Annotated in this window: 98 protein-coding genes, 1 tRNA gene, 1 rRNA gene, 1 pseudogene and 1 riboswitch (1 of these 102 running past the window's edge); of the genes and pseudogenes, 45 read left to right on the top strand and 56 right to left on the bottom strand. The window is 44.2% G+C overall.

What is annotated here, in order from left to right:
• The 3 genes from epsC to FTD44_RS09140 all read left to right on the top strand — a co-directional run.
• Window positions 1-231, top strand: the 3' end of a protein-coding gene (epsC, locus tag FTD44_RS09150; RefSeq protein WP_317196833.1) for a serine O-acetyltransferase EpsC. Its footprint begins 600 nt before the window's first position; the window shows 231 of its 831 coding nt (coding positions 601-831); its start codon lies beyond the left edge, outside the window; its stop codon occupies window positions 229-231.
• A 20-nt stretch (window positions 232-251) separates the two neighbouring features.
• Entirely contained in the window at window positions 252-1163 is a 912-nt protein-coding gene (gene cysK, locus FTD44_RS09145) for a cysteine synthase A (protein WP_246625391.1), read from the top strand.
• A gap of 139 nt (window positions 1164-1302) precedes the next feature.
• A tRNA-Leu gene (locus FTD44_RS09140) sits at window positions 1303-1384 on the top strand.
• 284 nt (window positions 1385-1668) lie between these two features.
• Here the strand turns inward: FTD44_RS09140 and FTD44_RS09135 are convergent.
• The 4 genes from FTD44_RS09135 to FTD44_RS09120 form a co-directional block, all read right to left on the bottom strand.
• Window positions 1669-6261, bottom strand: a complete 4593-nt coding sequence (locus tag FTD44_RS09135) for an NACHT domain-containing protein (protein ID WP_222166169.1) — start codon at window positions 6259-6261, stop codon at window positions 1669-1671.
• A 416-nt stretch (window positions 6262-6677) separates the two neighbouring features.
• Window positions 6678-7205, bottom strand: coding sequence for a hypothetical protein (locus FTD44_RS09130; RefSeq protein WP_222166168.1), 528 nt, complete (start codon window positions 7203-7205; stop codon window positions 6678-6680).
• Window positions 7206-7219: 14 nt separating this feature from the next.
• Window positions 7220-7369 carry a hypothetical protein gene (locus FTD44_RS09125; protein ID WP_222166167.1) on the bottom strand — a complete coding sequence of 50 codons (150 nt, stop codon included), beginning with the start codon at window positions 7367-7369 and terminating at the stop codon, window positions 7220-7222.
• A gap of 725 nt (window positions 7370-8094) precedes the next feature.
• Window positions 8095-8787 carry an outer membrane beta-barrel protein gene (locus FTD44_RS09120; RefSeq protein ID WP_222166166.1) on the bottom strand — a complete coding sequence of 231 codons (693 nt, stop codon included), beginning with the start codon at window positions 8785-8787 and terminating at the stop codon, window positions 8095-8097.
• Window positions 8788-9305: 518 nt separating this feature from the next.
• Between FTD44_RS09120 and FTD44_RS09115 the strand changes: the two genes are divergently transcribed.
• Window positions 9306-13232 carry a Pls/PosA family non-ribosomal peptide synthetase gene (locus tag FTD44_RS09115; protein WP_222166165.1) on the top strand — a complete coding sequence of 1309 codons (3927 nt, stop codon included), beginning with the start codon at window positions 9306-9308 and terminating at the stop codon, window positions 13230-13232.
• A gap of 1 nt (window position 13233) precedes the next feature.
• Here FTD44_RS09115 and FTD44_RS09110 read toward each other — a convergent pair whose 3' ends face one another.
• Together FTD44_RS09110 and FTD44_RS09105 are read right to left on the bottom strand one after the other, a co-directional pair.
• On the bottom strand, window positions 13234-13875 hold the full coding sequence (locus FTD44_RS09110; protein ID WP_222166164.1) for a 4'-phosphopantetheinyl transferase family protein: 642 nt from the start codon (window positions 13873-13875) through the stop codon (window positions 13234-13236).
• A 285-nt stretch (window positions 13876-14160) separates the two neighbouring features.
• Window positions 14161-15990: a T9SS type A sorting domain-containing protein gene (locus FTD44_RS09105; RefSeq protein ID WP_222166163.1), complete on the bottom strand. Its 1830-nt coding sequence runs from the start codon at window positions 15988-15990 to the stop codon at window positions 14161-14163.
• Between the two features lie 188 nt (window positions 15991-16178).
• On the opposite strand from FTD44_RS09105, the gene FTD44_RS09100 reads away from it, so the two are divergent.
• Window positions 16179-16622, top strand: a complete 444-nt coding sequence (locus FTD44_RS09100) for an SRPBCC family protein (RefSeq protein ID WP_222166162.1) — start codon at window positions 16179-16181, stop codon at window positions 16620-16622.
• Window positions 16623-16804: 182 nt separating this feature from the next.
• Here FTD44_RS09100 and FTD44_RS09095 read toward each other — a convergent pair whose 3' ends face one another.
• From FTD44_RS09095 to FTD44_RS09005, 19 genes are all read right to left on the bottom strand, one after another.
• Entirely contained in the window at window positions 16805-19216 is a 2412-nt protein-coding gene (locus FTD44_RS09095) for a TonB-dependent receptor domain-containing protein (protein WP_222166161.1), read from the bottom strand.
• A gap of 4 nt (window positions 19217-19220) precedes the next feature.
• The gene (locus FTD44_RS09090; protein ID WP_222166160.1) at window positions 19221-19649 is read right to left on the bottom strand and encodes a PepSY-like domain-containing protein; all 429 of its coding nucleotides are present in this window, start codon (window positions 19647-19649) and stop codon (window positions 19221-19223) included.
• Window positions 19650-19717: 68 nt separating this feature from the next.
• The gene (locus FTD44_RS09085) at window positions 19718-20464 is read right to left on the bottom strand and encodes a COG4705 family protein (protein WP_222166159.1); all 747 of its coding nucleotides are present in this window, start codon (window positions 20462-20464) and stop codon (window positions 19718-19720) included.
• An 88-nt stretch (window positions 20465-20552) separates the two neighbouring features.
• Window positions 20553-21851 carry a sensor histidine kinase gene (locus FTD44_RS09080; protein ID WP_222166158.1) on the bottom strand — a complete coding sequence of 433 codons (1299 nt, stop codon included), beginning with the start codon at window positions 21849-21851 and terminating at the stop codon, window positions 20553-20555.
• Window positions 21848-22522 carry a response regulator transcription factor gene (locus FTD44_RS09075; RefSeq protein ID WP_222166157.1) on the bottom strand — a complete coding sequence of 225 codons (675 nt, stop codon included), beginning with the start codon at window positions 22520-22522 and terminating at the stop codon, window positions 21848-21850. Before FTD44_RS09075 ends, FTD44_RS09080 begins: the two co-directional genes overlap by 4 nt.
• A 227-nt stretch (window positions 22523-22749) precedes the next feature.
• Window positions 22750-23004 (bottom strand): hypothetical protein, encoded by a 255-nt coding sequence (locus FTD44_RS09070; protein ID WP_222166156.1) that lies wholly within the window; start codon window positions 23002-23004, stop codon window positions 22750-22752.
• A gap of 9 nt (window positions 23005-23013) precedes the next feature.
• Entirely contained in the window at window positions 23014-23691 is a 678-nt protein-coding gene (locus FTD44_RS09065) for a class I SAM-dependent methyltransferase (protein WP_222166155.1), read from the bottom strand.
• A gap of 109 nt (window positions 23692-23800) precedes the next feature.
• Window positions 23801-24010, bottom strand: a complete 210-nt coding sequence (locus tag FTD44_RS09060; RefSeq protein ID WP_222166154.1) for a heavy-metal-associated domain-containing protein — start codon at window positions 24008-24010, stop codon at window positions 23801-23803.
• A gap of 50 nt (window positions 24011-24060) precedes the next feature.
• Window positions 24061-26484 (bottom strand): heavy metal translocating P-type ATPase, encoded by a 2424-nt coding sequence (locus FTD44_RS09055; protein ID WP_222166153.1) that lies wholly within the window; start codon window positions 26482-26484, stop codon window positions 24061-24063.
• A gap of 100 nt (window positions 26485-26584) precedes the next feature.
• Window positions 26585-27841 carry a PKD domain-containing protein gene (locus tag FTD44_RS09050; protein WP_222166152.1) on the bottom strand — a complete coding sequence of 419 codons (1257 nt, stop codon included), beginning with the start codon at window positions 27839-27841 and terminating at the stop codon, window positions 26585-26587.
• An 82-nt stretch (window positions 27842-27923) separates the two neighbouring features.
• Window positions 27924-28442 carry a helix-turn-helix domain-containing protein gene (locus FTD44_RS09045; RefSeq protein ID WP_246625390.1) on the bottom strand — a complete coding sequence of 173 codons (519 nt, stop codon included), beginning with the start codon at window positions 28440-28442 and terminating at the stop codon, window positions 27924-27926.
• Between the two features lie 130 nt (window positions 28443-28572).
• Entirely contained in the window at window positions 28573-29793 is a 1221-nt protein-coding gene (lepB, locus tag FTD44_RS09040; RefSeq protein WP_222166150.1) for a signal peptidase I, read from the bottom strand.
• Between the two features lie 53 nt (window positions 29794-29846).
• On the bottom strand, window positions 29847-31601 hold the full coding sequence (locus FTD44_RS09035; protein WP_246625420.1) for a murein hydrolase activator EnvC family protein: 1755 nt from the start codon (window positions 31599-31601) through the stop codon (window positions 29847-29849).
• A gap of 183 nt (window positions 31602-31784) precedes the next feature.
• Window positions 31785-32411, bottom strand: coding sequence for a 16S rRNA (guanine(527)-N(7))-methyltransferase RsmG (gene rsmG, locus FTD44_RS09030; protein WP_222166148.1), 627 nt, complete (start codon window positions 32409-32411; stop codon window positions 31785-31787).
• Window positions 32402-33538 carry a glycosyltransferase gene (locus tag FTD44_RS09025; protein WP_222166147.1) on the bottom strand — a complete coding sequence of 379 codons (1137 nt, stop codon included), beginning with the start codon at window positions 33536-33538 and terminating at the stop codon, window positions 32402-32404. Before FTD44_RS09025 ends, rsmG begins: the two co-directional genes overlap by 10 nt.
• A gap of 4 nt (window positions 33539-33542) precedes the next feature.
• The gene (gene miaA / locus FTD44_RS09020) at window positions 33543-34460 is read right to left on the bottom strand and encodes a tRNA (adenosine(37)-N6)-dimethylallyltransferase MiaA (protein ID WP_222166146.1); all 918 of its coding nucleotides are present in this window, start codon (window positions 34458-34460) and stop codon (window positions 33543-33545) included.
• 11 nt (window positions 34461-34471) lie between these two features.
• A complete protein-coding gene (locus FTD44_RS09015; RefSeq protein ID WP_129021752.1) occupies window positions 34472-35053 on the bottom strand; it encodes an IS1096 element passenger TnpR family protein in 582 nt (193 codons plus the stop codon).
• Between the two features lie 65 nt (window positions 35054-35118).
• Complete coding sequence (locus tag FTD44_RS09010; protein ID WP_222166145.1) at window positions 35119-35883, bottom strand: tRNA pseudouridine synthase A; 765 nt, start codon at window positions 35881-35883, stop codon at window positions 35119-35121.
• A 2-nt stretch (window positions 35884-35885) separates the two neighbouring features.
• Window positions 35886-36215, bottom strand: coding sequence for a DUF3817 domain-containing protein (locus FTD44_RS09005; protein WP_222166144.1), 330 nt, complete (start codon window positions 36213-36215; stop codon window positions 35886-35888).
• Window positions 36216-36327: 112 nt separating this feature from the next.
• On the opposite strand from FTD44_RS09005, the gene FTD44_RS09000 reads away from it, so the two are divergent.
• Window positions 36328-37329 (top strand): NAD(P)H-dependent glycerol-3-phosphate dehydrogenase, encoded by a 1002-nt coding sequence (locus FTD44_RS09000; protein ID WP_222166143.1) that lies wholly within the window; start codon window positions 36328-36330, stop codon window positions 37327-37329.
• Between the two features lie 224 nt (window positions 37330-37553).
• Here FTD44_RS09000 and FTD44_RS08995 read toward each other — a convergent pair whose 3' ends face one another.
• Window positions 37554-39050 carry an amino acid permease gene (locus FTD44_RS08995; protein WP_222166142.1) on the bottom strand — a complete coding sequence of 499 codons (1497 nt, stop codon included), beginning with the start codon at window positions 39048-39050 and terminating at the stop codon, window positions 37554-37556.
• A 97-nt stretch (window positions 39051-39147) separates the two neighbouring features.
• Here FTD44_RS08995 and dapF point away from each other — a divergent pair, with 97 nt between their 5' ends.
• The 10 genes from dapF (at window position 39148) to purE (ending at window position 46912) form a co-directional block, all read left to right on the top strand.
• A complete protein-coding gene (gene dapF, locus FTD44_RS08990) occupies window positions 39148-39924 on the top strand; it encodes a diaminopimelate epimerase (protein WP_222166141.1) in 777 nt (258 codons plus the stop codon).
• A gap of 32 nt (window positions 39925-39956) precedes the next feature.
• Window positions 39957-40361, top strand: coding sequence for an EVE domain-containing protein (locus FTD44_RS08985; RefSeq protein WP_222166140.1), 405 nt, complete (start codon window positions 39957-39959; stop codon window positions 40359-40361).
• Between the two features lie 22 nt (window positions 40362-40383).
• On the top strand, window positions 40384-40785 hold the full coding sequence (gene arr / locus FTD44_RS08980; RefSeq protein WP_222166139.1) for an NAD(+)--rifampin ADP-ribosyltransferase: 402 nt from the start codon (window positions 40384-40386) through the stop codon (window positions 40783-40785).
• 20 nt (window positions 40786-40805) lie between these two features.
• A complete protein-coding gene (locus FTD44_RS08975) occupies window positions 40806-41378 on the top strand; it encodes a Crp/Fnr family transcriptional regulator (RefSeq protein ID WP_222166138.1) in 573 nt (190 codons plus the stop codon).
• Window positions 41379-41449: 71 nt separating this feature from the next.
• Window positions 41450-41890 carry an SRPBCC domain-containing protein gene (locus FTD44_RS08970; protein ID WP_222166137.1) on the top strand — a complete coding sequence of 147 codons (441 nt, stop codon included), beginning with the start codon at window positions 41450-41452 and terminating at the stop codon, window positions 41888-41890.
• An 88-nt stretch (window positions 41891-41978) separates the two neighbouring features.
• Window positions 41979-42863: a pirin family protein gene (locus tag FTD44_RS08965; protein WP_246625389.1), complete on the top strand. Its 885-nt coding sequence runs from the start codon at window positions 41979-41981 to the stop codon at window positions 42861-42863.
• A 186-nt stretch (window positions 42864-43049) separates the two neighbouring features.
• Window positions 43050-43661: a DUF4377 domain-containing protein gene (locus FTD44_RS08960; protein ID WP_222166136.1), complete on the top strand. Its 612-nt coding sequence runs from the start codon at window positions 43050-43052 to the stop codon at window positions 43659-43661.
• A 116-nt stretch (window positions 43662-43777) separates the two neighbouring features.
• Window positions 43778-45163 carry a signal recognition particle protein gene (ffh, locus tag FTD44_RS08955; protein WP_222166135.1) on the top strand — a complete coding sequence of 462 codons (1386 nt, stop codon included), beginning with the start codon at window positions 43778-43780 and terminating at the stop codon, window positions 45161-45163.
• 85 nt (window positions 45164-45248) lie between these two features.
• Window positions 45249-46388, top strand: a complete 1140-nt coding sequence (locus FTD44_RS08950; protein ID WP_222166134.1) for a 5-(carboxyamino)imidazole ribonucleotide synthase — start codon at window positions 45249-45251, stop codon at window positions 46386-46388.
• Window positions 46389-46399: 11 nt separating this feature from the next.
• Window positions 46400-46912: a 5-(carboxyamino)imidazole ribonucleotide mutase gene (purE, locus tag FTD44_RS08945; RefSeq protein WP_222166133.1), complete on the top strand. Its 513-nt coding sequence runs from the start codon at window positions 46400-46402 to the stop codon at window positions 46910-46912.
• A 56-nt stretch (window positions 46913-46968) separates the two neighbouring features.
• Here the strand turns inward: purE and FTD44_RS08940 are convergent, their stop codons facing one another.
• Genes FTD44_RS08940 through FTD44_RS08930 form a run of 3 tightly spaced genes read right to left on the bottom strand, consistent with a single transcriptional unit; the run spans window position 46969 to window position 51650 of the window.
• Window positions 46969-47352, bottom strand: a complete 384-nt coding sequence (locus FTD44_RS08940) for a hypothetical protein (protein WP_222166132.1) — start codon at window positions 47350-47352, stop codon at window positions 46969-46971.
• Between the two features lie 45 nt (window positions 47353-47397).
• A complete protein-coding gene (locus tag FTD44_RS08935) occupies window positions 47398-50433 on the bottom strand; it encodes an AAA family ATPase (RefSeq protein ID WP_222166131.1) in 3036 nt (1011 codons plus the stop codon).
• Between the two features lie 5 nt (window positions 50434-50438).
• Window positions 50439-51650 (bottom strand): metallophosphoesterase family protein, encoded by a 1212-nt coding sequence (locus FTD44_RS08930; RefSeq protein ID WP_222166130.1) that lies wholly within the window; start codon window positions 51648-51650, stop codon window positions 50439-50441.
• A 70-nt stretch (window positions 51651-51720) separates the two neighbouring features.
• On the opposite strand from FTD44_RS08930, the gene FTD44_RS08925 reads away from it, so the two are divergent.
• Complete coding sequence (locus tag FTD44_RS08925) at window positions 51721-52371, top strand: DUF922 domain-containing protein (RefSeq protein WP_222166129.1); 651 nt, start codon at window positions 51721-51723, stop codon at window positions 52369-52371.
• Window positions 52372-52520: 149 nt separating this feature from the next.
• On the opposite strand, the gene FTD44_RS08920 is transcribed toward FTD44_RS08925, so the two are convergent.
• From FTD44_RS08920 to ahcY, 5 genes are all read right to left on the bottom strand, one after another.
• Window positions 52521-53132: an SGNH/GDSL hydrolase family protein gene (locus FTD44_RS08920; RefSeq protein ID WP_222166128.1), complete on the bottom strand. Its 612-nt coding sequence runs from the start codon at window positions 53130-53132 to the stop codon at window positions 52521-52523.
• A gap of 12 nt (window positions 53133-53144) precedes the next feature.
• Window positions 53145-53336, bottom strand: a complete 192-nt coding sequence (locus FTD44_RS08915) for a DUF5522 domain-containing protein (protein ID WP_222166127.1) — start codon at window positions 53334-53336, stop codon at window positions 53145-53147.
• 12 nt (window positions 53337-53348) lie between these two features.
• Complete coding sequence (trmB, locus tag FTD44_RS08910; RefSeq protein WP_129021771.1) at window positions 53349-54056, bottom strand: tRNA (guanosine(46)-N7)-methyltransferase TrmB; 708 nt, start codon at window positions 54054-54056, stop codon at window positions 53349-53351.
• A 21-nt stretch (window positions 54057-54077) separates the two neighbouring features.
• Window positions 54078-54587 (bottom strand): DUF4251 domain-containing protein, encoded by a 510-nt coding sequence (locus FTD44_RS08905; protein ID WP_222166126.1) that lies wholly within the window; start codon window positions 54585-54587, stop codon window positions 54078-54080.
• A gap of 134 nt (window positions 54588-54721) precedes the next feature.
• A complete protein-coding gene (gene ahcY / locus FTD44_RS08900) occupies window positions 54722-56050 on the bottom strand; it encodes an adenosylhomocysteinase (protein WP_222166125.1) in 1329 nt (442 codons plus the stop codon).
• A gap of 122 nt (window positions 56051-56172) precedes the next feature.
• Here ahcY and rimO point away from each other — a divergent pair, with 122 nt between their 5' ends.
• The 4 genes from rimO to FTD44_RS08880 are packed head-to-tail and all read left to right on the top strand — an operon-like array spanning window position 56173 to window position 60669.
• Window positions 56173-57480, top strand: a complete 1308-nt coding sequence (gene rimO / locus FTD44_RS08895; protein ID WP_222166124.1) for a 30S ribosomal protein S12 methylthiotransferase RimO — start codon at window positions 56173-56175, stop codon at window positions 57478-57480.
• A 15-nt stretch (window positions 57481-57495) separates the two neighbouring features.
• On the top strand, window positions 57496-57819 hold the full coding sequence (gene ytxJ, locus FTD44_RS08890; RefSeq protein ID WP_129021775.1) for a bacillithiol system redox-active protein YtxJ: 324 nt from the start codon (window positions 57496-57498) through the stop codon (window positions 57817-57819).
• 3 nt (window positions 57820-57822) lie between these two features.
• Window positions 57823-58461, top strand: a complete 639-nt coding sequence (locus tag FTD44_RS08885) for a DUF502 domain-containing protein (RefSeq protein WP_222166123.1) — start codon at window positions 57823-57825, stop codon at window positions 58459-58461.
• Between the two features lie 33 nt (window positions 58462-58494).
• Window positions 58495-60669, top strand: a complete 2175-nt coding sequence (locus FTD44_RS08880) for a S9 family peptidase (RefSeq protein ID WP_222166122.1) — start codon at window positions 58495-58497, stop codon at window positions 60667-60669.
• Window positions 60670-61032: 363 nt separating this feature from the next.
• Here the strand turns inward: FTD44_RS08880 and FTD44_RS08875 are convergent, their stop codons facing one another.
• Complete coding sequence (locus FTD44_RS08875; protein ID WP_222166121.1) at window positions 61033-61431, bottom strand: OsmC family protein; 399 nt, start codon at window positions 61429-61431, stop codon at window positions 61033-61035.
• A gap of 205 nt (window positions 61432-61636) precedes the next feature.
• On the opposite strand from FTD44_RS08875, the gene FTD44_RS08870 reads away from it, so the two are divergent.
• From FTD44_RS08870 to metF, 7 genes and pseudogenes are all read left to right on the top strand, one after another.
• A complete protein-coding gene (locus FTD44_RS08870; protein ID WP_222166120.1) occupies window positions 61637-61825 on the top strand; it encodes a DUF6496 domain-containing protein in 189 nt (62 codons plus the stop codon).
• Between the two features lie 37 nt (window positions 61826-61862).
• The gene (locus FTD44_RS08865) at window positions 61863-62048 is read left to right on the top strand and encodes a hypothetical protein (protein WP_222166119.1); all 186 of its coding nucleotides are present in this window, start codon (window positions 61863-61865) and stop codon (window positions 62046-62048) included.
• Between the two features lie 189 nt (window positions 62049-62237).
• Entirely contained in the window at window positions 62238-62354 is a 117-nt protein-coding gene (locus FTD44_RS16230) for a 5'-nucleotidase (protein ID WP_394369732.1), read from the top strand.
• Window positions 62355-62787: 433 nt separating this feature from the next.
• On the top strand, window positions 62788-63540 hold the full coding sequence (locus FTD44_RS08860) for a DUF6000 family protein (RefSeq protein ID WP_222166118.1): 753 nt from the start codon (window positions 62788-62790) through the stop codon (window positions 63538-63540).
• A gap of 558 nt (window positions 63541-64098) precedes the next feature.
• Window positions 64099-64202, top strand: a riboswitch (SAM riboswitch).
• Window positions 64203-64331: 129 nt separating this feature from the next.
• A complete protein-coding gene (locus FTD44_RS08855; RefSeq protein ID WP_222166117.1) occupies window positions 64332-65342 on the top strand; it encodes a homocysteine S-methyltransferase family protein in 1011 nt (336 codons plus the stop codon).
• Window positions 65343-65356: 14 nt separating this feature from the next.
• Window positions 65357-68026: pseudogene (gene metH / locus FTD44_RS08850) on the top strand (methionine synthase); the annotation flags it as partial.
• Between the two features lie 22 nt (window positions 68027-68048).
• Window positions 68049-69005 carry a methylenetetrahydrofolate reductase [NAD(P)H] gene (gene metF / locus FTD44_RS08845; protein WP_222166115.1) on the top strand — a complete coding sequence of 319 codons (957 nt, stop codon included), beginning with the start codon at window positions 68049-68051 and terminating at the stop codon, window positions 69003-69005.
• A gap of 162 nt (window positions 69006-69167) precedes the next feature.
• On the opposite strand, the gene FTD44_RS08840 is transcribed toward metF, so the two are convergent.
• The 4 genes from FTD44_RS08840 to FTD44_RS08825 are packed head-to-tail and all read right to left on the bottom strand — an operon-like array spanning window position 69168 to window position 72321.
• Complete coding sequence (locus FTD44_RS08840; RefSeq protein ID WP_222166114.1) at window positions 69168-69794, bottom strand: GyrI-like domain-containing protein; 627 nt, start codon at window positions 69792-69794, stop codon at window positions 69168-69170.
• A 9-nt stretch (window positions 69795-69803) separates the two neighbouring features.
• Complete coding sequence (gene nth / locus FTD44_RS08835; protein WP_222166113.1) at window positions 69804-70448, bottom strand: endonuclease III; 645 nt, start codon at window positions 70446-70448, stop codon at window positions 69804-69806.
• 15 nt (window positions 70449-70463) lie between these two features.
• Complete coding sequence (gene pyrH / locus FTD44_RS08830) at window positions 70464-71180, bottom strand: UMP kinase (protein ID WP_129021785.1); 717 nt, start codon at window positions 71178-71180, stop codon at window positions 70464-70466.
• Between the two features lie 55 nt (window positions 71181-71235).
• Window positions 71236-72321 carry a mannose-1-phosphate guanylyltransferase gene (locus FTD44_RS08825; RefSeq protein ID WP_222166112.1) on the bottom strand — a complete coding sequence of 362 codons (1086 nt, stop codon included), beginning with the start codon at window positions 72319-72321 and terminating at the stop codon, window positions 71236-71238.
• A gap of 118 nt (window positions 72322-72439) precedes the next feature.
• On the opposite strand from FTD44_RS08825, the gene FTD44_RS08820 reads away from it, so the two are divergent.
• A complete protein-coding gene (locus FTD44_RS08820; RefSeq protein ID WP_129021787.1) occupies window positions 72440-72685 on the top strand; it encodes a FeoA family protein in 246 nt (81 codons plus the stop codon).
• A gap of 13 nt (window positions 72686-72698) precedes the next feature.
• Window positions 72699-73268 (top strand): nicotinate (nicotinamide) nucleotide adenylyltransferase, encoded by a 570-nt coding sequence (gene nadD, locus FTD44_RS08815; protein WP_222166111.1) that lies wholly within the window; start codon window positions 72699-72701, stop codon window positions 73266-73268.
• 153 nt (window positions 73269-73421) lie between these two features.
• On the opposite strand, the gene rpoN is transcribed toward nadD, so the two are convergent.
• Window positions 73422-74900: an RNA polymerase factor sigma-54 gene (rpoN, locus tag FTD44_RS08810; RefSeq protein ID WP_222166110.1), complete on the bottom strand. Its 1479-nt coding sequence runs from the start codon at window positions 74898-74900 to the stop codon at window positions 73422-73424.
• Between the two features lie 139 nt (window positions 74901-75039).
• Here rpoN and FTD44_RS08805 point away from each other — a divergent pair, with 139 nt between their 5' ends.
• The 5 genes from FTD44_RS08805 (at window position 75040) to FTD44_RS08785 (ending at window position 80810) form a co-directional block, all read left to right on the top strand.
• The gene (locus FTD44_RS08805) at window positions 75040-76251 is read left to right on the top strand and encodes an alanine dehydrogenase (protein ID WP_129021790.1); all 1212 of its coding nucleotides are present in this window, start codon (window positions 75040-75042) and stop codon (window positions 76249-76251) included.
• A gap of 39 nt (window positions 76252-76290) precedes the next feature.
• Window positions 76291-76656: a TerB family tellurite resistance protein gene (locus FTD44_RS08800; RefSeq protein ID WP_129021791.1), complete on the top strand. Its 366-nt coding sequence runs from the start codon at window positions 76291-76293 to the stop codon at window positions 76654-76656.
• A 76-nt stretch (window positions 76657-76732) separates the two neighbouring features.
• Entirely contained in the window at window positions 76733-77977 is a 1245-nt protein-coding gene (locus FTD44_RS08795; protein WP_222166109.1) for a DUF445 domain-containing protein, read from the top strand.
• 65 nt (window positions 77978-78042) lie between these two features.
• The gene (locus FTD44_RS08790; protein WP_222166108.1) at window positions 78043-79764 is read left to right on the top strand and encodes a hypothetical protein; all 1722 of its coding nucleotides are present in this window, start codon (window positions 78043-78045) and stop codon (window positions 79762-79764) included.
• A 29-nt stretch (window positions 79765-79793) separates the two neighbouring features.
• The gene (locus FTD44_RS08785) at window positions 79794-80810 is read left to right on the top strand and encodes a TerC family protein (RefSeq protein ID WP_222166107.1); all 1017 of its coding nucleotides are present in this window, start codon (window positions 79794-79796) and stop codon (window positions 80808-80810) included.
• Between the two features lie 429 nt (window positions 80811-81239).
• Here FTD44_RS08785 and FTD44_RS08780 read toward each other — a convergent pair whose 3' ends face one another.
• From FTD44_RS08780 to FTD44_RS08735, 10 genes are all read right to left on the bottom strand, one after another.
• Window positions 81240-90695, bottom strand: a complete 9456-nt coding sequence (locus FTD44_RS08780; protein ID WP_222166106.1) for a gliding motility-associated C-terminal domain-containing protein — start codon at window positions 90693-90695, stop codon at window positions 81240-81242.
• 113 nt (window positions 90696-90808) lie between these two features.
• Window positions 90809-91567 carry a TatD family hydrolase gene (locus FTD44_RS08775; RefSeq protein WP_222166105.1) on the bottom strand — a complete coding sequence of 253 codons (759 nt, stop codon included), beginning with the start codon at window positions 91565-91567 and terminating at the stop codon, window positions 90809-90811.
• A 111-nt stretch (window positions 91568-91678) separates the two neighbouring features.
• A complete protein-coding gene (locus FTD44_RS08770) occupies window positions 91679-92668 on the bottom strand; it encodes an NAD-dependent epimerase/dehydratase family protein (protein WP_222166104.1) in 990 nt (329 codons plus the stop codon).
• A gap of 10 nt (window positions 92669-92678) precedes the next feature.
• Window positions 92679-93476, bottom strand: a complete 798-nt coding sequence (locus FTD44_RS08765; protein WP_222166103.1) for an SDR family NAD(P)-dependent oxidoreductase — start codon at window positions 93474-93476, stop codon at window positions 92679-92681.
• Window positions 93477-93596: 120 nt separating this feature from the next.
• On the bottom strand, window positions 93597-94322 hold the full coding sequence (locus tag FTD44_RS08760; protein WP_222166102.1) for a head GIN domain-containing protein: 726 nt from the start codon (window positions 94320-94322) through the stop codon (window positions 93597-93599).
• Between the two features lie 62 nt (window positions 94323-94384).
• On the bottom strand, window positions 94385-95512 hold the full coding sequence (locus tag FTD44_RS08755; RefSeq protein ID WP_222166101.1) for a hypothetical protein: 1128 nt from the start codon (window positions 95510-95512) through the stop codon (window positions 94385-94387).
• A 66-nt stretch (window positions 95513-95578) separates the two neighbouring features.
• The gene (locus tag FTD44_RS08750; protein WP_222166100.1) at window positions 95579-97477 is read right to left on the bottom strand and encodes a carboxypeptidase-like regulatory domain-containing protein; all 1899 of its coding nucleotides are present in this window, start codon (window positions 97475-97477) and stop codon (window positions 95579-95581) included.
• A 67-nt stretch (window positions 97478-97544) separates the two neighbouring features.
• A complete protein-coding gene (locus tag FTD44_RS08745) occupies window positions 97545-98495 on the bottom strand; it encodes a FecR domain-containing protein (RefSeq protein ID WP_222166099.1) in 951 nt (316 codons plus the stop codon).
• Window positions 98492-99076, bottom strand: a complete 585-nt coding sequence (locus FTD44_RS08740; protein ID WP_222166098.1) for an RNA polymerase sigma-70 factor — start codon at window positions 99074-99076, stop codon at window positions 98492-98494. The genes FTD44_RS08745 and FTD44_RS08740 overlap by 4 nt, the downstream gene beginning before the upstream one ends.
• Window positions 99077-99200: 124 nt before the next feature.
• The gene (locus tag FTD44_RS08735) at window positions 99201-99818 is read right to left on the bottom strand and encodes a polysaccharide deacetylase family protein (protein WP_222166097.1); all 618 of its coding nucleotides are present in this window, start codon (window positions 99816-99818) and stop codon (window positions 99201-99203) included.
• 169 nt (window positions 99819-99987) lie between these two features.
• Between FTD44_RS08735 and FTD44_RS08730 the strand changes: the two genes are divergently transcribed.
• Window positions 99988-100560: a thymidine kinase gene (locus FTD44_RS08730; protein ID WP_222166096.1), complete on the top strand. Its 573-nt coding sequence runs from the start codon at window positions 99988-99990 to the stop codon at window positions 100558-100560.
• On the opposite strand, the gene FTD44_RS08725 is transcribed toward FTD44_RS08730, so the two are convergent.
• From FTD44_RS08725 to FTD44_RS08715, 3 genes are read right to left on the bottom strand one after another with little or no spacing between them, the layout of a single operon-like run.
• Window positions 100557-101747, bottom strand: coding sequence for an endonuclease/exonuclease/phosphatase family protein (locus tag FTD44_RS08725; protein ID WP_222166095.1), 1191 nt, complete (start codon window positions 101745-101747; stop codon window positions 100557-100559). The genes FTD44_RS08730 and FTD44_RS08725 overlap by 4 nt on opposite strands.
• 6 nt (window positions 101748-101753) lie before the next feature.
• The gene (locus tag FTD44_RS08720; RefSeq protein ID WP_222166094.1) at window positions 101754-102620 is read right to left on the bottom strand and encodes a rhomboid family intramembrane serine protease; all 867 of its coding nucleotides are present in this window, start codon (window positions 102618-102620) and stop codon (window positions 101754-101756) included.
• A 30-nt stretch (window positions 102621-102650) separates the two neighbouring features.
• The gene (locus tag FTD44_RS08715) at window positions 102651-103352 is read right to left on the bottom strand and encodes a rhomboid family intramembrane serine protease (RefSeq protein ID WP_222166093.1); all 702 of its coding nucleotides are present in this window, start codon (window positions 103350-103352) and stop codon (window positions 102651-102653) included.
• Window positions 103353-103529: 177 nt separating this feature from the next.
• On the opposite strand from FTD44_RS08715, the gene FTD44_RS08710 reads away from it, so the two are divergent.
• The 9 genes from FTD44_RS08710 (at window position 103530) to FTD44_RS08670 (ending at window position 112111) form a co-directional block, all read left to right on the top strand.
• Window positions 103530-104264, top strand: a complete 735-nt coding sequence (locus FTD44_RS08710) for a nucleotidyltransferase family protein (protein WP_222166092.1) — start codon at window positions 103530-103532, stop codon at window positions 104262-104264.
• An 8-nt stretch (window positions 104265-104272) separates the two neighbouring features.
• Entirely contained in the window at window positions 104273-105454 is a 1182-nt protein-coding gene (locus FTD44_RS08705; RefSeq protein WP_222166091.1) for an aspartate aminotransferase family protein, read from the top strand.
• A gap of 138 nt (window positions 105455-105592) precedes the next feature.
• Entirely contained in the window at window positions 105593-106432 is an 840-nt protein-coding gene (gene tsf, locus FTD44_RS08700; protein WP_222166090.1) for a translation elongation factor Ts, read from the top strand.
• Between the two features lie 92 nt (window positions 106433-106524).
• Window positions 106525-106755, top strand: a complete 231-nt coding sequence (locus FTD44_RS08695) for a hypothetical protein (RefSeq protein ID WP_129022429.1) — start codon at window positions 106525-106527, stop codon at window positions 106753-106755.
• 9 nt (window positions 106756-106764) lie between these two features.
• The gene (gene ybeY / locus FTD44_RS08690; protein WP_222166089.1) at window positions 106765-107196 is read left to right on the top strand and encodes an rRNA maturation RNase YbeY; all 432 of its coding nucleotides are present in this window, start codon (window positions 106765-106767) and stop codon (window positions 107194-107196) included.
• 17 nt (window positions 107197-107213) lie between these two features.
• Window positions 107214-107927 (top strand): RluA family pseudouridine synthase, encoded by a 714-nt coding sequence (locus tag FTD44_RS08685; RefSeq protein WP_222166088.1) that lies wholly within the window; start codon window positions 107214-107216, stop codon window positions 107925-107927.
• A 164-nt stretch (window positions 107928-108091) separates the two neighbouring features.
• Window positions 108092-109405: a T9SS type A sorting domain-containing protein gene (locus tag FTD44_RS08680; protein WP_222166087.1), complete on the top strand. Its 1314-nt coding sequence runs from the start codon at window positions 108092-108094 to the stop codon at window positions 109403-109405.
• A 105-nt stretch (window positions 109406-109510) separates the two neighbouring features.
• A complete protein-coding gene (locus tag FTD44_RS08675) occupies window positions 109511-111127 on the top strand; it encodes a hypothetical protein (RefSeq protein ID WP_222166086.1) in 1617 nt (538 codons plus the stop codon).
• A gap of 129 nt (window positions 111128-111256) precedes the next feature.
• Window positions 111257-112111 (top strand): T9SS type A sorting domain-containing protein, encoded by an 855-nt coding sequence (locus FTD44_RS08670; protein WP_222166085.1) that lies wholly within the window; start codon window positions 111257-111259, stop codon window positions 112109-112111.
• A 63-nt stretch (window positions 112112-112174) separates the two neighbouring features.
• On the opposite strand, the gene FTD44_RS08665 is transcribed toward FTD44_RS08670, so the two are convergent.
• The 3 genes from FTD44_RS08665 to rrf form a co-directional block, all read right to left on the bottom strand.
• On the bottom strand, window positions 112175-113038 hold the full coding sequence (locus tag FTD44_RS08665; RefSeq protein WP_222166084.1) for a cupin-like domain-containing protein: 864 nt from the start codon (window positions 113036-113038) through the stop codon (window positions 112175-112177).
• A gap of 187 nt (window positions 113039-113225) precedes the next feature.
• On the bottom strand, window positions 113226-114866 hold the full coding sequence (locus FTD44_RS08660) for a T9SS type A sorting domain-containing protein (RefSeq protein WP_222166083.1): 1641 nt from the start codon (window positions 114864-114866) through the stop codon (window positions 113226-113228).
• A 386-nt stretch (window positions 114867-115252) separates the two neighbouring features.
• A 5S ribosomal RNA gene (rrf, locus tag FTD44_RS08655) occupies window positions 115253-115343 on the bottom strand; the annotation flags it as partial.

Genomic DNA, 115343 nt, shown 5'->3' with positions numbered 1-115343 from the left:
AGCCGGGACCTTGCACACCAAAAAAGGCATCCGACGATAGAGGATCATGTGATCATCTATGCCAATGCTACCATACTGGGAGGGCATACGGTCATTGGCAAAAACAGTATTGTCGGGGGTAATGTATGGCTGACTTCTTCCCTGCCCCCGGACGCACAAATCTTCCATAAAAGCGAAACCATTATTAAAAGAAAGCCGGGCAATAAAACGGCTGTCGATTTTTCTATATAATCATCAAAAATAAAGACATTATGAAAGTACAATCCATCCTGGAGACTATTGGAAACACACCGGTATTAAAACTCAACAAACTGTTCGGCACAGCACGTAATGTCTGGATCAAACTGGAGCGCAGTAATCCGGGCAACAGTATTAAAGATCGTATCGCATTAGCCATGATTGAAGCGGCAGAAAAGGACGGCAGCCTGCAGCCGGATAGTGTAATCATTGAACCTACCTCTGGCAATACGGGTATAGGACTCGCGCTGGTCGCAGCGGTAAAGGGTTATAAAGTAATCCTGGTCATGCCGGAATCAATGAGTATCGAGCGCCGCAAACTGATGGAAATTTATGGCGCAGAATTTGAATTAACGCCCAGAGAGAAAGGTATGAAAGGAGCTATAGAACGGGCTCAGGAACTGGTAAGCAATACCCCTAAAGCCTGGATGCCGCAACAGTTCAACAATCCTGCAAATGTAGCGATACATAAAAACACTACGGCGCAGGAGATACTGGCTGACTTCCCTGAAGGGTTGGATTACCTGATCACTGGTGTGGGTACCGGTGGCCATATTACCGGTGTCGCATCAGTATTAAAAGAACACTTCCCACAACTTAAGGTTATTGCTGTAGAACCTGTCCTGTCGCCGGTGCTGAGCGGAGGCAATCCCGGTCCGCATCCGATACAGGGAATCGGGGCTGGTTTTATACCACAGATCTATGATCCCAAACTGATTGATGAAGTCATACAGGTAGATAAAGAGGAGGCATTTGAATATGCCCGCAAAATAGCCCGTACGGAAGGAGTACTGGTCGGTATTTCGACCGGCGCCTCTCTGGCTGCCGTGTCGCGCAAACTGGAAACCTTACCAGAAGGGGCAAGAGTGCTGACATTCAACTATGATACCGGGGAACGATATTTATCGACAGAAGGTCTCTTCTAACGATAATATGGGTAGTATAAGAGGGTAAACGCCGCGGGCCATAAGGCTGCGGCGTTCTTTTTTAATTTTCTCAAAAATATGTTCCAATATTTTTTGGGAAACAATATTCTAGTATGTACATTTGCAACCCAATTAAGGAGCCCAGGTGGCGAAATTGGTAGACGCACCGTCTTCAGGTGGCGGCGCCGTAAGGTGTGATGGTTCGAATCCATTCCTGGGCACAAAAAGAGGTAATAAATCTTACGATTTATTACCTCTTTTTTTTTCTGACTTACATTTTACCGGTTTTCTGCCGCCGGACATAACGAACTTTATTATTATTCGGAGATTATCAACGACTATGAATCGCTTAAACAGGAACAGGATGCCTAACGTACCATAGGCCAGAAGAACTACCTGCAGATCGAACAGGATATAATTGACATTATTCAATCAGAAATGGAACGTTTACTGAATGATCCTGGGCTGAAACATTTGGTGGTGCAGAAATAACGACTACAAATAATCATAGCTGATCTTCCAATAATCTATCAATACTACGTCTGTATCTGAAATCCTTTAGAATTGTGTCAAACGATTTTATTAAGGCATTTCGATATTTCCTGTTCTCAGGATCATTTCCTTTCAAACTATTGTATGCGCCAATAATAAATTTTGAAATATTATCAACACGGTGTATTCTGAAATAGCTATCACTCTCAGTTTCGTCTTCGTCTGAGTCCTCCAGCATTGCCATATTGAAAAGATTTATACTTTCAAATGGATATTTTCCGCATTGCTGCGTAAGGTATTCAAGAAAATTGTCAGAGAGCACAAAGTATTTCGATTTTACATATTCCTTCAAAAATTCAAGAATATGCAGCAAATCTATATGATCAATATTATAAAAACCGAAATTCAATTTTTCTCTTTTATTTTCATCAGCAAGCCGTAAAATAGACATTAGTATGGGACTTGACCTTTCATGAGCATTCTCATTGATATAGTAGTTTTCAATAATTGTCCTTATTAGATGACTATAGCCCCCTGAATTATTCTCCAAAAAGCTGTTCAATAGTATGTCCGCTCCAGGTTTGTCAAACAAGTAAGAAAAATACAAAATATCCACGAGGGTTCTTATATCATCTTTTCCCAAGTTAGGGGCTGATATTAATTTTCTATATGTTTCACTCAGTCTTGCAAAATCGTGGTTCAACATATATCGAAGCGACCAAATCGATGAGGCGAGTACATGGACATCAGTTTCTCGGTCAAGTGTTGCAATAAATAGATTAAATGCTCTGTCTTTATTTAAATGAATTAAATGTGCAAATCTGCAAAGTAATATGGCTTTTGACTCTGGAGGTCCATTCTGTAAAATAAGGTCGAGGGTACTGAAAATAATTTCTTCATATTGTCTGTCAGTTATATAAACGAGTTTCTCTGCAGCATAGCCATGGGTCGTATTCATTGCATAGGTAACTAATCCATTGATACTTGTTTGGGCTTCATATTTTTCTGTTATTCTGGGCCTATCTTCTAATTTAAGAGCGTTTTCAATCAGAAAGTCAACTATTTGCGGCTCATCTTTTTCTTCTCCAACAAGATATCCTGCTATAGTAATACATAAACGTAATTCAACTTGATATTTGTTGGTGTTCAATAATCTTTTAAAGAGTGGAAGTATTTTGTCAGGATTAACCTTAGCTTCTACCATACCTAAAAGGCCCAATATCGCGTAAGAAATATGAATGTCTGGGTTATCCATAACCATTTCAATAATTTCGATTTTTACCTGACTGGGGTCTTTAACTGCCCAATCCTTAAAAGCCCAACTGTGCTCATGGAGACCTCCCTTTAAAAAGTCCTTCGCGAATCTATCATGTTCCCCCGAATACTTTCTGAATGACGCGATCCACTGATCTTTGGACATTTTTTGATAACCGACTTCAGGTAGAGGCCTTCTTACAACACCCGCCAACCCGGAATAATTCCTTTTCACTTCTTTAAAATCAGGAAACCTCCGATCCCCTTCTTGCACGATTTTTATCAGTTCCTTATCGTTCTGAATCAATGGTTTGGGTAGTCGTAATAGGTAGGAATACCTTCCAATACCCCATTCTCCCATGCGAAAGGGTTTATCGCTGGCTTTGTATATCCAAATCTCACCTTTTACTATAAGATTTTTTATGGATGATACAATATGAGCTCTATTCTCCTGGCACATATATGAAAATCCTTCCTGTAGTAGTTCTCTAAATTCGAGGCTAAAAGTTTCTCCCCGTTTGATATAGTCATGACTATGCAGATGAATAAATAAATTAAATATTTGCCCCGGGTAATATTCTTCATTTGTTGTCAAAGCAAAAACTATTAATCGTAACACACCCTTATGCACAGAATTCGCGTGAAGATCAAGAAAGGTCCTGAATTCTTTTGCGCGCTTAGCTGCAGCCCTTCTCAAACAAACTGCTAATAACCTATACAAATATTCCTTCCCGTAAAGGTTGTCCTTGTCCTCAATGTTTATATATGATAATCCCCTGTCCGTAATTATCTTTTCATTCAAAATATTTTCCTTGTCCAAATTTTGATCAATGATTGAATGAAGTCCTACAATCAGCTTTTCTGGTATTACTTTAGCAAGCGCTCTTAAAAGTGAAAATTCATGATAATCGCTATGAGCATTTTTATTGCTTTTACTGTCCGATATTAACTGATCCCTTATCTTATCCCATGAAAAATCTGGTCTTGTTTTAGCAATTTCTTCTAAGACATGATGGTATCGAAATTCATTTTCTTTTAGTTGTGCTTCACATCTGGCGAGTAGAGACAGAGCCCTTTCGTCATCCCAATTTTGTATATGTGAAACTGTGCCATAAACAATTTCCAGATTGCTGGTCTCAAGTACATATTTCCAAGCAGCTGCAATATCCACATTAATACTGCGGTATAATACTCCAAGTATCATGAGGCAACTATACTGTTCATCATCACGGGGACCTGTAGTATCCTTTAACACTAGCCCTATAATTAATCCTGATTTCTCAATGAATGGAATGACAAGACGGCTCAAAATTGAAGGCAGCCACTGCTTAGAGCTTACATATTCAAGAAATACGGTTTGTAACTCAGGATTTCTCTCTGCAATTTTTAGGAAGAGTTCAACTTCTTCTTCTAAAGGTTGCTCCTGAAATGCCAGAACTGACACTAACATTTGCTTGATATGAAAATAAATATCATTGTCTATTAATAGTTGTTCTAATATCTGCAGGTATCTCTGCGGATCGTAGTCCCTTAGATAATTAATGACCATCTTAATAGCAGACCTGATTTGAATAGCTTGCTCATTATCCTTGATATAAGTAACGAGATCTCCATTACTCTCCACAAATTGTTTAGCAAAAACAAAGTCATAAAAGGACTGATGAAAGAACTGGATATTATTATCTTCTTCTTTTATGAGCAATTCACTTTTTAAATAGTTTAGTACATGAATATCTTCGTCAAACTGGTGAATACTTACACTGATTCTATTGGCAGCATACATCCTGGCCGAAACTTTGTATAAAAAGGCTTTTATTTCTTTTGCCGTAACCGTATTTGAATAAGGATTCAATACCTTTTGTTTCCATAGCTCAAGATATAAGCCCTGTATGTTGGTGATTCCACGCCAAGCATCATAATTTTTAGCAATCCGGGTAAATACATTCAAATGATTAGGTGTACGCAAAAGTAAAAATAGCTTGGCTGATATATTGTCCTTTGATATGCCGATAGCTTGCAAAACATTTAGCACGTCGTTATCGCCTAAAGGAGACACTGACACCGACTTGATATGCTTATATACGCTTAAAGATGGATCGTAGTGTAAGTCATGGACTCTTACGGACATAATAATTCTCACTTCCGGATCATAAACATATTTATCAAAAAATGATTTCACGACTAAAAGTGCACTTCTGTCCGCAGACATAGCTTGTGATAACGCGTCAATTTGATCAATGACTATAATAGTTTTTTCAAATTGCTGCTTACATTGTTTAATGAAGTCATGCACAGGTATGCTTAACCCAATCTGATGCTGAAGATCATTAATGTTTGAGATTGCCAGCTTGTCAGCCTTTAACCCAAGAACAGGGATCCCTTTTTCAGTTAATCGGTCAAATAAGTCTTTTAATATTACGGTCTTTCCCATTCCGGGATTTCCAGCTAAAAGAATCAAATTTAGCGGACGATCAGTTTTGTCTCTTTCCGGTTCAGTGGATATCCATTCAAATAAATGATCTGTTTCTATTCTTGCTATATGGGAGTCGGGTAACTCATCAAATGTGTTCCGTTCCAATTTAAGGCTCGAGGACCCAAATTGAAGCTCCTCTCTTATTTGGATTTGATCTAGCTTCTGAATACCCAAAATGTCTAGCCTTAGCTTTTCAATTGCTTGACTATCTATAACTGTTTTGAGTTCAAAAAAATGAGGGGCAATGTTTCGGTGGTTCTGTTCGGATAAATAGAGGTCTAAACCTTGTGGTGGTAACTTAATAACCTCCATTCCGTACAAAATATCACACACCCTTACCTTCAGCTCTGAAAATAGTTCTAGTTTTAAAGGTGCTAAAGTCGGATTATTAAGATTCTTGTTGATCCATTTATCAAGATCAGGTTCAACCAATATTTTGTTTGAAAAATCATCTATGAAATCGCTGCAGGCTAATACAAAACCCGTCGATACTGCAATAAAATATTTAAAATCCTTCGAATCGTGGATTAATGATGGATCGATAATGCTGTATAGTGCGAATTTTGTTATTTCCTCACCAAAAGTTTGCTTACCCAGATTGTCACGATATTTCTTGCACTGGATTAACCCATAATTTTTGCCTCCTCTTAGAAGAACACAATCTCTACCTTTATCCCTAACCCCGGACATCAAACCCACCTGGTCGAATTCATAAAACGAGTCCTTGTCTATCTTAGACTTAACTATCGTATATAATAGTTCTTCAAACCTTCTATCGCTGGCAATGTCATTATATGGGTAAGATTGATTGGCAAGCGCAGGGGGCTTATTTTCTGATGGCGCTATTTCAGAGGGAAATGAACATTCAACTATCGACATTACAATTAGCTATTGGAATAAAGTGATAAATGGAGTAGTTCCAAATTTACTTCGTTTTCTCTGATTTAAGAGTAATTCTGCCAGATAAAGTGATTTTTACAGGCTTTTCTAACTTTAAAAAAGGCGTTGTTATATTCATACAAACAAGCAGCCCATATAAATTAGATAAACAGCATTGCTCATGTATCCCTCCAACTCTTTATATTCTCTGCTGTCCTTGACTGTACCTTCTTCAACTATCACATCTACAAAATCTCTGGTTTCTCATTTCTCTTTTCCGGACTTCTTAGGGCATCGAGTGACACAACAACAGGATTACTTGAACTAAAACCTTTCGGGACTGATTCCTCAAAATATAAATCGAACTATCCCGCGTGACAATCATCACATTTATTTACAAGTTTTTTATATACTTTTTAATAAACCTTATTTCCTGAAATGGTAAGTGCATGTTTGGATCTTATAGAAGGGCAACACCTTCCGTCGGTTTCGGCGTATTCCATTTTTTCCACTATAATTTTTCCATCGCTGATGGTATCAACTTTAAACAGGTACTCCGGCTCGTAGCCTACAATAACATTCACTTTGTTTCCTTCGTTTTTATACAGGGCCAAACCTCGCCCTACAATGGCATTGCCGCCACCTGCAGGCCCCAGCGAAAAATATATCGCTACATCTTCAATACCATCGCCGGTAAAATCGCCGGTGTAAGATTGTTGAATATCTAACACACCATCATGGGATTTGAGAATTTTGGGCAGATATTGGGCAAATGATGCCTCTGCCTGCTTTACAGCATCTTTTATGGAAAGTTGGTTGCCAGAAGAAGTTTTAAAATCCGTCTGCCCATTTGCATTAGTATCCCCACTACCTGAATGGGCTACAATTGAGTCCTCCGTTTCCTGTAGCTTATCCTGATTTTTGCAGCTAACCAGTTCAAGCAATAGAAATATTATGGTTATAAAGCTAATTGGTCTTCGCATTTTTCTTTTTTTATAGCAGTAATTGGTACGTTTTTAGCATGGAAACCACCAATACATAAAATACACTTTATCGTTTTTTTAAAATATTTTATTATGCCTGTCTGAATTCCCTTCTTTGCATTCATCCTACATCGTGTTTACAACGCCCGGAAACAGTTACCTTATATCTTTCATCATAATACTGGCATATATGCGAGGCCATTATACGTAATAAAGTTACTGACATAATAAATAAAGGAACATAATTATGTTTCTTTATTTATTATGTATTGTCAATGGGCAAGACGCCTTCCATTTCGAAGACTTTGCATTATCGCTGAGAGAATCCTGCTTTAAATTAAAAAAACTGACTATCCGCATGTAGGCAACTATTTATTCATCCTTTTGTCCGGCAACAAAAGGACCAAAAATGCCTTTGTTTTCATCAAGGCGATTGCGGGGCACCGCCATTTTGTATCGTTGCGTGCATTGATCGTCTGAGCTTAACGTGTGATCCGTTCGGAGCTCAACGATCGCATCTCCACTCCAAAATGACTATCGCTGTGATGAAAACAATAAGCGATCTGTACAGAACAGATCGCTCAAAATGGCCTTATAAATCCGGCGTTAAGAAAATCATTGGCTCGGTCGATAAAGTCACAAACCACTGTCTGAGCGCAGTGAGTGTGGTTTGCGACCGGCCGACACATTGATTTTTAGCCAGGGATTTATACAGCCTTGATTTTTTGGCGCTACCTTTTGCATCAAGGCAAAAGGTAGCAATAGATATATAAGCTACTTAAATTATAATGCTAAGCCTTGTTCCCTTTAAGCGGATACCCAATTTAAAAAATCTACACAACATTCAATATTATTTTACCTGGGTTGATCGGATTGATCTGCCAAAAGTATATCTTACATTAAGGCCGTAATAATATAATCTGCCAGGCTCAGTATAGTATTTCCAATGTTTACTATTAAATCTATTGATGTCCCTACCGACAAAAGCTTCCAGGCGAATACCTGAATTATTTTTCAAAGCATAGTTATACCCTATCGCAACCTGGGGAGAAATAATGGGCATCGAATTGTAGTACCTATAATACAATAGGTCATTCCACATGAAATTACCGTACTCTGTCTCTTTTGCAGTGATTAAGATTCTGGTATTGATGCCTGCAGAGAAATTAAGTGCAGATTTTGATGATAAGCCCCGACTATAAGTAGCAAACAAGGGTATCTTTAAATAATTAAGGCTGCTGTTCACATGCCAGAAAACGATCTCGGTACCCGGTTCGCCTACAGGTCTATAGAAAGTGAACTGAGTATTAAATTGGGTAAATCCAATTCCCGTTTCTATGGCCCATTTTTGACAAACAGGAAATCGCTTTAAAATTGCCGCACCAAAACCGGGTCTGGCTTTCGCATCCATAACTTCATCATTTCTCTTTGCCGAAGCCTGGAAACCACTGATTTCAATACTAAGACCTTTGCTCCAATTATTTTGTTGTGCATGGTTAACGAATGGAATAGCACATAAAGCTACGAATACAATTATTTTCATGAATAAAGCATATTAAAGTTTGTGACTTATTAAATCTTCACTTTTAGATATTGATCTGATTGCTTAATATTTAAGACATCAATACTGATTAAGTAGTTGGCCAGGTTAAAACTTTGTATGCTGAAGATTGAATGTATGCTTTACAAAATAGCATGTCAGCATCTCTTACCATTTGGGCGCCGGGCTGCATGTTGCCGGACATTCGGTTTATGAAGCTCAAAGTAAAATATCTCAATATAAAACCTGGTTATAAAAAATGCTGCCTCAGCATTTCCTGTATAAATTCATCCCTTAAAACAAACGATAGGAAAAATGTGGTAGTAACCGGATAAAACCGTCACTGCACAAAAAGGATACTGATCCCCGTAAAATACTAGGCGCTGACAGACTCGAAATACTTGGCTGAATATAAAACTGTTTTTTGAGCCAATAAGAAGTTTTATGCCGACAAATATGTCGAACGGTTTGTTTAACTTTCCTGAGAATTACAATTACTGCTAACCTTAGTCCCCTGCATCATGTCTGATAGTATTATTCTGGGTAAAGTAATGCCCGAACTGATCAGAGATGAGATGCTGAGTACCTTACTCCAGCCCTCATTTCTGGCTCATCGCGATAAAGCAGCTTTTATATTTCAAGACCGTATACTAACCTATGCGGAACTGGATAACTGGAGCAATGCAGTTGCACAGCAACTGACAGACTCAGGCGTGCAACCGGGAGATACTGTAGGGGTCTGGTATCCTCGTAGTCTGGAGCTGCCGGTTGCTATACTGGGTATCATCAAGGCCGGGGCCGCATACGTTCCCCTTGATCGCGAAATGCCTCAGGATCGTATCCGAAAGGTGTTTGGAGATATTGGTGTACGCACTTATTTTTCCGATACCGATGCCGGTATCCATTGCGCACCATTGGATATCGCAACCGAACCGATTACGATAGTACCGGCACCGGAAATCAGTGCCAGGCCTGCCGATTGGGCTTACGTATTGTTTACGTCCGGCAGTACAGGTAATCCGAAAGGCATTCCCATCAATCATAGAAACATCTGTCATCTTATCCGTTCAGAGCAGCAGGTATTGCACATCACCGATGCAGATAAAGTGTACCAGGGATTTTCGGTCTCATTTGATATGTGGTGTGAAGAGGTCTGGATCAGCCTGTTTGCAGGTGCGACCATCTGGATTGCAGATGCTATAGCCGTAAAGGCAATCGATGAATTGAGCGAGGTGCTCAGGTCGCAGAACATTACCATACTGCATGCCGTACCCAGTATTCTGGCCATTATAGATGAAGTACCTGCTATAAGACTCGTCAATTCAGGAGGAGAGGCCTGCACCCCACAGGTGCAACAGAAGTGGGCAAAACCTTACCGCAAATTCATCAACAGCTATGGGCCGACGGAAACAACCGTCACTTCCAATATGGCTTTTGTACAGGCAGGAGATGAATTGACGATAGGCACACCACTCCCAAATTATAATTTAGCGGTTGTAGATGAGTACATGCGTATTGTTCCCCGCGGAGCGCGTGGTGAAATGATCATCTCGGGTCCGGGCGTAAGTATGGGCTATTTTAATCTCCCAGAACTTACTGCACAGAAATTTCTTCCGAACCCTTTTAGTGAACTGCCGGGTAACCACATTTATAAAACCGGCGATGCGGTAATGATCAGGGAAGATGGCTTCCTTGAATTCCAGGGCAGAATTGATGACCAGGTAAAACTGCGTGGTTATCGTATTGAACTGGGTGAGATTGAGAGCCGGATGAATGATATCAGCGGTATTGCCTCTGCAGCTGTTGCCATTAGACCGGACAGCAACCGGCAGGATCAGCTGGTGGGCTATATCGTCATGGAAGAGGGCCATATTGCAGATGAAGACACTATCCGGAAAATACTGTCGGGTTTCCTGGCGCCATATATGGTACCGGTTGTATTTGTTATATTGCCCGAAATGCCCCGGATGCCCAGTGGCAAGATTGACCGGAAGAAATTGCCGCTTCCCGAAGTATTCATTCCAACTGAAAGCGATCAGCAGACGGCAGAAATCGATCCGGATAGCCCGGTAAAAGACCGGTTACTACAGGTACTGAACATTATATTCCCGGGAAAGCATATTAACCTTTCCCAGGACTTCTTTACAGACCTGGGAGGGCATTCACTGCTTGCCGCAACCCTGGTATCCCATTTAAGACAAAAAGCATACCTGCAACAGGTATCGCTAAAAGATCTGTATACACATCGACCTCTGTCTGCCTTTGCAGAAAACATAGAAGAACAATCTGGATCGGCAGCTGCTGCCAGTCCGTTTCAAAGGGTCAGCCGCCTGCAATATATACTCTGCGGGATTGCCCAGACTTTTGCGCTGCTCCTGATTTACGGTCTGTTGGCTGTACAGATATTCTTTCCATACCTGAGTTACTATTATTTTAATGTAAGCGGTTACGGGCATATTACTGCCCTATTAAGCGCGGTATTACTGTACCTGCTTATTCCGCCGGTGTTTGCATTGCTGATCGTCGGCTCCAAATGGCTATTTATAGGTAAGATCAGGGAAGGAGACTACCCTCTTTGGGGATGGTATTATTTCCGCTGGTGGTTATGGAAAGCGATGAAGCGCCTGTTACCTTCAGAATTTATTGTAGACACTCCCCTGTACCCAAGATACCTGCGTTTACTGGGCGTCAAAGTTGATCCCTCAGCACAGCTTAGTTTACTGCCCATCGGTGCAGAAGATCTTGTAACCATAGAAGGCAATGTGAGTACCTCCTCCGGCTGCAGTATAGACAATGCAAGCGTGGAAAACGGGATATTAAAACTCCGGAAAGTACATATCAAAGCAAATGCGTACCTTGGATCTTCGGCTATTGTATGCGGAGGTACTGTTATAGAAGCACATGGTGTACTCCAGGACCTGAGCTGCCTGCCGGAAGGCCAGCACATAGGATATGGAGAGATATGGGATGGAAGCCCTGCGGTAAAAACACATACGGTCCCACCGGAAGAACTACCCGAACCGAATATTGTGTCGCGCAGCCTGCGTAACCGCTATAGCCTGTTTTACCTGGCCTCATTATTTATTTTCCCCCTGGTAGTCATCATACCCCTGACGCCGGTTTTGTATACATTGTATTACCTGGATGATCAGGCAGGAGATTATCAGTTTTACTATTTATGGCAGGTCCCGATCCTTGCTGCATTGTACCTCGTACTATTTATGCTCATCATTTCGGGTATATCGCGGTTATTGCAGTATAAAATGCAACCGGGAGTATATTCCATTTATAGTTTTACTTACTACCGCAAATGGATGAAAGATCAGCTGATGAACCTTTCGCTGATTGTACTGCATCCACTTTATGCCACTGTTTACGTATCTAAATACTACCGTATGCTGGGCGCTAAGGTAGGCCGGAATGCAGAAATCTCTACAGCCAGCGATGTAAGTCATCATCTGCTGGAAATAGGAGAAGGTTCCTTTATTGCAGATGCTGTAATCCTTGGAGAGCATGATGTCCGCAACCAGCAACTGATTTTACAGAAAACCGTTATAGGGCATAATAGTTTTGTAGGCAACAGCGGCCTTATACCACAGGGCTACTCGCTGGGCAGCAGTATGCTGATTGGTGTCTTGTCCAAAGCCCCGTCGGAAGAGCAATTACGCCAAAGTGTAGAGAAAGACTGGTTTGGTTCGCCTCCCATTGGTCTGCCTTCACGCCAGCAGAGTGTTGCATTTGACAGTAGCCTTACCTTTCATCCACCACTGAAGTTGAAGCTGGCCAGAGGACTGGTAGAAGGCATCCGGATCATTCTACCTCAAACGGTCATTACCACATGCAGTGTACTGTTTGTTGCTTATGCGCATGACCTGCTTTCCATGTCGCCGGGCCGGCTTATTATATCCATTCCGATATACTATTTGCTATTTATGGGTGTGCCTGCCTTCCTGGTTACTGTGCTACTGAAATGGTTACTTGTTGGCAAGTATGAACAAATGGCTATGCCTATGTATAGTCTGAAAGTATGGCTGAGTGAAGCGGTAACCAGCTTTTATGAAGCACTGGCCGTGGTATTTTTCCTCGACCAGTTGAGAGGCACTCCCTGGCTTCCTGTTATGCTTCGTTTATTAGGAGTTAAAACCGGTAAACGCGTATGGATGAATACGACAGACATTACAGAGCATGATATGGTCACAATAGATGATGAAGCGATGCTGAATGAAGATTGTGGCCCGCAGACCCATCTTTTCGAAGATCGCATTATGAAGATCGGTTCCGTGCATATCGGCCGTCAGTCCACAATCGGTACCCGCACTATTATCCTGTATAACAGTATGATCGGCAACCATGTTACCATTTCCTCCTTATCTCTTGTGATGAAAGGAGAAACATTGCCTGATCAGACCGCATGGACAGGAAGTCCTGTACGCCCGGATCATGGTTAATTCAGCGGAGGAATAATTGCCTGATGTCCATTTTATATTCTGGTTCCGTACCGGCCACCTGGACGACATAATCGGGATCTATATCAATCTGCTGCAGATAAAAAGCTTGCCCGTTCCACAAAATCGGAGCCTGCCTGGTATTTATATCTGCCAGGCAGGCCTCCTGAATACCTGATCCTGCGGCCTTCAGTACAGCTTCTTTGCCAGTCCAGCAATGATAGAACAAACCATCCTGGTCCCGGCTTTGCAGAAGAGCCTTCTGTTCTTCAGGATGCAAAAAGTCTTTGTATACTGCAATATCAATGCCTGCTTGCCTGTATTCCACATCAATCCCATTCTCCAGCCGGAGATCTGCACTCAGTACACAAATGCCTTTACTGTACGCTGTACTGAAATATAAAGGGGGTCTATGCAGCCGCGGCTGGTGCTGTGCTGTTTTATACAATCCGGATAACACTGATTTATGCTTCGGATAAAAATGCTGTACCGCTGCCTCCAGCAATAGCTTACCCGCAATCCGTACATAACGATCCTCTTCCTGCCGGTATGCATTAATGCGCTGCTGCAACAGTTCTGGAAATGCATGCAGCCGCTGATCCAGTAATGTCCGATCACAATCTTTAAGAAACGTATACCAAATCATAGTCTTCAAGTAGCTGTATCGAATATATACTTTTTTGCTTTAAACAGCCTTTGGTTTATGCATAGATATTTTGCAGCGTATTACTACTGCAATTGTAAAGGTCTAGAAAACATCAGTTTTTTGAACACACCTACCTTATGATGAAAATGGACTTGTGAATATTTATAGCATATGAATATCCATACAACGTCAGAAGTAGGTCTGAATTAACAGATCACCAATATTAGAAAACCACATAGCGCTTTAGCCCTATGCGGTTTTCTAAAACATCTAAAGAACCGAAATTTATTTCTGAAGGATGATCTGCTTTGCAATTATCTGCTGATCCTGTGTACGGAGTTTCAAGAGATAGACTCCGGAAGGCAGGTCCTGAATGTTTATCGGCTGATGTGCTTCGAACCCGAGGTCCTTTATTTTACGCCCGTTTAGCTGGAATAGTTCCATACTGGCCAGGCGGTATTTTTGCTGGTCATATTCCAGTTGGAATATACCATTTCCCGGATTGGGGTAAAGCCTGAAGGCATTAGCCAGCCCCGGGGTATACAAGGAGGTTGACGTGTCAACAGTCTTCTGGTATTCTACTGCACCAATGTCGATCGTATTATTAAATACACGGGTATGCCCATTATAGTCTGCACTGCCATAATCCGGCACTGCATTACTACCCTTGTTGATGCAGTTGGCAGAATTACTCGCCAGACCAAAATCTACATTAAGGGCATTATAAGCAGGACCGGCACCTAATTGAGGAGAGGCCAGTTGTAAGTTATGATCATAGATATTCGTGCTAAGACCCTGTACACCAGCCGGCATATTGGTATTAGGATAAAAGTCAATCAGGTTATTGGACAGGTTGAGGTTCAGGGCTGCAAACTTGAAATTATTATAGGCAGTATCAAAAGGATTGTAGTTCTGCTTATTATTGAAAATAATGTTATTCGAGATCCTGAGCTTACAATAAGTTCCCCATCCATGTATAGCCGCACTTCCGGTATAGTCTTTTACCGTATTGTTTACAATCGTATTATTAACGATGGTGGCCTGGCAGTGCTGTGCCCATATACCACCTCCGCTGATGGAGGAATAGTTGTTGGCAATGATATTGTTACGGACGATATGGTCGTTACGACCGGGCACATCACTATCCAGGTCCTGACCCAGCAGCTGGAGGCCGCCACCCCCGTCATTAATCCCGCAAAAAACACCTTCAGCCATTGTCTGGTTGTTATTGCAAATCAGATTTTGTTCAATCAGGGATGATTTGGACTGGAGGGCAACTGCCCCATTCAGATTGGTATTGTTATGATGCACGCGGTTGCGTTGAAAAATAACATTACCCCCATATCCACTATTGAAGATACCACCGCCATTGCTCTGCGTATTATTGTATAATTCATTATCCCTGAACAGGAGCACATTTGTGCTCATCATACCGGTGGAGGTATGGGAAAACAGGCCGATTCCTCCGCTGGACGTATTGTTATAAAATTTATTATTGAGTACATAAGCACTGTCCTCGTATAATACATGCATAAGCGTTCCGGTGCGGTTATCATGTACGCTGCAATTGGTAAACCTTAGTTTACTGGCACTTTGCGTTTGTCCGAAATTATAGAGGGAGATCAAGCGCTCCATCGCAATATTATGATAGAACTCACATTGGTTGATATACAGCAGCGGAATAGTCGAGGTAATAGCACTATTATTAATGCCCCGTTTAATATCCTTGAAAATGCAATATTCAAAGGTTGGATTCCCGAAGTTCATACTGCCGGTATTTTCGAGGCCCAGCCCGCTCCATCCACCTGCTGTGGTGGCCACATTAGACCATCCGGTGGTGTCATTGGCCCGGAACACGATCTTCTGCTCCGGTGTTCCTTTTGCCGATATGGTACCATACACATATAACTGGTAATTGCCCATGAACACCACCTGGACACCCGGCTGAATGGTCAGGGTATTGCTTAAAGGGACAGAGATGTCATTATGTATATAATAGGGAGAACCTTCCAGGGTCCATGTACCATTCACGGTAGGTGTATTGACCTGGGTTGCAGCAAAGCTGCCCTGACAAATGGCCAGGAAGGAGGTAAGGTAGCATAGAATTTTTTTCATTTCAAAAAGGCTTTTATTACAAGACAGGTAAAAAGGTGCACTTAGTTGGTTAAAGCTATCAGGTTTGCGCACAATCATTGCGGCTTACCTAATCAGAGTTCGTCATTTTTTTGACTGGCTATCTGTAAAATGTCTACTACATTTACATTTGTGTACGATATGCAGACCCTCACATTACAAAAAATAATATGAAAAATTACAGCCAGACAATTACACTGAACACCACAGCAGACAAAGTGTTCAGCGCCCTGACAAATGATATTCCGCTTTGGTGGACAGAAATATTTGAAGGGGGCGCAAGCAATCAGGGCGATAATTTCACTATACGCTTTGGCGATCATATTTTCAAAACAATGAAAGTACAGGAACTATCTGCCGATGAAAAGGTTGTTTGGTTGGTGGAAGATTCCTTAATTGACATTCCGGGTCTGAGCAAACAGAAAGAATGGATCCGCACTACGATCATTTGGGAGATACTTACAAAGGAGCATAGCACTGAACTTAAGCTTACTCATATTGGTTTGAGCCCGGAGGTGGAATGCTATGAAATCTGCAGCGGCGGCTGGCAGCAGTTTACCGGCAGCCTCAAACTATTTCTGGAGACAGGAAAGGGTGCTCCATATCATAGATAAATAGAGCAAATAAAAACAGCTGTTCTTTCTATTATGCTAACTTTATATAGAAAGCCCACCCTGAACAGGGTGAGCCTTGTACTTAAACCTACCATATAACAAAAAACTCGTGCGCTATCAGGACTTATAAATAACCTGCTCTGGACAGAGCAGGTCTACCGATATAAACGGTATGAAGATGTCTAAAATTTGTAACTGTATCCTAATCTGATCACCTGTGTTTCATAGTAATCGTTGCTCGTATAATTAAAACCCATTCCGACAATCTTTCTTTTTATCACCATTGTATTCAGTAAGTCGGTGGCATTGACATACAGCTCTCCCCTTCCTTTCTGAACCGATTTCTTCAATCCCATGTCTATTGAAAATCTGGACATAATTTTTCCCTGTGGTATAATATCAGGCGCCAGGTAAACGGCTGTTACCTGAGCATCCATTCCTTTTGCAAAGTGAAAAATATTGTTCAGTTTCAGGTTACCGGATATAGCTGTTTGCTGTTCTGCAGAAAAGGTATTGGGTTCAGGATATAGATTTTGTACCGTAAATGCATTGATCTGGTTTCTGTAAAGATTTCCGTTGAGGTTAAAGGAATAAACATTGGAGATTTTTTGATTTAAAATGGCCTCTATTCCTGTATTGTAGCTTTTGCCGGCATTTTGAAATATGGCATAGATTAGTGTATTTCCGGGAATGGTGCTCGATATCCTTGTGATAGTACCCTCTGCAAAACGATGGTATAAGGCGGAATAAAAATAGCCGTTGTTCCAGACATTCTTATATCCCAGTTCAATGGAATTGGTAAACTGTGGGCGCAATGCAGGATTCCCCACCTTGATGATCTCTGCATCATCGTATTTCGGAAAAATACGGATGTCCACTTCATTCGGCCTGTCTACCCTGCGGTTATAGAATACGGAAAGTTTATTGTTATCGTTCAGCTTATAGGCTAGCCTCATATTCGGGAATGGCTGCGTATAGTTGTAGCCATCGCTTTTGTAAGTGCTGTGGTTGGGATTCACATCGTATTGGATGTTCACATATTCCACACGCACACCTAATTCAGCTTCCCACTTTTGATTTTCAAAAACATAATTACCATACAATGCAGGTATCAGTTCCTTATAGTTGGCCCAGCCCCCGGCATTCATGTCCAGCACAGAATTGGCACCGGGTCTGAAATCCATATTAACAGGTATACTTCTGTTGCGCAGCTTGATCCCTGTTTCAATACGACCGTACTTCAACGGTTTTATATAATCTATATTCAAATCATATACCTGCTCATCAGATAATAACTTAAATGCATCTGTTCCAGTGGATGCCGGCAGGTAATTGTCGTAAAAATACTGCTCGTTTTCCCGGTGAAAAGTGTAATTGAAACCAATGTTCAGCAAATGACCCGCATCTTTAAATTTATGCTGGTATGCTGCAGTAGCCATCGCGGTAGTCTTCAGTTCATCTTCCAAAAACTGCCACAGGCGCAAACGTTGTGACAGATCACCATTAAAAAACGGCTGGTCACCCCGGTCAATGATCTTCTCGCTACCGTACATTCCGGAGACTGTCAGTGTGTTTTGCGCGTTGATATTCCAGTCTATTCCGGCTTTTGTAGTAAGAAAATTGGTATTCCGGTTTCTTTTCAGTTGTGAATTGATAACCGTTCCATCATCATAATTCCGGGTTACAAACTCATTTTTGTTCAGGGTTTGCGTGTATAAATTATCTGCCTGCAAAAAGATGTTTATTTTATCTTTCCTGTAATTCAGGGATACGGATGGGTTGATCTTAGGGGTAAACGTGTATTGAGGTCTGATCGTCGGAAGGTTTTCTTTTCGCACCCAAAGGGAACCTGTTCCATAAGTAAAACCCAGTTTTCCGCTAAACCCGTTCTGTTTATTCTTCTTCATGATAATATTAATGATACCCGCGTTCCCATTAGCATCATATTTTGAAGAAGGGTTATTGATGATCTCTATTTTATCAATGGCAGAAGAAGGAATATTGTCTAAACCAGTCTGGCTTCCAAAACCAGTTAATGCGGTCTGCTTGCCATCAATCAATACCGTGACTTTATCATTTCCCCGCAGCTGCACTTTTCCATCCTGTACGGTAACACCGGGCAGGTTTTGCATACTCTGTAATACAGAACCTCCGCTTTGGCTGATATTGTCGGCTACTGAATAGGTTTTCTTATCCAGTTTACTGCTCACATCACTTGCATTTGCGCTAATAGTTACAGCTTCCAAAACCGTTGCAGCCTCCTCCAGTTCAATGACGGGAATATCCAAAAACGCAGAAAGTGTGCCCACAAATAATGGTTGCTCCCTATGCTCAAAGCCCATAAATGAAATATCTAAACGATAATTCCCGGGTTTAATACCGGCAATGGAAAACCTGCCTTCTTCATCGGTTACGGTACCGGCTACGAACGCACTGTCTTTTTCATTTTTCACGACAATATTGACATAAGGCATCGCGGCTTTATCAACTTTACCTTTTACCAAGCCCGAAACGGTAACAGATGATACCTGGGCATGGGCTATCGAAGCAGCTATTGTGGCAATGAGTACCAAAAACAATCTTAGCTTATTCATTATTTTAATCTTTAGCTTCTTTTAAAAACTTACCCGTGTTGTCAAATATTAAATCCATACCGTTCACTTCCGCTTCGTAGGTAACTGCATCTTTTGCATCGGTGATTTTAGCGGCTTCCTTAATCTTTTTGCCCGGATAGTGTTTAGCGATATAGGCCTTTACTCCCACTGGCAGTGCATCAATTCCAATGGCAACCTCTGTTTCCAGTATTTGCCCCGAAGCATTGATCAATAAAGAATAGCCGGTTGCAGTGACCTTGAAACCGGCTTCATAATGGTCTTCTTCTTTTTCCCATTTCAGTTCCGCTGCATTGGGATAGTGCTGATGCACAACTGATTTTACCACCTCCGGAACTTTGGTATCCGATACTTTCTGCGCAAGAGCAAATGATACGCTTGCTACTGCAGCCAATAAAAAGATTAGCTTTTTCATTGTTCAACTTTTTAATTGTGAATCACAAAATTCAGAAGTGATTTAGAAGAAATTTAGAACGGCTTCATTTATGTCAATTGTTCTCCTGGCTTTCTTTTATGCGCTAGGGCAATCATTATCATCATCAAAAAAACGGAGCACAATGACGCATAGAGCGTATTGAGTTCCAGCCCTCCTTTTGCAAATGGCTTTGTGAGAAAATCGCCAAATGTCGCCCCGAAAGGTCTTGTAAAAATAAAGGCGATCCAGAAGAGCAGGATATGATTGAGTTTGGTAAAATAATGTAACAGCACCACCAGTATGATTATACTGCCTGTTACCATTGCCCCATGCAGATAGCTTAGGCCTAAGTTGTCACTTAAGAAATCGCCGAATGCGGTCCCTAGACTATTGGAGAACAGAACAGCTGTCCAGAATAGCATTTCTTTCTTCTTTTCAAAAATCGGATATACTTCCAGATTCTTGTACGTTCTGTACCAAATCAGCAAACTGACCATCAGACAGGCTGCTAATAATATGCTTCCATACAGGTAGCCCATGTGCAGGGTGCGATCAATAAAATCGGAGATCTCCGTACCTAAAGTAGTGGTACCAATGATCACAAACCAATATTTTGCTGGTTTGTATTCTTTAGCATAATACTGTACCAACAGGGCGATCATTAAAAGGGCTGAGGTAATCGCCAGGCCAACAATATAGCCGTAATGGAGTGTCATAGAAATGAAATCGCCCAGGGTTTCTCCCAGGGTTGTAGCCACTACTTTCATTAGCCAGAACAAAAGTGTGATAGGGGCTACTTTATTGAATTGCTTCATCTTCTTTTTAAAACAAAGCTATTATCCAATTTAGAAGAAAATTAGCATTGGTGTGGGACATGCCATGAATACATTATTGGTGTATCCGTTATATTGTGGCCGAAAAGGCAACTAAAAAAACATGCTCCTTATTTTCAAAGCTGTACGTCACCTGCCAGCCATGAAGCCTGCATATTTCCTGCACGAGGGATAAGCCCAATCCGCTACCGCTATTGTCAGCAGACATTTTTGAGAATCTTGTAAACAATAAACCGGGATCAAGTGCCTGTATTCCTGAGTTGCTAATTTCAAAACGGGATTTTGATAATCCTACCCTTATTGCACCTCCCGGTAAGGTATGGCGTATGGCATTAATGATAAGGTTATTGATCAGTACTTCGGCCAATCCACTATTGCCCTGCAGTGCAACATCCGGCTGAATATCGGAGTCCAGATTGATGTTTTTCTCTTTAAAATGCGGCTGCAGTCCATCCATAATCTGAACCAGCAAAGTATCGAACCCGATCAATGCGGAATGATCAAACTGGCTGTTTTCGATTTTGGCGAGCAATAGTAAGTTTTTATTGATGCGCGCACTTCTGATCAGTGCTCTGTTCATCTCTTCTGCAATGTGGTATTGCCTTTCCGTCAGATCATCGCCCTGTAACAGAATATCAAGCTTGTTTTTCAAAATGGCTAATGGCGTCTGCAATTCATGCGAGGCATTCTCTGTAAATTCCTTTTGACTTGTATAGGTAGCAATACTATGCTGCAACAGTTTTTCAAGTGTGGCATTCAGTTCTGCAAACTCAATGGTATCCGTTTGCTGAAAATCAATCTGTGCCTGGCTGTTTAATTGAAATGATTTTAGTTGCAGTAATGTATCCCGGAATGGTTGCCATAATTTTCGGGAAAGCCTCCTGTTCAAAATCCAAAAGCCAATTACTAAAATCAGAAAGAATATAAGCGTAGCCATAGCAATGTATGCAACCGTTTCTTCTGTTTCTTCAACATTGGTTTCCACAACCAGTACATAGTTCCGGTTGTTTATTTTAATATTAGACTTTAGACCACGAAAGCGGTCTATGACATCTTCTCTGGAAGCATATGGATTTTTTCGTCTGGTGGTGTATAGACTGTCCTTCAATAAAGGCTGCCCGGCATATACAATTTTACTGGATGGCTGTATTTCATTCCAGAATTTGATGCTTTCGGCTAATTTTTCGTCATTGATACGCTGCTCATTAAATTCATTTTCTATTCGCTCCGCAATTAGATGATTGTTTTCGTCCAGCTCTTTAAGCCAGATCCAGTCAACCAAAAGAAAATACGATGGAATGCTCAGTGCAAATACAATAAATGCATAGATGGTAATCTGCTTAAGCGATTTTTGCAATAAATTTTTCATCCTTCCCATTTGTAGCCCGTACCGTAAACGGTTTTTATATATTGTTCACAACCTGCATCCGTTAATTTCCGCTTCAGATTCTTAACGTGTGCATATACGAAATCGTGGTTATCGAGCATATCGGCAAAGTCTCCAGAAAGGTGTTCTGCCAAAGTACTTTTAGAGAGTACCCGGTTTTTATTTCCGATAAAATAAATAAGCAGATCGAATTCTTTTTTGGTCAGTGCAATGGGTTTGCTATTGACGGAGGTTGTTTTGGCCCATAGATCGATCTCTAATTCGTCCTGCTTTATAGTATTTGAGTTGTTAAACTGTTTTCTTCGGATAAGGGAATAGATACGTGCAGTGAGCTCCGGCAAATGAAAGGGCTTGGTAAGGTAATCGTCAGCCCCGATCTGCAAGCCTTTAATCCTATCGTCTAAAGCGTTTTTTGCTGAAATGATAATTACTCCGTCCTGTTTATTTTCCCTCTTTAGTTCTTCCAGAATTTTCAGGCCATTTCCATCCGGCAGGGTTATATCCAATAAGATGCAGTCATAATTGAACACATCAATCTTGTTCATCGCTTCTGTAAAGGTGGATGCAATTTCACAAAGATATTTTTCTGCAGAAAGATATTCTGCAATGCTTTTAGCAAGCTCTTTCTCGTCTTCTATTATGAGAATTTTCATTTTTCCCGGCAGGTTTATGCTACAAATTTAAAAATACAATTTTGAAGAAAATTAGAATATATCCAATGGCCCATAGCAGCATCGACATTTTAATGCCCTTATTGTCCGGAAAATATAGCCGGGTGCGATATGTAGCACTGAGCTGAATACAAAGCTTTCTATTGATATGAGCATTCATCCCTAAGTACAAAAGGCTGATCAATCGATCAGCCTTTTTATTGTTCATCTTAGTTTTCACTTATTGCCTGCCAGAACTCGGCAGCATCGGCCGGTAAGGGAATGGTATCCGGGTCTTCGGGTACCGGGTTACACCGTGCACTGATGTATTGCAACATATCGGCATCGGTGAAGTACAACTTATACTCCATACGCAAACCGGCATCTGCAGCATAACATACACTCCCCTCTGCGGTATCCGCATCAAGGTACAGCAACCCGGTGCGGATCGCAATTCTCTGTGCAAAATGTGCCCAGTCGGCCATCTGATGTGTTTATTTCTTTTGCAGTAATGCGATATAATAGTTGCGGTGAAAAGGGTCTCCCATTTTATTGATCACCTCTTCTTCTCTAGTATGTATAGCATCAATGGTAAAGTCGGTCTGAGCCACCAGGTGTGTAAAGCGGGCTATGTCGTACTTGGTAAATCCGTATTGTGTAAAAGGCAACTGGTCCATTGCAAGGGCATCTACAAATGTAATACAGCTATAGCCATCCGGTCTCATGACACGGTATATCTCCTGCAATAAAGCAATGGGTTCGTTCCAGAAATAAAGGGTGTTTACCGTCAGCATACGGTCAAAAGAATCGTCTTCAAACGGAATCTTATATCCATCGTAAAACAAGAACCGGCAACGCTCGCTGAGCCCTTCTTCTTCGCTGTAGGCAATGGCTTCGGCCTGCATCAGTTCGGAGCATTCCAGCCCGGTATACTGCGCATTAGGGTCCATCTGCAACCATTCTTTCAGATGATGAGCATTGCCATGCCCCAGCTCCAGCAGGGCGTCTCCCGGTTTGGAAGACAGTACAGCGATGCTTTCCCGGATCATACCCAGGTTGGACTGATACATATTATCGGCCACTTCCTTACCGGCTGCTCCGGAAGGTTGCCGCAACTGTGCCGCCAGGGCTTCCATCGAGAATTCCTGTTCGGGCATATAGGGTGTTTCCATAGATCAATAATGTTTGCTCAGCGGCAGCAGCTCTTCGTAAATAATTTTCGGAACAGCCACCGTAATGGATTAACTACATATTTCATCACCGGATTCATTGCACACAAAGTTAAACAGTTTCTATTTTAAAACCAGCCATTTGTATGAGGTTGATGATATCTTCTTTACTCAGCTCTGTTTCAACGGTCAGGATCTTATCCGGATTATCCGTATCCACCGTCCAGGAATGAATGTCTTTTTCCGCGTCCAGCTTGGGTTGTACTTTAGCGATACAACCGCCGCAATTAATATTTGTCTTGAATTTTAAGGTCTGTTCCATATGTTTTTTTGTTTAATAATAAATATACTGGTTTAAATATTGAGGATATATTATGCCTTTTTCCATTTCAGGCGCAGGCTGTTGCTCACTACACTTACACTGCTGAGCGCCATCGCCGCTCCGGCAATCATGGGATTGAGCAGGAAGCCGTTTATGGGATATAATATGCCGGCCGCAAGCGGAATACCGATTACATTATAAATAAAGGCCCAGAAAAGATTCTGGCGAATGGTACGTACCGTATCTCGTGACAGGCGGATGGCATAAGGTATTTTATTCAGGTCCGCACCAATAATAGTCATCTTCGCTACATCCATGGCAATATCAGAACCCTTGCCCATAGCGATGCTTACATCTGCCTGTGCCAGTGCGGCACTGTCATTGATTCCATCGCCCACCATGGCCACCACATGGCCTTGTTCCTGCAGTGCGCGCACATAGGCGGCTTTTTCTTCCGGTAACACACCGGCCTTAATGGTTTCAATACCAACCTTATCGGCAATAGCCCTGGCTGCTGCGGGTTGGTCTCCGGTAAGCATATGTACGCTGATACCCATGTCTGTGAAAGCCTTTACGGCTGCGGCAGAAGAAGGTTTTACCTGGTCTGCTATAGCCAGGATAGCCAGTGCCTGCTGCTCATCGGCAAACCAGATCAGGGTATACGATTGGGCCGACCAGTGGTCTGCCAGCGATTGTAATTCGGAATTTATAGCAATATGATGTTCTTGCAGCAAAGCCTGGTTACCAGTATAATAGGTTTTACCTGCCCATTCGGCCTGTATACCTTTCCCGGTAATACTATTCACATGCATATCCAGTATGCGGTGTTCTTTTGTTTCCAGGAAGCGTACTACAGCTGCTGCCAGCGGGTGTTCAGATTGTCGTTCTATGCTATACAGCACGGAATGGTATAATTCATTACTTTCTAATCCCTGAGACTGCACTACTTCTGGTTTCCCTTCTGTAATGGTACCGGTCTTATCCAGAATAATGGTATCTACTTTATGGGTCAATTCCAGGCTCTCGGCATCCTTGATCAGGATACCCTGTTCGGCGCCTTTACCTACGCCCACCATAATGGCTGTTGGTGTAGCCAGGCCCAGCGCACAGGGACAGGCGATGACCAGCACGGTTACGAAGGCAAGCATACCATGAGTAAACCCTTCGGCCCCACCCCAGATCCACCATATCGCCAGGGCCAGTGTGGCAATAAGCATCACTACCGGTACAAATATGGCGGCAATGCGATCGACCAGTTTCTGTACCGGGGCTTTGCTGCCCTGGGCTATTTGTACCATTTTAATGATCTGGGACAACATGGTGTCTGCACCTACCTGGTCGGCCCGGAAACGGAAGCTTCCTTTCTGGTTCAGGGTACCGGCAAAAACGGCATCATTTACGGCTTTAGCCACAGCTATCGGTTCTCCGCTCAACATGCTCTCATCTACATAAGATGCACCTTGGATCAGTGTTCCGTCTACGGCTATCTGCTCACCGGGACGCACTACGATAATATCTCCTTTCTGTATAGATTCTATGCTGACTTCTGTTGTACTGTCATCCTCATTCAGACGCATAACGGTTTTAGGTTGCAGCCCCATCAGCTTTTTGAGGGCTTGTGAGGTATTGCTTTTGGCGCGGGATTCCAGCAGCTTGCCCAGCAGGATGAAGGCAATGACTACAGCAACCGATTCAAAATAGACGTGCGCATGAAGCCCCCTGCTATGCCAGTAGCCGGGAAATAAGGTATTAAACATGCTGAAAATATAGGCCACTCCGGTGCTTAAAGCCACCAGGGTATCCATATTGGCAGTACGATTGCGGGCTTGCTTCCAGGCATTTACAAAAAAGTCTTTACCGAACCAGAGGATAACCGGTGTCGTTAATGCCCACATGATATAATTGGCATAAGGCATGTTCATCCAAACCATACCGATCAGCATGACTGGTGCGGAGAGGATAAGGGAACCGATGGCTCTTTGGCGCAAAGCGCGGTATTTCTCCATATGCATCTGTGCCAGGAGATCCTGTTCTTCTTTGCGCTCTTCGACCAGCAGATCGAAGCCGGTTTGTTGTAATGCTTGTTTGAGTTGCTGCCCGTCGGTAATATTGGGCAGGAAGCTAACCGATAAGGTTTCTGTTGCAAAATTTACAGAAGCGGATACGACCCCGGGAGCATGCTCCAGTACACTGGTCACACTGGCCGCGCAGGAAGCGCAACTCATATTCAGCACGGGATATTGTTTGTGTACGAGGGGTACACCATAGCCCAGTTCTTCTATTTTCTTAATGGCTTTAGGAAGATCTTCCTGTAATTGGGAGGAGGAGATCAGCACCCGCTGATTATTAAGCTCTACGGTATGCTGCTGCAGGCTGCCTATTGATTGCAATCCTTTGTCGACAATCATGGCGCAGTGCTCACTTTCGACCCCTTCAAGGGGTATATATATGCTATCAGTAGTATCTTTAGACATGATCGAACTTGTATTGGTTTTTATTCCACAAAGTTCGACCATATCCAAAGCATGGTTGTTACATTATTTTGTAACTGTTTTATAAGATTAAGGCATCAGCCTATTTTACAGTAATTTTTTTACGCACTACACCTTTGTCGGTATCCAGTATCAGGATATACATTCCCGGGGCAATGCCTTCCAGGTTCAGGGATTGCTGTGCATTCCACTGTCTGTAGGTCATTTTACCACTGATATCGCTTAAGGCAATACGGGAGATTTTTACGGATGGGTCATACTTCAGGAACAGCTGAGTGGTAGCGGGAACAGGATATACTTTTAATCCGATCTGATCTGCTAGCTCGTTTATGCTGTTAGGTGGTACCGTTACAGTAATCGTTTGTGTAGCAGTATCGGCCTGATCACAGAAAGAAGCGATAAGGGTAACGGTATAGGTACCCGAAGCAGTGTAGGTATGAGATGGTGTCGGGCTGATCGAGCTTTGCCCGTCACCGAAACTCCAGTTGTACTGATCGGCATGCTGAGATGCATTGGTAAAGTCTACCACGTTATTGGTAATGCTGCTTGTAAAATCTGCAGTAACTACGGGCAGGAAACGTTTCCAGTAATCCAGGCTATCATAAGCAGTAGCTTCAGCGATTGTTTTAATCAGGTTAGAAGTACCGGCATTCAGACCGGCATTGTAGGTACTTTGCATAGGACTCTTCTCGAATAAAACCGAGTAAAAAGCACATGCTGCAACGAAAGTACCTGCCATAGACGGATGGCTTTCATCGGCATCGTACAACTCTATACCGGGAGCGGAAGTGCGTACACGGTGCCACACCATAGCCACTGGTGCAATAGCACTGCTGTTGAACTCAGCCATTTTGGAATAGCGCAGTTGCAGTAAACTATCCATACCATCATAGGTACATACCGGCGGAAAAAATGCGCAGTTAGACGCATCACCGTTTTTGCGGCCCCAGGTTACATAGAATATTGTTTTGGCACATGGATTATTTTCATGAATAATGCTGTCCAGTGCATGTGCATAAGGGTATACATCAGATGCAACCTGCGCATCCGGGAAACTTGGCAGCTGACTTTGCTCCTGCAATACAACATAATCCCAGTTGCCCTGCTGTATTTTGCTCAGGGTTGTGGTATTGGTTGTATGCTGCTGGAAGGTATGTCCTCCGGGTGCAGACATGTCATAAATAAGGGTATCGTGTGTACCATCTGCCAGTTGGGCTATCTGCAAGGGAAGATTATTCACTGCGGTATAACTGTTACCGATGAACAGCACGCGTAAAGTTTTGGCCTGTGCGGCCAGACCGGAACATAAAAATGCGGCAATTAAGGAGATTTGTTTCATGGACAAATTGATTGGGTTAATATAGCTGAAATAGATAACAAATATACCCTATTTAATGCAGATTTCCCAGCTGCGGGCTGTGCTACCCTACTTTGTCCAGTGGTTTACGCCTGTTGCCCTGCAAGGATTTGAAGTGACTGGGAGTCATGCCGGTTACCTTCTTAAACTGGCTGCTCAGGTGTGCAACGCTGGAATAATTTAACTGCCAGGCGATTTCACTCAGGCTCAGCTCATCATAGATCAGTAACTCTTTTACTTTCTCTATTTTCTGGGCAATCAGGTATTTTTCTATGGTAATGCCCTCCACTTCGGAAAAAAGGTTGCTGATGCCGGCATAATCCTGATGCAGTTCTGCAGACAGGTAATCAGAGAGATTGGTCTGTAAGGCTGCTCCGTTATGATGCACCAGGTCGATGATCAGGTTCTTCACCTTTTCAATAACCCTGCTTTTCTTATCATCAATCAGCTCAAAACCCAGCTGCTCCAGTTCCTCTTTCAGTTTGTCTTTTTTATCTTCCAGCGGTTCTTCTATGGTAACTTCTCCCAGTTCCATCTGGCTTACACTGAGTCCCAGCGAAGCCATAACATTGCCTACAACCATTTTGCACCGGTTACAGACCATGTTCTTAATATATAATTTCGTCATAAATCTAAAAAGCAGAAAATCAGCCCTAAAATTAGAACTGATTTCCTGCATTGTGGTCATAAGACCGTTAAAATACCTTAAAGGCTTATTTTTCCAGTATGCTTACCGGGCGGAACATACGGCCCCAGCGCATTCCTTTCTTATTATATACATTTCCATCACCATTACCATAGCTGAGCCATACAAATGATGCTTTACCTACGATATGATCTTCCGGAACAAAACCCCAGAAACGGGAGTCGGCAGATCCGTGGCGGTTATCACCCATCATCCAGTAGTAATCCATCTTAAAGGTATAAGAAGTGATCGGCTTACCGGCTATAAAGAACTGGTTATCCTTCTCTTCGAAAGTCGGGTTCTCTTCGTATACACGGATAATTCTTCTATACAGGGCAATATTAGCAGGCGTCAGCTGTACTGTTGTCCCTTTTGCCGGGATGATAAAGCTTCCGTAATTGTCCTGGTTCCATTTGAAATGAGCGGTATCGAAAGGGAAAGTCCACATATCTACAGCGCCGGGATTACCTGCAGCCAGCATAGCATATGGTTTTACACTGGTCACACCATTTACCTGTTTTACTTTTTCTGATGCGGCATATTCCATATCATAAACAGCTTCGTGGTTAGGTGTATATCCTTTGAACACGATATAGTTATCTTCCATGAAATCGGCAGATAACTGCGCGGTACCGGTAACCATGTAATCCATTTTCTGATGCGGATGGAATTCGCCTGGTTTATCATTTACGTATAAAACGCCTTCTTTAATCTCGATCTTGTCTCCCGGAACACCTACACATCTTTTGATGTAGTTTTCCTTTTTATCAACCGGGCGGGTAATGATGGTACGGCTGTTCCATACCTGGTCTCTGCCCAGAACCCGTACATACTGGTAATAATCCTGTGCCGGATCTTCCAGCACTACAGTATCGTTATTAGGGAAGTTAAATACTACGATATCGTTACGTTTTACCTTTCCAAAGCCAGGTAAGCGATGATACTTCCAGTGTACTGATTCAGAGTAAGATTTGCCTCCGAAGATCGGCATAGTATTGTGTACCAGAGGTATAGAAAGCGGTGTGTTAGGCAAACGGGCACCATAGGCCATTTTGCTCACAAACAGGTAATCATTCACCTTAAGGGTACCTTCCATAGAGCCGGTAGGAATCGTATAGGCTTCAAAGAAGAACATACGGATAATGGTAGCGGCTATGATGGCAAACAGACCGGCATCAAGCCATTCGCGCCATACAGGCTTTTTAGGCTTATTCGGATCTCTATTTTTTTTCCAGAAAGCTAGTTTCATATTGAGTTTAACGATGGGGTTAGGATTTTATTTTATTATAGAAGTTAATTTATTTATTTCGGTGCGATCCATCCTGTAGGGTTTACATTGGATATAGATCCGTTGTCACCAACTTTCCATACTTCAAAGTGCACCACATTATCGCCTTCATCATTTTTACCGGCGAAGCCTACGGTCTGGCGTGTGGTCAGTTTAGTACCTACACTAACAGTGGCACTTGACAGTTTACTATATACGGTATAATACTGTCCATGGCTGACGAGGACGGTGATACCCATACCTGGTACAGAGAAGATCTTCGTCACCACACCAGAGAATACCACTTTCACCGGGGCATTGGCATTGGTACCGATATCGATACCAGAGTTACTGAGGGTAACGCTCTTCTCGATCGGATGCTGGTAGTTACCATATGGCGCTACGATCAGTCCGCGATCTACCGGCCATGGCAGTCCGCCTTTGTTTGCTGCAAAGTTATTGGAAAGGGCCTGTATATCCGGGGTCAGCAGGTTCTTATAAGAAGTGCTTTCCGGATTGGTGCGCACGGTAGTTGGTGCCGATCCTGAAGACGATGACGGAGTGGTCGTCGCTTTGTTGATCGTTACTACTGTTCCGCCTGATTTGTACTGGGTAGCCTGATCTGTTGCCTGCTGGCGTTGCTTATCCAGGTCTTCTGCAATCTTCTTCTGGCGCACCAGTTCTTTCTGACGCTCTTCTTCCTTCCTGCGGTCAATTTCTTTATTGCGCTCTTCGTTGCGTTTGCGCTGCTCCTCACGGGCTTTTGCATCGGCAATGCGTTTTTCTTCAGCAGCAGCCTCTTCCCTGCGCTTACGGGCGTCTTCAATATCTTTCAGGCGCTGACGCTCTGCATCTTCAGCAGCCTTCTTACGGGCAAGCTCTGCCTGTCTGGCCAGCTCTGATGCTTTACGTTGTTCTTCTTCAGCAGCTTTCAGTCGGTTTGCCTCATTCATACGCTGAATATCTTCTGCTCTGCGGCGGTTTTCTTCAGCAGCTTTGGCCCTGGCTTCTGCAAGCGCTCTCTGACGAGCCTCTTCCATAGCCTGGCGACGGGCTTCCTCGATTTCTTTCTGGATCTGTATCTTAATAGCAGTCTCCAGCTGGGCGGCGGCTTTTTTATTTTTCGCGATCTGAGATGACAGGTCGCTTACCTGCCCTTTCAGTACCTGTGCTACTTTCTGCGTTTCATTGGCATCTGCCTCAATGGCGGCTTTATGCACCTGCTCTGCAGAGAGCAGCTCACTGCGTTCTGATTTTTTATTATTCAGGTATCCGACTTTCTGCTTTAAGGTGCCTTGTATCTCTCTGATCTTATTGGCCTGTATGGTACGGTACTGGCGGTATTTTTTCATATACTCCATACGGCGCATCATATCATTGAACGTGTTTGCCGAAAAGACAAACAGCATCATGTTCTGAGACTCCTGATGTTTGTATGCATACCTTACCGAACGGGCATAATCGGCCTGAAATTTGGCCAGTTGTGCATTCAGTACTTTAATATCCGTATTGGTTGTGCTAATGTCAGTAGAAATATTATTCAACTCCAGGCTGATATTATTGATCAGTTGCTGGCGCAGCTCCAGTTTATGGTTCAGGGCACGGAGTTCTGTGAGGGTCACATTCTGGCTTTCCTTGGCTTCGTTCAGCAATGCCTGTGCATTCCTGATCTCCTGAAGAATCGCTTCACGTCTTGACTGCAGGTCGGTTTTGGACACATTCTTCTGCGCCCATACCGGGGCACTTAATAATGTGATGAATACTAGGGTTCCTGCTATCTTATTCCGCATCAAAAATCTGGGTATATTTTTATATGTAAGTGGCAAAAATAGGTTTTTCAAGTGATTAAAGCTACGGATAAAGTGTAAAATTGAAAAGTAAAAAGTTAAATAATAGACTGACTAACAGACAGAAAAAGGCGAATGAAAAATCATTCGCCTTGCAATAATATCTGTATCAGTAATTTATCTGCTTTATTTTTTGCCTACCCAAACGACAAACTTCTCTTCAAAGCCCTCACCAGGGAAAATATCTTCCATATCCCATAATGATGGGCGCACATCACTCTCCACGATCTCCTGGTTCAGGTCTCCGCCTTTCAGACAGATCAGTCCATTGGCCAGGTCGGTAGACTTGTTCTTTTTAATGATCGGCTTAGCCCAGGACCAAAGATCTTTCAGGGGGGCCACAGCACGGGATACCGCAAAGTCGAAATCTTTCTGCGGAATATTTTCAATACGGGATTGCACGGCTGTCACATTTTTTAGCCCGATTTCCTCCGCAATACCTTGTACTACTTTTATCTTTTTACCAATAGAGTCTACCAGCAGAAATTCTACCTCAGGATAAAATATAGCCAGGGGAATACCCGGAAAACCACCACCTGTACCTATATCTACAATACGCATACCCGGATTGAAATGGCATACAGTAGGGATCGCCAGTGAGTGTAATACGTGTTTGGTATATAGCTGATCGATATCCTTACGGGAAATTACATTGATCTTCTCGTTCCATTCTTTGTACAGTCCTTCCAGTGCGGCAAACTGTGCCATCTGCGCTGCTGAAAAATCATCGAAATATTTCTGAACTACTTCCATTGTTGTTTGTTTTTAAAAAATATATAAGGCGCCAGTATAATATTATACCCTACCCACATCAGGTCACCGAACGGGCTGAATGCCTTTTGGCCTCTTTCATCCAGTGCCCGGCACCATTTCCGGTTCTGCATAATGTATATGCCCATCCGGAGCAGCAGCAAAATTAATACAATGATTTGAATTTTCTGATTTCCGGTCAGTAATAAAGCTGTGGCAGACACCCAGAACAGCAGCCCGGAGAAGGCATAAGCAGCCAATCCGCGCTTTACCCTTTCGGAATAATACTTACCGGAAGATACATGGCGCGTCTTCTGCTTCCACCAGTCAGACCAGGTCTCCTTTACTGCGGAGATCGTCTTTGCTTCAGGATGATCCGCAATCACTGCTTGCTGACTGAGGGCGAGGTATGATACAATCAGGTCATCATCTCCCGAAGCGGTACGGCGGAACAGCGCAGCAAAATCCTCGTCCTGGTCCAGTGCCTGCAATACAGGTGCCCGTTCATACATCAGGTTTCGGCCTACGCCCATATAAGGGTATCCCGCACGGGCCCAGGAGGTATATTGCATAAACGTGTGCACCGTCTCCCAGCGAATAAAGGTATTCAGCAAACCCGGTTTTCGCTCATAAGCACCATAGCCTAATACAAAATATGGCTGCTGTGGTGTTTGCAGCTTCGCACCCTGATAGGCCGCTGCCATATGATGCAGCCAGTCCTTACCAGCAGGCATACAATCCGCATCGGTCAGCAACACCAGGTCATAAGTACATTCTTTCAATCCCTGCCATAGCGCGTATTTCTTACCGGGAAAGGTCTTTTCTGTTGCCGGATCTATGGTTAGTACACGCAGAAGCGGAAAGTCCTTCTGTAAGGCTCTGAGTACAGCAGCACTATCATCTGTTGAGCCATCGTTGACCACCAGCACTTCCCATTGTCCGGCATAGGACTGGCGAAGAATATAGGGCAAAAAACGACGAAGGTGTGCTTCTTCATTTTTTCCGCAGATAAGGATACTGACACCTGGTAATGCATTGGCAGAAAGCGGTGCATGTACTGCGGGGCGGTAACGATACCACCAGGCAAAAAAGATTTGTATCAGCAAACTAAACAGGAAAAGGTACAGCATAGGATTATAAGCTTTGTCTGATATAATCCAGCACCTGCTGCATTTCATCCGGTGCAAACCAGCTATAGCCCTTATCCTTACGGAACCAGGTCAGCTGCCTTTTGGCATAATTGCGGGAATGTTGTTTCACTTTGTCTACAGCAGCAGCGAGCGCTGATGATGATAAAGGCCAGGTATCCTGTTCGTAAAACTCCTGGTAGCCTACTGTTTGCAGGTTTTTCAGCTGACGGTAGGGATACAGTATTTCGATTTCGTTCATCAGGCCCTGCTCCATCATCATATCTACCCTGCGATTGATGCGATGATATAATACCTCCCTGGGCAGGTCCAGGCCAATCTTGATGATATTAAATGGTCTTTCTTTTACGGTATTGCTGCGATAGTGCAGAATAGAAGTGCCTGTGCTTTCAATAAAGGCCAGTGCACGGATCAGCCGGCTGTGGTTCTGCTGTTCGGCCTGTGCATAAAATGCGGGATCTTGCTCCTGCATTCTTTGCTGCAGCCATTCGAGTCCTTTTGTTTCAAATTCGGCCTGTATCCCTTTTTCTATACTACGTTCTACAGACGGCATTTCATCTATTCCCTCGCAAAGGGCTTTAATATATAAGCCGGTTCCGCCGCAGACTACAGCCACATCCTGCTGTGCAAAAATTTCGGCACAATAGCCCAGCGCCAGTTGTTCGTACATACCGGCATTCACCTCTTCTTGGATAGAATGGCTATTGATAAAATAATGCGGTACCGCAGACAGCTCTTCCTGAGCCGGCTTTGCGGTACCGATTGACATTTCTTTATAACATTGCCGGGAATCGGCAGAGATTACAGCAGTATGATATTGCTGCGCTACAGCAATGCTGAGTGCAGTCTTGCCCACAGCGGTAGGCCCAGCGATAACGATCAGTGTTTTCCGAGCCTGCGTCATGTTGCTACAAATTAAAATTGATCTCCTTCCTCGCCATATTCCTCACCATAGCTTTCTTCTTCTGAGTCTTTTTCTTCATCCTCTCCTTCATCACCGTAGCCTTCATCCATTTCTTCCTTGCCCAGGTCGTATTTTTCTTCCATTTCTACCATGCGGTTTTCGGACAGGGATTTAGCGCCGGTCAGCATAGGTGCAATACCTTCTTTATAGAAACAGTGCGGGTAATCGATTTTCGGGTTTTCATCCTTATCAATACCGATCAACTCTACAAAGAATGACCAGTTTTTGGCAGGGTCATATTCGTAGATAAATTTCTTATCCGGGTTATCGATCAGTGCCGATACCGGTGTTTTTAGCATGGATAATGCAGGGGCATCCTTTTTATTCACCAGCACCTCAGAAGAAATAGCTCTTCCTTTTACGTGCTTCTCATTACTCTCATAAAATACGCCACTGGCCGTTTTCTTCTCGAACTCAAAGGCTTTCAGTATGGCTTCATGGAATTGCAGGAAGGACTGTCCATTGGTCAGTGCAATGCTGCGGTTGATGTTATCATCATCATCCCAGGATACTTTAAATTTAAAAACAGGCATATATGCAGTTAAACTAGATTAATATAATTGTAAACGACAAAGATAATAAAAATCGCTTTTGTGGCTTAATAGCGGTGGTTGCTGATATTTTCCAGCACCCCTTCCGGATAATTGACGGCCTCCAGGTATAATCCGTTTCCAGTGACACTGAAGTCGGCAAGGGTGCAGTTCTTCGCTTCTATAATCGAACGGAAACTTGCTACCGGGTCTGGCTTTTTATTGGCTTTGATTTGTGTACCGACCAGGGCACGAACCATACCCCTCAGGAAGCGATTGGCTTCTACAACATAATGCACTTCATCACCCACCTCTTCCCAATAAGATTGCATAATGGTACACTTAAAGGTAAAGGTCTGTGTATTGCGCTTGGAGAAGGTTTCAAAATCAATATAATCCTTCAGCACAGTTGCGGTCTGGTTCAGCAGATCCAGATCCAGGGGATAAGGATGGAACAGTGCCCTGCCCTGTCTGAACGGATCTTTATATTTATAAATCTTGTACCGGTAACGGCGGCTGATGGCGGCAAAACGCGCATTCAACTCCGGGTCTATAGCCCTGTACAGGTTTACAATCGCGATCTTGGGCGGCAATACGGCATTCATTTTATACACCAGCTCCGGATGCAGCGGTGGCTCAAAATCGAAATGATAGAAATTGCCCAGCGCATGCACGCCCTCATCGGTGCGGCTGGCACCAAACGTCTCTACCGGTAAGCGCAATATGGTACTCAGCGCATTATTAATCGCAAACTGCACTGTAGGCAGCTCGCCCTGCAGCTGAGAACCGTGAAAGGCAATACCGTCATAACTGACTTCAAGAAAATAACGCATGCTTAGTTTACGGCCGGCTTTAAGGTTGCTTTCTCTTTTTTCAATTGCTTGTCTACCCAGAATGTACCGAATGGAATAAAGGATAAAATGAAGTAAACAATCACTTTTTTCATTCCCCAGCCATAGTTAGACTTGCATTGAAACAGCAAAATAACGTACAAAACAAATAATACACCATGAGCCATGCCCACGTTTTTAACCAGCATTGCGCCGGTTTCTGCATCACCGAAGAAGCCGCGCTTCATCAGGGAAGCTGCAATCAGGATCAGAAAAGATAAACCTTCCAGGATGGCCACCCAGCCAAAATAGCTCAATAGTTTTTTATTGTTCATAGCTCATTATTTTGAGCCGCAAAGATAGTATTCAATTCCCGTATTCGACCGCTTTAGTGGTAAAGCAAGTGAAAACTTTTATCTTTGTCCGCGAGAACAACATAAACATTAAATGATAGGGATATTAGGGAATGGAAGCTGGGCAACTGCCCTGGCTAAATTATTGACGGAAAACCATCACCGGATTGCCTGGTGGATGCGCAGTGAAGCCGCTGTAGCTCACCTGGAAGAAAAGGGACATAATGAACTCTACTTGTCTTCCGTATTGTTTGAGCCGGAACAGATCAAACCCACGACCGACCTTAATTTCATGCTGACCCATTGTAATGTGCTGGTCATGTGTATCCCTTCTGCATTTATGTTTGATGTGCTGCGCCGCATGCCGAAAGACAGCCTTAAGGGTAAAAAAATCATTTCGGCCATCAAAGGTATTTTACCCGAACAGCATCAGTTGCTGCAGGAATACCTGACGGCGCATTTCGAAATCGAACTGAAAGATTACTTTGCCATTACCGGACCTTGTCATGCCGAGGAGGTCGCACAGGAGCGCCTTTCGTATCTTACGTTTTCCGGTGTACACACAGATGACTGCCAGTATATCGCAGCATTGTTCGAAACTACTTATCTGCGCACAACTACCAATAATGACCTCTGGGGCAGCCAGTATGCCGCAGTGCTGAAAAATATATATGCCGTTGGCGCGGGTATTGCCCATGGACTGGGTTACGGAGATAACTTCCTGAGTGTGTATATCACCAGCTGCTACCGTGAGATGCATCGCTTCCTGTCACAGCATTTCCTGCAGATGAATGAACAGGACACTACACCCGACTTTCATACCAGTGCATACCTGGGCGATTTACTGGTAACCTGTTACTCCCCGCACAGCCGCAACCGTACGTTCGGTGCCCTGCTGGGTAAAGGCTACTCCGTTGCTGCTGCAAAAGCAGAAATGAATATGGTGGCTGAGGGGTATTTTGCCTCTCTGGGTATGAAAACAATCATTGACCAGACGCGCATTGATATGCCGATCATGCAGTATATCTATGATATGCTCTGGCAGCAGAAATCCTGCAATGGTACCTTTAAGAAAATAGAACTGCTGCTCTGCTAATTCATAGCTTAAACGAGTATGCTCTTTTAGGGAACAAAGATCTACATTACTCTTTTGGTTCCCATTTTTCAATATGGCTACCTTTTGCCTTGATGCAAAAGGTAGCGCCAAAAAATCAAGTAACAGAAGCTGATACTTGTTCTTTAAAAACGGACACTCATTATAAAAGACTAATGGTCGCTGCATATGCAGCGACCATTAGTCTTTTATAATGAACCAAACGCTTACGAATCGGAGCGTTTAGACAGTTTACTGTGTTTCTTACCGTAAGCAAAGTATACTACCAGACCGATTGCCAGCCATACTGCCAGGCGCTCCCAGCTTTCTTTAGGCAGACCAGCCATTAAGGCCAGACAAACCAGCACACCCAGGATAGGCAATACCGGAACGAATGGTGTTTTGAAGCCACGAGGAGCATCAGGATTGGTTTTGCGCATTACAATTACCCCGATACATACCAGTACGAAGGCAAATAAGGTACCGATACTCACCATATGACCCAGATCAGAAACCGGGATAAAACCTGCGAAAATGCTCACGAAAATCATGAAGATTATATTAGTCTTCCAAGGTGTTCTGTTCTTTGCATGTAAATCACTGAACATTTTAGGCAGCAGACCATCCACACTCATGCTATAGAATACACGGCTCTGTCCCATCAGCATCACCAGCATTACAGAAGTATACCCTGCAATAATGGCCATAGTCAGGAAGGAGTTAAGGAAGGTATAACCCGTATGTGCAAAGGCTGTAGTTACCGGACTTGCATCGCCTTTAAATTTCAGGTAATGCTCCAGACCCGTCAGTACGTAAGAGAATAATACATACAATATAGTACAGACGATAAGCGAGCCTATAATACCGATAGGCATGCCTTTCTGTGGATTTTTAGCTTCCTGTGCAGCAGTACTCACCGCATCGAAACCGATAAAGGCAAAGAATACCACACCGGCTCCACGCAGGATACCGCTGATACCATAATGACCAAAATCATCGCTGGAGAAGAAATCCCAGAAACTGATCTCACCGGATTTCAATTTTACCTCTCCAAGGTTGGCAGGGATAAAAGGAGTATGGTTAGCGGTGCTGATATAACCCCATCCTAAAGCGATGAAGATCAATACCACAGTTACTTTCAGAACTACCAATACATTATTCAGTAAAGCTGATTCTTTGGTCCCGCGAATCAGTAAAAGAGATAGTAAACATACAATAATAATGGCCGGCAGGTTGACCACACCACCCATATTAATTCCATTCATTTCATCCCAGGGCCCATGCAAGAGTGCATTGGGCAGATCTATCCCGACCGAATGGAGAAATTTATTGACATACTGAGACCAGCTCACCGCAACGGTGGCCGCACCCAGGGCATATTCCAGGACAAGATCCCATCCGATGATCCAGGCTACTAACTCGCCCATAGTCGCATAAGAATAGGTATAAGCACTTCCTGCAACAGGAATCATTGAGGCAAACTCGGCATAACACAGCCCTGCAAATCCGCAACCGATGGCTGCAGCAATAAAGGAATATACTACTGCCGGACCAGCATTATCTGCTGCGGCAATCCCTGTCAGGGAGAACAAACCGGCGCCGATAATTGCACCGATACCCAGCGCAACCAGTGCTCCGGCTCCAAGGGTCTTCTTCAGGCCCTTCTCTGAATCATTAGCCTCTGCGACTAACTGACTCAATTGTTTTTTGGTAAAAATACCCATAAGCGTTTAGCGTTTTAAAAAATACAACCCCCAAACCTAGCTGTTTTTTTTGAAAGTGACAACACTTCCCGTTTCTAAATACCCTAATTTTGCATCAATGACTGTGCATTTCTACAAATACCAGGGCGCAGGAAATGACTTTGTGATCCTGGATAACCGCAACCAATCCTATTCTTTAAGTACGGAGCAGATTAATTTTCTCTGCGATCGCCGCTTCGGCATCGGCGCAGACGGCCTTATGCTGCTGGAAGCAGCAGAAGGCTACGATTTCCGTATGGTATATTATAATGCTGATGGCCATGAGAGTACGATGTGCGGTAATGGCGGTCGCTGTATCGCAGCCTTTGCACAGCATACCGGTGTTGCAGGTACCGATCAGTCCTTCATCGCTATTGACGGACCACACCAGGCACTGATCAAAGATAACGGTATCGTATCCCTGCAGATGCAGGATATCGATGCCATTGAGCTTAGCAACGATGTGGCCATCCTGAATACGGGTTCTCCTCACTATGTCTGTTTCGATAATGACATTGATGGCTTAGATATTTTTACAGAAGGACGTAACATCCGCAATGGAGAACGTTTTCAACCTAAAGGTATTAATGTCAACTTTGTGGAGCGCACTGCAGAAGGCTTGCGCATTCGCACCTACGAACGTGGTGTGGAAGACGAAACGCTGGCCTGCGGTACTGGTGTAACGGCTGCGGCCATTGCTTCTGTAGGAGAGGCGACCGGTCATTTTGAAATCCCTGTAGCGGCACGCGGGGGCGATCTTTCTGTACAGTTTGACAAAACCGGTGCACAGGAAGTTCGTAATGTATGGCTTACCGGACCGGCACAAGCGGTTTTCGAGGGACAGATCTCTATTTAATTTTCATTTCAACTATCAACGAATTTATATACATGAATTACTGGCTTGTAAAATCAGAACCTTTTAAATATAGCTGGGAGAAATTTGTAGCCGATGGCGAGACCTTCTGGGATGGCGTGCGCAACTACCAGGCGCGTAACAATATGAAAGCCATGAAGAAAGGCGATAAAGTATTATTCTATCACAGTAATGAGGGCATGGCCGTTGTGGGTAATGCTACTGTAGCCAAAGAGGCATACCAGGACCCTACTACTGAAGACGAACGCTGGGTAGTGGTAAACCTGAAAGCGGGTAAACCTTTTAAGAATCATGTGAGCCTGAAAGAAATGAAAGAACAGCCGGGCCTGCAGAATATGTCCCTCATTCGCCAGGGCCGCCTTTCGGTTTGTGACCTGACGCCTGAGGAATATGCAATCATTACGAATTTAGGAAAGTAAGCTGCAAAACCAGAAAAGCCACATGAACGAAACCACAACATATTATCACGGTACCAAAGCCGATCTGCAAGCCGGAGACCTGATCATTGCCGGATACAACTCCAATTACGGAAGCCAGCGCCAGGCTAAGTATGTATACTTCACTGCAACTTTAGATGCGGCCACCTGGGGCGCGGAACTGGCACAGGGCGATGGTGAGGGAAAAATTTATATCGTGGAGCCTACCGGTGCTTTTGAAGATGATCCGAACCTGACGGATAAGAAATTTCCGGGCAACCCAACGAAGTCTTATCGTACCAAAGATGGTCTGAAGGTTATTGGTGAATTACAGGGCTGGACCAGCCACAGCGCGGAACAGTTACAACAGATGCGCGATAACCTGCAAAAACTGAAGGATCAGGGCATTGAGGCGATTGAAGAGTAAGCATACTTTAGACCACAGTAATGAAAACCCTGGAACAGTACATTACACATTATTTCGATATTATAGCCCCGGCAGAGCTGCAACAGATCTGTAGCCTCTTTGTGCCTGAGCAACTCAGCAAAGGCGCATATTTCGTTAAAACGGGGCAACACTGCCGCAAACTCAGTTTTATTCGCTCAGGTATATTAAGAATGTATGCCCATACAGATGAAAAAGAGGTTACTCAATGGATCGGAACCGAAGGTTATTTTGTAACCGACCTATCCAGTCTGCTTTTTGGTCAGCAGTCTCGCTGGACCATACAGGCCTTAAGCGAGGTAAGTTTATTCAGCATTTCAATAGAGCACTACCGTAAGATCGGAAGACTCGTGCGGCAATGGGATGAACTTGAAAAAATGTTTTTAGCAAAGTGTTTCACTACTATGGAACATAGGATATTCGACCTGCTTTCTCTTTCAGCCGAAGAGCGTTACAAACAATTTTTCGCGCAGCAACCAGAATTGTTTAACCAGGTGCCTTTGCAATATATTGCTTCTATGCTGGGTATGACTCCGGAAACCTTTAGCCGCATCCGAAAAAAAATGCTACCGTAAATTCTTGATATTTATCAAGCAGTGCTGTTGCTGGTATATGGAACTTTGCATGTAAAGAATACAACCATACAATGACAACAACCATTCACACCAGCATTGTTATTGCTGCAAGCCCCCTGGACATCTGGACTGCACTCACAGACTTTAAGCACTTCGAAAAGTGGAACCCTTTTATTCGTTCTGTTACAGGTCCTTTATCCATAGGTGGTAAACTAAAAATACATATTACCCCTCCGGGAAGCAAGGGCATGCATTTCTCTCCAACTATAATTTCATTAATAACCGGCAAGCGTTTGCAATGGTTAGGCACACTAGGCTTCAAAGGTCTGTTCGATGGTGCACATTTATTTGACATTACTGATCATGGCAATGGCACCTGTACTTTTATACAGGAGGAAACCTTTTCCGGCATACTGGTCCCCATTTTAAAGAGTCAGTTACGGTCTACTGAAGAAGGCTTCAAATTAATGAATGAACAGTTAAAACGCATAGCCGAACAAGTAAACAAATAGTACGTTCCGGGTTCTTATCATACATCAATGCTTCTGCCCTCTCGGGGATCGTACTTTTGTGTTGTAAAACAAATCAATCACAAACAATATGGACAGAAAGGATTTCATCAGAAAAGGATTACTCGGTACGGGCATCTTTATGACCACCGGTAGTTTTGCCCACATCCTCAAAAATGATATTGATGAACTCCGGGAGCTGGAACCTATGGGCTTTAACCACCTCCCCAGTCCGGAAACGATAAAAACAGATCATATGATAATACACAAAGCAAACACCCGCGGACAGGCCAATCACGGTTGGCTTAATTCTTATCACAGCTTCAGCTTCGCCGGCTATTACAATCCTGACCGTATGCACTTCGGTGCCCTGCGCGTCTTAAATGATGATACCATCAGTGGTGGCAGCGGCTTCGGTACGCACCCGCATGACAATATGGAGATCATCTCTATACCGCTGGAGGGCGACCTGGAACATAAAGACAGTATGGGTACAGTATCGACCATCCGTCACGGAGACATCCAGGTGATGAGTGCCGGTAGTGGTGTGCAGCACAGCGAGTACAATCCTAATGCAGATCGCCAGACCAAATTCTTACAGATCTGGTTGTTCCCCAACAAACGCAATGTTACACCCCGTTACGATCAGGTGAGCCTTAATGCGGCAGACCGTCGCAATAAATTGCAGCAGGTCATCTCCCCTAACCCGGACGATGCCGGGGTATGGATTCACCAGGATGCCTGGTTCCATATGGGTGATTTTGACAAAGGAGTGCAGACTGCCTACGATATCAAAAAGAAAGAAAATGGTGTCTATGCCTTCATCCTTAAAGGTGATTTCACCATCAACGGACAGGAACTGAACGCAAGGGATGGTTTAGGTGTATGGGATGTGCAGCAGCTCAATATCACTGCAAATTCTGAAGATGCTTCTATTTTATTGATGGAAGTGCCGATGACCTTGACCCAGGCATAATTAAGTATATATAAATCACTAAAAATCAACATCAATTGCCCCGGTCGTTTGACCGGGGCAATTGATGTTTAAAACCAGGCCTTACATAGCCTGGTACAATATTTGTACGGACAATCAATATTTTGAGCATTTTAAATTTTCTTAACATATCTTTATACCCTGAAAAAAGACTAAAACAAGAACGAAATGACTAAATACATAGCACTCCTCTCTTTATTATTTAGCCTAAGCCTGAGCTCCTGTGATAATACCGGTAATAATAACCAGGTTATTACCAAGCCGGAGCCCGTCGTAATTGATGAGATCGTCAACAGCACTGCTGTCGATAAAAAGGGCGCAAAACTGGAAATGGCCTTCAACAATACCAAAAATATAGCCCAGGTGGAATGGCAGGGCGAAAAAATAGAACTGGCCCAGCAGCCTACTGCTTCCGGCATCCGTTATACCAATGAGCATTATGAGCTGATGGGTAAGGGAGAACTGGTCAACCTGATCAAAGATGGCAAGGTGCTCTTCGAATCTGTAAAAGCGCATATATATGGTGAAAAGCAGCTGTTTGTAGCTGCAGAAACCAAAAATTGCAGTGCAGGTGTAATGCAGAAAGAATGCCTGCAGGTGAAATATGATGCAGATGAACCCAACTGGGAACTGTTTTATGAGCCCATCGAAGGTTTTAAGTATGAAAAGGGCTATGAGTATGAATTGCTGGTTATGGATGAACGTGTAGATAACCCGGCTGCCGACGGTTCCTCTATTCGCTATAAACTCATCAAAGAAATCTCCCGTCAGAAAAAGTAACACACGTTTATAAAGGCATAATATAGTCCTGAACGGCAAAGACAGGCCGTTTGAGGCTATATTTTCGCATTTGAATTAAAAAAATTAACTTTGCTGTCTTAATTTTTATACACCCGATGTTTGATAATCTTAGTGAACGGTTAGACTCCGCCTTTAAGCAGCTTAAAGGTGAAGGCAGAATCTCCGAAATAAACGTTGCTACAACGATCAAAGAAATTCGTCGCGCGCTGGTAGATGCCGACGTAAACTATAAAATTGCAAAAGAATTTACCGATAAAGTAAAGGATAAAGCCCTGGGCGATAAGGTACTTACAGCCGTATCTCCTGGTCAGTTAATGGTTAAGATCGTGAAAGATGAACTGGCCGAACTGATGGGCGGTGAAGCAGTTGAGCTGGACCTTTCGGCTCGTCCGACTGTAATCCTGATTGCCGGTCTGCAAGGTTCCGGTAAAACGACCTTCTCCGGTAAACTGGCAAACTTCCTGAGCACCAAAAAGAACAAAAAACCTTTACTGGTAGCAGCGGATATTTATCGCCCTGCAGCGATCAACCAGCTGCATGTACTGGGAGAGCAGATCAATGTACCGGTGTACAGTGATCCTGAAAATAAAGATGCTGTAAGCATTGCACTGGCTGCTATTGCTAAAGCAAAACAAGATGGTAACCAGGTAGTGATCATCGATACTGCCGGTCGTCTGGCCGTAGATGAGGTGATGATGACCGAGGTGGCTAACATTAAAAATGCGGTAAACCCATCTGAAATCCTGTTCGTAGTGGATTCTATGACCGGTCAGGATGCGGTAAATACGGCAAAAGCCTTCAACGAGCGCCTGGACTTTACAGGTGTTGTACTGACCAAACTGGATGGTGATACCCGCGGTGGTGCTGCCCTGTCGATCAAATACACGGTAGATAAGCCGATCAAGTTTGTGAGCATGGGCGAGAAGCTGGACACCCTGGATGTTTTCTATCCTGAGCGTATGGCACAGCGTATCCTGGGTATGGGTGATATCATCTCCCTGGTAGAAAAAGCGCAGGACCAGTTTGACGAAGAGCAGGCTAAAAAAATTGAAAAGAAAATCCGTGCGAATAAATTCGACTTTGACGACTTTAAAGCGCAACTGATGCAGATCAAGAAAATGGGTAGCATTAAAGACCTGCTGGCCATGATCCCGGGTGTGGGTAAAGCGATCAAGGATATTGACATCAGCGATGATGCATTTAAAGGTATCGAAGCGATGATCGACTCTATGACGCCTGCTGAAAGAGCTAATCCGGATATCATCACTCCATCAAGAAGAGCCCGCATCGCAAAAGGTGCCGGTAAAGAGATTGCAGAGATGAATGCCTTTATGAAACAATTTGACCAGATGCGCCAGATGATGAAGCAGATGAACAAATTTAAAGGTATGCCGGGTATGGGTGGAATGAATCCGTTCAGTGGCGGCGGTGGTATGAGCATGCCTCCTGGTGGTATGCCGAACCTTTTCGGAAAGAAATAAAATTATAAGCATTGAATAAAAATCAAAAGTCAAATTGTATCCCTGAACAGTTTTGACTTTTGATTTTTTAATTGAAGAATTATTTATGTCAAAACAAATTACAGATCTGAAGATCGGATTACTGGGCGGCGGCCAGCTGGGCCGTATGCTGATGCAGGAAGCAGTAAACTGGAACCTGCAGTTTTCTATCCTGGAACCGTCTAAAGATGCTCCCTGTGCACACCTGGTGCCTGATTTCGTAGTAGGTGATTTTAAAGATTACGATACCGTATACCAGTTCGGTAAGGATAAAGATATCGTGACTATTGAATTTGAAGATGTAAACAGCGATGCCCTGGCACAGCTGGAACAGGAGGGTGTAAAAGTATTCCCGCAGCCTGCGGTACTGAAAATCATCCAGGATAAAGGCTTGCAGAAGCAGTTTTACCAGAACAATAATATCCCTACCGCGCCTTTTGCGCTGGTGAGCAATAAAGCCGAGATTGAGGCTTGCGGTATTAAACCACCATTCTTCCAGAAATTACGCACCTCCGGCTATGACGGATATGGTGTGCGTAAGATCGCTACAGAAGCCGATATGGAACAATGTTTCGATCAGCCATCTGTCATCGAAGCGATGGCCGATATGGAGATGGAATTGTCTGTAATCGTATCGCGCAACAGCAAAGGCGAAACAGCTGCATTCCCTGTAGTGGAAATGGAATTTAACCCGGAAAGCAATATGGTGCAGTACCTGTTTGCCCCGGCGCAGATCGATGCTACACTGGCCGAAAAAGCTACAGCAATGGCCCTGGACGTGATCAATAAACTGAACATGGTGGGTATCCTGGCTGTAGAAATGTTCTATACCAGATCGGGTGAAGTGTGGGTGAATGAAGTAGCACCAAGACCACATAACAGCGGTCACCACACTATTGAAGCAAACCTGAGTTCTCAATACGAGCAGCACTTACGGGCTATCCTGAACCTGAAGCCGGGTAATACTGAAGCACTGCATTTCGGTGCTATGGTAAACCTGGTGGGCGAGAAAGGATATGAAGGCACACCGGTATATGAGGGTATCGAAGATATCCTGGCAACCAAAGGTGCATTTGTACACCTGTACGGCAAATCCAAAACAAAATCGTTCCGTAAAATGGGGCACATCACTATAGTAGGTGATAATGCAGCGGAAGTAAAAGAGAAAGCCGGTACCATTTTAGACACAATTAAAGTAAAAGCATAATCATATACAATATGACACCAAGAGTAGGTATTATTATGGGCAGCAAAAGCGACCTGCCTGTTATGCAGGAAGCTGCAGCCTTTTTAGAAGAAATGGAAATTCCGTTTGAGATTACCGTTGTTTCTGCACACCGTACCCCGGAGCGCATGTTTGACTACGCTAAGAATGCAGCGGGACGCGGTGTACAGGCAATCATTGCCGGTGCGGGTGGCGCAGCACACCTTCCGGGTATGGTGGCTTCTATGACTACCCTTCCGGTTATCGGTGTACCGGTGAAGTCCAGCAATTCTATCGATGGCTGGGATTCTATCCTGTCTATCCTACAGATGCCAAGTGGTATTCCTGTAGCGACAGTAGCCCTGAACGGCGCGAAGAATGCCGGCATACTGGCGGCTAAAATACTGGGTGCGGCTGATGCGACTATCTCGAAGCAATTACAGGCGTTCCAGGACGGACTTACTGAAAAAGTAATGGAAACGGTTAAGGATTTTGAGGCCTTACCATTTAAATTCCAGGTAAAATAAAATTAAAAGGGCGCATGTTTCACATGCGCCCTTTTAATTTGTGCTATTTGCAATCTCTATTGTAATGTAAATATTTCTTCGTATTTCATGTAGCCTGTTCTGCTGATGGTATACATCGGGCTGCCATTCTGATCCAAAATCAGGCCTACCTTTTCATTATCTTTAATAGGGAAATTGATCTTGTAACTCCTTCCGTCTTTTAATTGGATACCATAAGTCTCTACAGAATTATTAATACTGACCTGGTTTTGGGTATAGGAAAATGAAGTGACCTTTCCGGTCGAGTCCTTAACTGTAAAGTCCTTAGCCTCAAAAACCAGCTCAAACTTCTGCCCAGAGGCATCGGTTGCTTTCCAGGCACCTCTGTACGCATCTGAGCCGCTGCAACCTGCAAGCAGGAACATAAAAGCAGCGATCAATAGCAGGGTTATGTTTTTCATATTTCAAGTGTGTTTTGATTTTGATAATGGATGATATTATAACGATTAGGTTAAGGCAACAATACTTCCCCGCTCCGGGTCCTTGATCACCTGTACATAGCGTGGTATACGCTCCTGTAGCTCTTCTACGTGGGATATAACCCCCACCACCCTATGCTCGCGGTATAATTGCTCCAGCGTCTGGAACACAATGTCAATAGAATCTTTATCCAATGTACCGAATCCTTCATCAATAAAGAAGAAGTTCTTCTCAAATTTATTCAGGCTCTGTATACTGTCTGCCAGTGCCAATGCCAGGCACAAAGAAGCCTGAAAAGCCTGTCCGCCAGAAAGCGTTTTAGCACTACGTGTTTTACCTCCGTTCAGGTAATCCATCACCTCAAAACCCCGCTCCGGATCATAGATCAGGCTTAATTGGTTGCGGGTCAGCCTGTGAAAACGCTCATTGGCTACACTGCATAGGTTCTGCAGGTACATTTCAGAAATATACTCCACAAATCCATTGGCCTGAAATAAGCCGGTCATGGTTTTCAGGTTCAGCGCCCTTGCCTGCAAAGCCGTATCCTGCTGCTCGTAACGTAGTTTTTCTTCCAGTTTCAGCGTCCATTGCTGTACCTCGTTTTCCAGCAACAGCAATCCATCGGTCTGCTCTTTAAGCAAAGCCTGCACCTGGTTGCGTTTCTCCGCCACACGTTCGTATTCCTGCTCATCCAATACCTGTGTACCCAGTTGCTCTTTGCGGCTGGCCAGTTGCACCTCAGCAGTGTGCAGGGCTCTGAAAAACTGTTCTGTATCGGCCCGTTCCTGTGGTATATTATCGGAACGCAATAATGCTGACACCGTCTGCTCATCTGCAAACCCTTGTTCCAGCAATGCCTGTTCCAGCGTATCATTCACCTGTTGCAGCTGCACAGTCCATTCGCTCACCTGCAGTCTGATCTGCTCCAGACGCGCACTATGACTGGCCCGTTGTTCTCTTAACTGCTGACTCTTCTCCGTTTCTGCGACATAGCGCTGCTCGGTAGTAATGATCAGTTCCTTATATTCCCTTTCAAGGGCTTTCAATTCCGCAACTGATTGTGCAGACCAGTTTACGCTATCTTCAGGTATCTGCTGCTCCAGTACATCCATGCGGCCTTTTAGCTGCTGAGCCTGTATCTGGAACTGCGTTACCGCCTGCTGATACTTTTGCAATTGCGCATTCAACTCTAGTTCTGATTGGCGTAACTGGCTTACATTGGCTTCCCGTGCAGTAATCAGCTGCTCAGCCTCACGTATCGTCTGCTGGTACTGTTGTAAAGTATTACGATCCTCAGGGATAAATAAGCCCTCCCAGTTAAACGCCAGTCGATGTGCCTTTACCTGGTCCAGGATCTGTTGCCATGTTTCGTTTTCTGCATGCAGCTGTAGCCTGTAGTCTTTTAATACTTCCAGGCGGCGATTGGCCTCGGAACGATGTTCCCGCCATTGCAGCAGGCTTTGTTCGTATTGTTGTTTTTGTATGCTGATGTCTTCTATAGACACTGTATGTTCTGATTCATGTATCTCGGGCTGGTGCGTGGTCGAGCCACATAAAGGACAGGGCTCACCGGTGGCCAGTTCTGTGCGGTAACGCTGTAATTCAGACTGGACCTGTATTTGTCTCCACTGCTCTGTACAATTATCCAGAGCCAGCTGTCCGTCTGTTATTTTACCATCAAGGAAGGAGACACTTTCCTCCGGCGCAGTATTCCATTGTACAAAATATTGCTCCAGTTCCTGTACCTGTTGCTGTAACTTTTCGATCTGTGCCTGTTTATGCCCTTGCTCGTTATCAAGCTGCTCCTGCCGGCTAAACCATGCGGACGCCTGCAAGAGAATATCGGTATCCGGCTTTTGCGCTTTAAGTGTGGCCAGTTCTTGCTCAGCATCCTGCACCTGCAATTGCAATGCACTTTTCTGGCCTGTCACCTGTTCTACATGTGCCGCACCTTTTTGCACCCGATCCTGCAATACTTCATATTCCTGTACAACTGTACGATAATCTATGATATGTTGTATCGCAGCGGCATTCCGCTTCCATTCATCCAGCTGTGTATAGTCTTTGACAACAGCTTCCAGCACGTGTTGCTGCTTGCTCCAGGCCTGTTCTGCCTGCTGCAACTGATCCTGTACTTGTTGCACCGTATTCTGTGCCTCTGTATAATTTTTCTGGTATACTAGTTTTTGTTCCAGTACGGATTTAAAATGCAATACGGCTTTATCATATTGCCTGATCCGCGCTGCACGCTGCTCGTATGTATCTTTCTGTGATTGCAAAGTCGTCAGCTGCTGCTGTGCCTGCTGCAATTGTTCCTGTACCTCTTTAATGCGCTGTAATTGCTCAAACTGCTGCTGTACGGCATCAGCCTCCTGACGGGCAGATTGTACCTGCTGCTTCCATTCCAACAGTTTCGTTTCTTTCTCTGTTAAGGCCTCCCGGCTATATATTGCATACTGACTCAGCACGCCCGCATTATGATGCAGGGCCTCATTATTCTTAACCGTAAGCTGTCGCGTAGGCTCTGCAAAATCGTACTGATAGAGGTTAAAGATCTCCTTCAGCATTTTCACCCGGTCGCCCTTGGTCAGCTCCAGAAACTCTTTAAACTTTCCCTGCGGGATAATGATAGTACGTTTAAAATTATCGTATTTCAATCCCAGCACCAGCTCGGCGTTGGCACTTTCCATTGGTATCCACTCCCCGTTTTCCCATTTGCAGGCAGTACGCTCGATGGTAGAAGTAGCAGCATAATCTTTTTTACGGCGCTTCCAGGTGGCCGAGAAGCGATACTTTTCTTCCTGTGTGGTGGAAAACTCAAAGTCGATCAGGGCCTTTTCCGATTTCAGGTTAAGCATATTATAGGCACGTCGGTCGCCGGAATCGAGCCGTTCTGTAGCACCGTACAAAACAAAGCTGATGGCCTCTAATATACTGGACTTACCGGAACCTACCGCACCGAAAATGCCGAACAGGCCGGCTTCGGTAAGGCCGGCAAAGTCTATAACCTGTGGTTCCTGGTAGGAGTAAAATCCTTGTATCGTCAGTTTTAATGGTAACATGTAGCTTATTTCTGCTGTAGTATTTCGTTAAACAGGTTCAGTATCTCTTCATTCGGTTCCTGCTTATGCTTCGACCGGAAATAGTCGGTAAACAGGCTGCGGATATCCTGCTCAATATCGATCTGTCTTATTTCTTTATCTCTTACGGTATCTATAGCCACCTGGGGTATCACCTGTATGATCCCGTCATGTGCCTGCTGTATGCGGCGCAGTTCTTCCGCCTGCAAGAAAGTATCGCTTTTAATCGTCAGCTCGACCAGGCTGTATGGATTTTCCTGCAGCCATTCAATGGCCGCATCAGCCCCCGTAAAGCTTTTGCGGTATAGCTTACGGCCGCTGTTCAGCGGCACCTGCTGCACAGAAGCAGCTGTTCCCGGCTCTATATCGACCAGGCAGACATACTTCTGCTGTCCTGCCTCACTAAAACTGTAAGACAACGGACTACTGGAATATATGGCTGCGGAGCGGTGCCCTTTGGCTTGTTGATACCGGTGCAAATGCCCCAGTGCGGTGTATTGTATGGATTCGGGAATAATATCGGTATAAACCAGATCAGCATTCCCGATCTTAATAGGCTTCTCTCCTTCCGGCTCTTCCGGAATTGCAGCACCTCGTTCTACCATGAACAGGTGCGCCATTAATATGTTCACGCCCGTTTCATCCATATACTGGTCTGCGATCTCCTGCCAGCGGCTTTGCAACACCTGGTTCAGCGCAGTCTCTTTATCTTCTATCCCAAGGAATTGTTTCAGGCGCACCTCATTGGCATAAGGGGAAAGCAAGAGACGTAGCGGCACTGCTGTTCCCGGCAGTTTTACTTCTATAAATCCTGCATCTGATTTGACTATTGACAATCCGGAAGATAATGTCACAGGGCGAATAACAGCATTGGGATAACCCATGAAAAATATACCACTTGCCCGCGCCAATGCATCGGGTGCATCGATCTTATCCGGGCTATCATGGTTTCCGGCAATGGCCACTACCAGCCTGCGCCCCTCGTCGGACAATCGTTTAACAGTACTGTAAAACAGTTCCAGGGCTTCTGTAGGCGGATTGGCACTATCAAATATATCTCCTGCGATCAGCACGGCATCAACTCCGTTTGCTTCCACAATATCCACGATCTCTTCCAGCACCTGCACCTGTTCTTCGATGCGGCTGAAGGTACCCAGTTTCTTTCCTAAATGCCAGTCTGCTGTATGTAATAATCGCATATAATTAACCTGTTTGGCTGATGTATATTCATACGAATCAGCATGCACATTAAACAAAAACTTAACGAACATGCGTGTAACTTCGCTGTTCTGTACTGATCTTATTTCCATGCAATTTACAATGAAATTTTTGCCTGTAGCGATCTTATTCCTCTGTCTGGGAAGGAATGCTTCTGCCCAGGTAAGTTATAAAGATTTACCCATCAGCTGGAGTGATTTTACCCCGACCGATCAGATCCGGGTGAATGCTCATGGCACTGCTGCCATCAGTGTACATACTGAATATTCCTGGGAGAGCTCCGTTAAAAATAACAAGGTAGCATATATCGATTTCAAGTCGAAGCTTACCGTTAACCGAAAGGAGAGTTTTGTGCTGCGCAGCTTTATGCGCACGGCTAATGCGGAGCGAAAGGCGCGCCTGCTGCGACATGAACAAGGCCATTACCTGATCGGCCTGATCAAACACCTATGGCTGGAACAGGCGATTTCTGAATACCGTTTTACCCGGAATTATAAGGAGGAGATCAGGAAAATCTGTAAACAGGTTGAAGATCGTGCGGCAAAGCTGAACAGTGATTATGACCGTGAAACCGAGCACTCCCTGATCGAAGATAAGCAGCTGGCCTGGGAGAAAAGGTTGCTGGATACATTTAATGAACTGAATGATAATAAGACAAAATTGCCCTTACAGTTTGACCTGAAACTGACGGTCAATTTATAAAGCGCTGCTTTGCGAGTCCTGGTTACTGAAGGTTTCGTAGCCTGATGTACTCGAAGGGTAATATGATCAAAGCATACAATGTATAGGCTTATTTACAAAAGGAATCCCGGTAGCCAGGCTACCGGGATTCCTTTTATAAATAAATATGATTATCCTAAATGATTGTGTATACGATCTGCAATCTTTTCGGCCCAGAGACGGTACATGGCTGCACTGTAGTGTAGCTTATCATCTACCAGGTAAGTAGCCTCATCTCCGGCATGCTGATCGGTCAGTTCCGTAATATCTACAAATACAATACCGTGTGCATCGGCAATGGCCTGCTTACGCTCATTATATGCCTTGATCTCTGCAGTTACTTTTGCCGCATCGGAGCCTTTCTCAATAGCAAATGAGGTATGCCCCCAATCGGGGATGGATACTACAAAAACTTTTTCTTTATTGCCTTTGGCAAAAGCAATAGCCTGTTCCAGTAAGCCGGTAAATTCTGCGGCATAATTATCCAGGTCGCGGCCACGGTACTGGTTATTCACGCCAATCAGTAAGGTTACCATATCAAAGGTATCCTGCAAATCCCGCTCAGCAATACCAGCTTGCAGTTCATCGGTCGTCCAGCCGGTTACGGCGATGATCTCCGGTGTACTGACTTCGACCTGATAACGGTCTTTTAATACCTGTACCAACTGGTTAGGAAAGTTTTCGGTAGCCCCTACGCCTTCTCCTATTGTATATGAATCTCCTAAAGCTAAGTATGTTTGCATCCCGTAAATATACTATGGTTTCTGATTTTTCTCCTGTCTTTGCTTCAATAATTCGCTGCGCTTAGGCTCCTTGACATTGATAAAATCATAAGGGCAATGCAGACAGCCATTACCACAGCAGCGCCCTCTTTTGAGGTGGTATGCTGCGGTAAGCACCATTAATCCGTTTTCATTAAAGTAAAAGTCTGTTCCTTCCTGTAACATATGGAGACTGATCTATTCTTCTGTTTCCTGGTGTGCAAACATCTGTTTCAGCACAGCGTCTTTCTCCAGTGGCAGTTCTTTATTGATCTTAAATTTCAAATAATGAATGCGGTTACTACCCGCGATATCCAGTCCTTCGTAGTGCGTTTTGATGCTCAATTCCGGAGATACCGCACCTTTTGCATAAATATTATCATCATCCACCAGCACTTCCAGCTCATACAGGTCTATAACCGCTTTGGTAAAGTTGTACAGATCCGGGCTGTCGGTTTTCAGGTTGATGGTGGCATCAGGGGTAATGATCTGCTGGTACAGTCTCAGGAAACGAGGATATGTCAGGCGCTTTTTCATACGCGCGCCTTTCAGCTGCGGATCGGGAAAGGTGATCCAGATCTCGCTTACTTCGCCGGGCGTAAAGTAATCGGTAATTTTATCAATATGCGACCGTACAAAGCCAACATTGTGCAGGCCATTTTCCAGTGCTGTTTTAGCACCTCTCCAGATACGGTTGCCTTTAATATCGATACCGATGAAATTGCGCTCCGGGTACAGACGACCCAGTCCTACGGCATATTCTCCTTTACCACAGGCCAGCTCTAAGGTAATAGGGTTATCATTTTTAAAAAAGGTATTCCATTTTCCCTGCATATCCTGCGGGAATTCTAAAACGTTTTCGAATGTCTTGATCTCGTTAAAACGTACTAATTTTTTTTGTCCCATATAAGAATAAAGTCTGCTGTATTATTTCACCAATGTACCCTGGTAACTGATCGGGTTACGATATACACTGGATATATAAACAGTTGCATTTCCATTGTCAAATACACTTACCGTAATACGATTGATGTCACTCCTGTCCAGGGGTTTGATCTGTATTTCGTATGGTCTGTTGCGTTTCGATGGTCTGCTTACCTGGTAGGTATATTTTGATGAACTGAATTTGATACCGATATCTGTCGTACCATAGAGCGAGGTGTAAGATCGCCCGAAATACGGCAGGGATACGATAAGAGAATCGGGAGTCACCTGTAGTATATAATTACCTTCTCCGATCCGGTAAAGATCTCTTGCATTCGGAAACATGTCCATCACCGCCATGTTGACATCTTCCATTGGCCTTGCCGTCTCTGCTTTAAATGTAAAGCGCTGGCTTTGAACAGCCATTTCTATGACACCTCTCGGAGGCCTTGGTGGTGACAGTGCCATCAATCCGAAACTGCAGAACACGAGACAGGCTATTATATATTTCATGATGCTGTATTTTGTCTTAAACAAATATACCGAAAATAAAACACATGGCTTTTTTACCGAATATCAAACGCCTTTCGGTTTGGAAAGGCGTTTGAGGAAAAGTATATTATAAACCGGGTAAGCCCGAGTTATGATTAATATCTGTAATGCTCTGGTTTGTAAGGACCTTCTTTAGACAGACCCAGGTATGAAGCCTGTGCATCAGTCAGGATATCCAGTTCTACACCGATTTTAGACAGGTGCAGACGAGCTACTTTCTCATCCAGGTGTTTAGGCAGAACGTATACTTTGTTTTCGTATGCTGCAGTGTTAGTCCACAGTTCGAGTTGCGCTAAAGTCTGGTTAGTGAAAGAGTTACTCATTACAAATGAAGGGTGACCGGTAGCACAACCCAGGTTTACCAGGCGGCCTTCTGCCAGCACGATGATTTCTTTACCATCGATGTTGTACAGATCAACCTGTGGTTTAATGGTATCTTTAGTCTGACCGTAGTTATTGTTCAACCACTCCATATCGATTTCGATATCGAAGTGACCGATGTTACAAACGATCGCTTTATCTTTCATTGCACGGAATTCTTTCTCGGTAACGATGTCACGACAACCTGTAGTCGTCACGATGATATCTGCTTCTTTAACCGCTTTTTCCATTCTTGCCACTTCAAAACCGTCCATAGCAGCCTGTAAAGCACAGATCGGATCGATCTCAGTAACGATTACACGGGCACCTGCACCTCTCAGAGATTCTGCAGAACCTTTACCCACATCACCGTAACCAGCTACCAGCGCTACTTTACCAGCCATCATAATATCTGTAGCACGACGGATCGCATCTACCAGAGATTCTTTACAACCGTATTTGTTATCGAATTTAGATTTGGTAACAGAATCATTTACATTGATTGCAGGCATTGGTAAAGTACCATTAGCCATACGCTCATATAAACGGTGTACACCAGTAGTAGTCTCTTCAGACAGACCTTTGATTGCAGCAACCAGTTCAGGATATTTATCCAGAACGATGTTAGTCAGGTCACCACCGTCATCCAGGATCATATTCAGCGGACGATCTTCGCTACCGAAGAATAATGTCTGCTCAATACACCAGTCAGCCTCTTCCAGGGTCTCACCTTTCCAGGCAAATACCGGAACGCCTGTAGCCGCGATAGCAGCAGCAGCGTGGTCCTGAGTAGAGAAGATATTACAAGAGCTCCAGCGTACTTCCGCACCTAAGGCAGTCAATGTTTCGATCAGTACAGCAGTCTGGATAGTCATGTGCAGACAACCAGCGATACGTGCGCCTTTCAGCGGCTGGCTCGCACCATACTCTGCTCTCAGGCTCATCAGACCCGGCATTTCAGCTTCTGCCAGTTTAATTTCTTTTCTACCCCATTCAGCCAGAGAAATATCGGCTACTTTGTATGGTAATGCAAAATCGATATGTGCTTTAGATGCAACACTCATAATATAGTAATTAAAGTTTTTTCGTAAAAAATTCAGGCAAAAATAAACATTATACGCTAATTCACACAATAAATAGTGTTAAGGATAATATTTGTACCTTTGCAGGCCGAATAAAATCAAAGATGAAAAGCAAAACGCTTAAACAAAATAAAGTAAACATCATTACACTGGGCTGTTCTAAAAACCTGGTGGATAGTGAAGTATTGAGCGGACAACTCAAAGCAAATGAGATTGCCGTAGTGCATGAGAATGAACGCCTGGACCATAATATTGTTGTGGTGAACACCTGCGGTTTTATCGACAAGGCCAAAGAAGAGTCTGTAAACACCATCCTGGAGCAGGTAGCCCTGAAGGAAGAAGGTAAACTGGATAAGGTACTGGTAACCGGCTGCTTAAGTGAGCGTTACCGTCAGGACCTGGCTAAGGAGATACCAGAGGTAGATGCCTGGTTCGGTACCCTGGAGCTGCCTTTTATCCTGAAAGAGCTGGAAGCAGATTTCAAAAAGGAATTACTGGGCGAACGCCTGCTGAGTACCCCTAAACATTATGCATACCTGAAGATATCTGAAGGTTGTAACCGTACCTGTTCTTTCTGTGCGATCCCTTTAATGCGTGGCGGTCACGTATCCAAACCAGTTGAGGAGATCCTTACAGAAGCCAGACACCTGGTGAAGAATGGTGTAAAAGAGATTATGCTGATTGCCCAGGAACTGACCTATTATGGTCTGGACCTGTATAAAAAACGTGCACTGGCCGACCTGCTGGAACAACTGGCACAGGTCGAAGGCCTGGAATGGATACGCCTGCACTATGCTTACCCTACCAAATTCCCGATGGATGTGCTGGAGGTAATCAGAAAATACGATAATATTTGTAACTACCTGGATATTCCCCTGCAACACTGCAGTGACAATATGCTGAAGGCCATGAAACGCCAGATCACCAAGAAAGAAATGGTGGAGCTGATACAGGATATCCGTGCTGCGGTGCCTGGTATTGCCATCCGTACGACGATGATCACCGGATTCCCGGGCGAAACGCTGGATGATGTGGAAGAGATGAAGGCTTTCCTGGAAGAAATGCAGTTTGAGCGCGTAGGTATATTTACCTACTCACATGAGGAGAATACTACCGCTTATGAACTGGAAGATACCCTGAGCAGTGAAGAGAAGGAAAGAAGAGCGCAGGATATCATGGAGGTGCAGCAGGAAATTTCCTACACCAAAAACCAGGAATATGTGGGTAAAGAGTTCCGCGTGCTGATCGACAAGATTGAGGCAGGCAGATATATTGCCCGTACAGAATTTGACAGTGTGGAGGTAGATAATGAAGTAATCATTAATACGGAAGAAGACCTGCCGGTTGGTGACTTTGTAACTGTACGCATTACTAAGGCGTATGATTACGATCTGGAAGCCGAACTGGTATAATAACCTGAACAATTTATGAACTGGATACCGCTTACTGAAATGAGCCAGCTCGATGCTATTGACCTGGCTTCAGAGGATCAGCTGCAGATTATATTCAAGCACAGTACCCGTTGCAATATCAGCGCAGATACTTACGATGAGCTGGAAACGGCCGATACAGAGGCTTATTACCTCGACCTGCTCCGCTACCGCGACATCTCTGATGAGATCGCGCATCGTTATGGTGTATTGCATAAATCGCCGCAGGTACTGGTAATTTCCAAAGGAGTTTGTATATTTAACGAATCTCATTGGAGGATCCGGGCTTCAGTATTGCAGGCCCATTTACAAAACGCATAAATCATGTCTCAATCCGATACTAACCTTGGCAAATTCTTACTGAAGGCATTCTTCCAGGGATTGGTCATTCTGGGACCGATCAGTGTAACCGTTGCCGTAATCTGGTATATATTTACCAGTGTAGATAGTCTTATACCCAGCCTGTCTAAGGAGTTTCCGGGTCTGGTGTTTATACTGATCCTGACGGTCACTACCCTGATTGGTATACTGGGTACCCGTTTCTTTATCGGGCGCTTCCTGGTAGACCTGTTCGGACATATGCTGGAAAATACACCCGGCATTAAATTCATTTATACGGCTATCAAAGACGTGATGGTATCTTTCGTCGGAGATAAAAAGAAATTCAATAACCCGGTATGGGTCAAGACCCAGAACGAACCGGAGATCTGGCGCATCGGCTTCCTGACCCAGAGCGACATGGACTTTGCGTCGCTGCCGGATAAAGTATCGGTGTACCTGCCCCACTCTTATGCCATCTCTGGCTGGGTAATCGTTACTGATGCACATAATATACGCCCGGTTGAGGGGATGAATGCTGCGGAAGCCATGAAATTTGCCGTAAGCGGAGGCATTACCGGATCGGCTGCACATACTGCCGATCAGAAATTCAAGGAAGATCCTAACGCGCCGGAAATACAATAAATACTACATACTCTCATTATAACACTTCTAAGAATGAAGCATCTGTTCAAAACTATGTTATTGCTGGCGGGTTCACAATGGTGCCTGCACGCAAACACTTATGCCCAAAAAGAAATTACCCTGGATGATATCCTGCTGAAGGGCAGCTTTAAAGCCGCATCAGTACCGGGTTTCGATGTCCTGAACAATGGCACCAGCTATGTGAAGCAGGAGAACGGGAACATTTCCGTATTTGATATGAAAAGCAATAAGCAACTGCGCACATTGTTTGAAAAATCAACGAACACTTTTGAGGGCAAGGCACTGGATGTGGATGAGTTTGTATTTAGTGCAGACGAACAGAAAATGCTGCTGCTGACCAGTTCTGAGAATATATACAGACGCTCTGTGCTGCATTATGTCTACATTTTCGACCTTAAAACAAAATCGATCCAACAACTGGATGCGGATAAAGTATTGCATGCATCTTTCTCTCCGGACGGTACAAAAGTTGCTTTTGTAAAGGCTAATAACCTGTATTATAAAGACCTGAGCAATAGTAAAACAGTTGCGGTAACGACCAATGGTGCACATAATAAGATCATCAACGGTAACTGTGACTGGGTTTATGAAGAAGAGTTTGAGTTTACACAGGCCTACCAATGGTCTCCAATGGGCAATTTTCTTGCCTATTATTTATTCGATGAAAGTGCAGTAAAGGAATATGTAATTCCATACTACGAGGGCAAAGAATACCCGAGAAACTATAGCTATAAATACCCTAAAGCCGGTGAAGCGAACTCTATCGTAAAGATACATACCTACACTTTGGCGAACGGACAAACGGCCACTGCCGATATCGGTACAGAAACAGATCAGTACATTCCCCGCATTAAATGGAGCAACAATGAGCAGGAGCTGTGTATCTATCGCCTGAACCGCCTGCAAAATAAGCTGGACCTCTTACTGACCAATGCTGGCAACGGCCAAACCAAAGTGATCTATACCGAGTCTAACCCGGCATACCTGGAGATCAATGATAACCTGACATTCCTGAACGACAATCATTCTTTCGTATTCAATTCTGAGCGCAGCGGCTATAACCAGCTGTACAAATGGGACTGGGCCAAACAGCAATTAAGCCCGATCACTAGTGGTATCAATGAGGTGAAAGATTTGCTGGGCGTGGATCTGAAAGGCAATAAAATTTATTATACCGCTACCGATAAGGCGATCAACAATACCTTTAATGTCATCAGCCTGGACGGCAAGCAGCAAAAAACATTAAGTAAAGGCATTGGTTCGCACGACATCATGCCTTGCAACGGATTCAAGTATTTCGTAGACAAATACAGCACTGCAAACAGCGCACCGGTATTCACTTTGATGGATCAGAGCGGAAAAGCGGTACGCGTACTGGAAGAAAACAAGCAACTGACACAACGCATGGCAGAGTACCAGACCAGCCCGGTTACCTTTATGGGTATCCCTAATGGTAATGGCGATACGCTGAATGCTTATATGATCAAACCACCAAACTTTGATGCTGGCAAAAAGTACCCGGTACTGATGTACCAGTACTCTGGTCCGGGATCACAACAGGTGGTGAACCACAATACGCTGGATCACTACTGGTGGCACCAGATGCTGGCACAGAAAGGCTATATCATTGTGGTAGCAGACGGTACCGGAACCGGTGGCCGCGGAGAAGCATTTAAAAAGAAGACTTACCTGCAATTAGGAAAATACGAGAGTGATGACCAGATCGCAGTGGCCAAATACCTGGCACAGCAATCTTATGTAGATGCCGCCCGTATTGGTATCTGGGGCTGGAGCTATGGCGGATTCATGAGTACTACCTGTCTGATGAAAGCACCGGAAGTATTTAAAATGGCGATTGCCGTGGCACCGGTAACCAACTGGCGTTTCTATGATAACATCTATACAGAACGTTATATGCGCCAGCCGCAGGAAAATGCAAAGGGATATGATGATAATGCGCCATTAAGCATGGCCAAAAACCTGAAAGGTAAGTACCTGCTGGTACATGGTACTGCTGATGATAATGTGCACCTGCAGAATGCTACTGAAATGTCTAATGCCCTGGTGAATGCCAATAAGGACTTTGATGCATTCTACTATACCAATAAAAATCATGGTATCTATGGTGGCTATACGCGCTATAACCTGTTCAAGAAATTGACGGCTTATATCATGGAGAACCTGTAAATATCATTTAGAGCGTCGTTTAAAAGGGGTATAATCAATTTCAATTGATTATACCCCTTTCTATATAAAGTAAATTTGTTTATTACTTTGCTACCTTTTGCCTTGATGCAAAAGGTACCGCCAAAAAATCAAGGCTGTATAAATCCCTGGCTAAAAATCAATGTGTCGGTCGGTCGCAAACCAGAACGCTGCGCTCAGACAATGGTTTACGACTTTATTGACCGAGCCAATGATTTTATGAACGCCGGATTTATAATGCCTTTTGAGCGATCTGTACTTGTAAGAATCGTAACCTAAGGCAATCGAATGGTACAAAAGTATAAGCACACTGTTGCTTCGAGTCCCTCAGCGACTGGATGTTCATTAATCCATTTTCGTCTGGATCTCCACCGTTCCGGAGAGAATCTTATGTACCGGACAGGCATTGGCAATAGCCAGTATACGACTCTTCTGCGTCTCGTCCAGGTCGCCCGATACTTTGATCTGGCGGGTAAATACTGTTGTGGTGGTACTATCGCTGCGGATAATGGTGACTTCCGTTTCTACCCCGGTTAAAGGCCATCGCTTGCGATCGGCATACATGCGTAAAGTAGCACAGGTACAGGCTGCCAGGCTCGACGCCAGTAGCTCAAAGGGATTAAATCCCTCTTCTTTTCCACCCAGGGCAATGGGCTCATCGCTGATAATCGTATTCCTTCCTGCTGTTATGGTTGTCTGACAGGATGTTCCTATCCTGCCCTGTACGCTATGATTAATCTCCATTTCTTTCCGTTTATTCAAAAAGCAAGTTAATAAAGTAATTTTTAATCGCCTGTACTGTTAATCTTGTGTTTATCAAACATATTACACTTTAAATTGTTTGTAATTTCATAACAGGATTCTGAACAGCGTTGTGTCCGCACTGCTATTCAATATACAAAGAGGTTATACAAATGGATATTTTTTTACACTTTAAAAGAAAGTATCTATGGCAAAATCAGCTGAAACCGCCAGTAAAAAAGTGGAGAAAGCCATGCATGAGCTGAAACATGGTACGCTCAAAACCGGTACCGGCAAGAAAGTAACCAGCCGCAAACAGGCTATCGCTATCGGCCTGTCCGAAGCGCGGGAAGCCGGGGCTAAAGTCCCGAAGAAAAGTGCCTCCAAAAAAGATTAAACACAAGCTCTTTTTTTAACCCCTGAAATTGAAATTTATGAAAACGAACAATCAAAACCACAATCAGGTGCCGCAAGCCAATCCAAAAGCACCGGACAACAGCAAACGCCCGCAGAACAAAGACAAACTGGACAGCCGCGAAGGCGAAGAACAGGAGTTCAAAGGCAATGATGAAACGCATAACAAGAAAGAACACAAAAGCGAAGGCAAAGACAAAAAATAGTTACAGTACTCATCTTGATACAGGACTGCTCCCGGTTGTATACCAAAGGGAGCAGTCCTTTTTTCATTACGATTATTTGCTATTCCGTAAAAAAAAACGGGATTAAATACGGGAGAAAGGCAGTTGTATTTATTGCATGGGACTATTATCTTGAACGCTAATTGAAAGTAAAACTAACAAGTTATTATTATGGCAATAGATTTTTCAGAAATATTAGTTGTAGGTGTATCCTCAAGAGCATTATTCAATCTAGAAGTAGAAAATCAGATATTTGAAAAAGAAAATAACAACAAGAGTCTAAAATAACGACAAAGTCCGGAGTAATCATCCAGGCTTTATCGTTTACATTTAGCTATTAAAAAACGTACAGAAGATATCCACGTTTACATATGCCCATCCAATAATAAGGAGCGAAATGATCAGTATGCTTATATATACACTCCGAGTAACATTATATTTTTCAAAAGACCGGAAGTTTTTCAAGAATCCAATAATTATCCAGACATTAAATAAAATATATAATACAAATTTAAAGGTCATAGGAATTGTTTAGTTCTTTCAATATTAGCTCAATCCATTAAAACGAAACATGTTTGATTGAATTTCAATATTGATAATCAATAAACTTTTTTTCACAATAAAGGATGTTGCAGGTAATAATATACCTGCAAATTGTACTATTATTGCTTATGTTTCCGTCATAAACCCTTCAGTACAAATACTATAATCCCAACTTATTATGACAGACTTTGAAGAAATGGCTCAACAACATTCTGCTGGAGCAATAGTAAGACACCGATCAATTTTTGCAGATTTGCCATCCCATAAAAATGATGCTGAATTATCGACCGATTTCATCAAAAAATGGGTCATTCCGTTTTATATGGAGATTGGCAATAGTGAAGATCTGAGCTGGATTGATGATATAAAAGCACTTAAGGATGAAATAACAGTTGATGTATGCCTTGCGCTTCTGGGCGAATTTGACTGGCGACCTAGATTAGTTGGCTCTTATTTCGCGGCGGTAAAAGGCTACGAACAATTGAGTAAAATAATAGGCACTCATTTACTGAAAAGTGAAGTGTGTTGTGTCGGACATATTTATGCACTGGTTCTTGCCTATTTCAACACAGATAAATGTATTGACTATCTGAGCAAATATCTTGATTACTATCTTACACAACCTGGCTTATACTTTGATCAGGAGTACTTAATGGAAGCGGTACTGTATGCAGATAAAGTGAATCAAACTGAAAATATCAAACCACACCTGAAAAAGTGGACTGGTTTTAAACAGCAAAGAACAATTTTGGCCTACCAAAGAGCCTTATCAATTGCAAAAACGATAGAGCAGCAGAAGGGAAAAAATGTGGCAGAACAATACCTTAAGAATATAATGCCAGACAATGATAATCCAGATATTAATTTTTCAACGGACAACTTTGAGCAACAGATTGCCATACTGAAAAACTTAAATGAATACTGCAGTTAATACATATACTACGATTGCACCTTATGATTATACACATTTATCATTATGTCAGAACGCAACTCTATCACACCAGAACGAATTATTCCACCATCAGAAAGAATTATGAAGCCACCAGCATGCATTATCAGATCGTCTGAACGAAATCCTATCCCGCCAGAACAAATTACTACACCATCAGAAAAGATTATTTTGCGGTCAGAATGCATTATTAAGCCGCCAGAGTGCAATATTCTGTCATCAGTATGAAATTCGATTCCGCCATAACGAATTATACTGCCATCATAGATTATTAATGCCCTTCTCTCGTCATATCGACCGGAGCGGAGATATCTCCCATTACACCATTAAAATCCAGAGGAGATTTCTCGGCGCCGCTGCGCTGTGCTCGAAATAACGATAGGGAGTATTAACCTTCCCACTGGCGCACGCGCCCCCGCGTGTGCCCATTTAACCCCACACCAAACCCAAGTGCAACAACCATCTTTTACACTCCCCTTGCAAAATAAATTTGCCATAATCATTCTTTATAATATATTTGCAGCAGTTCTTTGTTTGAAAGTGTTATCAAGAAAGGCAGAGGGATTAGACCCGATGAAGCCTTAGCAACCCTTTATCCTGTATAAAGAAGGTGCTACATTCTACCAAATGCGGATAGATAATACGTCTCAATTAGCCCTCCGGGCTTTTCTTTTTTTCATTTTCAACGCGGTACTTTTTTCGATACAGGATCATATCCTGCGGCTTTTGCTTTGCAGTTTTTTTCCGTGCGGCATTACTATTTAACATTGATCATGAATACTACAGAAACCATAAAATCATTATTAAAAGAACGCATCCTGGTGCTGGATGGTGCCATGGGTACCATGATACAGCGCTATCCGTTTGATGAAGCGGCCTTCAGAGGCGATCGCTTCAAAGACTGGCCGAGTCCGGTAAAAGGTAATAACGACCTGCTATCCCTCACCCAGCCGGATGCCATACGCACCATACATTACCAATACCTGGAAGCAGGAGCCGATATTATTGAGACCAATACCTTCTCCTCTACAACTGTTGCCATGGCCGATTACGGCATGGAAGCACTGGCCTATGAGCTGAATGTGGAAGGGGCCAAACTGGCCAAAGAAGCTTGTACCGCTTATATGGAAGCACATCCGGGCAGTATAAAATTCGTAGCCGGTGCCATAGGTCCGACCAATAAAACCACCAGCATATCTCCCGACATCAATAACCCCGCCTTTCGGGCCATTACCTTCAACGAATTGAAAGAGGCCTACACCGAACAGATCGAAGGACTGATCGATGGTGGCTCGGATATACTGCTGGTAGAAACTGTTTTTGATACCCTGAATGCTAAAGCTGCGCTCTTTGCCATAGAAGAGGTGAAAGAAGCGCGTGGTATAGATATCCCGGTAATGGTCAGCGGAACGATCACCGATGCATCGGGTCGTACGTTATCCGGTCAGACACCAGAAGCCTTCCTGGTGTCGCTGGAGCATTTCCCGCTGATCAGCATCGGGTTTAACTGTGCACTGGGTGCCCGGCAGCTGGCGCCCTACCTGGAGATCTTATCGCAGAACACAGACATTGCCATATCGGCCTACCCCAATGCGGGCCTGCCCAATGCCTTTGGCCAGTATGATGAGACGCCGGAACTGATGGCAGCGCAGGTACATGATTATTTAGAGAAAGGAATTATTAATATTATCGGAGGTTGCTGCGGCACTACCCCGGAGCACATCCGCGCACTGGCCGATCTGGCTGCACGTTATGCTCCCCGTAAGACGGAAGCCGCTCACTAAAACGACACGAAACATTCATGAAGCATTTGAAATTAAGTGGGCTGGAAGCCTTGGTCATTACCCCTGAAAGTAATTTTATCAATATAGGAGAACGCACGAATGTGGCGGGCTCCAAGAAGTTTCTGCGCCTGATCAAGGAAGGAAAATATACCGAAGCACTGGATATTGCCCGCGACCAGGTAGAAGGCGGCGCACAGGTACTGGATGTAAATATGGATGACGGTCTGCTGGACGGTAAGATGGCTATGGTACATTTTCTGAACCTGATTGCTGCAGAACCCGACATTGCCCGTATTCCGATCATGGTGGACAGCTCCAAATGGGAAATCCTGGAGGCTGGTCTGCAGGTATTGCAGGGTAAAGCAATTGTCAACTCGATCAGCCTTAAAGAAGGTGAAGAAACCTTCATCCGCCAGGCAAAGCTGGTGAAGCGCTACGGCGCAGCGGTGATTGTCATGGCTTTTGATGAAAAAGGACAGGCAGATAACTACGAACGCAGGCTGGAGATCGTGAAGCGATCTTATGACATCCTGGTCAATGTGGTGAAATTCAAACCGACCGATATTATTTTCGACCTGAACATTTTCCCTGTGGCTACCGGTCTGGAAGAACACAGGCGCAATGCACTGGACTTCTTCGAGGCTACGAAATGGGTAAAGGAAAATTATCCGCAGGTAGGCGTAAGCGGTGGGGTCAGCAATGTATCGTTCTCTTTCCGGGGCAATGATACGGTGCGGGAAGCCATGCACTCGGTATTCCTCTATCATGCCATTAAAGTGGGTATGAACATGGGTATCGTAAACCCGGCTTTGCTGATTGTGTATGATGAAATACCCAAAGATCTCCTGCAACTGATCGAAGATGTGATGCTGGACCGGGACGAAGAGGCTACGGAGAAACTCATCGAATATGCGGAACAGAATAAGGCCGTTAAGAAAGATAAAACGGAAGAACTGGCCTGGCGCAACCTGCCTTTACAGGACAGGATCAATTATGCGCTGGTCAATGGTATAGATAAATTTGTGGAGGAAGATGCCGAGGAGGCACGACTGCAAAGCAAGAGGCCGCTTGAGGTGATAGAGATATACCTGATGACCGGGATGAACCTTGTGGGCGATCTGTTTGGTAGTGGTAAGATGTTTCTGCCGCAGGTGGTAAAATCGGCCCGTGTGATGAAGAAGGCCGTTGCTTACCTGCAACCGTATATTGAACAGGAAAAAGACAGTACCAGACCCAGTGCCGGTAAAGTACTGATGGCTACTGTAAAGGGCGATGTACACGACATTGGTAAGAACATTGTCAGTGTGGTGCTGGCCTGTAATAACTACGAGATCATAGACCTGGGCATCATGGTGCCTGCAGAAAAGATACTGGAGACGGCGATTGCAGAAAATGCTGATGTGATCGGGCTGAGTGGCCTGATAACCCCCAGCCTGGATGAAATGGTACATGTAGCGGCTGAAATGCAGCATCGCGGCCTGAACATTCCTCTGCTGATTGGCGGCGCAACGACTTCTAAGGTGCATACTGCGGTAAAGATTGATGCGCAGTATCAGAATACAGTAATTCATGTCAATGATGCTTCCCGCGCGGTAAATGTGGTGAGCAGTATCCTGAGTCAGGACCGGAAGACTGAATATGGCAGAGAGGTGAAGGAAGAAAATGAGCGCATACGCCATAATTACCTGAACCATAATGTACAGAAAGATTACCTGAGCATTACCGATGCCCGTACCAATAAACTGCAACTGACCTTTGATACTGCAACAGTTACTGTGCCGCATACATTGGGGGTAAAGGTAAGCGAGGAGCTGCCGCTGGAAGAACTGAAGGCTTATATCGACTGGTCTCCATTCTTCCGCAGCTGGGACCTGCATGGCAAATTCCCGGATATCCTGACCGATAAAGTCGTGGGTACACAGGCCACGGCCTTGTTTAAGGATGCACAGGAAATGCTGCAGGACATTATAGACCGCAAACTGCTTACTGCGAAAGCGGTCTGGGGCATCTTCCCGGCCAACCGTATACAGGATGATGATATTGAAGTACAGGACCCGGAAACGAAAGAACCCCTGGCTACATTTTATACATTAAGGCAGCAAACGAAAAAAGCAGCTGGTATACCCAATATAGCACTGTCTGATTTCGTAGCTCCTAAAGAAAGCGGCATACAGGATTACGTGGGTTGCTTCTGTGTAACGGCAGGATTCGGTACCGATGTACTCTCCGCTCAATACGAGGCACAGCACGATGATTATAACTCTATTATGGTGAAGGCGCTGGCAGATCGTCTTGCAGAGGCTTATGCTGAATACCTGCACACGAAGGTGCGTAAGGAGGACTGGGGTTATGCGGCTACAGAAAGCCTGACCAATGAGGACCTGATTAAAGAACGATACAAAGGCATACGTCCGGCCCCCGGCTACCCTGCCTGCCCCGATCACCTGGAGAAGGAGACCATCTGGCAACTGTTGCAGGTTGAGGAGCGCATTGGGGTAAGCCTTACCGAAAGCCTGGCGATGTGGCCTGCTGCCAGTGTAAGCGGGTATTATTTCGCACACGAAGGCAGTAAATACTTCGGCCTGGGTCGTATTAAGGAAGATCAATTGGCAGACTTTGCCAGTAGAAAAAATATAGAACTGTCTAAAGCAAAAAAATGGCTGGGCCCTAACCTCGCCGATTAAAAAACACTGTTTAAACAATATTATGAAAGTAACGGAACACATCAGGAAAGCACAAGGTAATACGCTGTTCTCTTTCGAGATACTGCCTCCGCTAAAGGGAGACAATGTGCAATCCATTTATAATACTATCGATAACCTGATCGAGTTTAACCCGGCCTTTATTGATGTAACCTATCATCGTGAAGAATACCTGTACCTGGAGAAGCCTAACGGACTGCTGGAAAAGAAAGTGGTGCGCAAGCGTCCCGGCACAGTGGGTATCTGTGCTGCGATACAGAGTAAATATAAGGTAGATGCTATACCACATATTCTTTGCGGAGGATTTGATAAAGAAGATACGGAAAACTTCCTGATCGACCTGGACTTCCTGGGCATTGATAATGTACTGGCCTTAAGGGGCGATGCGATCAAGAGTGAGATTTACTTCCGTCCCGAACGCAACGGCCACAACTTTGCACATGAGCTGGTAACACAGATACAGTCTATGAATGACGGACAGTATCTTGACGATTACCTGGAGAACAGTAACCCTACTTCATTTGATATAGGCGTAGCCGCCTACCCGGAAAAGCATATGGAGGCCGCGAGTCTGCAGCAGGATGTTTTATACCTGAAGCAAAAGGTGGAAGCCGGTGCGGATTATATCGTAACGCAGATGTTCTTCGACAATGATAAGTACTTCCAGTTTGTAGACAAATGCCGCGCCTCGGGTATCGAGGTACCGATTATACCAGGCTTAAAACCGATTGCGACCAAAGGTCAGCTGAGCATGATCCCGCATCGCTTTAAGGTAGATCTGCCGGATGACCTGGTGGTAGAGATCATTAAATGTAAAGACAACCAGGCGGTGAAGCAGGTGGGTATTGAGTGGAGTATTCAGCAATGCAAAGAACTGAAGGCTAAAGGCGTGCCTGCTCTTCATTTTTACTCTATGGGCAAAAGCGATAACATCAAAACTGTGGCCCAGTCTATATTTTAGGTCAATTCCTGATTAATGGAATAGAAATGTAATAGCCAATATACCAGTATCACATTTGAGATTTCTCGGCTACACTACATTCCGCTCGAAATGACGAAAAGATCGCTTCGTCTTGTCAACCGAAGTGGAGACATCTCCTAACGACGAATATGCTTAATAATGCTATTTAACCGGCTCCCGCAGAATTGTTCTCAGTTTTTCGGGAGCTGTTTTTCTATGGTCAGACAGGTATATTTCGTGGTGCAGCCCATTACGGCCCAGTCCTTCAGCATCCATAAAGGTCTTCATAACCTCCAGCGTTTCAGGTTCTTTATTGAAAGGTCCTACATGCAACATCTGCACACATTTCCCTTCGGTAAGGGTAAAATAATGCACATCAACAATCTGCGGATTGGCTTTCTCTGCTGCCAGTCCATGTTTCATCTGCTCCAGGAATTGTCCGTCTACATACTCCGGCAGGCGAATGAGCAAACGGTAATTCCATTCACTGCGCGGCACCTTTACTGATGCTTCTTTGATAGATAAGCCTTCAAAAGCTGCTTCATCATACCACCAGAGTCCCTCTAATTTAGCCACTACATAATCCTTACCCTCTGCCTTGTATTTAAACTTAAGGGCATAAGCAGTCGTATACATGGCCTGTATATCTGATGCAAATCCGGGGCCGGAGGGGTCTCCTTTGCCGAGAATAGATAAATAGGGAATCGCTTCATCCAGCTGAATATACTCCGGCTTAGATTTAGCCGTATAATAGTTTTTATAGTGTTTTGCTAAATCCAGTTTGTCCATAGTATTGCGTTAAGCGCTTTGTAATTTTTTATAATAAAGACAGATTGACTTCAGGCCGCATGCCTCGCATTTGGGGCTACGGGCCAGACATATATAGCGACCATGCAGGATGAGCCAGTGGTGCGCTTTGTGTATGAGCTCTTTGGGGAAATATTTAATGAGTTGCAGTTCTGCCTGCAGTGGTGTTTTGGCCCGGGTAGTTAACCCCAGTCTTGCCGACACGCGGAATACATGCGTATCTACGGCCATATTGGGTTGGTTATCGATCACAGAGGTGATCACATTGGCGGTCTTACGTCCTACTCCCGGCAGTTTGATCAGTTCATTTACCGTCATCGGTACCTCACCGTTAAAATCATGAATCAGCATCTGGGCCATACCAATAAGATGTTTGGTCTTATTGTTCGGATAACTGATGCTGCGAATGAGGGGAAACAGTTCGTCGAAAGTGGCTTCAGACAAGGCTTCCGGGCCGGGATAACGTTCAAAGATGGCCGGGGTGGTCAGGTTCACCCGCTTATCGGTACATTGTGCCGATAAAATAACCGCTACCAGCAGCTGATACGGATTATCATAAAACAATTCAGTCTCTGCATCTGGTGCATGTTCCGAAAAATAATCGATCACGAACTGGTAACGGTCCTTTTTTGTCATATCGTTCTAAAAAGTTTAGCCCTTATTTACGATAGTTCCTACATTCTTACCGGAAACTACTTGTGTCAGATTACCCTTTTTGTTCATATCGAACACGATAATCGGCAGGTTGTTTTCTTTACACAAAGTAAATGCAGTCAGGTCCATTACAGCCAGACCTTTGGCAATTACATCATCGAAAGAAATGCTCTCGTAACGGGTAGCTTCAGGATTTTTCTCCGGATCTTCTGTATAGATACCATCTACACGGGTACCTTTCAGGATCACATCGGCATTAATCTCAATCGCTCTCAGGGAACCAGCAGTATCGGTAGTGAAGTATGGATTACCGGTACCGGCACCAAAGATTACTACACGACCTTTCTCCAGGTGTCTGATGGCTTTACGACGGATGTACGGTTCTGCAACCTGGTCCATAACCAGTGCAGACTGCAAACGTGTTTTCACACCGATCTTTTCCAGAGATGCCTGTAAAGCCATACCGTTAATCACGGTGGCCAGCATACCCATGTAATCTCCATGTGCACGTTCAATACCGGTTTCTTTTTCATTCATCCCGCGGTAGATATTACCTCCTCCGATCACAATTGCGACTTCCACACCCAGTTCCACCACTTCTTTGATGTCCTGTGCATAGCTGGCCAGCATTTTGGAATCCAGTCCGTAATTTTTATCGCCCATCAGCGATTCTCCAGAAAGCTTTACGAGAACTCTTTTAAATTTAGGAAGCATTGTATATATTGTTGTTTATTTTTCGTTCTTTATTCCATCTCTCCGTAACAATACTTTACAAGTATTGTTCACCGATATTGCGCTTTACCTCGGCTACATAATCTTTAATCTGCTGTTCTTTACTGCGCTCACATACCAGCAATACATCATCCGTATCGACCACAATAAAATTCTGTAAGCCCTGTACCACAACCAGTTTATCTTTCGATGTTTTGATCATGCATTCAGATGCATCTACCACCATTACATTACCACCGGTTACGGCATTACCAAGGTAATCCTTTTCGGAATGCTCATAAGCCGACTCCCATGTACCGAGATCACTCCAGCCGAAGTTGGACGGGATCACATATACATTTGCCGCCTTTTCCATCAGACCATAGTCGATAGACAGGTTGGTGCACTGGGTATACAGGCGTTCCATAACGGTATACTCTTTCGGTGTGTTATATGCCGACGCTGCCTGCTCAAATACTTCTGCCATTTCTGGCTGATACACTTTGAAGGCTTTGGTAAAAGTCTGCACATTCCATACAAAAATACCGGAATTCCATACAAAATCGCCTGATTTCAGGAATACACGGGCCAGTTCTATATCGGGTTTTTCTGTAAATACTTTTACCTTGCTTACGCCGTCCTGAAGATCATCTTTCTGGTATTGAATATACCCGTAACCCGTATCGGGACGTGTAGGCTGAATACCAAAAGTCAGGATAGCATCATTTTTAGCAGCAAAATCCAGTCCCTGGAAAGCGGTCAGTTCGAAACTGCGCTGATCCAGGATCAGGTGATCGGCCGGAGCCAGAATAATGTTTGCTTTGGGATCAAGTGCCTTTAATTTGTAGGTAACGTAAGCCGCAGCAGGTGCCGTGTTTTTACGATAAGGCTCTTTTATGATATTGGCCGGATCGATCTCTGGGATCTGCTCTCGGACCAGGTGTTCGTATGAGTGATGGGTAACAATGTAAATATTCTCCTTAGGGCAAATATCTTTAAAACGCTTGTATGTCTCTTGTATAAACGTGCGACCAGTACCTAAAATATCCAAAAATTGTTTGGGCAAGTGTTGCCTGCTCTCCGGCCAGAACCGGCTGCCAATACCGCCGGCCATGATGGCTACATAATTATGATGAATACTCATTCAGGTTAACTTAGTGTGTATGAGCTGCGAAAGTAACCTTTTTTACGAACATTTTTTACAATTTGCGATTGGCTGTGCGGGCAAATAGCCGTAATTTTGCGAAAATTAACTGTGTTGTATGTTAACACCCCTTTCCCAATTACAAAAAGGACAAACAGCGATCATACGGCGTATTGATGCCAGCGATTCATTGGTGCAACTAATGGAAATGGGCTTCCTGGACGGCCACATGATCATGGTAGATCATATAGCTCCGATGGGCGATCCTATGGCAATAAATGTAGCCGGCTATGTGCTGAGCATCAGAAAAGCGGAAGCAGCGACCATATGGGTAGAGCTGGCTCCAACTCAAGAACCTGTTTAAAATACTCCTTAACGTGAATATAGGCCTTTATTTCGGAAGCTTTAATCCCATTCATACCGGACACCTGATTATTGCCAACCATATTATTGAAAATACTGATCTGGATAAAATATGGTTTGTGGTATCGCCGCATAATCCATTGAAACCGGCCAGTACGCTGCTGAACGAGTATAACCGGCTACACCTTGTGGAACTGGCCATTAAGGACAATCCCAAGTTCCGGGCGAGCAATATAGAATTCACCCTGCCCCGCCCTTCTTTCACGATTGATACGCTTACTTACCTGCAGGAAAAGTTTCCGCATGAACGTTTTTCGGTGATCATGGGCAGCGACAGCTATCAGAATCTCCCCCGCTGGAAGAATTATGAGCAGCTGCTGCAACAATACCAGGTTATCGTATACCAACGCCCTCAATATCCTGTTTCAGAAAAGTTATCGGAGCACACATTAGTGCTACAGGCCCCGTTAATCGAGATCTCTTCAACCTTCATCCGTCAACAGATCAAAAGCGAAAAAAGTATCCAATACCTGGTACCCGGTGCGGTGATTGAGTATATAAAGGAGAACAGATATTACCAGTAAGCCAAAATTCCAAAAGATTCCGAATAAACACTGCTTGCCATAACCGCATCAGAAGTTTATACAGTCATCAATATTACTTAAACTAAAAAGTCAACATGAGATACCTGAATCAGGTTAGCTCTTGTTGACTTTTTACATGTATACTTTTACTTCCTATGCCAGCTTCCTCAACCGGGCTACCGGTATATGCAATTGCTCGCGGTATTTGGCTACCGTTCTGCGGGCCACCTGGAAGCCTTTTTCAGAAAGCATTTCCATCAGTTTCTCATCAGAAAGCGGGCTGTGCTTGTCTTCATTAGCGACGAAATCCTGTATCAGGTTTTTTACTTCATAAGTTGATACCTCTTCGCCTGAATCGGTAGTAATGGCTTCTGAGAAAAAGTATTTCAACAGGAAGGTACCATATTCGGTCTGTACATATTTACTATTAGCCACACGGCTTACGGTAGAAATATCCATACCAATCTTATCGGCAATATCTTTAAGGATCATAGGACGCAAAGCCGACTCATTGCCGGAAAGGAAGTATTCCCTTTGGTAATCCATAATCGCTTTCATGGTATATAACAATGTATGCTGGCGCTGACGAATGGCATCAATAAACCATTTGGCAGAATCTATTTTCTGCTTGATGAACATTACCGCTTCTTTCTGTTTTTTGTCTTTCAGCGAGCCGTCTTCGTATGTCTTCAGCATATCTTTATACTCTTCCGAAACCCTTAACTCCGGCGCATTACGGGAGTTTAAGGTTAACTCCAGCACTCCGTTATTGTTATGGATAAAGAAATCGGGAATGATATATCCATTGTCTTTTGAGCCATTGGAGAAGGCAATGCCCGGTCTCGGCGTCAGCTTCAGGATAACCTGTATAGCTTCTTTAAAGGCTTCATTATCCAGCGATAAATGCTGGCGTATGCGGTCGTAATGTTTGCGGGTAAACTCTTCAAAATAATCGGTAAGGATTACTTTGGCCACTTTGGCGGCACCATTGGTTCCGGTCATTTTATCCAGCTGCAGCAAAAGACATTCCTGCAGGTCAGAAGCGCCGACACCGGCAGGATCAAATTCCTGTATGAGTTTAAGGATGCGTTTAACATCCGCCTCTGTAACATATATATTCCGGTTAAAAGCGAGGTCATCTACAATGCTCATGACATCTCTGCGCAGATAGCCGTCATCGTCTATACTGCCGATCACCTGCTCTGCCACTTGCTGTTCTGTTTCTGTAAGATCCAGCAGGCCAACCTGGCTTAGTAAATATTCGTGAAAAGTTGATTCTTCCCGGATGGGCACTTCCCGGCTGTCATCATCGTCATCTCCATGCTCGCGCACGTGATAGTCCGACATATTATCCGATTCGTCCATCAGGTAATCCGAAATATCTTCGGTCTGACCATCCTCTCCCGAGGACTCCTGAGATACCGGTTCTCCATCCTGATCATACTGATCGGACAAGTGATACGGATCGTCTTCCTGGGGTGCTGCTCCCACATCTAATGCGGGGTTAATTTCCAGTTCTTCTTTAATTTTTTCTTCCAGGTTCGCGGTGGGCACCTGCAACAGTTTTATAAATTGTATCTGTTGCGGCGACAGTTTCTGAAGCAGCTTTTGGCTTTGGGTTAATTTGAGCAAAGGGACTAGTCTTTAGTGTCTTGCGAAGGTATTATTTTACCGACAAACAAATTGTTGTAAATAATTTAAATTTACATAAAATATTTGCTATATTACAGACAGAACCTTACTTTTAATCCCTAATACACTTGCATAAATTATGTCTACCAGGGTAAAAATTTCTTCTTCATTTTCGTACATCCCTTTAGAAGAGACTATCGAAATAATTCCGAGAAAGAAACAGCTCTTTATTGGGATTCCAAAAGAAGATACTTTTTCCGAAAACAGGATTGCATTAACACCCGATGCAGTATCTGTACTGATCCAGAACGGACATGAGGTAGTGGTAGAACATAATGCGGGCGAACATGCCTATTATTCCGACAAAGATTTCAGTGAAGCCGGTGCCAAAATCGCTTATGATAAGGCCGAGGTATTCCAGTCTGATATTGTGATCAAATCTGCGCCTATTTCGGAAGAGGAGATCTGCCTGCTGCAAGCAGGTAAGGTTGTCATCTCCCCTATACACCTGCCCTTTCTGAAGGCAGGAATGATGCAGCAGCTGGTCAATAAAAAAATCATCGCCATTGCCTTTGATTCTATCAAGGACGATAGCGGAACCTATCCCATTGTGCGCTCCATGAGCCAGATTGCCGGTAGCTCTGCCATTATTGAGGCGGCCAAATACCTGAGCACCTCTAACCGTGGTGTGGGCGTATTGCTGGGGGGTATCTCCGGTGTGCCGCCGGCACAGGTTGTTGTTATCGGTGCGGGTATTGTGGGCGAATCGGCAACCCGTACAGCCCTTGGGCTGGGTGCGAATGTAATGATCTTCGATAATTCTATCTACCGCCTTATGCGCCTGCAGAATAATGTAGGACAACGCCTCTATACCTCCGTCATTGACCCGAATGAACTGAAGAAAGTGCTCCCGAAAGCTGATGTAGTGATCGGTGCGCTGAAGCCTATCAATGGGGTAACGCCACTGGTGATTACTGAAGAGATGGTGGGCATGATGAAGTCTGGTTCTGTCATTATTGATGTCAGCATCGACCGTGGTGGTTGTGTAGAAACCTCGCGTCCTACCACACATGACAACCCGGTATTTACCAAATATGATGTGATTCACTATTGTGTACCCAATATTGCTTCCGGTGTAGCCCGTACGGCCTCAAGAGCGATCAGTAACGTACTGATGCCGATCGTGCTGGATATCGCCGGCAAAGGCGGCGTGGACTACCTGCTGAAAAACAAATCGGGTATCCGTAACGGAGTGTACCTGTACAAGGGCATGGTAACGAACCAGCATATCGCCAAACGCTTTGACCTGAAATATACTGATCTTGACCTGATCATGAACAACTTTATATAAAAACCAAACACCGATTTACTCCTATTTCTACTACTAATTATGCAACACCAACGAACGAATAAGACTATTGCCGGCTACCACTTGTTAATGATCCTTTCTGCTGTTGACTTTAAATTTAATCCGGAAGGTGATATGATCATCCGGGAATACCTGGTTAAAGAATTCCCGTTTCACATCAGCCTCGACAAGGAAATGGACAAGATCAGCAGGCTGGAACCGGAAGACTGGGAAAATCATTTCCTGCAGTACATGGACGATTTTTATGATGATGCCACAGAAAAAGAACGACTGGACTTTATTGAGTTTGCGTTAAAACTGACAAAGGCTGACAACATCATCACCAAAACAGAAAACTATTATTTAAACTTATTGTTTGATCACTGGAACATCGAAAACAAAGATTAATCCACGAAAGCCAGGAGCCTGAAGGCTTTTGGCTTTTTTCTTGATATCATCTGCGATTTCCCTAAAACAAAAAGCTATGACCAACGAAGAAAAACGCATACAGCTCCGTAAATATAAGTTTTTTGCCACGGGCCTCTTCCTGCTTATGGCAGCGGTCTTTATCACCACTACCCTATTACTTAAGCATGAATCCTGGCCCTGGCTGGGTTATGTAAAGGCCTTTTCAGAAGCTGCAATGGTGGGTGCACTGGCCGACTGGTTTGCGGTAACGGCCCTGTTCCACTATCCTTTAGGCATTCGTATACCGCATACCAACCTGATCGAAAACAGCAAGCAGCGCATCGGCGACAATCTCGGAAACTTTGTTGTAGACAACTTTCTTACCGCAGAGAATATACGTCCCTACATCGGCCGGCTGAATATTGCGCAATACATAGCCGACTGGCTGCAGAAACCCCAGCATAAAAAATTGCTGCAGGACGAGATCAGTCACTGGCTGCGTAAGATCATTACAGAACTGGATGATGCTTTTATTGCAGACCTTATTGCCCGGAAGGGAAAAGAACTGATCCATACACTGAATATAAACCTGCTGCTATCGAACGGGATTACCTACCTGGTCGAAAAAGGGGCACAAGAAAAAGTTGTGGGTTTTATTGCAGGAAAGTTAAAGACCTACATTACAGAGAATGAATCGCTGGTAAAAGACCGGGTAAAACAGGAAAGCTCTATGCTGATCCCGGGTTTTGTAGACAACCTGATCGCAAAGAAAATCACCAGTGGTCTGGCCCGCTATTTTGAAGAAATAGAACAGAATCAACAGCATAAGGTACGACAGGATATACAGCAGCAATTATTACAGCTGGCAGAAGACATTAAAGTAAAAACGGAATGGTATGATGAGCTGAGGCTATTGAGAGAAGACCTGCTGTCCTCTGCCAAAACGGATGCTATGGCTGCGGATATCTGGAGGAGCATTAAAGACAGCCTGCTGGAAGGACTGGATGATGAACACTCCGGCCTGAAGTTATATATGATCAAAACGATCGATGATCTGGCCAATACATTCCAGTCTGATGAGGCTATTATTGACAAGATCAACAACTGGATCCGTTACAATGCCTATAAGGCTATTATGAAACACCGCCATAAGGCAGGCGACCTCATCAGTAATACGGTAGGTAACTGGCAGGGACGGGACCTGAGTGAGAAGCTGGAGCTGGAAGTAGGTAAGGATCTGCAGTTTATACGCGTCAATGGTACTATAGTCGGCGGACTGGTCGGACTGCTGATCTATGTCTTATCTCACTGGCTCCTTTAATTTAATGCAAGTCGTCGGTTTTCTTTGTAAATTGCATCTTTTACAAAAAGGCAGAACCTCTGACTATGAAATACAGCTTACTTCTTTCTTGCCTGAGCCTGGGGATTGCCGTAAAGGCTACTGCCCAGAGTGGCCGGGTGGATATCCAGGATGGCACTGCTGCTTACCTGAGCCGAATCGAGGCCTTGTCCGGCGAATTATCTGATGAACTGCATACTGCTGTACAACCGCTGCAGCGCAAAGATGTTGCGGCGTTCCTGAAAGAAGCGCAGCAGCAAAATCTCCGTAACGGATGGAGTAATACTGATAATGGCCTGATGAGCCGTTACCTGGGTCAGAACGGAGAATGGGTTACAGAAGATCATGACGGGGCTATCCGGTCAAGGATGCCTGTGATGAATAGCTTTTACAAAACAAAAACAGACTTCATCTATCATAACAGCCGTGACCTGTTCCTGAGTATAAACCCTGTATTGGGTTACCAGGGATTATACGAGCGATCGGAAAACGGTGAAGGATACAAACAGTATTTTACTGCCGGTGCTAAACTGCGGGCTACTTATAAAAACTTTATCGGCGCAGACTTCAATCTGCGCTATGTATATGAAGAACCGGTAAGCTTTTACCAGCAATATAACGACAGGCGCAATACACTGATAGGAGTACATAAGTTCCGACAAACAGCACCGGGACAATATCAGTACTGGTTACCTACCGGTCAGATCAGTGCCAGCCTGATAAAGGATTATGTTTCCATTGCAGCAGGCTATGATTACCAGAAAATCGGTGATGGGTACAGAAGCCTTATCCTGTCTGATTTTTCGGCACCGGCTGCTTACGTGCACCTGCATACCAAAATATGGAAACTGCAGTATGATAACCTGTACATGCGCCTTAGTCCGGATCAGCATATACCGGGCAATGATCTTACAGATAACAGTTACGGATATAAATATGCCACAGCCCATCACCTGAGTGCCAACATTACTTCCTGGCTGAACCTGGGTGTGTATGAAATGGTGGTCTTCAACCGCAGTAATCATTTCGAGCTCGGCTATATGAATCCGATGATCTTCTACCGTGCCATTGAGCGTAGTCTGGGCAGTCCGGACAAAGTAGCGATCGGTATAAGAGCCAAGGCTATACCGGCTAAAGGTCTGGCTTTGTATGGACAGTTCCTGATCAATGAATTTACGGCAAAAGAGTTTTTCGGCAACAATGGCTACCTGCATAACAAATGGGGCGGACAGTTGGGCGTGAACTACTATGATGCTTTTACGGTGCCTAACCTTGACCTGCAGGCAGAGGTAAATGTACTGCGTCCTTATACGTTCCAGCATTACGACCGGAATAACCAGGGTTATATTGCCTCTAATTTCACCAACAACAACCTGCCCCTGGCCCACCCTTTAGGTGCCGGCTTCCGGGAACTGGTGCTGATGGCAAATTACCGTCCTGGTGCCCGCTGGAATATACAGGCTAAAGCGCTGTTATACCAGCAAGGGATCGATACCGGCAATGTCAACTACGGAAATGACCTGTCTAAAGCATACAATAAAGATATTCCGGCCTTGTACGGTGTACATATGATCAACGGTCCTCAGGCAACGGGCATGTCCCTGAGTCTGAACCTGAGTTACGAGATCGCCTCTGGTCTGTATTTTGACCTCGGAGGTACCCACAGACGCTATACTGTAGCAGCGCAAATTATACCTGACCAGCAATCGACTTATATATATTCAGGACTAAGACTCAACTTTGCAAGAAGAGATTACAGCACATTTTAAGTAACATCAACTATTCAGAAATACGTATCATGGAAACAAACATTGCCGCATTACATCCCAGCCTTGTCTGGGGATTTGCCATCCTGGTGATTATTATGCTTTTATTAGATCTGGGCATTTTCAATAAGAAAAGCCACGAGGTATCCTCTAAAGAGGCTGCCATCTGGAGCTTTGTATGGATCTCACTGGCCATGATCTTTTCCGGTGTTGTTTACTGGGTATTCAATAAAGATGCTGGTGGTCATACTTTAGCTCTTGACAAATTCGCCCAGTTCCAGGCTGCATACTGGATTGAGAAAGCGCTGTCTGTAGATAATCTCTTTGTATTTATACTGGTATTTAATTATTTCAATGTACCCCGTGCACTCCACCACAGAGTATTGTTCTGGGGTATCATCGGGGCATTAATTTTCCGTGCGATTTTCATTTTTGCCGGTGTCGGTATCATCAATATTACTTTCCTGCCGGAAATGAACCTGTTTGGACAGAATGTGCAGGTCAATGTAGTGCTTACACTTTTCGGGCTGTTCCTGATCTACGCCGGTATCAAATCCTGGGGCGGTGGCAATAAAGATGAAGAAAAAGATTTCAGCCGCTCGGCCGGAGCTAACCTGGTAAAGCGCCTGTATAAGGTAAGTGATGAATACGATGGAGATCGTTTTTTCACCATACAGAACGGTATTAAAATGGCCACACCATTACTGGTTGTTGTTTCGGTAATCGAGTTTACGGATGTACTGTTTGCGGTGGATTCCATCCCTGCGATCTTTGCGATCTCTAAAGATCCCTTCATCCTGTATACCTCAAATATCTTTGCGATACTGGGTCTGAGATCATTATACTTCCTGCTGTCCAACTTTATTCACATGTTCAGCAAATTACCTTACGGGTTGTCGATCATTCTTACCTTCATTGGTATTAAAATGCTGATCGCACCATGGGTACATATTTCTTCTCCGATATCATTAACCATCGTAGGAGGTGTACTCATTGTTTCTGTAATACTCTCTCTGATTTTCCCGGGAGAGAAAAAAGAGCATCAATAATAATACCGTACATAAGCATCAAATATAAAAGCACTTCTTAACAGAAGTGCTTTTATATTTTGTTTGATCAACTATCTTAAGTCTGGTTTCCCTTCTGCTTCCCACATGGAGCAAATAACGCTATCTGAAATAAAACTGATATTGTGTTTTTTGCTTAGCAATAGTTTTTCTGATACTTTTAAAGACGCCCACCAGATCAGGTGAAGCGTTGTGTTGCTACTATTCATATAATACAACTAGCGGCTAACCGGCCGATCACGGTTTATTTCATTTACTTCAATACAAAAATAAAAATCCGGGTTCTCCCAAAAAAATGTATTATCAATAGTAAATGTTAATTCTGCATTGCTTTTCGCTATATTATTAAAATAATGAGGGATTATGCATGATACATAACCCCTCACTATATTCATTTGGCTACCTGTCACCTTAGCGGATCAACATCAGGTCTCCTTTAAAGGCCTGTTTGGACCCATCCATAAAGTATATCGTAAGCGTATAATAATAAACACCCTGCTCTTGCGGTGCCCCTTTGAAAGTGCCATCCCATCCGCTATTGATATTAGATGTGGAATGCAGCACCTGACCCCAGCGGTTAAATATTCTGAAGTCAACCATATTATAGCTACGATCCAATGCCAGTACGGGTGCAAAAACATCGTTCTTTCCGTCTCCATTTGGTGTAAAGGCATTCGGCATCATTACATCTTTACGATAAGGTCTCAGGTTAATATCAATTGTTGCTGTGTCCATACAACCCGAAGCAGATATTGCTACGACACTGATGTTTGTAGCCTGATTTAATTTTAGCTGCTGCGTCCTGTTGTACTGATCGTTAAATAAACTTGCAGGACTCCAGGATACGATCTCATATGCAATGCCGGAAGTATTGTCTGTCTTTAAGGTAAAATACTCTCCTTCGTAAGGCTGCTCCGGCTCAACGGACAAGGTCAGCCCCATTTTTTCAACATGTACATTCACTGTAAGGTAAAGGCTGTCGCAACCATTAACGGTGTACAGCGTATCCTTCAGTATGGTATTTTCATAGTATGTTTTTCCGTTGTATACTACCCTGTCACAGCCAACTGTATCTATGCTGCGTGCTATTCCGTTTTGCGGATAAATCACAATATGCGTTATCCTGTAGATACTATCGCAACCATACTGGTTTGGTATAGTATCCTTCAATTGCGTATTCTGAGTATAGGTTACCCCATTAAACACAATAGATCCGCATCCATTCAGGGTTTGCACCGTTGCAATCGCATTCACTGGCAATACGGTAAGATCAAGCGTAATAATACTATCACATCCGGCCGGATTAGGAATAGTATCCTTTGCGGTATGATTACTTGCCGTATAGACCACACCATTAAATGTATAGCTGCTACCGGCACATATAGTTACCTGGCGGTTACCTGAGGGGTGAGGCTGCACCACAATAGTCATTGTTGCCGTACCAGCACATTGCCCTGCTACAGGCGTAAAGGTATAGGTTGTAGTGGTCGTATTATCCAATGCCGGACTCCAGCTACCATTAATACCATTGTTAGAGATAGCAGGCAATGGAGCAATTACCGATCCGATACATACCGGTGATACAGCGGTAAACGCAGGCGTGACCGGTTGATTGACAGTGATGGTCATCGTTGCAGTTGCCGCACATTGACCAGTTGCCGGGGTAAATGTATAAGCAGTCGTTGCAGCATTGTTCATAGCAGGAGACCAGCTACCGGTGATAGCATTATTCGAAGTCGTTGGTAAAGCTGATAAAGTAGTACCCGCACAGATTGCAGGCACTTGCGTGAAGGTTGGTGTTACAGCCGGATTAACGGTGATCGTCATTGTAGTTGTAGTTGCACATTGATTCGCACCCGGTGTAAAAGTATATGTTGTCGTTGCAGCATTGTTCAAGGCAGGAGACCAGGAACCTGTGATACCATTATTCGAAGTCGTTGGTAAAGCTGATAAAGTAGTACCCGCACAGATTGCAGGCACTTGCGTGAAGGTTGGTGTGGTATTATTATTGACTTGAATTGTCATCGTAGTGCTAACCGCACATTGACCTGCTGCTGGAGTGAATGTGTATGTGGTAGTTGCTGTATTGTTGATTGCAGGTGACCAGCTACCAGTGATACCGTTAGTCGATTGGGTAGGCAAAGCCGAAAGTGTAGTGCCAGTACAGATAGGAGCGACTTGTACGAACGTCGGTGTGTTATTATTATTGACTTGAATCGTCATCGTAGTATTAACCGCACATTGGCCTGCTGCTGGAGTGAATGTATAGGTCGTCGTTGCGGCATTGTTCAAGGCAGGTGACCAGCTACCTGTGATAGCATTATTAGAAGTCGTTGGTAAAGCTGATAAAGCGGTACCGGCACAGATCGGAGCAACCTGCGTAAACGTTGGTGTTACAGCCGGATTAACGGTGATCGTCATTGTAGTCGTAGCTGCACATTGATTCGCACCCGGTGTAAAGGTATAAGTAGTCGTAGCCGTATTATTCAATGCAGGTGACCAGGAACCTGTAATACCATTATTAGAAGTCGTTGGCAAAGCTGATAAAGTAGTACCCGCACAGATTGTAGGCACTTGCGTGAACATTGGTGTTACAGCTGGATTAACCGTAATCGTCATTGTAGTCGTAGCTGCACATTGATTTGCACCCGGTGTAAAGGTGTACGTTGTCGTTGCCGTATTGTTCATGGCAGGAGACCAGATTCCAGTAATACCATTATTAGAAGTTGCCGGAAGAGCTGATAACGTAGCACCAGCACAGATCGGAGCCACCTGTGTGAACGTTGGTACGGTATTATTATTGACCTGAATCGTCATTGTAGCCGTAACGGCACATTGATTCGCACCCGGTGTAAAGGTATAAGTAGTCGTAGCCGTATTGTTCAATGCAGGTGACCAAGCTCCAGTGATACTATTGTTCGAAGTTGCTGGCAGTGCTGATAACGTAGCACCAGCACAGATCGAAGACACTTGCGTGAACGTTGGTGTTACAGCTGGATTAACCGTAATCGTCATTGTAGTCGTAGCTGCACATTGATTCGCACCTGGTGTAAAAGTATATGTTGTCGTAGCCGTATTGTTCAAAGCAGGAGACCAGGTTCCAGTAATACCATTATTAGAAGTTGCCGGAAGAGCTGATAACGTAGCACCAGCACAGATCGGAGGCACTTGCGTGAACATTGGTGTAGTATTATTATTGACTTGAATCGTCATCGTAGTAGTAACCGCACATTGTCCTGCTGCTGGAGTAAATGTATAAGTAGTCGTTGCGGTATTATTTAAAGCAGGTGACCAGGTGCCAGTGATACCGTTAGTCGATTGGGTAGGCAATGCCGAAAGTGTAGCACCGGTACAGATCGGAGCGACTTGCGTGAACGTTGGTGTAGTATTATTATTGACTTGAATCGTCATCGTAGTATTAACTGCACATTGTCCTACTGCTGGAGAGAATGTGTAGGTCGTCGTTGCGGCATTGTTCAATGTAGGAGACCAGGTTCCATTAATACCATTATTCGACTGAGTAGGTAAAGCTGATAATACAGTCCCAGCGCAAATCGCAGGTACTTGTGTAAATATTGGATCAACAACAGGATTGACCTCAATCGTCATTGTGGTAGGTCCTGCACATTGGTTTGCACTTGGCGTAAAGGTATACGTTGTCGTTGCGGTATTGTTCAAGACAGGCGACCAGGTCCCTGTAATGCCATTATTCGAAGTCGTTGGTAAAGCTAATAAAGCGGTACCGGCGCAGATAGCTGGCACTTGCGTGAATGTTGGTGTAGTATTATTATTGACTTGAATCGTCATCGTAGTAGTAATAGCACATTGTCCTGCTGCTGGAGTGAATGTATAGGTCGTCGTAGCCGTATTGTTCAATGCAGGTGACCAGGTGCCTATGATACCGTTAGTCGAAGTTGCTGGCAGAGCTGATAAAGTGGCACCAGCACAGATCGGGGCGACTTGGGTGAACGTTGGTGTGGTATTATTATTGACCCCAATAGTCATTGTCGTACTACCAGCACACTGATTTTGATCAGGTGTAAATGTATATGTAGTAGTAACCGTGTTGTTCAATGCAGGAGACCAGCTACCTGTAATACCGTTATTCGAAGTTGCCGGCAAAGCCGCTAAAGCAGTTCCTGCACAGATTGCAGGTACTTGTGTAAATATTGGATCAATAACCGGATTGACGGTGATGGTCATTGTGGTACTGCCCGCACATTGATTGGCATTCGGCGTAAACGTATAGGTAGTCGTAGCCGTGTTGTTTAAGGCAGGTGACCAGGTTCCACTAATCCCGTTATTTGATTGCGTTGGCAAAGCTGCTAAAGTAGCTCCGGCACAGATTGCAGGTACTTGGGTAAATACAGGATCAACAACCGGGTTGACGGTGATGGTCATTGTAGCACTGCCGGCACATTGATTGGCATTCGGCGTAAACGTATAGGTCGTAGTAGCCGTATTATTCAAGGCTGGAGACCAGGTTCCAGTGATACCATTAGTAGATTGTGTTGGTAAAGCTGCTAAGTTAGCACCAGCACAGATCAGAGCGACTTGGGTAAACGTTGGTGTAGTATTATTATTGACCTCAATAGTCATTGTAGTACTACCTGCACATTGGTTTGCACTTGGCGTAAAGGTGTATGTAGTAGTTGCAGTATTGTTGATTGCAGGTGACCAGGTTCCACTAATACCATTAGTAGATTGGGTTGGTAAAGCTGCTAAGGTAGCGCCAGTACAGATCGCAGGCACTTGTGTAAATACAGGATCAACAACCGGATTGACGGTGATGGTCATTGTAGCACTGCCGGCACATTGGTTTGCACTTGGCGTAAATGTATATGTAGTCGTAGCCGTATTGTTCAAGGCAGGAGACCAGGTTCCGCTAATCCCATTAGTAGATTGAGTAGGCAAAGCCGATAAAGCAGCACCAGCACAGATGGCAGGTACTTGTGTAAATACTGGATCAACCACCGGGTTGACGGTGATGGTCATTGTAGTACTACCGGCACATTGATTTTGATCAGGTGTAAATGTATATGTAGTAGTCGCTGTATTGTTGATAGCAGGTGACCAGGTTCCGGTGATACCGTTATTTGATTGAGTAGGCAAAGTAGGTAAAGCAACTCCTGCACAGATTGCAGGCACTTGCGTGAATGTTGGTGTGGTATTGCTATTGACTTGAATTGTCATTGTAGTACTAACCGCACATTGGTTTGCATTCGGTGTGAATGTGTAGGTCGTCGTTGCAGCATTGTTCAAGGCAGGAGACCAGCTACCTGTAATACCGTTATTCGAAGTTGCTGGCAAAGCCGCTAAAGCATTACCGGTACAGATCGGAGCCACTTGTGTGAACGTCGGTGTGGTATTATTATTGACCCCAATAGTCATTGTCGTACTACCAGCACACTGATTCTGATCAGGTGTAAATGTATATGTAGTAGTCGCTGTATTGTTGATTGCAGGCGACCAGGTCCCGGTAATACCATTTGTGGATTGTGTCGGTAATGATGCTAAGTTAGCGCCAGCACAAATTGCAGGTACTTGTGTGAACGTGGGTGTAGTATTATTATTGACTTCAATCGTCATTGTGGTACTACCGGCACACTGATTCTGACTAGGTGTAAAGGTATACGTTGTAGTTGTAGTATTATTTAATGCAGGCGACCAGGTCCCAGTGATACCATTAGTGGATTGTGTAGGTAATGATGCTAAGTTAGCGCCAGAACAGATGGCAGGTACTTGTGTAAATATTGGATCAACAACAGGATTGACAGTGATGGTCATTGTAGTACTACCTGCACATTGATTTACACTTGGCGTAAAGGTGTATGTAGTAGTTGCTGTATTGTTCAATGCAGGAGACCAGGTTCCATTAATACCATTATTCGACTGAGTAGGTAAAGTTGATAATACAGTACCAGCGCAAATCGCAGGTACTTGCGTAAATACAGGATCAATAACAGGATTGACCGTGATGGTCATTGTGGTAGTTCCTGCACATTGGTTTGCACTTGGCGTGAAGGTATACGTTGTCGTAGCGGTATTATTTAATGCAGGAGACCAGGTTCCGGTGATCCCATTATTTGATTGCGTTGGTAAAGCCGCTAAAATAGCTCCGGCACAAATTGCAGGTACTTGTGTAAATACAGGATCAACAACAGGGTTGACCGTGATGGTCATTGTGGTAGTTCCCGCACATTGGTTTGCACTTGGCGAAAAGGTATACGTTGTCGTAGCGGTATTGTTGATAGCAGGTGACCAGCTACCTGTGATACCATTTGTGGATTGTGTAGGTAATGATGCTAAGTTAGCACCAGCACAAATTGCAGGTACTTGGGTAAATACAGGATCAATAACCGGGTTGACGGTGATGGTCATTGTTGTACTACCGGCACACTGATTGGCACTCGGCGTAAACGTATAGGTCGTAGTAGCTGTATTATTCAAGGCTGGAGACCAGCTTCCACTAATCCCGTTAGTTGATTGCGTTGGTAAAGCCGCTAAGGTAGCGCCAGAACAGATTGCAGGTACTTGGGTAAATACTGGATCAACAACAGGGTTGACTATAATGGTCATTGTGGTACTGCCCGCACACTGATTCTGATCAGGTGTAAATGTATATGTAGTAGTCGCTGTATTGTTGATAGCAGGTGACCAGCTACCTGTGATACCATTTGTGGATTGTGTAGGTAATGATGCTAAGTTAGCGCCAGCACAAATTGCAAGCACTTGCGTGAATGTTGGTGTGGTATTGCTATTGACTTGAATTGTCATTGTAGTACTAACCGCACATTGGTTTGCATTCGGTGTGAATGTGTAGGTCGTCGTTGCAGCATTGTTCAAGGCAGGAGACCAGCTACCTGTAATACCGTTATTCGAAGTTGCTGGCAAAGCCGCTAAAGCATTACCGGTACAGATCGGAGCCACTTGTGTGAACGTCGGTGTGGTATTATTATTGACCCCAATAGTCATTGTCGTACTACCAGCACACTGATTCTGATCAGGTGTAAATGTATATGTAGTAGTCGCTGTATTGTTGATTGCAGGCGACCAAGTCCCGGTAATACCATTTGTGGATTGTGTCGGTAATGATGCTAAGTTAGCGCCAGCACAAATTGCAGGTACTTGTGTAAACGTGGGTGTAGTATTATTATTGACTTCAATCGTCATTGTGGCACTGCCGGCACACTGATTCTGATCAGGCGTAAACGTATAGGTCGTAGTAGCCATATTATTCAAGGCTGGCGACCAGGTTCCGGTAATACCGTTATTTGATTGCGTTGGTAAAGCCGCTAAAGTAGCGCCAGAACAGATGGCAGGGACTTGGGTAAATACTGGATTAACAACAGGATTGACCGTGATGATCATTGTGGTAGTTCCGGCACACTGATTCTGACCAGGTGTAAAAGTATACGTCGTCGTAGCCATATTATTCAAGGCTGGAGACCAGGTTCCGGTAATACCATTATTCGAAGTTGTTGGCAGAACTGATAAAGCAGTACCAGCACAAATTGCAGGTACTTGGGTGAACGTCGGTGTAGTATTATTATTTACCTCAATAGTCATTGTGGTACTACCAGCACACTGATTTTGATCAGGTGTAAAGTTATATGTAGTAGTCGCTGTATTGTTGATAGCAGGCGACCAGCTACCTGTGATACCATTTGTGGATTGTGTAGGTAATGATGCTAAGTTAGCGCCAGAACAAATTGCAGGTACTTGGGTAAATACTGGATCAATAACCGGGTTGACGGTGATGGTCATTGTGGTACTACCGGCACACTGATTCTGACTAGGCGTAAAGGTATACGTTGTCGTTGTAGTATTATTTAATGCAGGAGACCAGGTTCCGGTGATACCGTTATTTGATTGTGTTGGTAAAGCAGACAAAGTAGTTCCAGAACAGATTGCAGGTACCTGTGTAAATACTGGATCAATAACGGAATTGACGGTGATGGTCGTTGTGGTACTACCGGCACATTGATTCTGATCAGGTGTAAATGTGTATGTAGTAGTCGCTGTATTGTTGATAGCAGGTGACCAGCTACCTGTGATACCATTTGTGGATTGTGTTGGTAATGATGCTAAGTTAGCGCCAGAACAGATGGCAGGGATTTGAGTAAAGACCGGATCAATAACCGGATTGACAGTGATGGTCATTGTGGTACTGCCCGCACATTGATTGGCACTCGGTGTAAAGGTATACGTCGTCGTAGCAGTATTATTCAAGGAAGGTGACCAGGTTCCGGTAATCCCATTATTTGATTGTGTTGGTAATGCCGCTAAAGTAGCACCGACACAGATGGCAGGCACTTGGGTAAATACAGGATCAACAACTGGATTGACTGTGATGGTCATCGTGGTATTGCCGGCACATTGATTGGCATTTGGTGTAAATGTATATGTAGTCGTAGCTGTATTATTCAAGGCTGGAGACCAGGTTCCGGTAATGCCGTTAATAGATTGAGTAGGCAAAGCCGATAAAGCAGTACCAGCACAAATTGCAGGTACTTGGGTAAATACTGGATCAACAACAGGATTGACGGTGATGGTCATTGTAGTACTACCGGCACATTGATTAGCATTCGGCGTAAACGTATAGGTAGTCGTAGCCGTATTACTCAAGGCAGGAGACCAGGTCCCGGTGATGCCGTTAGTCGATTGAGTAGGCAAAGCAGATAAAGCAGCACCAGAACAGATGGCAGGGACTTGGGTAAATACTGGATCAACAACCGGATTGACGGTGATGGTCATTGTAGTACTACCGGCACATTGATTAGCATTCGGCGTAAACGTATAGGTAGTCGTAGCCGTGTTGTTCAAGGCTGGAGACCAGGTTCCGGTGATACCGTTAGTAGATTGTGTTGGTAAAGCTGATAAACTAGCACCAGAACAGATTGCAGGGACTTGGGTAAAAATCGGTGTGACCGGATTAGTAACGGCCAATGTAGCCATAACAGAATCTACGCCGCAACCGCCCGTGGTCTTGACTTTATAGTTATATAACCCGGCTGTAGTCGGGGTACCACTCAGGGTAAATTGATTCGTCGTACTATTATAAGTCCCGCTTACACCGGGTGGAAGGTTTGTTGCTGTTGCACCGGTTGCATTAGTCACATTGAAAACAATGGCAGTCATCGCTGTATTGCGGCATAAGGTTGCAGTACTGACTGATCCTGATGCGACAGTAATATCTGCCATCGCACCCGGACTGGTATTAACCGGCGCGACACAACCATTATTCAGGTATGTAGGTGTACCGCTGGCATTAAAGCTTACACTGGCACCATCTGTATTCGCCAGATTGGCCCTGTTATATCCAACGGTTGTGGAACAAGATGGACTGGCTGTCTCCAGAGTAAGGTAACGCATGGCGGAGGATCCATTATTGGCAAAATAACCATTGGTATTGGATGGATTATTATGGAAGAGCACATACATATCCTCTGCCAGGGCTCCGAATGAAATATAGTTAGGATCTACATTCTGGCTGGTAAAGACAACAACCTTTGCATTAGCAGGCAAAGAAGTTCCGGTAGGTTCAATCAGGCGACCACAACCATTTGCATTGATGATCGCATTATTAAACGCTGTCACCTTGCTCGCGGTGGTTGTATTTTTAATAAAGCCGTTAAAGGGATTATTTGTTGTTGCCCAGGTAATGTCTATATTATTATAGTTGCTGATAGCTGTCGTACCTACCTGGAAGGTAAATAGTTCATTGTATCCCTCATCGCTGGGGGTACAGGCATCTACATAAATACTTAATATACGGGGACATGTCTGCGCCTGCACTTTGTATGCAGACAAAGACGCGAAAATGAGCACCCAAAGGGCGCCAATCAATGTAAACTTCTTGCTCATAATAAATCAATAAAGGAAAATCCTTATGATAAAACCGAGCAAAAGTATCTGTGTCAGATTAACTACATATTAATTTGACTTAAGTATACATGATTGTTAACAATATGATTATATTAAGAGAATAAAGCCTCTGCAGTTTTAGTGGTACGCTCAGCCACCATACTCAATGGTACTTCTTTAATATCGGCTACTTTCTGAGCGATCAGGGGAATATAACTGCTTTCATTGCGCTTGCCCCGGTATGGAACCGGTGCCAGGTAAGGAGCATCTGTCTCGAGCACCAGGTGCTCCAGGTCAACTGCACGTAAGACTTCGGGTAAAGTACTGTTTTTAAAAGTCACCACACCACCAATGCCCAGCTTAAAACCCAGATCAATGATCTGTTCTGCGGCATTAAGGTCGTCGCCGAAGCAATGAAATATTCCTTTCAGCTGACCATTTTGTTTTTCACGGACAATATCGATACAGTCCTGAGTGGCATTTCTGCTATGGATCACGATAGGCAGCGCACGCTCCAGTGCCCAATCGATCTGACGGCGAAAAGCATCTTTCTGCTCTGCAACAAAGGTCTGGTCCCAGTAATAGTCCAGTCCGATCTCGCCGATCGCAGCAAAAGATGCTTTATCCAGCCATTCCTGCATGATCTTCAGTTCTGCTTCATACGACTCCTTTACATAACAGGGATGGATACCGATCATGGGAATACAATAACCGGGGTATTGCTCTGTCAATGCCATCATAGCCGGAATCGTACTACTGTCACAGTTGGGCAGATATACCTTCTCTACCCCATTTGCCCGGGCACGGGAGATGATCTCTGCGATATCTGCTGAAAACTGTTCGTCATACAAGTGTGCGTGCGTATCAATCATATTGGTCTGGATTTGCTGCGGGTAATACCATACTTGGCCAGCAGCGCACGCAAAATTACAAAAATTGCTATTAACATAATTTCGATAGACTTTATAGGGCTATAAACCCGGTTAACAATAACGCTGCTGTCTGAACCATTGCAGGGCATCGGCTACGGCAGTATCTATATCCTGGTACTGTATGTCTAATTCCCGTGCAGCTTTGGCCCCGGAATAATAATTATCCAGCGATAACATGTATGCTCCGGCATAGTTCAACTTTACCGGGCGGCGTATAACCTGTTCCAGCAGGGAACCGGCACGGCCCAGCCCTCTCAGTAAGGTACCGGGAATGCGCAATTTTCTTCTCACAATTCCGGAAGCAGCATCTACGGTACGGAAAAATTCTTTGTAGGTTAGGTTATGACCTGCCAGCAGGTAATGCTCCCCTATCCCTCCGCGATCCAGCGCCTGTATAATGCCCTTACATACATCTGTAACATGTACAAAATTCTTGCCGCCGGAAGGATAAGCCATCCAGCTGCGGCTCAATCCATGCAGGATGAGCTGCCCGGAACTGGGCTTGATGTCATATGCACCGATCATAAACGTGGGGCTGATGATAACCGCCGGCAGGCCTTTTTGCTGCACCTGCTCCTGTATGTATTGCAGGGCTACATATTTACTGTTGATATAACCAGAATTAATATGGTGCAGACCGAAAGCATTTAACTCCGTGCCTGGTGCGGACTTTGAGCCTGGTGCCAATGTGTTGGCTGTACCGATGTAAATCATCCGCTTCACACCATATGCCATACAGGCTTCTGCAATATATTGGGTTGCGGTGATGTTGATCGTCTGGTAAGCCTCGTATGCCGTGCCCCATTGTGTGGTGAGCGAAGCTGCATGCACCACATAACGGCAACCTTGTATGGCTTCTTCGACAGAGGCTTTACGATCGATATAACCATAACGGATATCCATAGGTATATCGGCCAGTAAAGACAGATCTGCGCCGGGTCTGACCAGAACCCTGATCGTATAACCCAATGAATACATATAGCGCACAAGATTAGCCCCCAGCAACCCTGAGGCGCCGGTAATCAATACTGTTTGATCCATGATTAAAAATTTAGGAGGTGAATTGCAGTTCCTTCTTTACGGAAGTAGAGATGAGGCGTAATGCGGTACCGGCAGGCAGCCACTGTAATAATTTAGAAGAGATCCTGTTCCAGATACCTGGTACAATACGGGCTTTGCCCGATAATGTTTTTTCAATAGCGGTACGGGCTATAGCATCAGTGTTGATCAGTCCCATTCGGGCAATGTAACCCTGTGCCAGTATACGTCCGGACACATTACAGTTGGTCATGATGGGGCCGGGGTACACAATACTTACCGATACACCCTGCCCTTTCAGTTCTTCCCTGAGCCCGAGGGAAAAGGAGGCTATAAATGCTTTGGATGCTGGGTAAACGGTCTTATAGGCAATCGGCGAGAGGGCCGCCATACTGGCGATGTTGAGGATATAACTTTTTTCTGCCTGCAACAGGTTAGGCAAGAGCATGGTGGTGACCTTTACGGTAGCCCTTACATTTAGGTTAATAATGCGGTCCAGGTCGCGGAAAGCCGCACGGGTAATAGATGCGGTACCTCCGATGCCGGCGTTATTGATCAGGAAGAATACCTGGTAACGGCTGTTTATATCTTCCATAGCCTGTTCCAGCAATACCTCGTCTGTCATATCCAGTTCGTAGGTATGCACCAGGACTTTGTATTCATACATAATGTGCCGGGCAAGGGCTTCGGTATTCTCTCCGGGTAGTGCCAGTAAGATGAGGTTATAGCCCATGCGGGCACATTGTGTGGCAAACGCTTTGCCCAGGCCTTTACCGGCTCCGGTAATCAGCACAAACTGTTCTCTAGTCATTACTTGATGTTTTAAAGTGAGTAAAAATTGTAAAAGGCAAACCTGCAGGCCTTGTCAGCGATGATCATTTACCCGCAGGCTGCCCTCTCGTTTTGGTGTACACCTTATTCCATCTTCATACTAATTCTGATGTTTTACATTGCCGGAACCAGTAATACTTACATCCGTAACCGGATTACCATAGTAATACACATTTCCGCTACCGGAGATTCTTGCTTTCAGGCTATTATTGGCTTTTACCGTAGCATTTCCCGATCCGGTAATGGTTACATCGGCATAATTGCTGTTCATATTTTTTGCATCATAATCGCCACTGCCTGTAATACGTACGGTCTGGTACTCTACAGTACCGGCACCGATGCGGATATTTCCGCTGCCGGTCAGCTGGCTGTACAGATTACTGCCGTACAGGCGATCTATATCTATATTACCGGAGCCAGTCAGTTTAAGATCCAGTTCATAACTATTCAGACCACTTTCTGCATTTACATTACCGGAACCCATCAGGCTGATCGCACGGAATTTAGGTATGCTAATGTATACTTTCAAATTACTGTTATTGGCGAGGATGGTATTGTTGCGCAATTTCAGTTTCAATACGCCGTCTTCTACTTTTGTCTCTACCACATCAATGATGTTCTGCTGTGATTCTATTCTTACCTGCTGCACCGTACCCTCGGCAAGATATACTGCACCGGGAATGCTGGTCTCTACTTCTGTAAAATTGGCAACGGTGCGTTCTTCTGTAAGTACAGGACCTTCACCGATAATTTTGCGGCAGGAGCTCAGGCTGGCGATGCCGGCAATAACGAATACTATAGCAATTAATGAACTGATCTTTTTCATTATGATTTTGTTTTTAAGATTGAGATAAATAGTAGTTGAGTATGTATTGAAGTAGTAAAAAGTTATATACGGATATGTACTCCGGCGAATCCGCCGATGAACAGGCTGTTGGTAGACTCCTTACCGTAAAAATCCCAAAGGCTGTGGCTGGTATAGCTTTCCTGTCCGGAGATATAATTGACATAGTTAAATGTAGGTCCGGCTACCAGTTCTACACGGCCCAATTGCAGGCCCAGTAAGGCTCTGAAAGAGGATTTATAGTAAGAGATTTCTTTGAAATTTGTGTTGGCGGTATTGCTCACCTCGAAGTTGAGGCGTAGTGCTTTGCTCAGCGGCACACGTAAGCCGAGACCCGCTTCCATTGTATATGGCGCATCGGGCATACGCATATTCATACCCGCACCCAGGATGCCATAAGTACGCTTGCCGCCTGTACGTAAGGCCAGTACTGCATTTCCGGCTTCATCTACGGTAACGCCCAATTGCTTTTCTCCGTTTTTAACCAGGTTCAGGATACCGATCGGGCAATCGCTTTCTGCTGCGATATTGACCAGTCCGGCGATCTGTACTCCTTTAACTTTACCGGCAATATTGACCAGCCCGGCGATCTGCCCGTTACTGTTCGCACTGGTATTGACCAGTCCTGCGATCTGTACATTACTGCTTTTTGCACTCAGGTTGCTGATGCCTGCAATCTGTACGGTTGCCGTCTGTGCTGTATTCACAAGACCTGCGATCTGTGCAGTTGCATTAACCGAAGCTATATTGGTCAGACCTGCCACCTGCACACCATCCTGACTACGGGCGGTATTGACCAGTCCGGCTACTTGTGCTCCGTTACCCGATCCTGCAGTATTCACTAAGCCAGAGATCTGCACACCGGATACATCTCCACTGATCAGGGTACATAAACCACTGATCACCACACCACGTTGTGATCCTTTGATAATAGTAGCCAGTCCTGAAATGGCTGCACCATCTTCTCCGGCACTTACACCGGCCAGTACGTGTAAAGAAACGGTATTGCTAATCTGTGCCGCACGAATACCATTAGTACTGATTGGATATACTAATCCGAAGTGAGCACGCTGATGCTCTTGCGCCTGCACGGCAACAGGATTCAGTAAAGTGATACCCGTTACACCGGCAACCAGGGATTGGAACAGTAGAGATTTAAAGTTTGTAAGCATGTTTTTTGTCTTTTATAATAAGACAAGAACCTCATCTTCAACCCCTATGCGCTCGCAAAAAATATTTTAAAAAATGGAAATGCCCAGGGTCCAGCCCAGCCAGCAATTGACATGGCTACCTATGGCAAAAGAAGGATATGCTGTTTTATAAGGCGTAGCAAAGCCTTCATATACATTGGTGCTTTCGTAGTATAATACTGAAAAAGCGGGTCCTGTATATACACGCAGGTTAGGATGCAGCTGATACTGGTACATGAGCTGATAGCGTGAAAGCATATTCTGCTCGTTCCAGTTACCGGCATAAATGGTGTTTACGCTTATTTCCTGTACCAGCGTATGTTTACGGCCAAGTGGCAATGTATTCCCAATACCATAACCGATGCTGAGCATCTTATGATCCGGACGCAGATTACCTCCTGCCTGGAAGATATTATACAAGCGGTCAGACCCGGATTTATAGGCTATACTATATGGTTGCCATTCAGTGGTATTGATATCAATACTATGTTTTCCTTTAAGAATAATATTGATGAGGCCAATACTTAAGCCTGTTGTAGTGTCAGCAATGTTCACGAGACCGATCTGTGTACCATTAACTGTCTTTGCATAATTCAGGAGGCCTGCGATCTGTACCCCATCCATAATTTTACGGGTCACATTGGCAATACCGGAGATCTGTACCCCTTTGGTCTGCTCCTGTGTGTAATTGACCCCACCGGTAAATTGCACTCCGTTCAACTCATTATTTTTGTTCAGTACTCCGGCAAACTGCAGCCCTTCCATTGAGGTCTCGTTCCAGTTCATAAAGCCTGAAGCCTGTATGCCTTCTGTATTATGGGCTTTATTGATGATACCGGTTATCTGCGCGCCGTGTACCTCTTCTTTATTCCAGTTAAACACCGCAGAGGCCTGTACACCATGCAACTGCATGGATCGGTTATATACCCCGCTGACCTGTACACCATGTACACTGCCATTGGCCGAATTAAATACAGCACTGGTCTGCACACCATCCACGTCATTGCGCACATAATTATATACACCGCCTACCTGCACGCCTTCCATGCTGCCACCGACCATATTGAACAGGCCGCTGAGCTGTACATATTGCATATCTTTCTGTACAATATTGAATACGGTTCCATACTCAAAGCCTCTTACACCTGCCGAGTATCCGCCCAACAGGTTGAATGAAAATTTATTGATGGTCTGGCTACCCAGGCGGTTTTTGGAACTGATACCGGGTAATACACTAAACTGGAAAGGTTGTCTGGCAAAGAATTTATTGAGGTTAATGCTGTTTACTTTTGATTTGGTACTCAGCAGACGGCGGGCCAGCCAGTGATTCTGTATACCTACCACATCTACGCTATCGAGCATGTATACAGACTTGCGCAATGCGATCGGCTGCTGCGGAGAGAAACTTTTCTGCACCTGTATCACCGTATCTTCATAAGACAGTTTACTGATGACGAGTTCATAATTATTCAATGGTTGCCTGATGTGCAGCTTAAAGTTGCCATTGGCATCGGTCATGGTTCCGGACAGCACTGACTTTTCGTACACCGAAGCAAATTCAATAGGATGGCCGGTTTCGGCTTCTATCAATCGTCCGGATACAATAATGCCCTGACCGATGGCACTCCTGATGATAATATGATTGTCCATTACCTGGTAGCGATAGGCGGTGCCCAGCAGGTTTTCCAGTATCTGCTCTACCGGTTGTTCCTGTGCATGAACGGTCACTATTTTTTTGTCCGAAATGATATCGCTGTTATAAGAGAAGAAAAACTTGCCCTTTGTCTCCATCTGGTTCAGCACTTCTTTCAATGGACGTTTGTCTGCATCCACCGTAAGTTTCAATTGCAGCAAATCCTGTGCAGTAGCGGTACAGCACAGGAAAAAGAAAGCCAGGAAACAAATTACTTTTTTATAAAAATATTTTTCGTGTACAGGTATTATCATATTCAGGATTCGAACGTAAAGTTAAGCATAACCGGAGCAAAACATATTTGTCCTGCTCCGGTTATTGTTATTTAAGAATATAGCCTTTGGCTTGCCTGATGAGGCGGGCATTCAGCGTAAGGGCTACTTTTTGTAGTATGGGTTCTATTGAATCGGTCCGTGGATACTTACTGGTCAGGTGTTGTTGTTCCAGTAGCGGGTTCTGTATGTCTATCGCTACCCCGTAAGCATCACTCAGTCCTTGTATGAGCTCCGGTAGCGGTGTACCTTCACATACAAACATATTGGTCCGGTAATACTGGTATAGCTGGTTTTGAATCTGCTCCACCGCTGCCTGCGGTACCCCTTTCTTAAAGGTAACCTTGTCTCCTACCCTTAATGTATAGGTCTGTCCCTTACCCATTACTTTTACAATACCACTTTCCACGGCCACTTCGGTCAAATCATTTGTAGAGCGGATATTGAAGGAGGTGCCTACGACTCTTACGTCAATATCTTTGACATGAATAATAAAGGGTTTCTTCGGATTTTTGGCGACATCAAAGAAGCCTTCTCCCTCTAATGTTACGACACGATCTTTACGGTTAAAACTGCGTGCATAGGACAACCTGGAATTTTTGTTCAGCGTAATGGTTGACTGGTCCGGTAAGGTGAGCACCTCTGCAAGGGCTTTGGTACGGTACACGGTACCACTGTTAAAGTACCAAAGCGCTCCGGAAAAAACGATCAGTAGTACAGCAGCTGCGGCTGCAAATCGCTTCCAGCTATTGTTTTTACGGATTGTCATCGGTGCATGGTATGCAAGCTCTTCTGCTCTTCTAGCTGCAAATCGCTTCCAGGCAGCATCAACATCCGGTGCTGTTGCAGCATCTGGTGTTTTACCGTGTTGCCAGATTGTATGCAGTCGCTCATAAGCCTGACGGTTGGCAGGATCCGATCCGATCCAGTCCTCCACCTCATTCCGTTCCGCTACACTGGCTTCGCCCACAATATATTTTATGAGTAAATCGTCCATCATAAATCCCCGTTTTTAAAAAATAATTTGAATATGGTCACCATTACCGCCAGCATGGGCAGGTAATCCTTCAGTTCTGTACGCAGGATCTTTAGCGCCTTAGCTACCTGGTTTTCCACTGTCTTGATAGACAATCCTAACTTTGCAGCAATTTCCTTATAACTCAGCTCTTCCTGCCGGCTGAGGTGAAATACGGTACGGCATTTCTCCGGGATTTTTTCCATAGCCTTGCCAATCTGCTGCTGCAGCTCTTTGGCATACATTCCCTGTGCCGGGCCATCAGCATACTGAGGGCTGCTATGCCGGGCATACTGCTGGTATTTTTCTTTCACTTTTTCATGGTTTAGGATGTTCATAGACTGGTTATGTACAGCCCGGTAGAGGTATGCCTGGACATTGGTCTCTATAGACACCTGATCCTTTTGCTGCCATAGGCGCAGAAATACATCCTGCACCGCTTCCTCTGCCTGCATTTCATCTGCGAGCAAGCCGGATGCATAACGGTACAAAGGAGCATACAAAGCCCTGAACAGCTCTTCGAAGCCTGCTTCTGTGTTCCAGTGTAAGGGTAAAGTATTGGTCATGTACGGCTATATAGTGATCAATCGATTACAATCAATGGTGAATGTACAATAAAGACAAGATACTTGCCTTCTACCCCTATGTGTTTGCAGATTTTTTTTGAAAAGGACCCTGTATGCGGGTCTATCAGGAGATTACTTCTACGGCCCAGCCTTGTTTCCTGCAGTATTCGAGTACTTTAGGCAGCACGTAACTCATTCGTTCCCAGGCTTTTTCACTATCATGCAGGACCACGATATTGCCTGGTGCTATATTGAAGACTACATTTTCGAGACAGTCTTCCGGACTGATTTCTTTGTCCCAGTCTCCCGGAATGACGGTCCACATTACGATCTTATACCCAATATCTTTCAGGATTTTGCTTTGGGAAGATTTGATGCGTCCGTAGGGAGGACGATAAAGGTCGGAATCGATATACTGTTTGGCGCGGTTGATATTTTCTACATAAGGCTTTGCCTTATATGCAGTACCACGAAGGTGATTATGGGAATGGTTGCCTACCCTGTGCCCGCGGGCCAGGATATCGGCATATACTTCAGGGTATTCTATAACATTCTTCCCGATACAGAAGAAGGTTGCTTTTGCACTGTATTGCTCCAGGAGATCCAGCACCCAGGGGGTAATCCGGGGATGTGGCCCATCATCAAAAGTCAGGTATACAGTAGGTTTCTCCCTTGGAGGGATCTCCCATACGTAACCGGAATAAAGCTTTTGAAGCCATTTAGGAATTTTCTTGAGGAACATAACAGCTGCAAAAGTAAATACAAATCTCTTCTTTGAGCATTATAAATATGACAATAACCAATCAATAATATTTCTAACATGTATAAACCTGCTCCTTAACGAATATCAAACCGATTATTTTATACAGAAATAATTACTTTTGCGCTCTTCATTAATTTGCTACCCGACTATGTTTATTGAACCTTTTAATACCCACAAAACCGGATGGATAGAAGTGGTGTGCGGCTCTATGTTTTCCGGCAAGACGGAGGAGCTGATCCGCAGGTTGAAACGGGCACAGATTGCCAATATGCGGGTAGAAATTTTCAAGCCGGCTGTTGATACCCGTTATGATGAGCATGATGTGGTATCGCATGATGCCAGCCGCATCCGCTCCACACCGGTAAGCGCCTCGCAGAATATCTTGCTGCTGGCCGATGAGGTGGAAGTAGTGGGTATTGATGAAGCCCAGTTTTTTGATGAAGGCATTGTTGAGGTTGCAGAAACACTGGCCCGCAGTGGTGTACGTGTGATTATCGCCGGACTGGACATGGACTTTTCTGGAAAGCCTTTCGGCCCTATGCCGCAGATACTGGCGACAGCCGATTATATTACCAAACTGCATGCGATCTGCGTGCGTTGCGGAAATATTGCTAATTTCTCTTACCGCAAAACGGATCAGACACAAAAAGTGATGCTGGGAGAAACGGAATCTTATGAACCAAGATGCCGCAGCTGCTTTTATGAAGGACAGCAGGCTTAATTTTTAGCGCCTTTCTCTTTCACTGAAAAAGTGGCAATTACGGGATTATGATCAGAAAGGCTAACATCAGGACTACTATATCCTTTGCAAGCAAGCAGATCTGGATTATACAGTATATAATCAATCCTTAATGTGGGGAATATTTTTCGATAGGTACGGCCCAGCCCCAGCCCTTTGGAGACAAAAGCGTCTTTAAGCCCACCCTTTACTTCCTGGTATACATAAGAGCCCGGCATATCATTAAAATCGCCGCAGACAATATTGGGGTAAACCGACTTGTCCAGGATGGAATCGATGATCTGTGCCTGTACTGCACGCTTGGAGGATGCCAGCATCAGTTTCTTCAGCAATCCTTTGGTCTTGTCTTCCATTTTTGCAGAAAGCTTATCTGCCCTGTTTTCGGCAAATTTCACTTCCTTATCACTGAAGGTTACAGAATGGAGGTGTACTACATTTAAGCGGGCGGTGGTATGTTCATTCAACTGCACATCTACGCCTAGCATATTATAATAGTTGGCACTGTCCAGGCTGTATCGTACTTTATTTTTCAGCGGCAGTTTAGAGAATACAGCATGGCCGGCCTGGATAATATCTTCCGGTTTGGCACCGATATTAATCGACCGTTTCAGCAGATCTTCTTCTTTGGAAAATTCATAATACGTATAGCCCAGCTGACGCAGCATTTCTGTATACGGCTCGTTGGGATTATCGTTATCGAAATAGAACTCCTGCAGGCAGAGGATATCGGGATCCTGCTGCTTGATCAGGTCTACAATTTTATTTTTGGATTCTTTGTTCTTGGTCCACTCTCCCAGGTCAAACAGGTGTACATTCCAGGTCATGACCTTAAGCTCTACATTATCGCTGTCGGTCACATTAGATCCTACCAGGTTATAACCGAAAGCAGAACGGGTAACGGGCATGCAGATCAGCAGGCCCGAAAGAGAAATCAGGGCCAGATAGCGCTTGCGGGTAAACAGCCAGAAGAGGGCAAAAAATACATTCAGCCCTACTGCAAATACGTTGGTAAAACTAATGAAGCTGATGTAAGAAGGATTATTGGCCACATTCTTGTACCCGGCATACAGACAAAGGCATAACCATACAAACACGCCTATATTAAACAGGAGTGCTGTACCACGGAAGAATGCCGCAATCTTTATGAATATTTGCTGATACCTGGCCAATAGTGTTTATTGATCATTATGATGTTGTAAAAATTCTCTTTCTCCTTTGGTCAGAGAGCGGATGCCGCGCTCGTTGATCTTGTCCAGGATGCTGTCCAGGTCATAACGGATCTCTTCTTTATCTTCCAGTACACCTTTCTTTTTCGGGTGAAAGCCACCCATCATACGGGCCCAGGTACGGTTGGTCCATTCACCCAGTTTCATACCGGATTTAACCAGCATTACATAGGCCGCACCCGTAAGTGCACCGGCAATCATTAATCCAATCAGCGGGTAATTATGATTACCATACAGCACTACAATATTCAGAATAATATAAATCAGTACCAATCCCCATAAAGGCACCGCCAGACTACGGGTAAAATATACCTGGTATTTTGGGGCCAGGGTAATGCCGCCTAATGCCATGCCCAGGATGGCCGCATCGGCACCCACAAACATCTTATCATAACCGGCAAGTGGAAAATACTGCTGCAGCACAACAAAGGCTACACCACCAATTATATTGGTAACAATAAACAAGGGAACGACCTCACTCTTTCCGATCAGCTGCTGCAATACGTTTCCAAATACAACCAGCCATACCATACTGGTGAACAGCTTGAAGAATCCCAGACCGGTAAACATGTAGGTTAAAATGGTCCATGGCCGCTGCAGTATTCCTTCCATTGGTTGCAGGGCAAAATGGATCAGGATCTTATCGTAGAAAAAGCGGGTACTTTCCAGTACAGGTACCTGCCCCCACATAAAAATGACGATTTTGGCCAGGTGTAATAATATATATCCGGCACCACAGGCAAAAACCAGGCGGATCAGCGGATTATGTTCGTAGTCCGACAATACTGTTTTTCTACTACTGTTTGTGTAATTCATAATACTAATTATCTGCTAAGATGGGATATTTTATCGTAAATACAATTTTCCGGTCTTTTTCCAATATGCCAGGAGGAAGAAGGCAAAGACCATACCTCCAAGATGGGCAAAGTGCGCCACATTATCGCCTACTGAATTCCTGAGGCCGGAGAAGAGCTCTATAGCAGCATAGATAGCTACAAAGTACTTGGCCCGGATCGGAATCGCAAAATACAGGTAGATCATGGCATTGGGGAACATATATCCAAAGGCAAACAATACACCGAACACGGCTCCCGAGGCACCTACCATAGGGGTATTTAAAGGGAAGTTAGGGTGGTAATAAAGCTCTGCATATTCCTGAGGATAGAGCTTCATCATCTCTACAAATTCGGCTAACTGGAAATGGTATACCATCAGCTGGCATAAGGCTGCACCTAAACCACTGATCAGGTATAAAATCATGAATTTCTTCGCGCCCAAATACGTTTCTACTGTATTGCCCATCATCCAGAGGGCAAACATATTAAAGAGCAAATGGGTAAAATTACCATGCATGAACAGGTGGGTAATGGGCTGCCAGAAACGGAAGTAAGGAGATTTCCAATAGAATAAACCTAAATAGTAATCAAGATCTATGCCGAAGTTTTTTAAGCCAAGTTTTGCCAGGAAAACCAGAACATTAATAATGATCAGGTTTTTAATAACAGGTGGAAGGATCTGAAAGCTGCCCGAAGGTCTTATTTGCTGCATATATAATGAAGTATGTAACCGCCCAAAATTACGCAATAAAATCCTGTTTATTGCAAGTGTTAAATAAGTCAGAAAAGCGCTTCTTTAAAGCCTGTGGATAATTGGCCGGCATCGGTTATTTTATACTAAATTTGCCTGGTTCTGAGATCGTGAAACCAATCTCTGCAGCAATATCTTATGAAAGCACTTATCTTATCTGCGGGTCTGGGTACCCGCCTGAAACCTTTTACGGACAATCACCCAAAAGCGCTGGCACCGGTTAATGGCAAGACCCTGCTGGAGCATAATATCCGCAATCTGCAGCGTTTTGGTATTTATGATATTGTGGTTAATGTGCATCACTTTGCCGACCAGATCGTTCATACCCTCAAAGCCAATGAGGGGTTCGGTAGCCGTTTTGAGATTTCTGATGAGACTGATGTAGTGCTTGAAACCGGTGGCGGCCTGAAAAAAGCAATCCCCTTTTTCCTGGAAGAGAAGAACATCCTGATCCTGAATGTGGATATTTTATCCAATATAGACCTGGCTAAGATGCTGTCACATCACGAGGACTCACAGGCTATGGCTACACTGGCGGTACAAAAACGTAATTCTTCCCGTTACCTTCTGTTCAGAGAAGAGCAGGAGCGCAGAAGATTATGCGGCTGGCGCAATGTGCAGACCGAAGAGGAGAAACTGCCCTGCCCTACCATGAGCCCCTCATATGAAGAATATGCTTTCAGCGGTATACAGATTGTACAACAGGCTTTTTTACATAAGATCAGCCAGCATGGAAAATTCTCTCTGATCGATGTGTACCTGTCTTTATGCTGTACAGAATCTATTATGGCCTGGGACCATACCGGTGATCTGCTGCTGGACGTGGGCAAACCGGAAAGCCTGGAGCAGGCTGCCGTATTATTTAAAAATTAGTTTTACAGATGAACCAGAGACAGTTATTTCAACAACATGTAGCCCCTACCTCACCCGAACCAATGGCCCTGCCCATTACAAAGGCCGAAGGGGTATATTTATATGATGATACCGGCAAGGCATATATCGACCTGATCGGGGGCATCAGTGTGTGTAATGTAGGGCATCGCCACCCTAAAGTGGTACAGGCGATTAAAGACCAGGCCGACCAGTACTTACACGTTATGGTGTACGGCGAGGTGATCCAATCTCCACAGGTACAATATGCGCACCTGCTGTCGCAGCACCTGCCTACCAGTTTAGACTGCGTGTATTTTACCAATTCCGGTGCCGAAGCTGTGGAGGGTGCGATGAAACTGGCTAAGCGTTATACCGGACGCAACGAGATCATTGCCTGTCATTACAGTTATCATGGTTCGACACAAGGTGCACTCAGCTTGCTGGGCGATGAATATTTCCGCAATGCATACCGTCCTTTATTACCACAGATAAAGCACGTACATCATAATAATTTTGAGAGCCTGGGCCAGATTACGGATCAAACCGCCTGCATTATACTGGAAACGGTACAGGCCGAAGGCGGTGTACTGGCTCCCTCGGCAGCATGGATGTATGCCCTTCGTAACAGATGTACCGAAACCGGTACGCTCCTGATCCTGGATGAGATTCAGGTTGGCTTCGGGCGCTGTGGTACGCTATGGGGCTTTGAGCAGTATGGCATCATTCCAGATGTGCTCTTGCTGGGTAAGGCGTTAGGTGGCGGTATGCCCCTGGGTGCTTTTATCAGCAGTAATGAGATCATGAAATGTCTGAGCCACAATCCGGTACTGGGTCATATTACGACCTTCGGTGGTCATCCGGTAAGCTGTGCTGCGGGTAAAGCTGCCATGGAAGCCTTACTGGAGGAGCATATGGTTACCGGTGTGCGCGACAAGGAAGCTTTGTTCCTGAAACTATTACAACACCCCCGCATCTTAAATATAAACAGTCGCGGCCTGATGATGGCTGTACGTTTCTCCGGATTTGATGAAGTACAGCAGGTGATCAAGGGATGCCTGGAGGAAGGCTTATTTACGGACTGGTTCCTTTTTGCCTCAGACAGCATCCGTATTGTACCGCCACTGACCATCACTATGGAGGAAATTACAGAGGCCTGTACCCGTCTGATCAGGGTGCTGGATAAGCTGTAAGAGATTAAGCTTTTGCTAAATATAGAACAGGGTTCGGGTTCTAATTGGTATTACAAAAAATAATTTGTAATTTTGCCCTCCCTATGTGTAAACATTAGGGAAAATACAAATATTAATCATCTTAATAAAATTAACACAATGAGCACTGTAAGCATTTCTGCTGCTGATGTAAACAAATTACGCCAGGCTACTGGCGCGGGTATGATGGATTGTCGCAAAGCGCTGACCGAAAGCGGTGGCGATTTCGAAAAAGCAATCGACTACTTACGTTTAAAAGGTCAAAAAGTAGCTGCTAACCGTAGCGATCGTGATGCTAAAGAAGGTGTAGCTATTGCTGTGGCAAATTCTGAAGGTACTTACGGTATCGTATTACAAGTTTCTGCTGAGACTGATTTCGTATCTAAAAACCAGGAATTCATCGATTTCTCTAACGAGATCGCTGCAATTGCTTTAGAAAATAAACCTGCTGACGTTGATGCTTTAAAAGCACTGTCTATGGGTAATGCTACTGTTGCAGATAAATTACTGGAAATGGTAGCTAAAATCGGTGAGAAAATCGACGTAGTTCGTTACGAGCAAATCACTGGCGAATGTGTTGTTCCTTACATCCACGGTAACTTCCGTATCGGTGTACTGGTTGGCTTAAACAAAGCAAAATCTGATGCTCTGGTTGCTGCTGGTCGCGATGTAGCTATGCAAATCGCTGCGATGAACCCACTGGGTCTGGATGAAAACTCTATCGCTCCTGAAGTTATCGAGCGTGAGAAAGCTTTAGCTATCGAGCAAATCGTTGCTGAAGGTAAACCAGCTGATATGGCAGAGAAAATTGCTGCTGGTAAAATGAACAAATTCTTCAAAGAAAATACTCTGGTTAACCAACCATTCGTAAAAGATAACGGCGTTACTATCGCTCAATATCTGAACAATGTTGAAGCTGGTCTGGTAGTTACCTCTTTCTACCGTGTAGCTTTAGGATAATCTATTTTCCTGAAAATCATATTTAAAAATCCCGGTTGGTGTCCAATCGGGATTTTTATTTGCGTACTTTTGCACAACATTTAATCATACAAATGAGTCAGTTTACCCCACGTACTCCCCGTAAAAACCCTGTAGGTAATCTTAAGAAAGTAAGAGATACCGTAATGGGCATCTTATATATCCTGGTGGCCGCAGTTATGGTATGGGCAGAAAAACAAGGATACATCAGCCTCGGATTAACTTTTGTGTATGTACTCGCCGCCGTATTTGTTATTTATGGTCTGTTCCGGCTGTACCGTGTTATATTTTCAAAAAGTAACTAAATCTCTGTAATGGCTATCCGATATTTTGAAGAAGAAGGCGTAAAAGCACGCCTGTCCGGAAAGAGAGCACTTAATACTTACATCCGTCAGGTCATAGATCAGCACCTGGATGTAAAAAAAGTGGAAATCAACTACATTTTCTGCACAGACGAAGGTTTGCTGGAGAAAAATATTGCATTCCTCAATCACGATACCCTGACAGATATCATCACCTTCGACCTGTCTGAAAGTGAGACCGAACTGAATTCGGAAATATACATCAGTGTAGACCGTGTTGCCGATAATGCACAGCAGTTCGGTGTATCCTATAATACTGAATTGCATCGTGTACTTTTTCACGGTATCCTGCACTTATGCGGTTTCAAAGACAAAAAACCGGAAGAAGAAAAGGAAATGCGCCGTCAGGAAGATCTTTGCCTGAAAGGCTACTTCGGTGCTTAAAGCTATTAATGTAAACAATGAAACTGGAAATAATTTACGAAGACGATCAGCTGATTGCGTTTAATAAACCCAGCGGTCTGCTGAGTATCCCCGACCGCTTTAATGCGGAAATACCAAACCTGTATCGTATGGCACAGGCGAAGTATGAGAGCATCATACCGGTACACCGACTGGATAAGGACACCAGCGGTATTATCTGTTTTGCCAAAAACGAAGAAAGTCATAAATACCTCTCACAACTTTTTGAAAGCCGTAGTGTAGAAAAATACTATACTGCACTGGTTAACGGAAGAATGATTACGCCCTCTGGCAGCATAGAAATGCCTATTAGCGAAAATATGGCTAAAAGAGGTACTATGATTGTACACAAAAGAGGTAAACAGGCGCATACCGATTATGAGACGATAAAGGAATGGCAGGGATATACCTTGCTGCGCATCCGTATTCATACCGGCCGCACGCACCAGATTCGTGTACATATGCAATACATCGGGCACCCGGTTGTAGCCGATCCGATCTACAGTAATGGAAAAGGGTTATACATTTCTTCTTTAAAAAAGAACTTCAAAAATGCAGATCCACTGGGTGAGGAGAAACCGATCCTGAATCGCCTGGCTTTACATGCAGCTCAATTACGTTTTGAAGGTATGGACGGCAAACAGGTAGAGATTGACGCCCCACTCCCTAAAGACCTGTCTGCAAGCGTAAAGCAATTGGACAAATGGAGCTAAATCATTGAAAATCTGACAATAAAATTACAATTGGTCCGGCACTGGTAGGTGCCGGACTTTTTTGTCATAAAAAAGTAAAATAAGATGTCATTTTTCTGTCATAATAAACACATTATCAATCAATTATAACGCTTCGTGTATATTTTTGCGGAAACTTTTTAAATATGAGACTTAAATACACATTGGCCTTAGCGGCATTAGCAATTGCTCCTGCGGCAAAAGCGCAAACCTGGATTCACGATACCATTTCTACAGAAGCTGGCTATCTGAAAAATGTTTATTATAGCCTGGAAAACGGTAGTGCAGGTACTGCAGCTGCTGATAACTGGCATATTGGTTTCTCTACAAGCAGATTCAGCCCTAGCATTATCGCAAATAGTGCAGATAAAGGTGTAAAATTATATGTTATTGCTACGGATACAACTTTATTCGGTACTGACCTGACTGCAAAATTAGCAGATTCGGTTACTGCACATCCTATGCCTCTGTACAACTCCAATACTACATGGGAAATGGGTGCTTTCAACCAGACTGCAGCAGCTACTTATGGCTGGGCTACATATGATATGGCTACTCACTGGTTGTCAGGTCGTGTGATCTTTGGTCTGATCAGCGGTGCAGACAGCTTCCAGGTATTTATCAGCAGAAAAGAAACTACTCCAGCGGGCAGCGCTCCTGTTTATGTATTCAAAGTGGCTAAAATCAACGGTACAAGCCCGGTTACTAAAACATTCAATGTATCTGCAAGCCCATATGCCGGTAAATATTTCGCGTACTACAATATCGCTACAGATGCATTCTTAGACAGAGAGCCTGCTGCTACTGCATGGGATTTTGTATTCTCTAACTATAATGATGAAAACGTTGTGTTCTCCAATACACAATACAAAGTGTTCGGTGTCATCAACAACGAAAAATTGAAAGTTGCTAAAGTGGACACTACTGATCAATTTGACAACCTGACTTACAGCGCTTATGCTTACGATTCTCTGAACAACTCTATCGGTCGTGAGTGGAAAGCTTCAGGTCAAAGTGGTGTTACCATGACAGACTCTCTGAGCTACTTTGTAAAAGTGAATAACGGTGATGTATGGCAAATGGTTTTCACTGCACACAATTCTGGTTCTGCAGCGACACAACCTGGTCTGGTAGCACTGAAAAAACGTAAAGTATACACTTTCGTGGATACCTCTACTACTGTAAAAAATGTAAATGTTGCATTAAGCACTGTAGCTTTAGCACCAAACCCTGCTCAGGGTGGTTACACGCACCTGATCATCGATGCTAAAAAAGCAGTAAGCAATGTAATGATCACTGTTGCTGATATCAATGGCAGAATCGTTTACCAGGAGCAAAAAAATATCCAGAGCGGATTCCAGCAGTTCCCAATCCGTACCGGCAACTTCAGCGCTGGTATGTACATGGTAAATATTCAGGGTGAAGGTATTCGCAATACCCAAAAACTGATCGTACAATAAGATATACCCCCCAATTGTATATGTTCAAAGGTCCTTCCGTTTCGGGAGGGCCTTTTTTTGTATATAAATAGTCGGGATTCTTCCTATCTTGTACCAAAATCTGTTATGTATATACATCGTCCGCTTAGCCTTTTACTGCTTTTATACTGTTGCCTTTGCACCGGTATGGCTGCCAGGGCACAGGATGCACACCGGTTTTTGCAAACGGGATGGCAGGCACTGATTCAGGATAATGATACTACGGCTTTACGCTATTTTGATACTGCCTATACACTCTACACAAAGCAGGGGCAGGAAGCCGGGCAGGCCGAAGCATTGCTTTACATGGGTTTTGCCAGTTACGGCTCCAGTAAAAGCAACGGACTTAAGTATGCACATAAAGCACTGGACCATTATCAGCAGCTGCAGTCTTCGGCTCCGGAGATCGCGGCATTGGGTACTGGCCGGGCCCGTACCCTGCTGGCTACCATTAAGGCGAGAAGCGGGCAGCACCAGGAAGCCCTGGCCCTTTGTTATGATGCCTTAGGGACATATGACTACACACAGGATACCACCGGGACACAGGGCATTATTTTCCAGCTGCTCGGTAATATATTCAGCCATTTAGGCAAGACAGATTCTGCGGACTATTATTACAATCTTGCCCTTAAAGAACGGCAGGATCGAAAAGACCTTGTTTATCTGCCCGGCTCACTGATTAAGGCAGGTGATATCGCTCAGAGAGCGGGCCACACCCAGAAAAGTTTTGATTACTATCACGAAGCCCTTAATTATGCGCAGCAGCTGCATAACCGGCAGGCTGAAGTTTCTGGTCGTATAGCGCTGGCTAAATGGTGGCAGGCTGCCGGGCAATATGATTCAGCCTATCAATATGTACATGATGCGATAGACATCGCCCGACAGTTAAGCGATCTGCAGTTTAGCATTGCAGCACTGGGTACCCAAAAAGATTTGCTGATGCAAGAGGGTCGTTACCGCGAGGCACTTGCTGTACTAACCCATATCGATTCTATACAACAGGTCGGGGCGGATTGGGAAAAAGAGCAGCTGGCCCAAAACCTGGAAGTGCAATATGATATTGAGGCCCATCAGCATGCACTTGTACAGGAAAAAAAGGCCAGCCAAAGCGCCCGGCGGTTAAATTACATTCTCATTGGCGCTATTGTATGCTCCGGAATATTAATGTTCATCATATTCCGCTATCAGCGTAAAAACCAGCAACAGCAAAAAGCCTTATTCTCACTACAGCAACAGAATCATGAGCTGCAATTGCGGCAACAGGCCCAGGAGCAGGCATTGCTGCAAAATGAAATTGATTTTAAAGAAAGCCAGCTGAGTGCCATGGCCCTGCAGATCAGTATGCGCAATGAACTGATCAATGAACTGAAAGATACTGTTGCACAGGAGCCCCGGTTGAGTAGCCAGCATATTGACAAGCTGCTGCATAAAGGCATTACGCAGGACCAGGAATGGGAGGAGTTTAATATGACCTTTGAAAGTGTAAACAAGAATTTCCAGCAGAAACTTAAAGAAAAGTATCCCGAAATCAGTCAAAACGAACTGAAGATCTGTACCCTGATCAAAATGAACCTTTCCATTAAAGAAATGGCCAACATCCTGAATATATCGCCGGACAGCGTTAAAATGGCGCGCTACCGGTTACGCAAAAAGCTGGGCTTAAAGACAGAAGATAACCTGGCCAGCTTTATACAATCGCTGTAATTAAGGTATTGCAACCTCAAGTACACATCATTTCAGGCTTATGTAAACCTGATGTATACCTTGTTTTCTTCCGATCTGGGCATAATGGGCTTACTTTTGATAAATCAATAACCCACAAAAGTATATATCATGAAAAAGTACACTATGACCCTTTTATTCTGGTGCTGCAGCTTTTTTGCGGTACACAGCCAGATCCCCAATTCCAGCTTTGAACAAGCCAATTCGGACGGTAGTATCTCCTACTGGAATCCCTTATTACAGTGTTTTACCATTGGCGATTCCATTGAATATACCGGTCCGCTGATGGAACGCTACCCGGAAGGCAAGTCTGGCAACTATTGCCTGTCGCTCCGTAATGCATATAATTATACACAGCAAACCGGCATTATGGGAGGAGCGATGTCTAATACTGATTCTCTGCCCTTTACCACCTTTAATTATTTTTTCCCGATTACTGAGCGGCCCGATTCCTTTGTTTTTTACTATAAGTATAAGCAAAACAACCAGGATACCGGCTTATGTTCGGTTTCTATCTGCGATGAAACCATGATGGAGATAGGTACTGCCAGCGGAACGGTGTGGCAGGTACATCCGGATTATATGCGTGTCTCTTTAGCCATCACATATTTTAGTAATGATACGCCCCGTTACGCCGGTATTACCTTCAATAACAGTATTGCAAATCCTCACCCAGAGACCCACCTGCTGATCGACGAATTACAGTTTATTAACCATGAGCCCACAGCGATCCGTACTATAGCACGCGTTCCGGTAAGCCTATACCCCAACCCGGTACGTGATCAGCTGCATATAGAAAGTCCGGTGTCTTTTCAGTGGATACAAATAACAGATGTAACGGGTAAGGTACGCATGCAGCAGGCATTCAATCGAAACATATCCCTGACTACACTGCCGGAAGGAAATTATTACCTGCTACTTTACACGGACAAAACCTATACCGTACAATCATTTGTCAAATACTGATGATACATTATTGCTTAAACTATTTATGAGTAAAAGGGAGATTCCGTGTGGAATCTCCCTTTTTTATGCTTTTTGTGCCGTTTCATAGGCCATGGCTCTCTTTTTCCGATACCACCATTCCGGCGCTGTTTTGATCAGCAGGTTATTCAGACCCCGCATCAGGCTCAGGTGGTAAACACTGTTCAGCTTACCAGATAGGGTAACAGGCAGTGCCCTTAAGCTCATGGCAAAGCCACTATCAAGATATTCCATATGATGCCAGTATTTGCTGGGCATGAATAAGGTATCGCCATGCTTCAATACACTGCGATAGCCCTTCACTTCATTCAGCTTCGGAAACTTTTCCGTATCAAAGCCTTTTGTATACCAGTGTACAAAACTGGCAGCACTCTCTACCGTAAGGGGCATTTTATAGAGTTTCCTGCTTTCTTCGAAAGGGAAAAGCAATATCTGCTTACGGCCCATAAATTGTGTGTGAAAAATATTAGCAAGGTCCAGATCATAGTGCATATGCGCAATAGATCCAGCACCACCTACAAATAATACCGGAAAAAATTTGAGGAAACCACCCATGAGGTCTTCCGGCCAGGTGAAATCGTTTTTCAGTTGCGGGGCATGTTTGAAAATATTGAAGAGGAATAGCCGTAGTTCCGAAGGTCCTTTCCGGATCTCATCCAGGTAATCGCCAAACTTCATAAAGCCGTCTCCACCATTTACCGGTACTTTGGCTCCAGCCCGGGTATTGTTATAGATCGGTACATCGACCTGCCCTACCAGCGCTTTAAACAAATCCCAGTTCCAGTTTGTATAGGCATTCCACTCATGTGCTCTGTTTTCGAGGATCACGGGTTTGTTAGCCTTAAGGTACTTTTTTTGAAAGTCTTCATGACTGATATCTTTAACTCTTTCAATTTCAGTTAGATTCATATTAAGGCGGGTTAGATTCATAACAAATATAAAAAAAGAATGTATCACAAAAACAATAATACAACAAATCAATATGGGTCGATAGCGTTAATTAACAATGCTTTAGAACCTTCATGCGTGGTAAAAATAAACAAAGAAGCTGCCCTGTAACAGGGCAGCTTCCGGACAACAAACTATTATAAATAGCTTATTTTTTAACCATTTTCTGTGTATAATTAACGCCATTTTCAGGAGACAGTACTTTTACGATGTAAGTACCGGAAGCCAATTCTTCTGTGCTGAACTGGAATGCTTGTCCCTGGGTTAATGTTGCAGTATTGCTATAAACCTCTCTGCCATCTATGGTGAACAGGCTTACTTTATATTTTCCCTCGCCAGGAGCCTGGAAGTTCAGGTTGCCCGCAAACGGATTAGGAGTAACAGACATAATAACCTTATCTGTTTTAAGATCGGCAAGACCTTTAAATGTACTTAAGGTCCATTTTCTGGTTTTAGACATCATACTATAATCTGAAGGGAATACGGTAGCATATTGAGAGAAAGCGGTGTACAAGCCATCGAAACCACTATTTCTATCCTGACCAGAGAAAGCCAGTACAGGTTCATGACTCGCCACCGTATTAGAGATCATATTAAACGATCCCGGAATAAAGGCCGGTGCGGCACCACCATTATCTTTAATATCGCTCGCTACATATTTTACATCATAAGTACTCGGAATAAGAGGAGTGCTCTGGCGTGTGATCCAGCCTACAAATATCTGATCGTTGGCGTCATTATAAGCCAGAACCGGATTACAGTATTCAGGATAAGTAGTACTGGTGTAAGAAACATAACTAAGGTTCACCAGAGATGGTGTTGGACTCCAATCGTCATTCTTTACCATTGCATAAATCCATTCTGTATTGGTAGTACCGGTAACATTATTGATCCCGATAGATACCGCCCATCTTTGCGTATTCCAGATATCCGGACAATCGATACGCGGAGGGCTATACTTATTGGTACCAACTGTGCCGGTTCCATACTCATAAGTAAATCCTGCTGCAGAACCGGAAAGAGCATTAAAGAATGGTAAACGATATTCATACAAAACATTCTGCGTGTTGTTCAGGAATGTCATTTGCAGGTCCAGACCGGTATTACTACCACCGCCGCCACGACGGATACATACATCCGGATCTATTTTGTCATCCGTACCAGGTAACAGTACATTAGGACCGAAAGCTACACCCGGGAAGAAGCTTACAGTGGTACTGATACCAACTAAAGGTTCGCACCAGATGATTGCCAGACCATAAACTGTGGCATCAACATTGATTCTTCCGAAATTAGGAGAAGTTGAAAGCAGATTCATCGTAGAAACCGGAACCAAGCCTGTAACATCCCATTTATAGATATCATAATAGTGTCCTTTGGTGCCAAAACCGTCATTATAATAATAAGCAGCCAGCACGAAATAGGCACCACCATCTTCGAAAATTACCGCATCAATATCATCTGCATATTTAATCGGAATATAGTCTTCATTGATCAGGCTACCACTTGCATCGGTACGTCTCCAGGCAATACCATTGTATTGTGCAGAAGAATATACATCCCAACTATGGATATAGAGGTTTTCGGTAGCACCGGAAGGCCCGATAATATCCTGCATAGTGCTGGCACTGGCGTTTTGTGGACGCACAACTGGTCCGGACGTACCGCCACCGAAGGTATAGTTAGGTAATGGAGCTTCTGGTACAACAGAAGCGTTTTGAGCTAAACCAGGAATTGCCGTAGCAAAGCTTCCCAGCAGAAGAGCGGATAGCAGTAATTTTTTGTTCATAAAGGAATAATTAAATGTTTAGGGATTAAAAACTAAATTACTATGAAATTAAAAATGCCACTCTTCATATAGCACAATCAAATGTATAACACATTATTCACAAAGTCAAGAGTTAAGAGATTTATTCTAAAATAATTTACCTTAAGGAAACAATTAATTATTCAGCCTATAAAAGCACCTCTAAGTGGATGCTTTTATAGTAAGACAGATACTAATAATACACAATAAGCGCCCTGTTTTCAGGGCGCTTATTGTGTATGGGCTATTTATTTGTATGGTATTGCTGCTATAGTATGGTATGATGTTATGTCTTGTAGTACTGCCTTTAGGTAAGTATATACATAAAAAAGAGACACCCTTCAGTTTTGAAGGGTGTCTTAAAATAAATATGGCAGCTACCTACTTTCCCGGAATACACCAGTATCATCGGCCATGATGGGCTTAACTGCTCTGTTCGGAATGGGAAGAGGTGAACAC

It is taken from the genome of Edaphocola aurantiacus, from assembly GCF_019797745.1.
Taxonomy (GTDB): domain Bacteria; phylum Bacteroidota; class Bacteroidia; order Chitinophagales; family Chitinophagaceae; genus Edaphocola; species Edaphocola aurantiacus.
The sequence above is the reverse complement of the archived record's forward strand: the minus strand, read 5'-3'. Positions and strand labels throughout refer to the sequence as shown.

Bases quoted from the DNA above. Each gene is read 5' to 3' on its own strand.
- cysK (WP_246625391.1), top strand. From the start codon at position 252: ATGAAAGTACAATCCATCCTGGAGACTATTGGAAACACACCGGTATTA.
- FTD44_RS09135 (WP_222166169.1), bottom strand. From the start codon at position 6,261: ATGTCGATAGTTGAATGTTCATTTCCCTCTGAAATAGCGCCATCAGAA.
- FTD44_RS09125 (WP_222166167.1), bottom strand. From the start codon at position 7,369: ATGAATGCAAAGAAGGGAATTCAGACAGGCATAATAAAATATTTTAAA.
- FTD44_RS09120 (WP_222166166.1), bottom strand. From the start codon at position 8,787: ATGAAAATAATTGTATTCGTAGCTTTATGTGCTATTCCATTCGTTAAC.
- FTD44_RS09115 (WP_222166165.1), top strand. From the start codon at position 9,306: ATGTCTGATAGTATTATTCTGGGTAAAGTAATGCCCGAACTGATCAGA.
- FTD44_RS09110 (WP_222166164.1), bottom strand. From the start codon at position 13,875: ATGATTTGGTATACGTTTCTTAAAGATTGTGATCGGACATTACTGGAT.
- FTD44_RS09105 (WP_222166163.1), bottom strand. From the start codon at position 15,990: ATGAAAAAAATTCTATGCTACCTTACCTCCTTCCTGGCCATTTGTCAG.
- FTD44_RS09100 (WP_222166162.1), top strand. From the start codon at position 16,179: ATGAAAAATTACAGCCAGACAATTACACTGAACACCACAGCAGACAAA.
- FTD44_RS09095 (WP_222166161.1), bottom strand. From the start codon at position 19,216: ATGAATAAGCTAAGATTGTTTTTGGTACTCATTGCCACAATAGCTGCT.
- FTD44_RS09090 (WP_222166160.1), bottom strand. From the start codon at position 19,649: ATGAAAAAGCTAATCTTTTTATTGGCTGCAGTAGCAAGCGTATCATTT.
- FTD44_RS09085 (WP_222166159.1), bottom strand. From the start codon at position 20,464: ATGAAGCAATTCAATAAAGTAGCCCCTATCACACTTTTGTTCTGGCTA.
- FTD44_RS09080 (WP_222166158.1), bottom strand. From the start codon at position 21,851: ATGAAAAATTTATTGCAAAAATCGCTTAAGCAGATTACCATCTATGCA.
- FTD44_RS09075 (WP_222166157.1), bottom strand. From the start codon at position 22,522: ATGAAAATTCTCATAATAGAAGACGAGAAAGAGCTTGCTAAAAGCATT.
- FTD44_RS09070 (WP_222166156.1), bottom strand. From the start codon at position 23,004: ATGGCCGACTGGGCACATTTTGCACAGAGAATTGCGATCCGCACCGGG.
- FTD44_RS09065 (WP_222166155.1), bottom strand. From the start codon at position 23,691: ATGGAAACACCCTATATGCCCGAACAGGAATTCTCGATGGAAGCCCTG.
- FTD44_RS09060 (WP_222166154.1), bottom strand. From the start codon at position 24,010: ATGGAACAGACCTTAAAATTCAAGACAAATATTAATTGCGGCGGTTGT.
- FTD44_RS09055 (WP_222166153.1), bottom strand. From the start codon at position 26,484: ATGTCTAAAGATACTACTGATAGCATATATATACCCCTTGAAGGGGTC.
- FTD44_RS09050 (WP_222166152.1), bottom strand. From the start codon at position 27,841: ATGAAACAAATCTCCTTAATTGCCGCATTTTTATGTTCCGGTCTGGCC.
- FTD44_RS09045 (WP_246625390.1), bottom strand. From the start codon at position 28,442: ATGGTTGTAGGCAATGTTATGGCTTCGCTGGGACTCAGTGTAAGCCAG.
- lepB (WP_222166150.1), bottom strand. From the start codon at position 29,793: ATGAAACTAGCTTTCTGGAAAAAAAATAGAGATCCGAATAAGCCTAAA.
- FTD44_RS09035 (WP_246625420.1), bottom strand. From the start codon at position 31,601: ATGCGGAATAAGATAGCAGGAACCCTAGTATTCATCACATTATTAAGT.
- rsmG (WP_222166148.1), bottom strand. From the start codon at position 32,411: ATGGAAGTAGTTCAGAAATATTTCGATGATTTTTCAGCAGCGCAGATG.
- FTD44_RS09025 (WP_222166147.1), bottom strand. From the start codon at position 33,538: ATGCTGTACCTTTTCCTGTTTAGTTTGCTGATACAAATCTTTTTTGCC.
- miaA (WP_222166146.1), bottom strand. From the start codon at position 34,460: ATGACGCAGGCTCGGAAAACACTGATCGTTATCGCTGGGCCTACCGCT.
- FTD44_RS09015 (WP_129021752.1), bottom strand. From the start codon at position 35,053: ATGCCTGTTTTTAAATTTAAAGTATCCTGGGATGATGATGATAACATC.
- FTD44_RS09010 (WP_222166145.1), bottom strand. From the start codon at position 35,883: ATGCGTTATTTTCTTGAAGTCAGTTATGACGGTATTGCCTTTCACGGT.
- FTD44_RS09005 (WP_222166144.1), bottom strand. From the start codon at position 36,215: ATGAACAATAAAAAACTATTGAGCTATTTTGGCTGGGTGGCCATCCTG.
- FTD44_RS09000 (WP_222166143.1), top strand. From the start codon at position 36,328: ATGATAGGGATATTAGGGAATGGAAGCTGGGCAACTGCCCTGGCTAAA.
- FTD44_RS08995 (WP_222166142.1), bottom strand. From the start codon at position 39,050: ATGGGTATTTTTACCAAAAAACAATTGAGTCAGTTAGTCGCAGAGGCT.
- dapF (WP_222166141.1), top strand. From the start codon at position 39,148: ATGACTGTGCATTTCTACAAATACCAGGGCGCAGGAAATGACTTTGTG.
- FTD44_RS08985 (WP_222166140.1), top strand. From the start codon at position 39,957: ATGAATTACTGGCTTGTAAAATCAGAACCTTTTAAATATAGCTGGGAG.
- arr (WP_222166139.1), top strand. From the start codon at position 40,384: ATGAACGAAACCACAACATATTATCACGGTACCAAAGCCGATCTGCAA.
- FTD44_RS08975 (WP_222166138.1), top strand. From the start codon at position 40,806: ATGAAAACCCTGGAACAGTACATTACACATTATTTCGATATTATAGCC.
- FTD44_RS08970 (WP_222166137.1), top strand. From the start codon at position 41,450: ATGACAACAACCATTCACACCAGCATTGTTATTGCTGCAAGCCCCCTG.
- FTD44_RS08965 (WP_246625389.1), top strand. From the start codon at position 41,979: ATGGACAGAAAGGATTTCATCAGAAAAGGATTACTCGGTACGGGCATC.
- FTD44_RS08960 (WP_222166136.1), top strand. From the start codon at position 43,050: ATGACTAAATACATAGCACTCCTCTCTTTATTATTTAGCCTAAGCCTG.
- ffh (WP_222166135.1), top strand. From the start codon at position 43,778: ATGTTTGATAATCTTAGTGAACGGTTAGACTCCGCCTTTAAGCAGCTT.
- FTD44_RS08950 (WP_222166134.1), top strand. From the start codon at position 45,249: ATGTCAAAACAAATTACAGATCTGAAGATCGGATTACTGGGCGGCGGC.
- purE (WP_222166133.1), top strand. From the start codon at position 46,400: ATGACACCAAGAGTAGGTATTATTATGGGCAGCAAAAGCGACCTGCCT.
- FTD44_RS08940 (WP_222166132.1), bottom strand. From the start codon at position 47,352: ATGAAAAACATAACCCTGCTATTGATCGCTGCTTTTATGTTCCTGCTT.
- FTD44_RS08935 (WP_222166131.1), bottom strand. From the start codon at position 50,433: ATGTTACCATTAAAACTGACGATACAAGGATTTTACTCCTACCAGGAA.
- FTD44_RS08930 (WP_222166130.1), bottom strand. From the start codon at position 51,650: ATGCGATTATTACATACAGCAGACTGGCATTTAGGAAAGAAACTGGGT.
- FTD44_RS08925 (WP_222166129.1), top strand. From the start codon at position 51,721: ATGCGTGTAACTTCGCTGTTCTGTACTGATCTTATTTCCATGCAATTT.
- FTD44_RS08920 (WP_222166128.1), bottom strand. From the start codon at position 53,132: ATGCAAACATACTTAGCTTTAGGAGATTCATATACAATAGGAGAAGGC.
- FTD44_RS08915 (WP_222166127.1), bottom strand. From the start codon at position 53,336: ATGTTACAGGAAGGAACAGACTTTTACTTTAATGAAAACGGATTAATG.
- trmB (WP_129021771.1), bottom strand. From the start codon at position 54,056: ATGGGACAAAAAAAATTAGTACGTTTTAACGAGATCAAGACATTCGAA.
- FTD44_RS08905 (WP_222166126.1), bottom strand. From the start codon at position 54,587: ATGAAATATATAATAGCCTGTCTCGTGTTCTGCAGTTTCGGATTGATG.
- ahcY (WP_222166125.1), bottom strand. From the start codon at position 56,050: ATGAGTGTTGCATCTAAAGCACATATCGATTTTGCATTACCATACAAA.
- rimO (WP_222166124.1), top strand. From the start codon at position 56,173: ATGAAAAGCAAAACGCTTAAACAAAATAAAGTAAACATCATTACACTG.
- ytxJ (WP_129021775.1), top strand. From the start codon at position 57,496: ATGAACTGGATACCGCTTACTGAAATGAGCCAGCTCGATGCTATTGAC.
- FTD44_RS08885 (WP_222166123.1), top strand. From the start codon at position 57,823: ATGTCTCAATCCGATACTAACCTTGGCAAATTCTTACTGAAGGCATTC.
- FTD44_RS08880 (WP_222166122.1), top strand. From the start codon at position 58,495: ATGAAGCATCTGTTCAAAACTATGTTATTGCTGGCGGGTTCACAATGG.
- FTD44_RS08875 (WP_222166121.1), bottom strand. From the start codon at position 61,431: ATGGAGATTAATCATAGCGTACAGGGCAGGATAGGAACATCCTGTCAG.
- FTD44_RS08870 (WP_222166120.1), top strand. From the start codon at position 61,637: ATGGCAAAATCAGCTGAAACCGCCAGTAAAAAAGTGGAGAAAGCCATG.
- FTD44_RS08865 (WP_222166119.1), top strand. From the start codon at position 61,863: ATGAAAACGAACAATCAAAACCACAATCAGGTGCCGCAAGCCAATCCA.
- FTD44_RS16230 (WP_394369732.1), top strand. From the start codon at position 62,238: ATGGCAATAGATTTTTCAGAAATATTAGTTGTAGGTGTATCCTCAAGA.
- FTD44_RS08860 (WP_222166118.1), top strand. From the start codon at position 62,788: ATGACAGACTTTGAAGAAATGGCTCAACAACATTCTGCTGGAGCAATA.
- FTD44_RS08855 (WP_222166117.1), top strand. From the start codon at position 64,332: ATGAATACTACAGAAACCATAAAATCATTATTAAAAGAACGCATCCTG.
- metF (WP_222166115.1), top strand. From the start codon at position 68,049: ATGAAAGTAACGGAACACATCAGGAAAGCACAAGGTAATACGCTGTTC.
- FTD44_RS08840 (WP_222166114.1), bottom strand. From the start codon at position 69,794: ATGGACAAACTGGATTTAGCAAAACACTATAAAAACTATTATACGGCT.
- nth (WP_222166113.1), bottom strand. From the start codon at position 70,448: ATGACAAAAAAGGACCGTTACCAGTTCGTGATCGATTATTTTTCGGAA.
- pyrH (WP_129021785.1), bottom strand. From the start codon at position 71,180: ATGCTTCCTAAATTTAAAAGAGTTCTCGTAAAGCTTTCTGGAGAATCG.
- FTD44_RS08825 (WP_222166112.1), bottom strand. From the start codon at position 72,321: ATGAGTATTCATCATAATTATGTAGCCATCATGGCCGGCGGTATTGGC.
- FTD44_RS08820 (WP_129021787.1), top strand. From the start codon at position 72,440: ATGTTAACACCCCTTTCCCAATTACAAAAAGGACAAACAGCGATCATA.
- FTD44_RS08805 (WP_129021790.1), top strand. From the start codon at position 75,040: ATGTCTACCAGGGTAAAAATTTCTTCTTCATTTTCGTACATCCCTTTA.
- FTD44_RS08800 (WP_129021791.1), top strand. From the start codon at position 76,291: ATGCAACACCAACGAACGAATAAGACTATTGCCGGCTACCACTTGTTA.
- FTD44_RS08795 (WP_222166109.1), top strand. From the start codon at position 76,733: ATGACCAACGAAGAAAAACGCATACAGCTCCGTAAATATAAGTTTTTT.
- FTD44_RS08790 (WP_222166108.1), top strand. From the start codon at position 78,043: ATGAAATACAGCTTACTTCTTTCTTGCCTGAGCCTGGGGATTGCCGTA.
- FTD44_RS08785 (WP_222166107.1), top strand. From the start codon at position 79,794: ATGGAAACAAACATTGCCGCATTACATCCCAGCCTTGTCTGGGGATTT.
- FTD44_RS08780 (WP_222166106.1), bottom strand. From the start codon at position 90,695: ATGAGCAAGAAGTTTACATTGATTGGCGCCCTTTGGGTGCTCATTTTC.
- FTD44_RS08775 (WP_222166105.1), bottom strand. From the start codon at position 91,567: ATGATTGATACGCACGCACACTTGTATGACGAACAGTTTTCAGCAGAT.
- FTD44_RS08770 (WP_222166104.1), bottom strand. From the start codon at position 92,668: ATGGATCAAACAGTATTGATTACCGGCGCCTCAGGGTTGCTGGGGGCT.
- FTD44_RS08765 (WP_222166103.1), bottom strand. From the start codon at position 93,476: ATGACTAGAGAACAGTTTGTGCTGATTACCGGAGCCGGTAAAGGCCTG.
- FTD44_RS08760 (WP_222166102.1), bottom strand. From the start codon at position 94,322: ATGAAAAAGATCAGTTCATTAATTGCTATAGTATTCGTTATTGCCGGC.
- FTD44_RS08755 (WP_222166101.1), bottom strand. From the start codon at position 95,512: ATGCTTACAAACTTTAAATCTCTACTGTTCCAATCCCTGGTTGCCGGT.
- FTD44_RS08750 (WP_222166100.1), bottom strand. From the start codon at position 97,477: ATGATAATACCTGTACACGAAAAATATTTTTATAAAAAAGTAATTTGT.
- FTD44_RS08745 (WP_222166099.1), bottom strand. From the start codon at position 98,495: ATGATGGACGATTTACTCATAAAATATATTGTGGGCGAAGCCAGTGTA.
- FTD44_RS08740 (WP_222166098.1), bottom strand. From the start codon at position 99,076: ATGACCAATACTTTACCCTTACACTGGAACACAGAAGCAGGCTTCGAA.
- FTD44_RS08735 (WP_222166097.1), bottom strand. From the start codon at position 99,818: ATGTTCCTCAAGAAAATTCCTAAATGGCTTCAAAAGCTTTATTCCGGT.
- FTD44_RS08730 (WP_222166096.1), top strand. From the start codon at position 99,988: ATGTTTATTGAACCTTTTAATACCCACAAAACCGGATGGATAGAAGTG.
- FTD44_RS08720 (WP_222166094.1), bottom strand. From the start codon at position 102,620: ATGAATTACACAAACAGTAGTAGAAAAACAGTATTGTCGGACTACGAA.
- FTD44_RS08715 (WP_222166093.1), bottom strand. From the start codon at position 103,352: ATGCAGCAAATAAGACCTTCGGGCAGCTTTCAGATCCTTCCACCTGTT.
- FTD44_RS08710 (WP_222166092.1), top strand. From the start codon at position 103,530: ATGAAAGCACTTATCTTATCTGCGGGTCTGGGTACCCGCCTGAAACCT.
- FTD44_RS08705 (WP_222166091.1), top strand. From the start codon at position 104,273: ATGAACCAGAGACAGTTATTTCAACAACATGTAGCCCCTACCTCACCC.
- tsf (WP_222166090.1), top strand. From the start codon at position 105,593: ATGAGCACTGTAAGCATTTCTGCTGCTGATGTAAACAAATTACGCCAG.
- FTD44_RS08695 (WP_129022429.1), top strand. From the start codon at position 106,525: ATGAGTCAGTTTACCCCACGTACTCCCCGTAAAAACCCTGTAGGTAAT.
- ybeY (WP_222166089.1), top strand. From the start codon at position 106,765: ATGGCTATCCGATATTTTGAAGAAGAAGGCGTAAAAGCACGCCTGTCC.
- FTD44_RS08685 (WP_222166088.1), top strand. From the start codon at position 107,214: ATGAAACTGGAAATAATTTACGAAGACGATCAGCTGATTGCGTTTAAT.
- FTD44_RS08680 (WP_222166087.1), top strand. From the start codon at position 108,092: ATGAGACTTAAATACACATTGGCCTTAGCGGCATTAGCAATTGCTCCT.
- FTD44_RS08675 (WP_222166086.1), top strand. From the start codon at position 109,511: ATGTATATACATCGTCCGCTTAGCCTTTTACTGCTTTTATACTGTTGC.
- FTD44_RS08670 (WP_222166085.1), top strand. From the start codon at position 111,257: ATGAAAAAGTACACTATGACCCTTTTATTCTGGTGCTGCAGCTTTTTT.
- FTD44_RS08665 (WP_222166084.1), bottom strand. From the start codon at position 113,038: ATGAATCTAACTGAAATTGAAAGAGTTAAAGATATCAGTCATGAAGAC.
- FTD44_RS08660 (WP_222166083.1), bottom strand. From the start codon at position 114,866: ATGAACAAAAAATTACTGCTATCCGCTCTTCTGCTGGGAAGCTTTGCT.